The sequence below is a fragment of the Streptomyces sp. DH12 genome, from assembly GCF_020873895.1.
Taxonomy (GTDB): domain Bacteria; phylum Actinomycetota; class Actinomycetes; order Streptomycetales; family Streptomycetaceae; genus Streptomyces.
The window spans coordinates 1-91,788 of record NZ_JAHWGT010000028.1 but is presented as its reverse complement, the minus strand read 5'-3'; the positions used below and the strand labels follow the sequence as shown (position 1 = coordinate 91,788).

At 74.8% G+C, this 91,788-nt stretch carries 79 protein-coding genes, 2 tRNA genes and 1 pseudogene; 36 read left to right on the top strand and 46 right to left on the bottom strand.

All coding sequences use genetic code 11. The features are described from left to right. Positions 1 to 193 precede the first annotated feature (193 nt). The 4 genes from LPA54_RS23870 to LPA54_RS23855 all read right to left on the bottom strand — a co-directional run bounded on the left by LPA54_RS23870 (position 194) and on the right by LPA54_RS23855 (position 2,685). On the bottom strand, positions 194 to 1,366 hold the full coding sequence (locus LPA54_RS23870) for a GTP-binding protein (protein ID WP_228981195.1): 1,173 nt from the start codon (positions 1,364 to 1,366) through the stop codon (positions 194 to 196). Between the two features lie 5 nt (positions 1,367 to 1,371). Next, positions 1,372 to 1,542, bottom strand: coding sequence for a 50S ribosomal protein L32 (gene rpmF / locus LPA54_RS23865; RefSeq protein ID WP_228981193.1), 171 nt, complete (start codon positions 1,540 to 1,542; stop codon positions 1,372 to 1,374). An 88-nt stretch (positions 1,543 to 1,630) separates the two neighbouring features. Continuing rightward, positions 1,631 to 2,347, bottom strand: coding sequence for a cation transporter (locus LPA54_RS23860; RefSeq protein WP_228981192.1), 717 nt, complete (start codon positions 2,345 to 2,347; stop codon positions 1,631 to 1,633). A 2-nt stretch (positions 2,348 to 2,349) separates the two neighbouring features. Next, positions 2,350 to 2,685: a helix-turn-helix transcriptional regulator gene (locus tag LPA54_RS23855; RefSeq protein ID WP_228981189.1), complete on the bottom strand. Its 336-nt coding sequence runs from the start codon at positions 2,683 to 2,685 to the stop codon at positions 2,350 to 2,352. 289 nt (positions 2,686 to 2,974) lie between these two features. On the opposite strand from LPA54_RS23855, the gene LPA54_RS23850 reads away from it, so the two are divergent. The 3 genes from LPA54_RS23850 (at position 2,975) to LPA54_RS23840 (ending at position 4,851) form a co-directional block, all read left to right on the top strand. After that, the gene (locus LPA54_RS23850; protein ID WP_228981187.1) at positions 2,975 to 3,193 is read left to right on the top strand and encodes a hypothetical protein; all 219 of its coding nucleotides are present in this window, start codon (positions 2,975 to 2,977) and stop codon (positions 3,191 to 3,193) included. A gap of 81 nt (positions 3,194 to 3,274) precedes the next feature. Continuing rightward, positions 3,275 to 4,288 (top strand): sporulation protein, encoded by a 1,014-nt coding sequence (locus LPA54_RS23845; RefSeq protein ID WP_228981186.1) that lies wholly within the window; start codon positions 3,275 to 3,277, stop codon positions 4,286 to 4,288. Between the two features lie 107 nt (positions 4,289 to 4,395). Then, complete coding sequence (locus LPA54_RS23840; RefSeq protein ID WP_228981183.1) at positions 4,396 to 4,851, top strand: tellurite resistance TerB family protein; 456 nt, start codon at positions 4,396 to 4,398, stop codon at positions 4,849 to 4,851. 113 nt (positions 4,852 to 4,964) lie between these two features. Here the strand turns inward: LPA54_RS23840 and LPA54_RS23835 are convergent, their stop codons facing one another. From LPA54_RS23835 to LPA54_RS23815, 5 genes are all read right to left on the bottom strand, one after another. Further along, positions 4,965 to 5,897: a M56 family metallopeptidase gene (locus tag LPA54_RS23835; RefSeq protein ID WP_228981182.1), complete on the bottom strand. Its 933-nt coding sequence runs from the start codon at positions 5,895 to 5,897 to the stop codon at positions 4,965 to 4,967. Positions 5,898 to 5,902: 5 nt separating this feature from the next. Beyond that, positions 5,903 to 6,307: a BlaI/MecI/CopY family transcriptional regulator gene (locus LPA54_RS23830; RefSeq protein ID WP_228981179.1), complete on the bottom strand. Its 405-nt coding sequence runs from the start codon at positions 6,305 to 6,307 to the stop codon at positions 5,903 to 5,905. A 117-nt stretch (positions 6,308 to 6,424) separates the two neighbouring features. Continuing rightward, positions 6,425 to 7,138, bottom strand: a complete 714-nt coding sequence (locus tag LPA54_RS23825; protein ID WP_228981178.1) for a TrkA family potassium uptake protein — start codon at positions 7,136 to 7,138, stop codon at positions 6,425 to 6,427. Then, positions 7,131 to 8,504, bottom strand: coding sequence for a TrkH family potassium uptake protein (locus tag LPA54_RS23820; RefSeq protein WP_228981176.1), 1,374 nt, complete (start codon positions 8,502 to 8,504; stop codon positions 7,131 to 7,133). The genes LPA54_RS23825 and LPA54_RS23820 overlap by 8 nt, the downstream gene beginning before the upstream one ends. A 274-nt stretch (positions 8,505 to 8,778) precedes the next feature. Next, complete coding sequence (locus LPA54_RS23815; protein WP_228981199.1) at positions 8,779 to 9,435, bottom strand: ABATE domain-containing protein; 657 nt, start codon at positions 9,433 to 9,435, stop codon at positions 8,779 to 8,781. Positions 9,436 to 9,511: 76 nt separating this feature from the next. Between LPA54_RS23815 and LPA54_RS23810 the strand changes: the two genes are divergently transcribed. Continuing rightward, positions 9,512 to 10,306: an MBL fold metallo-hydrolase gene (locus LPA54_RS23810; protein WP_228981174.1), complete on the top strand. Its 795-nt coding sequence runs from the start codon at positions 9,512 to 9,514 to the stop codon at positions 10,304 to 10,306. 106 nt (positions 10,307 to 10,412) lie between these two features. Here the strand turns inward: LPA54_RS23810 and LPA54_RS23805 are convergent, their stop codons facing one another. Further along, on the bottom strand, positions 10,413 to 11,147 hold the full coding sequence (locus tag LPA54_RS23805; RefSeq protein ID WP_228981169.1) for a 3-keto-5-aminohexanoate cleavage protein: 735 nt from the start codon (positions 11,145 to 11,147) through the stop codon (positions 10,413 to 10,415). A gap of 77 nt (positions 11,148 to 11,224) precedes the next feature. Further along, on the bottom strand, positions 11,225 to 12,199 hold the full coding sequence (locus LPA54_RS23800) for a LuxR C-terminal-related transcriptional regulator (protein ID WP_228981168.1): 975 nt from the start codon (positions 12,197 to 12,199) through the stop codon (positions 11,225 to 11,227). Between the two features lie 119 nt (positions 12,200 to 12,318). On the opposite strand from LPA54_RS23800, the gene LPA54_RS23795 reads away from it, so the two are divergent. From LPA54_RS23795 to LPA54_RS23755, 9 genes are all read left to right on the top strand, one after another. Beyond that, complete coding sequence (locus tag LPA54_RS23795; protein WP_228981167.1) at positions 12,319 to 12,477, top strand: hypothetical protein; 159 nt, start codon at positions 12,319 to 12,321, stop codon at positions 12,475 to 12,477. A 3-nt stretch (positions 12,478 to 12,480) separates the two neighbouring features. Next, positions 12,481 to 13,710 carry an acetyl-CoA carboxylase biotin carboxylase subunit family protein gene (locus LPA54_RS23790; protein WP_228981166.1) on the top strand — a complete coding sequence of 410 codons (1,230 nt, stop codon included), beginning with the start codon at positions 12,481 to 12,483 and terminating at the stop codon, positions 13,708 to 13,710. A 496-nt stretch (positions 13,711 to 14,206) separates the two neighbouring features. Further along, the gene (locus tag LPA54_RS23785) at positions 14,207 to 15,205 is read left to right on the top strand and encodes a TauD/TfdA family dioxygenase (protein ID WP_228981164.1); all 999 of its coding nucleotides are present in this window, start codon (positions 14,207 to 14,209) and stop codon (positions 15,203 to 15,205) included. Positions 15,206 to 15,209: 4 nt separating this feature from the next. Further along, positions 15,210 to 15,947, top strand: a complete 738-nt coding sequence (locus LPA54_RS23780) for an SDR family oxidoreductase (protein ID WP_228981161.1) — start codon at positions 15,210 to 15,212, stop codon at positions 15,945 to 15,947. Positions 15,948 to 15,976: 29 nt separating this feature from the next. Further along, complete coding sequence (locus LPA54_RS23775; RefSeq protein WP_228981158.1) at positions 15,977 to 17,314, top strand: aminotransferase; 1,338 nt, start codon at positions 15,977 to 15,979, stop codon at positions 17,312 to 17,314. 25 nt (positions 17,315 to 17,339) lie between these two features. Next, positions 17,340 to 18,323, top strand: coding sequence for a 3-oxoacyl-ACP synthase III family protein (locus LPA54_RS23770; protein ID WP_228981157.1), 984 nt, complete (start codon positions 17,340 to 17,342; stop codon positions 18,321 to 18,323). Between the two features lie 179 nt (positions 18,324 to 18,502). Further along, positions 18,503 to 19,705, top strand: coding sequence for an acyl-CoA dehydrogenase family protein (locus LPA54_RS23765; RefSeq protein ID WP_228981154.1), 1,203 nt, complete (start codon positions 18,503 to 18,505; stop codon positions 19,703 to 19,705). A gap of 48 nt (positions 19,706 to 19,753) precedes the next feature. Continuing rightward, the gene (locus LPA54_RS23760) at positions 19,754 to 21,082 is read left to right on the top strand and encodes an MFS transporter (RefSeq protein ID WP_228981152.1); all 1,329 of its coding nucleotides are present in this window, start codon (positions 19,754 to 19,756) and stop codon (positions 21,080 to 21,082) included. A gap of 98 nt (positions 21,083 to 21,180) precedes the next feature. Then, positions 21,181 to 21,621, top strand: coding sequence for a thioesterase family protein (locus LPA54_RS23755; protein ID WP_228981151.1), 441 nt, complete (start codon positions 21,181 to 21,183; stop codon positions 21,619 to 21,621). Positions 21,622 to 21,765: 144 nt separating this feature from the next. Here LPA54_RS23755 and LPA54_RS23750 read toward each other — a convergent pair whose 3' ends face one another. After that, a complete protein-coding gene (locus tag LPA54_RS23750; RefSeq protein ID WP_228981150.1) occupies positions 21,766 to 21,984 on the bottom strand; it encodes a ferredoxin in 219 nt (72 codons plus the stop codon). A gap of 3 nt (positions 21,985 to 21,987) precedes the next feature. Beyond that, positions 21,988 to 23,196, bottom strand: a complete 1,209-nt coding sequence (locus LPA54_RS23745; RefSeq protein WP_228981149.1) for a cytochrome P450 — start codon at positions 23,194 to 23,196, stop codon at positions 21,988 to 21,990. A 138-nt stretch (positions 23,197 to 23,334) separates the two neighbouring features. Here LPA54_RS23745 and LPA54_RS23740 point away from each other — a divergent pair, with 138 nt between their 5' ends. After that, positions 23,335 to 24,042 (top strand): TetR/AcrR family transcriptional regulator, encoded by a 708-nt coding sequence (locus tag LPA54_RS23740; RefSeq protein WP_228981148.1) that lies wholly within the window; start codon positions 23,335 to 23,337, stop codon positions 24,040 to 24,042. A gap of 93 nt (positions 24,043 to 24,135) precedes the next feature. Here LPA54_RS23740 and LPA54_RS23735 read toward each other — a convergent pair whose 3' ends face one another. Both LPA54_RS23735 and LPA54_RS23730 read right to left on the bottom strand, forming a co-directional pair. Beyond that, a complete protein-coding gene (locus LPA54_RS23735; protein WP_228981146.1) occupies positions 24,136 to 25,944 on the bottom strand; it encodes a thiamine pyrophosphate-requiring protein in 1,809 nt (602 codons plus the stop codon). 193 nt (positions 25,945 to 26,137) lie between these two features. Beyond that, a complete protein-coding gene (locus tag LPA54_RS23730; protein WP_228981144.1) occupies positions 26,138 to 26,803 on the bottom strand; it encodes an NADPH-dependent FMN reductase in 666 nt (221 codons plus the stop codon). Between the two features lie 279 nt (positions 26,804 to 27,082). Here LPA54_RS23730 and LPA54_RS23725 point away from each other — a divergent pair, with 279 nt between their 5' ends. Then, positions 27,083 to 27,505: a DUF350 domain-containing protein gene (locus LPA54_RS23725; protein WP_228981197.1), complete on the top strand. Its 423-nt coding sequence runs from the start codon at positions 27,083 to 27,085 to the stop codon at positions 27,503 to 27,505. A gap of 228 nt (positions 27,506 to 27,733) precedes the next feature. Here the strand turns inward: LPA54_RS23725 and LPA54_RS23720 are convergent, their stop codons facing one another. Then, positions 27,734 to 28,228 carry a hypothetical protein gene (locus LPA54_RS23720; RefSeq protein WP_228981142.1) on the bottom strand — a complete coding sequence of 165 codons (495 nt, stop codon included), beginning with the start codon at positions 28,226 to 28,228 and terminating at the stop codon, positions 27,734 to 27,736. Next, complete coding sequence (locus tag LPA54_RS23715; protein WP_228981140.1) at positions 28,225 to 29,676, bottom strand: WGR domain-containing protein; 1,452 nt, start codon at positions 29,674 to 29,676, stop codon at positions 28,225 to 28,227. The genes LPA54_RS23720 and LPA54_RS23715 overlap by 4 nt, the downstream gene beginning before the upstream one ends. Positions 29,677 to 29,896: 220 nt before the next feature. Here LPA54_RS23715 and LPA54_RS23710 point away from each other — a divergent pair, with 220 nt between their 5' ends. Then, the gene (locus tag LPA54_RS23710) at positions 29,897 to 30,661 is read left to right on the top strand and encodes a peptidoglycan recognition protein (RefSeq protein WP_228981138.1); all 765 of its coding nucleotides are present in this window, start codon (positions 29,897 to 29,899) and stop codon (positions 30,659 to 30,661) included. Here LPA54_RS23710 and LPA54_RS23705 read toward each other — a convergent pair. After that, a complete protein-coding gene (locus tag LPA54_RS23705; protein WP_228981136.1) occupies positions 30,627 to 31,298 on the bottom strand; it encodes an SGNH/GDSL hydrolase family protein in 672 nt (223 codons plus the stop codon). The genes LPA54_RS23710 and LPA54_RS23705 overlap by 35 nt on opposite strands. Positions 31,299 to 31,521: 223 nt before the next feature. Here LPA54_RS23705 and LPA54_RS23700 point away from each other — a divergent pair, with 223 nt between their 5' ends. Next, entirely contained in the window at positions 31,522 to 33,108 is a 1,587-nt protein-coding gene (locus LPA54_RS23700) for a sigma-70 family RNA polymerase sigma factor (RefSeq protein WP_228981134.1), read from the top strand. A gap of 62 nt (positions 33,109 to 33,170) precedes the next feature. Here the strand turns inward: LPA54_RS23700 and LPA54_RS42440 are convergent, their stop codons facing one another. Beyond that, entirely contained in the window at positions 33,171 to 34,106 is a 936-nt protein-coding gene (locus LPA54_RS42440; RefSeq protein ID WP_308112891.1) for a CAP domain-containing protein, read from the bottom strand. 234 nt (positions 34,107 to 34,340) lie between these two features. On the opposite strand from LPA54_RS42440, the gene LPA54_RS23690 reads away from it, so the two are divergent. The 7 genes from LPA54_RS23690 to LPA54_RS23660 all read left to right on the top strand — a co-directional run bounded on the left by LPA54_RS23690 (position 34,341) and on the right by LPA54_RS23660 (position 47,013). Then, a complete protein-coding gene (locus LPA54_RS23690) occupies positions 34,341 to 34,664 on the top strand; it encodes a CU044_2847 family protein (RefSeq protein ID WP_228981130.1) in 324 nt (107 codons plus the stop codon). Between the two features lie 62 nt (positions 34,665 to 34,726). After that, the gene (hpnR, locus tag LPA54_RS23685) at positions 34,727 to 36,241 is read left to right on the top strand and encodes a hopanoid C-3 methylase HpnR (protein WP_228981129.1); all 1,515 of its coding nucleotides are present in this window, start codon (positions 34,727 to 34,729) and stop codon (positions 36,239 to 36,241) included. A 331-nt stretch (positions 36,242 to 36,572) separates the two neighbouring features. Further along, positions 36,573 to 37,607 carry a 2-dehydropantoate 2-reductase gene (locus LPA54_RS23680; protein ID WP_228981127.1) on the top strand — a complete coding sequence of 345 codons (1,035 nt, stop codon included), beginning with the start codon at positions 36,573 to 36,575 and terminating at the stop codon, positions 37,605 to 37,607. Positions 37,608 to 37,690: 83 nt separating this feature from the next. Further along, complete coding sequence (locus LPA54_RS23675) at positions 37,691 to 38,662, top strand: alpha/beta hydrolase (protein ID WP_228981125.1); 972 nt, start codon at positions 37,691 to 37,693, stop codon at positions 38,660 to 38,662. Beyond that, positions 38,659 to 40,722, top strand: coding sequence for a hypothetical protein (locus LPA54_RS23670; protein WP_228981122.1), 2,064 nt, complete (start codon positions 38,659 to 38,661; stop codon positions 40,720 to 40,722). Before LPA54_RS23675 ends, LPA54_RS23670 begins: the two co-directional genes overlap by 4 nt. Next, positions 40,719 to 41,654 (top strand): MoxR family ATPase, encoded by a 936-nt coding sequence (locus LPA54_RS23665; protein ID WP_228981121.1) that lies wholly within the window; start codon positions 40,719 to 40,721, stop codon positions 41,652 to 41,654. The genes LPA54_RS23670 and LPA54_RS23665 overlap by 4 nt, the downstream gene beginning before the upstream one ends. Further along, a complete protein-coding gene (locus LPA54_RS23660) occupies positions 41,647 to 47,013 on the top strand; it encodes a NaeI family type II restriction endonuclease (protein WP_228981119.1) in 5,367 nt (1,788 codons plus the stop codon). Before LPA54_RS23665 ends, LPA54_RS23660 begins: the two co-directional genes overlap by 8 nt. A 123-nt stretch (positions 47,014 to 47,136) precedes the next feature. Here the strand turns inward: LPA54_RS23660 and LPA54_RS23655 are convergent, their stop codons facing one another. Beyond that, positions 47,137 to 47,472: a hypothetical protein gene (locus LPA54_RS23655; RefSeq protein WP_228981117.1), complete on the bottom strand. Its 336-nt coding sequence runs from the start codon at positions 47,470 to 47,472 to the stop codon at positions 47,137 to 47,139. A gap of 124 nt (positions 47,473 to 47,596) precedes the next feature. Here LPA54_RS23655 and LPA54_RS23650 point away from each other — a divergent pair, with 124 nt between their 5' ends. Continuing rightward, positions 47,597 to 48,790 (top strand): BTAD domain-containing putative transcriptional regulator, encoded by a 1,194-nt coding sequence (locus tag LPA54_RS23650; protein ID WP_228981116.1) that lies wholly within the window; start codon positions 47,597 to 47,599, stop codon positions 48,788 to 48,790. A gap of 147 nt (positions 48,791 to 48,937) precedes the next feature. Here LPA54_RS23650 and LPA54_RS23645 read toward each other — a convergent pair whose 3' ends face one another. Further along, positions 48,938 to 49,594 carry a cutinase family protein gene (locus tag LPA54_RS23645; RefSeq protein ID WP_228981114.1) on the bottom strand — a complete coding sequence of 219 codons (657 nt, stop codon included), beginning with the start codon at positions 49,592 to 49,594 and terminating at the stop codon, positions 48,938 to 48,940. A 487-nt stretch (positions 49,595 to 50,081) separates the two neighbouring features. Here LPA54_RS23645 and LPA54_RS23640 point away from each other — a divergent pair, with 487 nt between their 5' ends. From LPA54_RS23640 to LPA54_RS23625, 4 genes are all read left to right on the top strand, one after another. Beyond that, positions 50,082 to 50,660 (top strand): snapalysin family zinc-dependent metalloprotease, encoded by a 579-nt coding sequence (locus LPA54_RS23640; protein WP_228981112.1) that lies wholly within the window; start codon positions 50,082 to 50,084, stop codon positions 50,658 to 50,660. Between the two features lie 544 nt (positions 50,661 to 51,204). Then, positions 51,205 to 52,458: a hypothetical protein gene (locus LPA54_RS23635; RefSeq protein WP_228981109.1), complete on the top strand. Its 1,254-nt coding sequence runs from the start codon at positions 51,205 to 51,207 to the stop codon at positions 52,456 to 52,458. A gap of 626 nt (positions 52,459 to 53,084) precedes the next feature. After that, a complete protein-coding gene (locus LPA54_RS23630; RefSeq protein ID WP_228981108.1) occupies positions 53,085 to 53,894 on the top strand; it encodes a serine/threonine protein kinase in 810 nt (269 codons plus the stop codon). Further along, complete coding sequence (locus LPA54_RS23625; protein ID WP_228981106.1) at positions 53,891 to 55,360, top strand: serine/threonine-protein kinase; 1,470 nt, start codon at positions 53,891 to 53,893, stop codon at positions 55,358 to 55,360. Before LPA54_RS23630 ends, LPA54_RS23625 begins: the two co-directional genes overlap by 4 nt. A 143-nt stretch (positions 55,361 to 55,503) precedes the next feature. Here LPA54_RS23625 and LPA54_RS23620 read toward each other — a convergent pair whose 3' ends face one another. From LPA54_RS23620 to LPA54_RS23610, 3 genes are all read right to left on the bottom strand, one after another. Continuing rightward, the gene (locus LPA54_RS23620) at positions 55,504 to 55,935 is read right to left on the bottom strand and encodes a hypothetical protein (RefSeq protein ID WP_228981105.1); all 432 of its coding nucleotides are present in this window, start codon (positions 55,933 to 55,935) and stop codon (positions 55,504 to 55,506) included. A 143-nt stretch (positions 55,936 to 56,078) separates the two neighbouring features. Next, positions 56,079 to 56,306: a hypothetical protein gene (locus tag LPA54_RS23615; protein ID WP_228981104.1), complete on the bottom strand. Its 228-nt coding sequence runs from the start codon at positions 56,304 to 56,306 to the stop codon at positions 56,079 to 56,081. A gap of 163 nt (positions 56,307 to 56,469) precedes the next feature. Then, positions 56,470 to 56,543, bottom strand: a tRNA-Pro gene (locus LPA54_RS23610). A gap of 168 nt (positions 56,544 to 56,711) precedes the next feature. Between LPA54_RS23610 and LPA54_RS23605 the strand changes: the two genes are divergently transcribed. Then, positions 56,712 to 57,248, top strand: a complete 537-nt coding sequence (locus tag LPA54_RS23605; protein ID WP_228981103.1) for a DUF309 domain-containing protein — start codon at positions 56,712 to 56,714, stop codon at positions 57,246 to 57,248. Between the two features lie 104 nt (positions 57,249 to 57,352). Here LPA54_RS23605 and LPA54_RS23600 read toward each other — a convergent pair whose 3' ends face one another. The 3 genes from LPA54_RS23600 to LPA54_RS23590 all read right to left on the bottom strand — a co-directional run bounded on the left by LPA54_RS23600 (position 57,353) and on the right by LPA54_RS23590 (position 60,900). Next, a complete protein-coding gene (locus LPA54_RS23600) occupies positions 57,353 to 57,733 on the bottom strand; it encodes a DUF488 domain-containing protein (RefSeq protein ID WP_228981102.1) in 381 nt (126 codons plus the stop codon). Positions 57,734 to 58,492: 759 nt separating this feature from the next. Beyond that, on the bottom strand, positions 58,493 to 59,857 hold the full coding sequence (locus LPA54_RS23595; RefSeq protein WP_228981100.1) for a carbohydrate-binding protein: 1,365 nt from the start codon (positions 59,855 to 59,857) through the stop codon (positions 58,493 to 58,495). A gap of 59 nt (positions 59,858 to 59,916) precedes the next feature. Beyond that, entirely contained in the window at positions 59,917 to 60,900 is a 984-nt protein-coding gene (locus LPA54_RS23590) for a LysR family transcriptional regulator (RefSeq protein ID WP_228981098.1), read from the bottom strand. 194 nt (positions 60,901 to 61,094) lie between these two features. Between LPA54_RS23590 and LPA54_RS23585 the strand changes: the two genes are divergently transcribed. Further along, a complete protein-coding gene (locus LPA54_RS23585) occupies positions 61,095 to 63,314 on the top strand; it encodes an NADP-dependent isocitrate dehydrogenase (RefSeq protein ID WP_228981096.1) in 2,220 nt (739 codons plus the stop codon). A gap of 133 nt (positions 63,315 to 63,447) precedes the next feature. Here the strand turns inward: LPA54_RS23585 and LPA54_RS23580 are convergent, their stop codons facing one another. The 5 genes from LPA54_RS23580 to LPA54_RS23560 all read right to left on the bottom strand — a co-directional run bounded on the left by LPA54_RS23580 (position 63,448) and on the right by LPA54_RS23560 (position 70,465). After that, positions 63,448 to 63,948, bottom strand: a complete 501-nt coding sequence (locus LPA54_RS23580; RefSeq protein ID WP_228981094.1) for a very short patch repair endonuclease — start codon at positions 63,946 to 63,948, stop codon at positions 63,448 to 63,450. Between the two features lie 68 nt (positions 63,949 to 64,016). Continuing rightward, complete coding sequence (locus tag LPA54_RS23575; protein ID WP_228981092.1) at positions 64,017 to 65,399, bottom strand: MFS transporter; 1,383 nt, start codon at positions 65,397 to 65,399, stop codon at positions 64,017 to 64,019. Between the two features lie 238 nt (positions 65,400 to 65,637). Continuing rightward, entirely contained in the window at positions 65,638 to 67,338 is a 1,701-nt protein-coding gene (locus LPA54_RS23570; RefSeq protein ID WP_228981090.1) for a tannase/feruloyl esterase family alpha/beta hydrolase, read from the bottom strand. A gap of 127 nt (positions 67,339 to 67,465) precedes the next feature. Beyond that, the gene (locus LPA54_RS23565) at positions 67,466 to 69,346 is read right to left on the bottom strand and encodes a GAF domain-containing protein (RefSeq protein ID WP_228981088.1); all 1,881 of its coding nucleotides are present in this window, start codon (positions 69,344 to 69,346) and stop codon (positions 67,466 to 67,468) included. Between the two features lie 186 nt (positions 69,347 to 69,532). Continuing rightward, positions 69,533 to 70,465 carry a 3-hydroxyacyl-CoA dehydrogenase family protein gene (locus LPA54_RS23560; RefSeq protein ID WP_228981086.1) on the bottom strand — a complete coding sequence of 311 codons (933 nt, stop codon included), beginning with the start codon at positions 70,463 to 70,465 and terminating at the stop codon, positions 69,533 to 69,535. A gap of 468 nt (positions 70,466 to 70,933) precedes the next feature. On the opposite strand from LPA54_RS23560, the gene LPA54_RS23555 reads away from it, so the two are divergent. Then, the gene (locus LPA54_RS23555) at positions 70,934 to 71,779 is read left to right on the top strand and encodes a triacylglycerol lipase (RefSeq protein WP_228981085.1); all 846 of its coding nucleotides are present in this window, start codon (positions 70,934 to 70,936) and stop codon (positions 71,777 to 71,779) included. A gap of 211 nt (positions 71,780 to 71,990) precedes the next feature. Here the strand turns inward: LPA54_RS23555 and LPA54_RS23550 are convergent, their stop codons facing one another. From LPA54_RS23550 to LPA54_RS23540, 3 genes are all read right to left on the bottom strand, one after another. Then, the gene (locus tag LPA54_RS23550; RefSeq protein ID WP_228981083.1) at positions 71,991 to 73,499 is read right to left on the bottom strand and encodes a DUF4246 domain-containing protein; all 1,509 of its coding nucleotides are present in this window, start codon (positions 73,497 to 73,499) and stop codon (positions 71,991 to 71,993) included. A 508-nt stretch (positions 73,500 to 74,007) separates the two neighbouring features. After that, positions 74,008 to 74,081: transfer RNA gene (locus tag LPA54_RS23545), tRNA-Pro, on the bottom strand. A 94-nt stretch (positions 74,082 to 74,175) separates the two neighbouring features. Next, a complete protein-coding gene (locus LPA54_RS23540) occupies positions 74,176 to 74,547 on the bottom strand; it encodes an MmcQ/YjbR family DNA-binding protein (RefSeq protein ID WP_228981081.1) in 372 nt (123 codons plus the stop codon). 841 nt (positions 74,548 to 75,388) lie between these two features. Here LPA54_RS23540 and LPA54_RS23535 point away from each other — a divergent pair. Then, positions 75,389 to 76,585: an acyl-CoA dehydrogenase family protein gene (locus LPA54_RS23535; protein WP_228981079.1), complete on the top strand. Its 1,197-nt coding sequence runs from the start codon at positions 75,389 to 75,391 to the stop codon at positions 76,583 to 76,585. 148 nt (positions 76,586 to 76,733) lie between these two features. Here the strand turns inward: LPA54_RS23535 and LPA54_RS23530 are convergent, their stop codons facing one another. From LPA54_RS23530 to LPA54_RS23510, 5 genes are read right to left on the bottom strand one after another with little or no spacing between them, the layout of a single operon-like run. Then, the gene (locus LPA54_RS23530) at positions 76,734 to 77,303 is read right to left on the bottom strand and encodes a GAF domain-containing protein (protein WP_228981077.1); all 570 of its coding nucleotides are present in this window, start codon (positions 77,301 to 77,303) and stop codon (positions 76,734 to 76,736) included. Beyond that, positions 77,300 to 77,926, bottom strand: a complete 627-nt coding sequence (locus LPA54_RS23525; RefSeq protein WP_228981076.1) for an ATP/GTP-binding protein — start codon at positions 77,924 to 77,926, stop codon at positions 77,300 to 77,302. The genes LPA54_RS23530 and LPA54_RS23525 overlap by 4 nt, the downstream gene beginning before the upstream one ends. After that, positions 77,904 to 78,275 (bottom strand): DUF742 domain-containing protein, encoded by a 372-nt coding sequence (locus tag LPA54_RS23520; RefSeq protein ID WP_058942596.1) that lies wholly within the window; start codon positions 78,273 to 78,275, stop codon positions 77,904 to 77,906. The genes LPA54_RS23525 and LPA54_RS23520 overlap by 23 nt, the downstream gene beginning before the upstream one ends. A gap of 3 nt (positions 78,276 to 78,278) precedes the next feature. After that, a complete protein-coding gene (locus tag LPA54_RS23515) occupies positions 78,279 to 78,713 on the bottom strand; it encodes a roadblock/LC7 domain-containing protein (RefSeq protein ID WP_228981074.1) in 435 nt (144 codons plus the stop codon). 7 nt (positions 78,714 to 78,720) lie between these two features. Beyond that, positions 78,721 to 80,718: a sensor histidine kinase KdpD gene (locus LPA54_RS23510; protein ID WP_228981071.1), complete on the bottom strand. Its 1,998-nt coding sequence runs from the start codon at positions 80,716 to 80,718 to the stop codon at positions 78,721 to 78,723. 369 nt (positions 80,719 to 81,087) lie between these two features. On the opposite strand from LPA54_RS23510, the gene LPA54_RS23505 reads away from it, so the two are divergent. After that, positions 81,088 to 82,149 carry a CdaR family transcriptional regulator gene (locus LPA54_RS23505; RefSeq protein WP_228981069.1) on the top strand — a complete coding sequence of 354 codons (1,062 nt, stop codon included), beginning with the start codon at positions 81,088 to 81,090 and terminating at the stop codon, positions 82,147 to 82,149. 265 nt (positions 82,150 to 82,414) lie between these two features. On the opposite strand, the gene LPA54_RS23500 is transcribed toward LPA54_RS23505, so the two are convergent. From LPA54_RS23500 to LPA54_RS23485, 4 genes are all read right to left on the bottom strand, one after another. Continuing rightward, complete coding sequence (locus tag LPA54_RS23500; RefSeq protein WP_228981067.1) at positions 82,415 to 83,857, bottom strand: flotillin family protein; 1,443 nt, start codon at positions 83,855 to 83,857, stop codon at positions 82,415 to 82,417. A 72-nt stretch (positions 83,858 to 83,929) separates the two neighbouring features. Further along, entirely contained in the window at positions 83,930 to 84,436 is a 507-nt protein-coding gene (locus LPA54_RS23495; RefSeq protein WP_228981065.1) for a hypothetical protein, read from the bottom strand. Between the two features lie 341 nt (positions 84,437 to 84,777). Next, positions 84,778 to 85,884: a ricin-type beta-trefoil lectin domain protein gene (locus tag LPA54_RS23490; protein ID WP_267487538.1), complete on the bottom strand. Its 1,107-nt coding sequence runs from the start codon at positions 85,882 to 85,884 to the stop codon at positions 84,778 to 84,780. Positions 85,885 to 86,015: 131 nt separating this feature from the next. Then, positions 86,016 to 87,662: a ricin-type beta-trefoil lectin domain protein gene (locus LPA54_RS23485; RefSeq protein ID WP_228981061.1), complete on the bottom strand. Its 1,647-nt coding sequence runs from the start codon at positions 87,660 to 87,662 to the stop codon at positions 86,016 to 86,018. Between the two features lie 633 nt (positions 87,663 to 88,295). Here LPA54_RS23485 and LPA54_RS23480 point away from each other — a divergent pair. After that, a pseudogene (locus LPA54_RS23480) lies at positions 88,296 to 88,532 on the top strand (alpha-arabinofuranosidase); the annotation flags it as partial. A gap of 300 nt (positions 88,533 to 88,832) precedes the next feature. On the opposite strand, the gene LPA54_RS23475 reads toward LPA54_RS23480, so the two are convergent. Next, a complete protein-coding gene (locus tag LPA54_RS23475) occupies positions 88,833 to 90,023 on the bottom strand; it encodes an MBL fold metallo-hydrolase (protein WP_228981059.1) in 1,191 nt (396 codons plus the stop codon). 142 nt (positions 90,024 to 90,165) lie between these two features. On the opposite strand from LPA54_RS23475, the gene LPA54_RS23470 reads away from it, so the two are divergent. Further along, positions 90,166 to 90,768, top strand: a complete 603-nt coding sequence (locus LPA54_RS23470) for a TetR family transcriptional regulator C-terminal domain-containing protein (RefSeq protein WP_228981057.1) — start codon at positions 90,166 to 90,168, stop codon at positions 90,766 to 90,768. A gap of 121 nt (positions 90,769 to 90,889) precedes the next feature. Here LPA54_RS23470 and LPA54_RS23465 read toward each other — a convergent pair whose 3' ends face one another. Then, positions 90,890 to 91,666, bottom strand: coding sequence for an SGNH/GDSL hydrolase family protein (locus tag LPA54_RS23465; RefSeq protein ID WP_228981055.1), 777 nt, complete (start codon positions 91,664 to 91,666; stop codon positions 90,890 to 90,892). Positions 91,667 to 91,788: the final 122 nt, after the last annotated feature.

Below are 91,788 nucleotides of genomic sequence, written 5' to 3'. Positions count from 1 at the left end.
TGCCGCGGCGCCTTCCGGCGTCGTGGCGGGACGAGTTCCGGCGTCGTGGCGGCCCGGCCAGGGCAGTGGCAGGGTCAGCGCGTGCGGGCGGCGGCGGCGCCCGGGGCGGGAGCCCCGGGGCGGTGGTCCCGGGTGTCGGCCATACCGGGGCGGGCGGTGCCGTGGCTGCGACCACCGCCCGCCCCGGAGCGTGTCACGCCGACGGCATGAGCGCGGACCGCTCGTGCCCGCAGGCGTCGTCGGTCCCGTACGAGCCCCAGGAGGGGAACGGGTCGCTCGTGGGAGGGCTCTCGCCCTCGGCCATCAGGCAGTCCGCCAGCGCCGCCTCGAGGGCTTCGGGCCGCAGGCCGGTGCCGATGAAGACCAGTTCCTGGCCCTGGGCGTCGTCGCGGACGCCGGAGGGCTCGAAGCGGGCCACGGAACCCGCCTGCGACCACAGGCCGGTGATCCCCGGGCGGCTGGCGAGCCAGAAGAAGCCCTTGGAGCGCAGGACCTGCCCGAAGGATCCGCTGTCGAGCCGCTCCGTCACGAAGTCGAACAGCCGCTCGGGGTGGAAGGGCCGGGCGGAGCGGAAGACCAGGCTGGAGATCCCGTACTCCTCGGTCTCCGGCACGTGGTCGCCGTTGAGCTCCATGACCCAGCCCGGCGCCTCCTGGGCGCGCTCCAGGTCGAACAGACCGGTTCCCAGGACCCGGTCGAGCGGCACCCGCCCGTGGACGGCGGTCACCACCCGGGCGGCCGGGTTGAGCCGGCTCAGGGCGGCGCGCAGCCGGAGGGCGTCGGCCGGTTCGACGAGGTCGAGCTTGTTGAGCACGATGACGTCGGCGAACTCGATCTGGTCCACCAGCAGGTCGCTGACCGTCCGCTCGTCCTCCTCGTACTGGTCCAGCCCCCGTTCCGCCAGGGCGTCGCCGCCGGTGAGTTCGGGCAGGAAGTTCGCCGCGTCCACCACGGTGACCATGGTGTCCAGCCGGGCCAGATCGCCGAGGGTCGCGCCGTCGTCCCGGGGGAAGGCGAAGGTCGCCGCGACGGGCATGGGCTCGGAGATGCCGCTCGACTCGATGAGCAGGTGGTCGAAGCGGCCTTCGCGGGCCAGCCGGTCGACTTCCTCCAGCAGGTCGTCGCGGAGGGTGCAGCAGATGCAGCCGTTGGTCATCTCGACCAGGCGCTCCTCGGTACGCGACAGGGCGGCCTCGCCGCCGCGCACCAGCGTCGCGTCGATGTTGATCTCGCTCATGTCATTCACGATCACCGCGACCCGCAGCCCGTCGCGGTTGCGGAGGACGTGGTTGAGGAGCGTGGTCTTGCCGGCGCCGAGGAACCCCGACAGCACGGTGACCGGCAGTCGGCGGTCGGTGGCGGCCATCGCGTTCACCCCTCGGGACGCAGAAGGCCGCGTTCGTACGCCTTCACCAGACGCTGCGGCACCCGGTGGACGGAACCGTCCACCGTGACCGGCACCAGCTGGGGCGTCACGGCCTTCCACTGGGCCCGGCGGTGACGCGTGTTGCTGCGGGACATCTTGCGCTTCGGAACAGCCATGACCGACCTCCTGGGTGACGGGGACGGCCGCCACGTTATATGAAAACGGTTCCCATTACCAAAGTCGGGGGGCGGCGGTCGCGAATCCTCAGCCGCAGCACTCGCAGCCGGGGCGGCAGCCGCACGCCTCCTCCCCGACGTCCGGAGCGAGCGGGGAGGCGGCGGGGGCGCAGCACCCTTCGCCGCGCCACGCGTCACGGCCCTCCTTGACGGCGAGGGCGGCGATGGCGAGGGCGGCGGCGGGGTCCGCCCAGGACCACCCGAGGGCGGCGTTGAGGACGAGGCCGACCAGGAGGACGGCGGACAAGTAGGTGCACAGCATGGTCTGGCGGGAGTCGGCGACCGCGGACGCGGAGCCGAGCGCGCGCCCCGCCCTGCGCTGGGCGGCGGACAGGAACGGCATGACCGCGAGGGAGAGCGCGGCGAGGACGATGCCGGGCACGGAGTGCTCCGCCTCGCCGCCGCCCACCAGCGCCCGGACGGCGTCGACGCTCACGTAGGCGGCGAGCGCGAAGAACGAGACGGCGATGACGCGCAGCGCGGCCCGCTCGCGCGCCTCGCGCACCGCGTGGTCGCGGGCGGAGAACTGCCAGGCGACCGCGGCGGCGGAGGAGACCTCGACGATCGAGTCGAGTCCGAAGCCGATCAGGGCGGCGGAGGACGCGAGGGTGCCGGCGGTGAGGGCGACGGCCGCCTCGACGACGTTGTAGGCGATGGTCGCGGCGACCAGCAGCCGTATCCGGCGGGCGAGCACCTCGCGCCGGGCCGGGGAGGGGCGAAGGGGCGGCACTGTCTCGGCGGCCATCGTCAGCAGCATCCCTTCTCGTCGGCTTCCGGGCAGGTGCGGCCGGTCTCCACCGCGACCACGGCGGCGCGCAGGTCGTCCAGCGCGTGGCCGAGGCGCTCGTCGGCGAGTTCGTAGCGGGTGCGGCGGCCGTCGGGGACGGCGACGACCAGGCCGCAGTCGCGCAGGCACGCGAGGTGGTTGGACAGCCGGGTCCGCGGGACGCCGAGGGCGTCCGCCAGCTCGGCCGGGTAGGCGGGGGCCCCGCGCAACGCGAGCAGGACGCGGCAGCGGAGGGGGTCGGCGAGCGCGCGGCCGAAGCGGGCCAGCACATGGACGTCGGAAGCGAGGATCAGCACGGCGAGAGAGTACAGGAGTGCCTGAATTCAGGATGCCCTGAATCGAAGCGCGCCACCCCCGGCCATCTCGACCCGCGCGACCGCCCCGCCGGACGCGACCGGCCCGCGGCTGCCCGGTGACCGGCAGCCGGACCATCGGCCGCCGTCACGCGACTTTCTGACGGACTCTCGGGTTTTCGCGCCCCTTCGGGACGCCCTCCCCTTATGCTTCTACATGCGTGTAGAGACAACGCGCGGTGGCGCGGCTTCCGGCTGCCCACCATCCATCCGTACCCGTGGGAGGGCTGTCATGGCGACGATCGATCTGGACAAGGTGCTGGACAAGGCATGGGCGGACAAGCCCCTGACGGAGGTCCTCGCCGCACCGGTCGCCGCCCTGAAGGGCGTGTCCGACCGGGACGGGGAACTCCTCAAGGAGGCGTTCGGGATCACGTCCGTGGCCGACCTCGCCGACCTCAAGTACGTCCGCTGGGCGCAGGCCCTGGCCGCGCTCGAAGCGGCCAAGTGACCACCGGGCCGCGGTCCCGCCCGGACGGGGCCGCGGCCCCCACACGAGAACCACACGCATGACGAAGGAGTGGACGCCACGATGGTGTTCAAACGGCTGCTCGGCTCCATCGGCGTCGGCGGCCCCGCCGTGGACACGGTCCTCGCCCCCGGGGCGACGCTCCCCGGCGGGAGCCTCGCCGGCGAGGTCCACCTCAAGGGCGGCGGCGCCGACTTCGACGTCGAGCACGTCAGCCTGGAGCTGGTGGCCCGCGTCGAGGCCGAGACGGAGGACGCCGAGCACGAGGGCACCGTCGCCTTCGAGCGGTACACGGTGGCAGCGGGCTTCCGCCTCGCCGCGGGGGAACAGCGCACCATCCCCTTCTCCGTGACGCTCCCGTGGGAGACACCCGTCACGGAGCTCCACGGGCAGCCGCTGGGCGTGGTCCTGGGTGTGCGTACCGAACTCGGGGTGGCGGGCGCCAGGGACAAGGGCGACCTGGACCCCCTGACGGTGAGGCCGTTGCCGGCCCAGGAGGCGATCCTGGAGGCGTTCGGGCAGCTGGGCTTCGGCTTCGCGTCGGCCGACCTGGAGTACGGGCACATCGGCGGCACGGGCCAGCAGCTCCCGTTCCACCAGGAGATCGGGATCACCCCGTCGCCGCAGTACGCGCACGCGGTGGAGGAGATCGAGGTGACCTTTCTCGCCGCGCCGGGCGGCATGGAGGTGGTCCTGGAGGCGGACAAGCGCGGCGGGGCCTTCGCCGGCGGTCACGACGCGCTCACCCGCTTCACTGTCGCCCACGACAGCGTGACCCACACCGACTGGAACACCGAGGTGGACAGCTGGGTGCGCCGGCTCGTCGAGCACCGCGTCCCGCCGGGCGGCGGCGCGCCGTACGGGCACGGCGACGCCCTCCCGCACGGACCCGGTCACGGCCACGGTCACGACCACGGCCACGGCGGCCACCGCGGCGGTCCGGGCGTGGGCACCGCGGTGGCGGCCGGGGCGGCCGGGCTGGCCGTCGGCGTGGTCGGCGGCATGGTCGCGGCCGAAGTCGTCGACGAGGTCGGCGACTTCTTCGAGGGCGAGGAGGACGAGGGGGACGAGGGCTGATGCCCGCCTCGCACCCCTGATAGCTTCTACATCAATGTAGAAGAAGTGGTGGTCCGGACCGGCCCCCCGTCCGGCCCGGACCACCCCCACACACGAACGGAGTCCTCATGGCCCTGTGGGACCGCATCAAGGAGTCCGCATCGACGATGCAGACCCAGCTCACCGCGAAGAAGCACGACCTCAAGAGCGGCGCCTTCCGCGACGCCTCCATGGCGATGTGCGCCCTGGTCGCCGCGGCCGACGGCACCATCGACCCGGCCGAGCGGCGCCGCGTCGCCGAACTGATCGCGGGCAACGAGGTGTTGCAGAACTTCCCGGCCGAGGACCTGCGGCGCCGTTTCGACGCCAACCTCGACAAGCTCACCGCCGACTTCGACTTCGGCAAGGTCAGCGTGCTCCAGGAGGTCGCCAAGGCGAAGAAGAAGCCCGCCGAGGCCCGCGCCGTCATCCAGATCGGCATCGTCATCGGCGGCGCCGACGGCGACTTCGACAAGACCGAGCAGGCCGTCGTACGGGAGGCCTGCTACGTGCTGGAGCTGCCGCCGCACGAGTTCGACCTCTGACCCACCGAGGCCCGGCCACGGGCCTCGCCACACGAGGGGCCTTCCTCCCCACCCCCGGGGGGAAGGCCCCTCGGCGTACGTCCGAAGGCGCCGGGGTGCGCGTCCGGCGGTGGTCAGAGCGGGGTCGCCGCCTTCAGGACGAAGAACAGCGTGACGGCGGAGTTCGCCGACGACAGCGCGGAGACCGTCGTGCCCGCCGCGGCGCCCCAGGCGGCCAGGCCCACGGTGGTGGAGGCGGGCGGCCAGATCCGCGCGGCGGGCGCCGGTGCCAGCAGCGCGGCCACCCGGCGCGGCACGGGCCCCGCCTCCGCGAAGCCCGCGAGCGTCGCGACGGGCGCACCACGGGTGACGAGGGCCGCCTTGCCGATGGCCCGGGCCACCAGGCGCCGGTTGCCGACCTCCTCGGCGGCGTCCTCGTCCGCCCAGCGTTCCGCGGTGTAGGTCACGGCGGTGCGCAGCGGCCGCAGGAACGGATTGGCCCGGGCGGCGAGCTGCACCACCAGCAGGAAGCGGTGGTGCCGGCCCGCCAGGTGGGCCCGCTCGTGCGCGAACAGGGCGCGCCGCTCGGACGCGTTGAGCCGGTCGAGCATCCCGGTGGTGACCACGACCCGGCCGCGCGGCCCCCCGGGGAGGGCGTACGCGTACGGCACCGCGTCCGGCAGCACGGCCACCGACCGGGGCGGCAGCGGGGCGAGGGCGCGCGCGGCCCGCCGGCGTACGCGGTGGTGGCGCCACGCCGTGCTCGCGCACGTCGCGGCCACGGCGAGCAGCGCGGGGATGGCCGCCTTGCCCGCGACCTCGTCGTACGGGAGTGCCGCCCGCACCTCGGGGTCGGACCAGCCGTCGGGGAGCGGGTTGCCGGGCAGTTGGGCGGTCCCCACCACCACGAGCAGCGCCAGACAGAGCGTGCTGCACACGGCCAGCACGCCGGCGACGCCCGCCAGCAGCCGGGTGGCCGCGCGCGGATGCAGATGCTGTTCGGCGAGCCGGGCGATCGGCCACGCGGTCAAGGGCAGGACGAGCGGCAGGAAGACGAAGACCCCCATGGCGGTCAGTCTTCCGCCTCGTCGGCCGCCTGGGCCAGCAGGTCGCGCAGCAGCTGCTCGTCGCCGGGCGTGAGGGCGGTCACGAAGCTCGCCAGGACGGCCTGCCGGTCCGCCTCGGCGTCCAGCACCTTCCGCATCCGCAGGGCGGCGAGCCCCGCCTCGTCCGCGGTGGGGGTCCACGCGAAGGACCGGCCGGCCCGCTCCCGGGCGACCGCGCCCTTGCCGTGCAGGCGCGTGAGAATGGTGATCACGGTGGTGTACGCGAGCCCGCCCCCGAGCCGCTCCTGCACCCACCCGGCGTTGACGGGGCCGGGCGCCTCCCGCAGCGCGGCCAGCACCTGCGCCTCCAGCTCGCCCTGGCCACGGCGGCGGGGCTGGTGCGGGGCACCGCCCTGGTTCCGGTCCGTCACGCCGTCTCCCTCCCGCTCCGCCGGCCCCGCACGCGCCGCGGGGAGGGTTCATCGTACTGGGGCGGGTGGGGCCGGGAGAGCCGCCGACGGCCGGTCCGGCCGTGAGCGTCCGCGGGCTCAGTCGAGTTCCGCGAACGCCTCCACGGCCTGCGTCCTGCCGGTGACGATGACGACGTCGCCGGTCTCGATGACGGTCTCGGCGGTCGCGTGGGTGAAGTCCTGGCCCGGCCGCTTGATGCCGACGACGGTCACGCCGTACTTGCCGCGCACCTGGCTCACGCCCAGCGGCACGCCCGTGGCGACCGTCGGGGCGACCGTCTTGATCAGGGCGTAGTCGTCGTCGAACTGGATGAAGTCGAGCATCCGGCCGGTGACCAGGTGCGCCACCCGCTCGCCCATCTCGTGCTCGGGCAGGACCACGTGGTGGACGCCGAGGCGTTCCAGGATCCTGCCGTGCTGCCGGCTGATCGCCTTCGCCCAGATGTTGGGCACCCCGGCGTCGAGGAGGTTGGAGGCGATGAGCATGCTCGCCTCGATGTCCGTGCCTATGCCGACGACGGCGCTGCTGAACTCGTGGACGCCGAGCTGGCGCAGCACCTCCGGGTCCGTGCAGTCGGCCACGACGGTGTGCGTGAGGGAATCGCTGTAGCGCTGGACGAGTTGCCGGTCGGTGTCGATGCCGAGGACGTCCCAGTCCCGGCGGGTCAGCTCGTGCGCCAGGGAGCTGCCGAACCGGCCCAGGCCGATGACGGCGACGCGCTGGTCCCGGGCGTCGGTGTCGGCGGTCTTCCGCCTCCGGCGCCGGCGCAGGGAGAACAGGTGATCACCCAATGACAGGTCGCTCCTCGGGTAGCTCGTAGCGGCGGGTCCGCTCGCGCAGGGCGAGCGCCGACACCAGGGTGACCGGACCGAGCCGGCCGACGAACATCAGCAGGATGACGATGAGCTCGCCCGACACCGGCAGGTGCGGGGTGAGGCCGGTCGACAGCCCGACCGTGCCGAAGGCCGACACGGCTTCGAACAGCACCGGCTCCATCGGCGCGTCCACCACGACCAGCAGGGCCAGGGTGGCGGCCATGACGAAGCCCACGCCGAGCAGGGCGACGGTGAGGGCCTGGCGCAGCGCGTGGGGGGCGAGGCGCCGCCCCATGATGGTGGAGTTGGGCTCGCCCCGGACCTCGGCGACCATGGCGGCGGCCAGGACGGCGAAGGTGCCGACCTTGATGCCGCCCGCCGTACCGGCGCTGCCGCCGCCGATGAACATCAGGGTGCACGTCATGAGGAGCGTGGACGCCTCCATCGCGCCGACGTCGACGGCGTTGAAGCCGGCGGTCCGGGTCATCGCCGAGTGGAAGAAGCCGTTCAGCAGCTTGTCGCCCCAGTGCAGCGGCCCGAGCGTGCCGGGGTTGCCCCACTCCAGCAGGCACGTCAAGGCGGTGCCGATGACCAGCAGCGCCGCCGTCGTCAGGACGGTCAGCTTGGTGTGCAGCGACCAGCCGCGTCGGCCGGTCGTGCGGTACCGCTTCCGGTGGCGCAGCACCTCGAGCAGCACCGGGAAGCCGATGCCGCCGAGGATCACGGCGGCCGAGACGGGCAGCGTCACCCAGGGGTCGGTGGCGTACCGGGTGAGGCTGTCGGCGTGCAGGCCGAAGCCTGCGTTGTTGAACGCCGAGACGGCGTGGAAGACGGCGGAGTAGGCGGCGTCCGGGACGGACTGGCCGTAGCCGAACCGGAAGCGCAGGGCGAGGCACGCCGCGACCGCGAGTTCCACGGCGAGGGTGGTGCCGGCGACTCCGAGCAGGACCCGCCGCACGTCGCCGATGCCGAGGCTCTTCGTCTCGGCCTGCGCGGTGAGCTGCAACCGCAGGCGCATCCGCCCCGACACGAGCAGCGCCAGCAGCGACGCCAGCGCCATGATGCCGAAACCGCCGACCTGGATCAGCGCCAGGATGACGCCCTGCCCGAAGCCGCTCCAGTACGTCCCGGTGTCGACCACGGCCAGGCCCGTGACGCAGACCGCGGAGGTGGCGGTGAACAGGGCGGTGACGACGCCGGTCGCACCGCTCTCCGCCGAGGAGACCGGCAGGGCGAGCAGCAGGGTGCCGCCCAGGATCACGGCCGCGAAGGCGACGACGACGGTACGGGCGGGGTGTGCGGCGAACACCGACTGCCACGCCCGCGTCGCTCGCCCCGCCACTGTCCAGCCTTCTTCGTACGATCCGGTCCCGCCACGGCCGGCACGGGTCACCGGCGGCCTGCGGCGCCAGCCACCCTACCCGCGAGGAAGGGGGCCTCAGGGGTTCGCCCGGCCGGCCGGGGCGGCGGACGGGCCCGGTGGTCGGCCGACACTTGGGGGGCTCTTCGGGAGCGGGCAGGCGGAGCCGGGACCGGGAGCCCGGAGGCGGGGCTTTCCTGCCGGATTCCGGCAGTTTCCGGTGGGGCGCCGGGTCCGCATCAAGGATCCGTCAAGGTCACGCGGGGGGCGTCCGCGGCCCGTCCGGCGGCGTCGCGGCGCCGGACCCGCGGGCGGCGGGGGCGGCGGCGCGGCGGGCGTAGGCGCGGGCGGCGCGGGCGCGGTCGCCGCAGCGGACCGAGCACCAGTGGCGGCGGCCGTGGCGGAGGAGGAAGCGGTCGCAGGGGGTGGAGCCGCAGACGGTGAGGCGGTCGGCGTCGGGGCCGGTGAGCAGGTCGGCGGTGTCGGCGGCGAGGACGGCGAGGGCGTGTTCGACGATCTGCGCGACCGGGTGGGCCGCCTCGCGGTACAGGCCGCGGTCCGCGTCCCAGCGGAGCAGGGAGGCGGCGGGGGCCCGGGTGAGCGCGTCGTTGAGGGCGGTGAGCGCCCGGGCGGGGGCGGGCATGCCGGCGGTGTGGGCCGCGAGGAGGGCGCGGACGTGGTCGCGCAGGGCCCGCAGCAGGGAGGCGCACAGCTCCTGCATGCCGGTGTCGACCGGGGCGAGGCTCCGGTCGACGAGCCAGCGTTCGGCGTCGCCGGGGGTGCCGAGGAGGTCGAGGCTCCGGCCGCCGGGCAGGGTGACGGCGCTGTTGGCGAGGTCGAGTGCGGGGTACTGCTCGGCGCCGGGCGCGGGCGGCAACGGGTCGGCGGTCACGGTCTCCTCCATGGTTCTCATGGTACGGCTTGCGCTCATCCGTGAGAAGCGCCTACCTTGCTCACGGATACACCTCCTACCATCCGTGAGGTTTTCGATGTCTGCTGCGACGAGTCCCACCGGCGAGCCGTTCCCCGTCCGCGTCCTGGGCGGTCCGACCGCCCTGTTCGAGTACGGCGGCCTGCGCTTCCTCACCGACCCGACGTTCGACGCCCCCGGCGAGTACGCGACGCCGGGCGGCCCGCGCCTGGTGAAGACGGCGCCCGCCGCCGCCGTCCCCGCCGACCTGGGCCGCGTCGACGTGGTCCTGCTCTCCCACGACGAGCACCCCGACAACCTCGACACCTCCGGCCGGGCCCTGCTCGCCGACGTGCCGCTGACCCTCACCACCCCCGGCGGCGGGGAGCGCCTGGGCGACGGGGCGCGGGGCCTGGCCGACTGGGAGTCGGTCGAGCTGGCACGGCCCGACGGCGGGACCGTGACCGTCACCGGGGTGCCCGCCCTCCACGGCCCCGGGGAGCGGGAGGAGGTCGAGGCGCTCACCGGGCAGGTCGTCGGCTTCGTCCTCACCGGGGAGGGGCTGCCGACGGTCTACGTCAGCGGTGACAACGCCTCCCTCGACCTGGTGAAGGAGGTCGCGGCCAGGTTCGCCCCCGTCGACACGGCCGTCCTCTTCGCGGGGGCCCCGCGCTTCCCCGTCGTCTTCGGCGGCGAACCCATCGTGCTGGACAGCGCGCAGGTCGCCGAGGCCGCCGCCGTCCTCGGCGCCCGCCGGGTGGTGCCGGTCCACTACGACAGCTGGGCGCACTTCACCGAGGGCCGCGACGAGCTGGTCGCGGCGTTCACCGCCGCCGGGCTGGCCGACCGCCTGGACCTCGGCATCCGCGGCTGACACACCCCGGCCCCGGCCCCGGTCGCGTACGGCGGCGCGGCCGGGGCCGGGGCCGGGGCCGTAGCGCGGAGGCGCCCCGGCGCGGCGGACCGCCGGTGGCGGACGCTCAGTGCACACGGGCCCGACGGCGGACGGCGTGGCGCACGAGTGCGGCGTTGCCGTCCACCTCGCGGCCGTCCGGGTCGGTGAGGGTGTCCTCCAGGCCGATGCGCGTCTCCAGGCCGAGGGCGAGGGCGCGGTCCAGGACGGGCCAGGTGCATCCGCCCTCGCCGTGCAGGAGGACGGGTACGTCGAGCCCCGCCCCGGCCAGGAGGCGCAGGATGCCGTCGGCCTCGGCGAGCGCCCGGTCCGTGGGGAGGTCGATCATCTCCACGAGGATCCGGTGGCACGCGCCGGCGTGGGGGCTGTCGAGGAGGCGTACGGCGTCCGCCGGGGACCAGACGCCCGCCTCGACCCCGATGCCCAACTCCCCGAGGATCGCGGCCAGACGGTCGAAGCCCGGTTCTCCGAGGTTGAGCGACACGACGTCGGGGCGGTCCTCCGCGGCGGCCCACGCCGCCACGGCGGCCTCACGCGCCACGGTGTCCCCCTCGCACATCCACAGGCCGGTCGACACACCGACCTCCAGCCCCGGGCAGGCCCGGCGGACCTCCCGCACGGCGGTCGCGACGACCTCCGCGTCCAGCGTCTCCCCGCCGCGGCCGTCCCGGGGGTGCAGGTGGACACCGGAGGCGCCGGCGGCGCGGACGAGCTCCGCGTCCGCCGCCAGCCGCCGTGCCGTGAGGGGGACCGCGGGGTGGTCCCGCGCCGTACGCCGACCGTTCAGACACGCTTGGATCATCCTCCGATCGTGCCACGCCCCCGCCGCGCCGCTCTTCCGGGCGGCGGGTCACCGGGGCGGCGCCCGGTGACGGCCGGTCAGGCGAGCCACCCGCGGGCCGCGGCCCGTACGCCGGCCTGGAAGCGGCTGTTGGCGCCCAGGCGTCTGGTGAGGTCGCTGATGATCCGGCGGGTCGTGCGGACCGACAGGCCTATGTGGCGGGAGACGACCTCGTCCAGCTGGCCGGCGGCCATCAGCCGCAGGACGGTCCGTTCCAGGTCGCTGAGCTCCACGTGCGCGGTGCGGGAGGCGTCCATCGGGGTGGCCTGGTCCCAGTAGAGGTCGAAGAGGTGGTTGAGGAGGTTGAGCAGGGGCAGGTCCCGGACGACGACCGCGCCGCGCGCGGTGTTCTGCGCGTCCAGGGGGACGATGGCCGTTTTGCGGTCATAGATGAGGATGCGCGTGGGCAGAAGACTGGTCGTACGGACCTCGGCCCCCGCGTCGTGGATGTCCTTCAGATAGCGCAAGGTGGCGGAGTGCGAACGTGCGGAGTCGAGGAAGAGGCTGCGGAGGGCGACCCCGCGGCCGAGTAACTCCTTGTCCAGCGGCAGCGCGGCGCGGATGGCGTGCTCGCTCTGCGCACCGCCCGGGGCCATCGAGTCGACGCTGGTGGTGGCCAGTGCGGCCAGTTCGGTCAGTGTGGCGCGGACGGTCTCGACCCCCTGCAGCACCTCCACCTGCCCGGCGTCGGAGCGCAGGCGCCGGGCGTCCAGGTAGTCGGCCGTGAGCGCGGTGAGTGCCTCACGGCGTTGGGCGACGTCGAGGCGCCGCCGTTCCAGCTGTCTCTCCTCCTCGCCCAGCAGGGCGTCCGCGGCGGCGTGGGGGCTGCGCGCGACCCAGGTCCCGTCGTCGACCTGTTCCAGCAGGCGCAGCTCGGTCAGCCGCTGCCTGCGCCGGCACACCTCCTCGGGTGCCACCCCCAACCGCCGGGCCAGTTCGGCCTCGCCGTTCTCCGGTCGTTGGATCTCGGCCCGGTAGAGCTCCACATCCACGCGATCCAGTCGGATGGTCATGCCTTTCCCCTGTCCAGTAGTGGTCAGGCCACTTCCTGTCACACGAAGCTGAGCATGCCCCAGGCGTATACGGATAGCCGTCTGCTTGCCCGGACCGATGTGTGATGAAGGGGAACTAGATGGAACGGTCAACGGCCGCGTGGACCCTTGCGGCGGTGGCGGCTGGAGTGGTCCTGGTCGCCTCCCCGGCGCCCGCGGCGGCGCAGTCGCCGGAGTCGACGCCGACGGTCGTCCGCCACGGCAACATATGGGACTTCGTCCCGCTGCGTGAGGGCTGAGGCGTGCGGACTGACATCGTGGTGCAGGACGTCGCGTCCTTCCGGATCGATCCCGCGATCCTGGTCCGCCCGCACCGCCGCACCTGGCTGATCACCAGCCCGGGGCAGCACCAGAAGCTCCTGAAGCGGGGCCGCGCCGACGTCTTCACGAAGACGGCCGTACTGGAGGAGTTCACCGCCGACTCCCTCGCGGCGTGCGTGGAGCAGATGCGCGCCGACCTGCCCGGGTCGGACCGCGACGACGTGGCCCTGCTGTGCCACGACGAGTACTCCCTCGGCGTCGTCGCCGAGGTGCGCGCACGGCTGGGGCTGGCGGGCGACGGGCCCGAGCGGCTCGCGCCGTTCACGGACAAGCTCGCCATGAAGGAGGCCCTGCGGTCGGCCGGCGTCGCCCTCCCGGCGCACCGCGAGTGGGACGCGGCCGCCTACCGCGCCGACCCCGACGGGTACGTCGCCGCACTCCAGGAGGGCCTGGGCTGGCCGATGTTCGTCAAGCCGCTGGACGAGTCCGGCAGCGTGGGCGCCCGGCGCCTGGACGACGCCGGGGAGCTGCGTGCGTGGGCCGAGGAGGCCGGGACCCGCCGGTACGAGGTCGACGAGTTCCTGCGGGGCACCCTGTACCACGTGGACACCGCCGTCCAGGACGGCGAGATCGTGCACGCGGAGGCCAACGCCTACCTCCACCCCTGCTACGAGTACGTCGACGGCCGGGTGTGCGCGAGCCACACCCTCCCGGACGACCACCCGGCCCGAGGTCCCCTGCTGGAGTTCAACCGCCGCGTCCTCGACGCCCTGTCCGACAAGCCCCGCGACGGCGCCTACCACCACGAGATCTACCAACGGCCCGACGGGAGCCTGGTGTTCCTGGAGATCGCCGCACGGGCCCCCGCCGCGCTCGTGCCGTCCACCAGCCGGATCCGCTGGGGCCTGGACATCGAGGAGGCGCACTTCCGCCTGCAGCGGGGCGAGGGCCTGCCCGGCAGCAGGGCCGAGGGGCCCCACGCGGCCTGGGTGTACTTCCCCAAGGCCGAGGGGCGCGTCTCCCGCCTGGACCGCGCGCGCCTGCGCAGTGACCACCACTGGCAGTGGAACGTGGAGGTCGGTCAGACGACCTCCGCCCCGCAGGACATCCGCGACTTCGCCGCGAGCGTCCTGCTCTGGAACGACGACTTCGACACGCTCCGCCGCGACCTGGAGGTCCTCGACTCCCACACCGCCGTGATCACCGACTGACCCGCGCGCCGCCGGCCACGGCAGGCCGCCGGGCCCGGCACGCCACGGGTCCGCGGGGCCGACACCCCGCGGCCCCGTCACCGCTGACGGTCCCCGCGCACCAGGCAGCCCGCCACCCCTGGCGACCGGCACCGCTGTCGGCCCGCCGGCGCGGCCGCCCCCGGCACAGTAAGGCGGCGCCGTGCGGCCGGCCGCGGGCCGACACCCGCAGCCGGCCGGGCGCCGCGGCACCGTACGCCGCGCGCCACCCGGCCGGGCACGCCCGTCGTCCCCCGGCCGGCAGGCAGCGGCGCCACCGCCCGGACGCGACCGCCCGCACGCCCGGCACCCGCCCGGCAGGCGGGACGCCGCGCCTTCACCTGCCCCACCGCCCCCGCGCACCCGCCCGCCGAGCGCGGGTGCCGACGCGGGTGCCGGTGCGGGCACCCCTGGCTCCACCCCGCACCCTCGGCCCCCCGGGGCCCCACACCCTCACGCCCTCATGGAAGGACGCACCATGCAGCAGATCGAGTACGACTTCGTCTTCACCGACGCCGAGCGTGACGCGCTGCGGGCGGTGCTCATCGACATCGCCACCAGCCCGTACAGCGACTTCGAGTCCTACATGTCCGACATGAGCCGCCTCCACCGCGACCAGCGGCTCGGCAGCAGGTTCACGGACTTCTGCGAGATGTCGATGCTGCGGGACTTCGCCGAGCGGCCGCTGGTCGTGATCGGCAACGCGCCGATCGACCTGGACCTGCCGAGGTTCGGCTCGACCGACCCGGTCCAGGAGAAGTACCGCCTGAAGAAGACGTTCGTGGCCGAGGGGTTCCTGGCCGCGTACGCCGTCCTCACGGGCACCGAGATCATCGGGCACCTCAGCGTCAACGGCGGTGACTTCTTCCACGACATCTACCCCAAGGAGTCGATGTTCGACACCCAGTCGCAGAAGACCCTCGGGACGCTCAAGTTCCACCGCGACTTCACCAACCACTTCGTCTCCCCGGACTTCGTCAACACGCTGACCCTCCGGGACACCCCCACCAACGAGGTGTACTCCACCTTCACGGTCACCGCCCACGCCCTGGAGGAGCTGAGCGACGCGGACCGCGAGATCCTGGCGCAGCGGCGCTTCCACACGCCCTACGACGACGTGTCCACCCGGGAGGGCAACCTGCTGGCGGGCCGGCGGGCGCAGGACCACGCGGTCCTCAGCGGGGACGAGGGCGCGCGGGTCTTCGAGGGGCGCACGCGCGGGCTGGACGAGGAGGCGCAGCAGGTCCTGGACCGGTTCGTCGCCGCGCTGCACGCCCGCAAGCGGATGCGCGTATCCAAGCCCGGTGACTCGGTCACCTTCTCCAACCGGCACGTGATCCACGGCCGCGAGGTGCACGCCATCCACGACGTCGAGGGGCTCAAGCAGCGGTGGCTGCTGAAGACCCACAACGTCTACACCCGCCAGGCGTTCGAGGAGTTCTTCCTCGGCGACCGCTACGGCGTCGTCAACGGCTGACCGCATGATCATCGTCACCGGCGGTGGCCAGGGCATCGGTGCCGCCATCGCCCGCCGCGCGGCGGCGCTGGGACGACCGGTGTGCGTCAACTACCGGACCAGCGCCGCCGGCGCCGAGGAGGTCGTGCGGGACGTGCGGGAGGCGGGCGTCGAGGCGCTGGCCGTGCAGGCCGACGTCACCGAGGAGGACGAGGTGGTGCGGCTCTTCGCGACCGCCACGGACAAGCTCGGACCGCTCAGCGCCGTCGTCAACAACGCCGGGGTCACCGGCGGCCTGAGCCGGGTGATCGACCTGGACGTCGGCCGGCTCGACACCGCCTACCGCGCCGTGCTGCGCAGCGTCGTGCTGTGCACCCGGGAGGCCCTGCGGGCGATGGCCCGCAGCCGCGGCGGCCCGGGGGGCTGCGTCGTCAACATCTCCTCCACCGGCGCCCGCACGGGCGGCGGGGGCGAGTGGGTCCACTACGCCGCCCTCAAGGCCGCCGTCAACGCCCACACCTGGGGCGCCGCCCAGGAGGCCGCGGCCGACGGCGTACGGATCAACGCCGTCGCCCCCGGGTTGGTCCACACCGGACTGCACCAGGCCAACGGGGTCCCGGACCGCCCCGAACGCCTCAAGGCGACCGTGCCCATGGGTCGCATCGGCACCCCGGAGGAGGTCGCGGAAGCCGTGGTCTTCCTGCTCTCCCCGGCCGCCTCCTACATCACCGGTTCCGTCCTCGAAGTGGGCGGCGGCCGTTGAGCCCCGCCCCGCGCACGGGAGAAGCCACCATGTCCACTGCACCCACCCGAATGCTCGAACCGCACACCCCCCTCTACCTCGACACACCCCCGCACGTGATCACCGAAGGCTCCGGGATCGAGGTGCGCGACGCCGAGGGCCGCTGGTACGTCGACGGTGTCGCCGGCCTGTGGAGCGTGACCCTCGGCTACAGCGAACCCCGCCTGGTGCGGGCGGCGACGGAGCAGATGAGCCGGCTGCCGTTCTACGGCTCGTTCAACCACCGCACCAACGACGTCGCGCTCGCCCTGGCCGCCGACGTCGCGGAGATCGCCCCCATACCGATGGGCCGCGTCTTCTTCGGCAACTCCGGCTCCGACGCCAACGACAGCGCCATCAAGTTCGCCCGCTACTACCACTGGGCCCAGGGCCGCCCGGAACGCCGCAAGATCATTTCGCACCACTGCGGGTACCACGGCACCACCCTCGCGGCCGGGTCGGCCACCGGCCTGCCCCACATCCACCACGGCTTCGGGCTGGCGGGCGACGACTTCCTCTCGGCGCACTGCCCCGACCCGCTGCACCCGGCCTCGCGCGGGCTGAGCGAAAAAGAGCAGGTCGACTGGCTCGTCCGGGACTTCGAGAACCTCGTCCTGGAGGCCGGGCCCGAGACGGTCGCCGCCTTCATCTCCGAGCCGGTCCTCGGCGCCGGCGGGCTGATCATCCCCCCGGCCGGGTACTTCGCCCGGATCCAGGAGGTCCTCGACCGCCACGGCATCCTGTTCATCGCCGACGAGGTCATCACCGGCTACGGCCGCACCGGGGAGATGTTCGCCACCACGGCCATGGGCCTGCGTCCCGACATCATCACCACCGCCAAGGGCCTGTCCTCCTCCTACCTGCCCATCTCGGCGACCCTGGTGGGCGAGCGGGTCAGCGAGGCCCTGGCCGAGGGGAGCCGGCAGATCGGCACCTTCGGGCACGGGTTCACCTACTCGGGCCACCCGGTGGCCGCCGCCGTGGCCCGCGAGACGCTGGCCATCGTGCGCGAGCGGGACGTCCCCGGCCACGTGCGCGAGGTGGCCCCCCACCTGGCGCGGGGGCTGGAGAAGTTCCGCGGGGCCGAACTGGTCCGCGACGTACGCCACTACGGCCTGCTCGGCGGGGTGCAGTTCGACCCGGAGCAGGCCGGCGCGGAGCCCGGCGCGCTGGGCCGGGAGGTCCTGGAGGCGGCGAAGCAGCGCGGCCTGCTGCTGCGGGCCATGGGCGACACCGTCGTCTTCGCGCCGCCTCTGATCATCACGGCCGGCCAGGTCGACGAGGTGCTGGAACGCTTCACCGCCGCCTACGACGACGTGCTCGCCTCCCGCCGTCGGCAGGCAGCCTGATCCCCTGATCCCAAGGAGCAGACCGATGGCCATCGGCATCCTCGCCACCGGCTCGTACCTGCCCGACCAGGTCGTCACCAACGACGACCTCGCCCGGACGGTGGACACCACCGACGCCTGGGTGACCTCCCGCACCGGCATCCGGCAGCGGCGCCGCGCCGCCCCGGACCAGACGACCTCCGACCTGGGGCACCTGGCGGCGGCGGCCGCCCTCCGCAACGGCGGGCTGACGGCGGACCAGGTCGACGCGCTGGTGGTCGCCACCAGTTCGCCCGACCGGATCCAGCCGTCGACCGCCTGCCACATCCACGCCAAGCTGGGGCTGACCCAGGTGCCGGCCTTCGACGTCGGCGCGGTGTGCAGCGGTTTCGTGTACGCCGCGGCCACCGCGGCCGGGCTGATGGGGAGCTTCCCTCAGCACCGCCGCGTCATGGTGGTCGGCTGTGAGACGTACAGCCGGATCCTCGACTACGAGGACCGCGGCACCTGCGTCTTCTTCGGTGACGGCGCGGGCGCCGCCGTCCTCGGGCACGTCCCCGACGGCTACGGCGTCCTCGGCTGCGACCTGATCGCCGACAGCACCCAGCTGGACGTGGTCGGCGTCCCGGCGGGCGGCGCCACCGAGCCCGCGGACGCCCGCACGGTGCGGGAGCGGCGGCACTACTTCCACATGGACGGGCGCCGGGTGTGGAACTTCGCGACCCAGGCCGTCCCCCGTGTCGTCAAGGGTGCCCTCACCGCCGCCGGCCTCGACGTCGGCGACGTGGACGTCCTCGTCACCCACCAGGCCAACGCCCGCCTCATCGAGGAGTGCGCCGCACGCTCCGGCATCCCGCTGGACCGGATCCCGACGACCGTCGAACGCTACGGCAACACCGCCGCCGCCTCCGTGCCCATCACCCTGGCCGAGGCGCACGCCGCGGGCCGGCTCCGGCGCGGTGACGTCGTCGTCCTGGCCGCGGTGGGCGGCGGCATGACGGCGGGCGCGCTGGTCCTGCGCTGGTACTGACCACCCGCCCGAGCCGCCCCGGCCGCCCCGAGCCGGCCCGCGAGCCGACCCGTACGGCCACCACCGCGCCCGGCGCATCGCCCGGCCCCCGTCTGCGGCACCCCGTCCGTCACCCGCACCCCTCGAACACCCCGTCCGCCCCCCGTCAGCACCCCGTTCAGAGCCAGGAGAACCCTCACGTGACCGCACCCGTCATCACCTCGTCCGAGCCCGCCGGCCCGCTCCCCCGCCTTGAGGAGCCGCGCGGCGGACGGGGGAGCCTCCCGCACGACCCGACCTTCGCGGAGTTCGCCCGCACGCACGTCGCCCCCCGCGCCGACGGCGCCTACCGGGCCGAGATCCTCGACCGCCTGTCCTGGCAGCGCCTGGCCGACCACGGCCTGTGGCGCGTCGGCGTGCCCGAGCACCTCGGCGGCGCCGGGGGCACGTGGCGGGACCTCGCCGAGCGCATCGCCGACATCGCCCGCGAGGGCGACGACCTCGGCTTCGTGCTCTCCCTCATCGCCCACGCCGGACTCGTGCGCGCCCTGGTCGAGCACGGCGGCGAGTACCACCACCGCACGGTCCTGCCGTCCCTCATGAAGGGCGCCGTCGGCGCCACCGCACTCACCGAGCCGCACGGCGGGTCCGACGTGGCCCGCACCCGCACCACCGCCGTACGCACCCCCGAGGGCTGGACCCTGACCGGGCTGAAGGACCACATCACCAACGCGCCCGTCGCCGACCGGGCGCTCATCCTCGGCCGCGTGCCCGAGCTCGGCCGCCGCGACATCACGCTGTTCCTCGTCAACCTGCACAGCCCCGGCGTACGGCGCGGCCCCGCCGAGGAGCTCTTCGGGCTGCGCACCAGCCCCACGGGCGCCATCCACCTGGAGGAGGTGGCCCTGCCGGAGGGCGCCGTGCTGGGCGCGCCCGGCGAGGGGCTGCGCACGCTGTACGACATCATCAGCTTCGACCGCGCCCTGTACGGTCTCGTCGCCGCGGCCTTCCTGGAACCGCAGCTCGACAAGGTGATCACCTTCACGCGCCGGCGTGAGGCGTTCGGCACGCCGATCCTGGAGCACCAGTACGTCCAGGGCCGCCTCACCGACATCCGCATCACCATCGAGGTCGCGCGGGCGACGGCGGTGGCCGGGATCGAGGCGCTGGTGGCCGGCGACCCGCAGGCGTCCCTGCGCTGTTCGGTGGCGAAGCTGACCGGGTCCGAGGGCCTGGTGGAGGCAGCGCAGAACCTGATGCGCCTGCACGGCCACATGGGGTACGAGCGGGGCCCGTTGACCCGCATCGTCCAGGACGCCCTGGGCACCCTTATCGCCGGGGGGACCACCGAGATGCAGCGCAAGAACATCCTCAACCAGATGTTGGCGCACCACACGGGCTGACGGCGGTTCACCCATGTGACCCGCGCAACGGAACCGAACGAGGACCTGATGACCGCAACCCCCGCGGCGTCCGACACCCGGCCGCCCACCGCCCTCGGACGCCCCTTCGTCTGGCTCTGGCACGCGTGCGCGGGCTCGAACCTCGCCGACGGCATCTACCAGGTCGCCCTGCCCGTCACCGCCGTCCACCTCGGCGGCGGCGCGGGCGGGGTGGCCCTGGTCGCGGCGATGTCGCGGGCCCCGTGGCTGGTGTTCGCGCTCTTCTCCGGCCTCCTCGTCGACCGGTGCGACGAGCGCCGGCTCATGCGGATCGTCAACAGCGGGCGCGTCGTCGTCCTCGGCACCACGGCGGCGTTGCTCGCGCTCGGCCGGGCCGACATCGCGGTACTCGCCACGGCCGCGTTCCTCCTCGGCATCGGGGAGACGATCTTCGACACGGCGTTCCACACGACCACCCCGGGACTGGTCGCGCCGCACCAGCTGGAACGGGCCAACTCCCGTCTCCAGGCGGCCGAGATCACCACCAACCAGATGGCCGGCCCGCCGCTGGGCGGCATCCTGCTCGGCCTGTCCGCCGGCCTCGCCTTCGGCGCCACCGCCCTGCTCTACCTCGCCACCGTCCTGGCGCTCCTGGCCCTGCCCGCCTCCCGGAAGACCGTTCCGAGCGCCGACGCGGCCACGGACGGCCCTGGTACGGCGGGCGCCGCGGGCGGCCCGGGTGCCGCGGACCGCCCGGGTGGCTCCGCGGCCGGACGGCCCGGCATCATCGCCGACATCCGCACCGGGCTGAGCTTCCTCGTCCGCAACCGCACCCTGTTCGTCTACGCCCTGGGCGTGGGCGCCCTCAACCTCGCCTGGGCCGCGGTCTACGCCGCGCTGCCCGTACTGGCCCTCCCGCCGGGCCCGTTGGGGCTGAGCAGCGCCTCGTACGGTTCGCTGCTGATGGTCGCCGGGGTCAGCGGCCTCGTCGTCGGGCTGCTGTCCGCCACCGCCATCGGCCGCCTGGGGGCGCGCGCCAGCATGGCGCTGGGGCTCGCGGGGATGGCCGCCGGCTTCCTCCTGCCGGGGCTGCGCCCCACGGTGGCGGTGCTGGGCGTGGGGCTGGGCTGCACCGGCCTGCTCATCCTGATCAACGTCGTCACCGTGTCGTACCGGCAGCGCACCGTCCCGCAGCACCTCCTCGGCCGGGTCACGTCGGCGTACCGGCTGATCGCCTTCGGCTGCCTGCCCGTGGGCTCCGCCCTCGCCGGCGTCATCGGCAGCCACTTCGGCCCCCGCCCGGTGCTGGTGCTCGCCGGCTGCGTCGTCTGCGCGGTGGCGATCCCCATGACCCTGTACACCCGCCCGGCCACCGACGACGAGCCCGCGCGGGCGTGACGACCCGTCACCCCCGCGCCGTGCCCGCACGACCGCTCCACCACCCGCTCCGCACCACGGCACCACCACGACACCGCCACGACAGTGAGGGAACAGCCATGACCAGCACGCCCGCACGGACCGCCGCCCCCGACCTGGCCTCCCTGATCGGCAGGAGCGCCGAGGTCGTCCACCGGGTCGGCGACAAGGACGCGGCCACGAACTGGGGCAACGACCTGCCCGTCCTCGCCACGCCCGTCCTGCTGTGGCTGAGCGAGATCGCCGCGATGAAGGTGATCGACCCGGCCGTCACCGACCAGGACATGACGGTGGGGCTGGCGCACGACTCCGCCCACCTCGCCCCGACCCCCGTCGGCGAGGAGGTCACCGTCTCGGCGACCCTGACCGCGGTGGAGGGCCGCAAGCTCGTCTTCGACGTCGAGGCCCGCGACCCGGCCGCCACCGTCCTCAGCGGCCGGCACACCCGGGCGGTCATCGACCGCGCCCGCTTCACCGCGAAGCTCGCCCCCCGCCTCGGGACGGCCGACCGCAGCGCGTGAGCGGTCGGCCCGACCGTCGCGGCCGGGCCGCGAGAGCCGCGTGGTCGGCCTCCGTCAGCCCACGACGGGGGTCGGCCCGGTGCGGCAGGGCGGGACCCCGGTGGTGGTGGGCGGCCTGGGACGGCCCGGGTCGGCTCCGGCAGCTCAGCCCCCGGGCCGGGCCGAGGGGTACGTGAGGGCGCCTGCCGGGCAGAGGGCGGCGGCCTCGCGGGCTCTCGCCCCGGTCGGGCCCGCCTCGTACGCCGGCGCGGGGCGCCGGAGGACGACGCGGCCGTCCTCCGGGTCCTGGTCGAAGAGGTCCGGGGCGGTCAGCGCGCACATGCCGGCGCCCTGGCAGCGTTCCCGGTCGGCGTGGAGCGCCATCGGCTACTCCCCTCCCCAGGCGACGGGCAGCCGGTGCACGCCGTAGATGTTCATGTCGGTGCGCAGCGGCACCTCCGCCGGGTCGACGGCGAGGCGCAGGTCCGGGAAGCGGTGGACGAGGGCGGGCAGGGCGACGCGCATCTCGACGCGGGCCAGTTGCTGGCCCAGGCACTGGTGGACGCCGTGGCCGAAGCCGAGGTGGCCGATGGCCCTGCGGCGCAGGTCGAGCGCGTCGGGGTCGGGGAACCGCTCGGGGTCTCGGTTGGCGGCCTCGAGGGAGAGGGTGACGGTCTCGCCGGCGCGGATGACCTCGCCGCCCAGCTCGACGTCCTCCAGGGCGACCCGCAGGGTGGTGTGGGCGACGGTCAGGAAGCGCATCAGCTCCTCGACCGCCTGGTCGGCGAGGCCGGGGTCGGCGCGGAGCGCGGCGAGTTGCTCCGGGTGCCGCAGCAGCGCGAAGGTGCCGTGGGCGATCATGTTGGCCGTCGTGTCGAGGCCCGCGGCGAGCAGCAGTCCCCCGATGCCGATCAGCTCCTCCTCCCCGAGGTCGCCGGCGGTGAGGTCGCTGAGCAGGTCGTCGGTGGGCGCCGCGCGCTTCGCCTCCACCAGGGTCCGCATGTACTCGTGGAGGTCCGTCCCGGCGGCGGCCCGCTGCTCCGAGGTGGCGTCCATGCTCATCAGGGTGACGGTGTGGCGGTGGAAGACGTCGCGGTCGGCGAACGGCACGCCCAGCAGCTCGCAGATGACGTGTGCCGGTACGGGCTGGGCGTACGCCTGGACCAGGTCCGCCGTGCGGCCGCCGCGCTCCATGGCGTCCAGGTGCTCGGCGGTGATCTCCTCGACGCGCGTGGTGAGCAGCGCCATCCGGCGGACGGTGAACTTCCCCATGAGCAGGCGCCGGTAGCGGGTGTGCTCGGGGGCGTCCATGCCGGTCATGTCCCCGGGGGTGGCGGGGGGCAGGTCACCGGTGGGGCCGTCCGGCAGGGGGTAGTGCATCAGCTCGTAGCGGGCGCTGAAGCGGGGGTCGCCGAGGACGGCCCGGACGGCGGCGTGGCCGGTGGCGATCCAGCCCTCGTGCCCGTCGGGGTAGCGCATCCGGGCGAGCGGGCGCTCGTCGCGGATCCGGCCTAACGCCTCGGGCGGCGAGAACGGGCACCTCGCGGGGCGGGCGGCGAGCGAGGCCGACGCCGTGACGGACGTGTCGTGCGGCATGGGGTCTCCTGTCGTGGATGTGGACGCACCCGGCACTTGCACGGTGTTCAAGTGCCGGTCGGACCACCGTAGAAGAGGAGTTGCACGGCGTGCAAGTGGTGGATTGAGCCGAGTGTCGGCAGCCGTTAGGCTCGCCGCATGCCGCGAGAGACCCTGACCCGTGACCAGATCGTGCGCGCCGCCGTCGAGCTGCTGGACGCCGACGGCGTCGACGGTCTGAGCATGCGGCGCCTGGGGGCCCGGCTGGGTTCGGCCGCCACCGCCGTGTACTGGCACGTGGGCAGCAAGGAGAACCTCGTGGTGCTCGCCGCCGACAGGGTGTGGGGCGAGCTGGACCTGCCCGACCCCGCCGAGGCCGGCTGGCGCGCCGCCGCCCGCACGCTCGTGTACGACACGCTGGAACTGACCCGCCGCCACCCCTGGCTGCTTTCGGCCGTCAGCACGCACCTGGTGTACGGGCCCGGCATGGCCCGCTTCCATGACCACACCTACGCCATCTACGAGTCGGCCGGCTTCCAAGGCTGGGAGCTGGACTGGGCGGCCAACGCCGTCTTCACCTTCGCCACCGGGACCGCGCTCGTCGACGCCATCGACACGGCCGCCACCACGGCGCAGGTCCCGCGCGGCAAGGGGGAGAGCGGGCCCGTGCAGAGCGTCATGGAGTGGGCGACGGGGATCGCCTCGCAGTACCCGCGGCTGCGCGCCCGGCTGGAGGCGCACCGGGGGGCCGACCCGGCGGAGCTGTCGCGGGAGAAGTTCGCGTTCGGCGTGGAGGCCATCCTGGACGGCCTCGAGGCCCGCCTCCGCGACCGGAGCCCCGACCCGCACCCGTCGTCGTCGCGTTGACCCGGCCCGCCCCTCGCGGGGCGCCGTCCGGCGACGCCCGCGGGACGCGCGCCGCCGGACGCGACCCGCGGGGCGGTGGGTTCCGGCGCCGCGTCAGGCGGAGCCGCCGCGGCCGCCGCCGAGGCGCCCGGTGAGCGAGGCGAGCTTCTGGCGGACGCCGCGGGTGACGAGGGCGGGCCCGTCGGGGTCGCGCAGGGTCGCCTTCGCCGTCTTCTTGCCCTGCTCGAACGGGACGTGCGGCGGGATCGGCGCGATGTCCGCGTCGACGCGGAACTCCAGGACCACGGGCCGGTCGCTGCTCAGGGCCTCGTCCCAGGCGCTCCCGACCTCCGCCGGATCGTCGCAGTAGACGCCCTTGAGGCCGAGCAGTTCGGCGTACCGGGCGTACGGCACGTCGGGGAGGTCCTGGGAGCCGGGGAACTTCGGATCGCCGGCGAGGGCGCGCTGCTCCCAGGTGACCTGGTTGAGGTCCTGGTTGTCGAACACGCAGAAGACCAGGGGCGGTCCGCCCGCGAGCCGGTCCGCGTACCGCTTCACGGTGATCATCTCGTTCATGCCGTTCATCTGGAACGCGCCGTCCCCGATGATCGCGATCACGGGCCGGTCGGGGTGGGCGAAACGGGCGGCGATGGCGTACGGCGTGGCGGGTCCCATCGTCGCGAGGGTGCCGGACAGCGAGGCCTGCATGCCCTCGCGGAGCTTCAGGTGGCGCGCCCACCAGTTGGTGGCGGAGCCGGAGTCGGCCGTCAGGACGCACCGGTCGGGCAGCCGCGGGGAGAGTTCCGCGATGACGGCCTGCGGATTGACCTTGCCGTCGAAGGACTGCGCGGCCCTCAGGTCGCAGACGCGCTGCCACTCCTGGACGCTCTTCTCGATCCCCTTGCGCCACTTGCGGTCCTTCTTCCGGCGGAGCAGCGGGATCAGCGCCCTCAGCGTCTCCGCCGCGTCGCCCACGAGGTGGGCCTCCACGGGGTAGCGGATGCCGATCATCCGGCCGTCGATGTCGATCTCCACACCGCGTGCCTGCCCCTCCTCCGGGAGCCACTCCGCGTACGGGAAGGACGTGCCGACCATCAGGAGCGTGTCGCAGCCGCGGATCATGTCGTCGCTGGCCTTGCTCCCCAGCAGGCCGATCGGGCCGGTGACGTAGGGCAGGTCGTCGGGGAGCACCTCGCGGCCCAGCAGGGCCTTGGCGACGCCCGCGCCGAGGAGTTCGGCGGCCTCCCTGACCTCGGCCTGCGCCCCGGCGGCGCCCTGGCCGATGACCATCGCGACCTTGGAGCCCTCGTTGAGGACGTCGGCGGCCCTGCGCAGCTCGTCCTCGTCGGGCAGCACGCGCGGCCGGCTCCAGCCGATGCTGGAGAAGACGGAGCCGTGCTCCTTGGGCGGGGAGGGCTGGGCCTCCTCCTCCTGGACGTCGCCGGGGATGATGACGGTCGCCACCGAGCGGGTCGTCAGGGCGGTCTTGAAGGCCCGGTCCACGACGTGCCGCGCCTGCCCGGGGTGGACGATCATCTGGCAGTACTCGGAGACGTCCGCGAAGAGCTGCTCCAGGGCGATCTCCTGCTGGTACGAGGAACCCAGACTGATCCGCTTCTGCTGGCCGACGATCGCGACGACCGGCTGGTGGTCCAGCTTGGCGTCGTACAGGCCGTTGAGGAGGTGGACCGCTCCCGGCCCTGACGTGGCGATGCAGCAGCCCACCTCGGAGGTGAACTTCGCGTGCCCGCAGGCCATGAACGCCGCGGCCTCCTCGTGCCGCGCCTGGATGAACTCCGGGCCCCCCTCGGCGCGGTCGAAGGCCCCGAGGAGGCCGCTGATGCCGTCTCCCGGATACCCGTACACGCGCTCGACGCCCCAGCCGCGGACGCGTTCCAGTACGAAGTCGGCCACCGAGGTCATCGCTTCTCCTCACCCACGCGGTCAGTCGTCCCGTCCGGGTCACCGCCGTGGCCCGGGGCAAACCGGCGCGCCCGCACGCGCCACCCACGATGGCGCTTCGCCGCCGCGCCGTCGTGGCGTTCCGGTCCCCCGTCCGGGGCCGGTACCTCCTCCGGAACGGTCCCCCGTCCGGGGTGGTCCCCCGTCCCGGTTCCTAGTGCTGCGTCTGAGTCTGGGTGCGGTCCAAGGCCGGGTCCGGTCGTTCGCCGAGGTACTCCACCCACGCCTTCTTCACACAGGGGTAGTGCGTGGCCGCCTCCACGAGGTTCATGAAGTTGACGATGTTCGCCTCGAACCGCTCCTGGAGCGTCGCGTCCGCGATGCGCCCGTCGCCGTCGAGCTGGGTGTGGGCGGCCGCTAGGGAGAACATGTCCGGGTAGACGCGGGCCCCGAGGTGCTCCAGGGGGACGCGCAGGGCCCACAGCCCGCGGTTGCCGCCGGCCATGGACGGGGACGCGGACAGCAGCAGCGCCTGCAGTTCGTTGAACGGCTGCGGGCGGAACCGCGACGTCCAGTCGATCAGGTTCTTCAGCACGCCGGGCACTGAGGCGTTGTACTCGGGTGAGGCGACGATCAGCGCGTCCACCTCCAGCAGCCGCTCCCGGAAGCGCTCGGCGCCGGGCGGGACACCGTGGACCGCCTCGATGTCGGCGTCGTAGTCGGGCACCTCGAAGTCCTTGACCGAGGCGAGCACGGCCGCGGCCTCGTTGGCCCGGACGGTGGTGACGGCCGACTCGGCGAGCCTGGTGTTGAACGAGTCGGCGCGGCGCGAGCCGGTCAGGACGAGGAACGACAGCGGGCGGCGGGTGGCGGTGCTCATGGTCCTTGCCTTTCGGGCGGGGCACGGGGCGGGCCGTCCGCGGGGAGGCGGCCGGGCGCGCCCCGGTGACCGGGGTGGCGCGGGGCGCGGCCGCGGTGGTGCCGCGCCCCGCCGTACCACTGTGCGCGGTATCGGGCGCGGTGCGCCGGGCGGCGGAGCCATACGGGTCACGGCCCCGTCCCCCCGGGCCGACCGGCTCCCGGCGTGCGTGCGCTACATTTTGCGTCGCCTTGACCACGATCACCCATGATCACTTCTGCCACGGGGAGCCGGCTCACCATGATCGACATCGTCAACGGACTCGGCCGGGCCTCCGCCTACGGCGGCCTCGGCCTGGTCCTGCTGATCCTCGGCATACTCCTCGTCGACGTCCTGACGCCCGGCAACCTCCGCCGGCTCGTCTGGGAGCAGCGCAACCGCAACGGCTCCCTGCTCCTCAGCTCCGCGCTGCTCGGTGTCGGCGGCATCGTCTTCACCTCCATCTGGACGACGTACGACGACTTCGGGAAGGGCCTCGTGTCGACCGCCGTCTTCGGACTGTTGGGCCTGGTGATGATGGCGGTGGCGTTCGTGGTCGTGGACGCGATCACGCCGGGGCGGCTGGGCGCGCTCCTGGTCGAGCCGGAGCCGCACCCGGCGGTGTGGGTGACGGCGTCCTGCAACATCGCGGTGTCCGCCATCGTGTCGGCGTCCATCGCCTGACCGCCGGGCCCGCCCCGGCGGCCCCGCCCTCCCTCCGAACCTCCCGCCCGGTCGCACCGCTGCCGCGCCCGGTGCGGGAGAGCGGCGGCCGACCTGGACGGACGAGCGGGCACGGGCGGCCGAGCGGGCACGGCCGAGTCCGCAGGGGCGGGCGGGCGCAGGCGGGCGGGCGGGCGCAGGGCCTGCAGGGGCCCGGAGCGGGGAGGACGCGCTCGTACCGGCGGGGCGTCACCCGCCGGGGGCGGCGGGCTCCACCTCCAAGTGGCGGCGCCCCCGCGGCCCCCGGTAGAGCAGCGCCTCCCAGCCCAGCCGCTCCAGCGTCCGCGCGCACGCGGTCAGCGCGCCCTCCTCCTCCCGGGCGGCGCCACCGCCCGGCGGGCCCACCCACTCGACCCGGACCTGACCGGGCCGCTCCCCCGGCGCCACCCGGTAGCCGGTCGCGGCGCGCGCCCCGTCGGCGTCGAGCGCCGAGGGCGCCGTACCGGCGGCCTCCAGGGCCAGGGCGACCGCCCGTACCGGCCGGCCGCGCTCCCAGTCGGCCGGCACCGCGTGCGGGTCGCCGCCGCCGGTGTGCGTCAGCCTCCGTATCTGGAGCAGCCCCTCGAACGCCACGCGCACCTCGGTGGCGCGCCGCCGCGCCGCGTCCGGGTCCCGCGCCGGGTCCGGCGGCGGCGGCCCGTCGCCCGTGGCCGCCTCGAAACCCGTACCTCCCGCGTCGCTCACCGCAGCCTCCTGATGTCACCCCGCACCCGGTAGAAGCCGCCGGACGCCGCGTGCAGCGCGTCCACCACGTACCGCGCGCCGGGCTCGCGTATGGCCCGGGGGAACTGGACGTTCCACGACGGCTCGTACCCCTCCGACACCACGTGCACGCGGACCCTCCCGCCGCTGCGGACGCACTCCACGACGACCGAGCCCGCCGGGGCCTGCGCCACGGACACCACCGAGGCCGCGGCGGTCGCCGGGGCGTACGTCGGCAGGGCGGCCGCGAGCTTGACGTCCCGCGCGACCGGCACCGTGCCCTGCTGCGCCGCCGCGACGGCCGCCTCGCCGGCGTCCACGCACACCAGCGAGCCGTCCGTCGTCACCAGGTACAGCCGCTCGTCGCGGTACTGCATGGACAGGGCGGAGCCGCCCCCGGTGCCCAGCTTCCACAGGCGCGTACCGTCCCGGTCGAAGCAGTACACGGACGACGAGCCGTCACCGGCGAAGACGAAGCGCCCGCCGGGCGAGGTGGCGCACGAGTACACCGCGCTGTCGCAGACGTACGTGGCCTCGATCCGCCCGTCGTCCTTCGCCAGGCGCTGCACCACGCGGTTCGCCGTCCCCGCGTACACCGCCGTGTCCTCCTGCCAGCCGAACAGGACGCCGCCGCGGGTGGCCGTGTGCCACAGTTCGCCGCCGCCGTCGGGGGCGTAGGCGGTGACGCCGCGGTGGTGGCCGTGGTAGACGGCGCGGTCGTCGGCGCGGACCATCCAGGCGTGCTCGCCACGGCCGCCGCGCGCCCACTGGTGCTCGTCCTCGTGGTCGATGACGGTGAGCCGGCCGTTCCGGTCGGAGACGTTGAGGACGCCCTCGTGGATGTCCAGCCAGAAGATGTCGACGTCGGCCGCGATGTCGTACGCCGCGAACGGCAGCTTCGACGACAGGTCGTACACCCGGCCGTCGTCGCAGCCGGCGTAGATCCAGAAGTCGTCGGCCACCAGGCACTTGACGCCGTCGGGGAGGGTGAAGCGGGCGAGGACGCCCCCGTCGTGGTCGAGGGTGTAGACGTCCCCGGCCTGGTTGCCCACCCAGCAGCGGTCGTCGTCGACGTGGATGCCGAACGCGGCCGAGCCCGTGCGGAACCGCCACAGCACCGGTGCGACGGCCCGCGCGGTGGAGGGGGTCGAGGCGACCTGGCGGCGGGTCACCGAGCGGGGGGCGCGACCGCCCGGCACGGCCGGCTCGTATCCCTTGCGGACCTTCTCGCCGACCTTCCTCGCCGCGGCGGCCCTCGCCTTCTCCGCCGTGGGGAACGTCGACGTCTGCACCTGGCCGGCCGCGCCGATCCTCCCGTACCGCACCGTCACCACCAGTCCGTCGACGGTGACCTCGTAGAACTTGTGCGCGCCACCGCCGTCCTGCGACAGCTCCAGGTACGTCGTCGACGCCGTGGACACAGCGGACATGGCAGACCCCTCCCCAGGACGGACCCCCCGGCCTTTCCCACGGGGTCCCACTGCCCGAAACGGTAGGACCCGCCACTGACATCGCCCCGGCCGCGTCCCGGACGGAGCACTCCGGCGGGCGCCCGGGCCGGACGGCGGCGACGATGGTGTCGTCGCCGGTGCGTCCGTCGACGAGGACGAGTCCACGGCGGGGAGCGGCCGGGCGGAGGAGGCGTGGAGCATGCGTCTGCCGCGTACGCGCCGGGCCCGGGTCACGGCGTCACTGACCGTCCTCGCCGTGCTCGTGACCGGGAGCGTCGTCATCGGCCGGACCGCGGGGCCCACCCACACCACGGCGCGCCCCGCCGGCACCGGAGCACCGCGCGGCGCCCACCACCGGCCGCCGCGGCCGGCGATCGTGCCGCGCACGGCCTGGCACGCGGAGAGCGTGTCGACCGCCCCCGCCGCCCGGTACGCCCCGGCGGTGCGGGCCGCCGTCATCCACCACACGAGCACGCCCAACGACTACGACTGCGTGAGCGTGCCGGGGACGCTGCGCGGCCTGTACGCGGGGCACGCCCACGGCAGGCACTGGGACGACATCGGCTACAACTTCCTCGTCGACGCCTGCGGCACCATCTACGAGGGCCGCGCGGGCGGGGTCGACCGGGCGGTCATCGGCGCCCACACCAAGGGCTTCAACGAGGGCACGGTCGGCATCGCCGCCATCGGTACGTTCCCTGAGGGCACGCCCGTGCCCGAGCCGATGCTCGACGCCATCGCCCGGCTCGTCGCCTGGAAGCTCGACCCCGCGGGCCCCGACCCGCGCGGCACGGTCCGCCTGGTCTCCACGAGCGACGAGTCCCGCTTCCCGGAGGGCACGAAGGCCGCGCTGCCGGTCGTCGGGGGCCACACGGACGGATACCCGACGGGCTGCCCGGGAGCGGCCCTGTACGCGCGGCTGCCCGACCTCAGCGCGCGGGTGGCCCGGCTGCAACGGCGCTGATCCACGCGTCGGCGAGCAGCTGGTGGCCGGCGGGCGTGGGATGCACCCCGTCGTACAGCCAGTGGACGGCCGGGGCGCGCCGCGCGGCCTCGTCGAACACCGGCTGGAGGCGCACGTGCTCCGCGCGGTGCGCGGCGGCCAGTTCGGCGACCGCCTTCTGACGGAGCAGCACCTGCGCGGCGAGTGCCTCGTCGAAGTCGGAGTCGGGGCCGCCGGGCAGGGAGAACGGCTCGCACAGGACGATCCGCGCGTCCGGCAGGGCCTGGCGGGTCCGGGTCAGGAGCGCGTCGTACGCCGCGTGGAAGCCGTCCGCGTCGATGTCGCCGCACTCGCCGTCGACGACGCGCCAGGCGTCGTTCACGCCGACGAGGACCGACAGCAGGTCGGGCGCCGGGTCGAGGGTGTCGGCCTGCCACCGGGCGGCCAGCTCCGCGATCTTGTCGCCGGCGGCACCGCGGTTGGAGAAGCGCCAGCGGTGGCCGGGCGCCCGCGCGGTGGCGCGGGCCGCGACCAGGTGGACGTAGCCGTGGCCGAGGGCGGCGTTGACGTCCGCGCCCGCGCTCCGGTCGCGGCCGCAGTCCGTGACGGAGTCGCCCTGGAAGAGGATGTGCGAGCCGGCGGGGACGTGCAGGGGCATGCGGACTCCGGGAGCCGGGGGCCTGGGGCCCTGACGTGGATGGTTTCACCCGGAACCTATTTCCGCGCCGTGCGGTGGGCAAGACCCGGGGCGGGGGCGCGCCCCTCCGGAAGTTTCGCGCCGGCGCGCCGGGTGCGTAGTGTCCGGCTGTTTTCTGTTGTCGCGGGCCCGCTGCCGGATCCCCCGAGGACAGGACGACGGGACACGACAGGCGAGGCGGGGCATGCACACGGACGGCGAGCACATACCGGAGCTGGTGAGCGCGGCACGGCCGGGTGACGGCCGCGCGCGGGAGCGCCTCGTCGCGGACCACCTGCCGCTGGTCTACAACGTCGTCGGGCGGGCCCTGGACGGGCACCCGGACGTCGACGACGTGGTGCAGGACACCATGTACCGGGCGCTGACCGGCCTGGCCGGACTGCGCGAGCCGTCCCGCTTCCGCTCCTGGCTGGTCGCCATCGCGATGAACCAGGTGCGGCGGCGCTGGAACGAGGGCCGGCAGGCGCCCGTCGCGTCGGTGGACCGCCTCGCCGAGCGGCCGGACCCGGCGGGCGACTTCGTGGACCTGACGATCCTGCGGCTGGGCCTCTCGGGGCAGCGCAGGGAGGTCGCCGAGGCCACCCGGTGGCTCGACGAGGGCGACCGGGACCTGCTGGCCCTGTGGTGGCAGGAGGCCGCCGGGCAGCTCACGCGCGCCGAGCTGGCCGAGGCGCTGGGCGTGCCCGTACGGCACGCGGCGGTGCGGGTGCAGCGGATGCGGACCCGGCTGGAGACCGGCCGGGTGGTGGTGCGGGCCCTGGCCGCGGAGCCTCGGTGCCGGGGGCTCGCACGGCTCACGGCGGACTGGGACGGCCGTCCGGCACCGGTGTGGCGCAAGCGCGTGGCACGGCACGCCCGGGGCTGCCGCGCCTGCGGGGGACACCGGTCCGGTCTCGTCCCGGCCGAAGGACTGCTGGCCGGTCTCGCCCTGGTCGCCCCCCTGTCGGGGTACCCGTGGGGCTCCGGTACGGGGGCGGTGCCCGTGTCCGACGCGGTCTCGTCCGCGGGCGCCGCCGCGGGCGGGGCGGGCTCCCCGGGAGCAGGCGCCGTCGCAGCCGGTGCCCCGGGTGCCGCTGCCCCCGCGGGCGGTGGCCCCGCAGCCGGTGCCGCGGGCGGTGGCCCGGTCGGCGGAGCGGTGCGGTGGCGTCTGCCCGCCGCGGTGGGGGGCCTCGCCGTGGGCGGGGCGCTGCTGGCCGCGCTGTGGCCCTCGACGGGCGGGCCCCCGGCCCCGGCCGCGCCGACGACCGCCTCGCCCACGGCGGGGACCACCGCGCCGAAGGTGCCCGCGCCCTCCCCCTCCCCGCCGCGCCGCCCTTCGCCGACCGCCTCCCCCGGCCCGAGCACGCCCGCACCCGGCCCGCCGGCGAGCCGTACCCGACCCGCCCGGCCGAGCACCGCGCAGCGGCTGACGGACCTGGTCAACGCCCGCCGCGCCCGGGCCGGTTGCGCGCCGCTGCGGCCGGATCCCCGGCTGACCGCCGCGGCGCGGGCCCACGCGCGGGACATGGTCGACCGGGGCTACTTCGCGCACGCCGACCCGGAGGGCCGGAACGCGGACGCGCGGATCGCCGACGAGGGGTACGGCGCGGGCGCCTGGGCCGAGAACCTGCACCGGGGTCCCCGCGACCCCGCGGTGGTGGTGGACGACTGGATGGACGGCTCGATGCACGAGGAGAACATGCTCGGCTGCCGGTACCGGGACACGGGCGTGGCCGCCGTGCCCGGGCCGCAGGGCACCGTGTGGGTGCAGGTCCTGGCCGGCCCCGCCTGATCCGCCGGTGCCCCGCCCCGGCGCCGAGGGGAGCGTGCGCGGCTCCCCCGTGCGCCGCCGGCCTACTTGGCGACGGCGAAGCCCTGCACCCACCAGGGGCCGTTGGAGCGGAGGTTCACGCCGATGCCGACGTCCCGGAACGCGCAGTTGAGGATGTTCTCGCGGTGGGCGGGGCTCTTCATCCAGTCCCGCACCGCCCTGACGGGGTCCCGGGGACCGCGGTGGATGTTCTCCCCCCAGGTGTGCCAGCGGTAGCCGGCGGCCCGGATACGGTCACCGGCGTCCCGCCCCTCGGGGCTTTCGTGCTGGTAGTAGTCGCGGGCCGCCATGTCGTCCGCGTGCTTCTGCGCGGCCTTCTGGAGGCGCCGGTCCACGCGCAGCGCCGGGCACCCGGCCTTGGCGCGTTCGGCGTTGGTGAGGGCGACGACGCGGCGTACCTGACGGGCCGCCGTCCCCCAGGCGGTGCCCGCCCGGGGGGCGCGCGCCGGGTGCGTGGCCTCGGCCGCGGGGAGGGCCGCTCGCCGCTCGCCCAGGGCGCCCCCGGGCGGGCCGGGCGTCCGGCTAGCAGCGGGATCGGCGGGCGCGGGATCGGCGGGTCCGGCCGGCGGGATGGCCGGCGGGGAGGTGTCCGGCGCGGCGCCCGGCGCGGAGGACCGCGGCGCGGGGCCGTCGGTGCGGCGCTCGGCCGTGTGGTGGTCGGCCGTGTGGTGGTCGCGAGCGGTCGGGCCGGGGACGGCGGTACGGGTGGCGAGGGAGCCGCCCGCCCCTCCCGTGCCGTCCAGGACGAGGGTGCCCGCCGCGACGGCGGCGACCGCCACGGCGCCGGCGACTATGGTGCCGACGCCCTGGTAGGTCCAGCGCCGTCCGGCGCGGCGCCGGGCGGCGGGAGCGAGGCGCCGGTCCGGGGGCGCCGCGGTGGTCCTCGCCCGGTGGTGACGCGGTCGGCGTTCGCCGGACGGGCGGCCGGTCTGGTCGGTGGGGTCTTGGTGGTGCCGCACGGGTACTCCGCTCTCTCCGTCTCGTGGCAGCGGGCTGCCGGTTCGGTCCGGTGCTCGGGAGATCGGGCGCAGCGCCGTCCGTGACACTTCCGTGGGGACAGCCTTCCGTGACGGCCCGCCGGGGAAACCGCCGCCGCGCGCGGAGCGGTGGAAAACGGCCAAGCGGTACGCCGGCGTGGCACCTGCGGGTGGTCCCGGCGTGCGGGGGCGGCGCCCCCGGGTGAGGGTGGATCCGTGGCGCAGCTGATCACGATCGATGTGGACGACGGCAGCGGCGGTACCGCCGTCTTCGAGACCGACGCCGACCTGGTTCCGGTGGACACCACCGAGGGAGTCCCCGGCGAGGGTCTGACCGCCCGGGCCCGGGTGTCGTTCCAGGAGGCCCTGGAGCAGCTACGGCCCACCCTGTCGAGCGTGTCGCGGACGCTGCGCGAGATGGGTCCCGACGAGGCGGAGGTGGAGTTCGGCCTGAAGGTGGGCGGCGAGACGGGGGTGGTCGTCGCGAAGGGCACCGTGGGGGTGAACTTCGCCGTGCGCCTGGTCTGGCGGCGCGGCTGACCGCGTCCGGCACGGAAACGTCAGAGAAGAAAAGCTTCGTCGCCATCCGGCGGGAGACTCACATGCGCGTGCTCCTGGTCCACCCGAGTGCCCTGATGTACTCGGAGATCTTCCTACGACTCGAACCCCTGGGGCTGGAACGGGTGGCGGCCGCGGTCCGCGACGCCGGCCACGACGTCCGCGTGGTGGACCTTCAGGTGCTGCCGCCGTCCGTGCTCGACGCGGAGCTGCGCTCGTTCGCACCGGAGGCGCTGGGGATCTCCCTCAACTACCTGGCCAACATCCCGGAGGCCATCGACATCGCCCGACGCGCCAAGGAGGCGTCCCCCGGGTGCTTCGTGTTCTTCGGCGGGCACAGCGTCTCGTTCATCGCCGAGCACGTGCTGCGGCAGGCCGAGGGCGCCGTGGACGCGATCGTGCGCGGCGAGGGGGAGACCGCGGCGCCGCCGCTGCTTCAGGCGGCGCGGGACGGCGGCCTGGGCACCGTCCCGGGGGTCGTGTCGGCGGAGGGGCGCGGTCCCGCGCCGCGGCTGCTGGAGAGCCTGGACCACCCGCTTCCGGCGCGTGACCTGATGCGCCGGCGCAACCGGTACTTCATCGGCGAGCTGGACCCGTGCGCCTCGATCGAGTTCACCCGCGGCTGCCCCTGGGACTGCTCGTTCTGCTCGGCGTGGACGTTCTACGGGCGCAGCTACCGCAAGGCGTCGCCCGAGGCGGCGGCCGCGGAGATGGCGTCGATCCGCGAGCCGAACGTCTTCATCGTCGACGACGTGGCGTTCATCCGCCCCGAGCACGGCCACGGCATCGCCGCCGCCCTGGAGCGGCGCCGCATCCGCAAGCAGTACTACCTGGAGACGCGCAGCGACGTCCTGCTGCGCAACCAGGAGGTCTTCGAGCGCTGGACGCGTCTGGGGCTGCGGTACATGTTCCTCGGCATGGAGGCCATCGACGCCGAGGGCCTGGACCTGTACCGCAAGAGGGTCAGCCCGGACGACAACTTCCGGGCCCTGGAGGTGGCCCGGCGCATGGGCATCATGGTGGCGATCAACCTCATCGTGGATCCGGGGTGGGACGCGGAGCGCTTCCGGCTGGTGCGCGAGTTCGCGCTGTCGGTGCCGGAGATCGTGCACCTCACGGTCATGACGCCCTACCCGGGCACCGAGATCTGGCACACCGAGGCCCGCCAGCTGACCACGCGGGACTACCGGCTGTTCGACATCCAGCACGCCGTGGTGCCGACGAAGCTGCCGCTGGAGGAGTTCTACCGGGAGCTGGTGCGCACCCAGGCCGTGCTGAACCGCAAGCACCTGGGCCTGCGCAACGCCTTCGGCGCCCTGGGCGTGCTCGGCCGGAACCTGCTGCGCGGGCAGACCAACTTCGCGCGGATGCTGTGGGAGTTCGGCCGGGTGTACAACGTCGACCGGCAGCTGGCGGACCACCGCAGGCCGGTGCGGTACGAGTTGCCGCTCCCCCAGCACCGGGCGGCTCCCCCCGGCCGGCAGGAGCTGTTCATCCACACGCGCCCCGCGACGCCGGCCACCCGGCGGACCGCCGCCCCGGAGGCGGACGGCGCCTGACCCGCGTCCCGTCGGGCCCGGCCACGCGGCGCGTCCCGTCGGGCCCGGCCACGCGGCGCGTCTCGTCGGGCCCGGCCACGCGGCGCGTCCCGGTACGCGTCCGGTCCCGCCCGGTGGGCACCTCCCGGGGTCCGGTGCGGTCGGGCGCCTTTGGCCCCGCCCCGGTGGGCACCTCCCGGCCCGGTGCGGTCGGTGGCTCCCATCCCGCCCCGGTGGCCGCCTCCGGCCCGGCGCGGTCGGCGCCTCCCCGGGGTGTACCGCGCGCCCCGCCGGTCCGGCGTGACCGCCGAACCGCCTCGACGGGCGCGGGATCGGCGTCCACACTGTGCGCATGGCACTGGACATCGCCGTGTTCGGCGCGGGCAGCATCGGCTGCCACCTGGGCGGGGCGCTCGCCGCCGGCTGCGGCGTGACCCTCGTGGGGCGGCCGTCCGCGATGGCCGCCGTACGCGAGCGGGGCCTCCTCCTGACGGGCGGCGGCCGCCCGGACGCGCGCGTCGCTCCGGCGCGCCTGCGTGTCCGCGACGACCCGGCGGCCGTGGCGGGCGCCGACTACGTCCTGGTCACGGTCAAGTCGGGCGCGACGCGCGAGGCCGCCCGGGCGATGGGCCCGCACCTGGGCGCCGGCACGGTGGTGGTGAGCTTCCAGAACGGGTTGCGCAACCCCGCGGAGCTGCGGGCCCACCTCCCGGCGGGCACGGTCGTACTGGCCGGCATGGTGCCGTACAACGTGGTGCGCACCGGGCCCGCCTCCTTCCACCAGGGCACGGCGGGCGCCCTGATGGTCGACGACGTCCCGGCCGCGCGGCCGCTGGTGGCGGCGCTGCGGCGGGCCGGCCTGGCGGTCGAACCGCGCGGCGACATGCCGCGGGTCCAGCACGCCAAGCTGCTGATGAACCTGAACAACGCCGTGAACGCCCTGTCCGGGCTGCCGTTGCGCGAGCAGTTGGGCACGCGCGCGTACCGCCTCTGCCTGGCCCTGTGCCAGGAGGAGGCGCTCGCGGCGTTCCGGGCGGAGGGCGTGGCGCCGGCGCGGCTGGGTCCCGTACCGGCCTCGGCGACGCCCCGTCTGCTGCGGTTGCCGGACGGTCTGTTCCGCCGTGTCGCGGCGGCGTCGCTGCGGGTGGACGCCCACGCCAGGTCGTCGATGTGGGAGGACCTGGAGCGCGGCCGGCGTACGGAGATCGACGCGTTGCAGGGGGAGGTCGTCGCCCTCGCGGCCCGCCACGGGCTCGGTGCGCCGGTGAACACCCGCATCGCCGAACTGGTGCGGGAGGCGGAGGCGGGGGCCGCCGCCGGTCGGTCACGCCGGTGGACCGGGGCGGAGCTGTACGCCGAGTCGACGGCTGCGGCACGGCGGGCCTGAGGGCGGTTTTCCACAGGGGTTGCCGCTCCTCGGCCGTCCACGAAAGGATCGATCAACAACTCGGACGTCGAGGAGGGGGAGCGATGAAGCCTCGTCTGGTGTTCGTCCACGGCATCGGCGGTCCCCGGGACGCCGGCGCCGATCTGGACGAGTGGTTACGGGCGACGGCCCACGGGGCGCGCGCGGCCGGGCACGGAAGCCGGCTGTCCGGTCTGACGGGCGGCTGGGCCGCGGACGTCCGCTTCGCCTACTACGGCGACCTGTTCCGTACGGCCGGCGCCCAGGGCACGGGCCCGGCGGTGGGGCCGGGCCGGTCCGGTGAGGACGACGAGCTGGTCGCGGAGCTGCTGTCGGAGGCCATCGACGAGCGGCTGACCGACCCGGCGTTGACGGCGACGGAGCTGAGGGTGCTGCGGCACGCCCGCACGCAGCTCGCCCCGCCGGACGGCGCGCAGGGCGCTGGAGCCCCCGGCCGGCACGTGGTGAACGCGCTGACGAGCCTGCTGGCGCTGCCCGGACTGCGCGCCGGTGGCGGCTGGTTGAGCGCGCGGCTCACGGCCGGGATGCTGGGCCAGGTGGCCCGCTACCTCAACCGCGGCGAGCCGGACGACGCGGGGTTGACGCTGGACGCGCGGATCCGCCGCAGGGTGGCGGCGAGCCTGGACGCGGACGGCCCGACGGTCGTCGTCGCCCACTCGCTGGGCACGGTCGTCGCCCTGGAGACCCTCCACGCCCACGAGGGCCGGGTGCCGCTGCTGATCACGTTGGGTTCACCGCTCGGCGTACGGACGGCCGTCCTCCCCCGCGTACGGCCCCAGCCCCTCGCCACCCCGGCGTGCGTGGACCGGTGGTTGAACTTCTGGGACCGGGACGACATCGTGGCCGCGCGGCCCGCCCTGGAGCGGTTCGTGCTGCCGAACGCCGCCGCGGCCGGCCCGGTGAGCGCCCGGGTCGACTCGGACGGCGCGTGGGTGCACCCGGCGGCGAAGTACCTGGCGCAGGCGGCCGTGGCGGGACCGCTGATGGAGGCGCTGACCGCCGCCACCGGGTCATGACCGGCCCGCGCCACGCCCTGGTGATCGGGGCGCAGTGCCCGGACCTCGGCCTCCTGGAGGGGTTGGAGGAGGCGGCGGGGGCGCTGCACGAGACGTTGACGGCCCCCTGGGTGGGCGCCTGCGAGAAGGAGCCGACGGTCGGGGCGACGCTCCTGTGCGGGGAGCGGGTGGCGCGCGCGGACGTCGAGGCGGCGGTACGGGCGGCCGCCCTGGCCGCCGGAGAGGCCGGCGCGGTGCTCGTCCTCGCGCTGCTCGGCCACGGCATGGCCTCGGGGACGGGCCTGTGCTTCATGGCGAGCGACTCGCGGGCGGAGGCCCCGGTCACGGCGGTGGACGTCGGTTCGCTCCTCGCGCAGGTGCTGGAGACCCAGGGCCTGGCCGGGGTGATCGCCATCGTGGACACCTGCCACGCGGGCAACGCGGTACCGGACCTGAAGTCCGTCGCGAACGGCATCCGCCAGGGCGACACGCGGCTGTCGCTCCTGATGGGGTCGGGCGCGGCCGAGGAGGCCTACGGGATGCGGTTCAGCCGCACGCTGGTGAAGGTACTCCAGGACGGTGTCGCCGCGGCCGGCGAGACGCTGCCGCCGCACGCCGTCGTGGAGGCGGTCCGGGAGGACGGCGGCACGGTCGGGCAGACCGTCCTGCGGGCGGAGTTCGACGGCGCCCTGTTCGCCCCGGCCGGACTGTGGCTGGCGCGCAACGCACGCCACGGCGCGCACGCCGCGGGCGGCCTGCTGGGACCGGTGGGCGCGGAGGAACTGGCGCGGGCCCTCGACGCCGTGGGAGAGCCGCTCCCGAAGGAGCCGTTGACGACGGTGCGGGACCTGGAGGCGCTGCGGAGCGGGCTGTCGGCGGCCCCGCCGTCCCCGGCCCGGACGTGGGCGCTCGACCTGGTGGACGGGCTGGCCGCCGGGGTCCGGACGGTCGGCCTGCTGGACACCTGGCCGGGGGCGCCGCTCACCTCCGGCCTCCTGCGGCGGGCGCTCGCCGCCGCCTGCCCCGGCCCCGTGGAGGCGCCGCCCGAGTCGTCGGGCACCGAACTGCTGCGGGACGCGGTCGAGTACCTGCTGCTGCGGGCACCGACCGCGGGTCAGCGAAGGACCCGCCCGCTCACCGACTTCGTCGCCCTCCTCGCACACGAGACGCGCGTCGACCCGTCCACGCCCGCCGTGCGGGGCTGGGCGTCGGCCCTCAGCGCGCGCATCGACCTCAACGACGCCTTCGAGCGGCTCGCCGACCGGACGCGCGCCATGCGGCTGCGGCTGGTGGTGAGTCTGCACGCGGCGGTCGGCGACGAGTGGCCGGAGTCCCTGGCGGTGTGGCTGCTCGACGGCGGTACGGTCCACGGACGCGAGGAGTTCGCGTGCACCCCGGACCGGGCCGGCGTGGAACGTCAGGTGGGGGCGGCGCTGCGCTGGGCGTCGCGGCTGGCTGCCGGCATGGACGCGCCGCTGCGCCGGGTGGAGGTCGCCGCGCCGGCGCCGCTGCTGGTCCAGTGGCGGCCCGAGGAGACCGACTTCGGGATGCGGCTGGGCGCCGAGTACGACGTGGTGCTGCGGTGGAGCGACCGGATCCAGCCGCCCGAGGACCTGTGGTGGATCAACGAGCGCGCGCGGCGGACGCTGGACGCGCTGGAGAGCTCCTGCGACGGCACGCGCGTGGACTGGCTGGGCGAGAGCGACACCCGGCAGCCGAGGGAGCTGCAGGCCCGCCTCCGCAGCGAGCCGCGCACGCGCGCGGTGGCGCTGGAGCACCGGCCCCGGCACCTGGAGGCGCTGCTGGGGATGCTGCTGGCGTCGTCGCCCATCGTGCTGTGGCCGGACGACGAGACGCACCGCGTCCCCGTGGAGGCGCGGCGCTATCTGGACGCGTCCTGGCACCTGCTGCCCGGGGAGTTCTGCCGGGCGTACCGCGACCGGTGGAGCGGCCGCGGCGTCGCCCCGCCGGGGGGCCGCGGGCACCTCGCCCCGCTGCGCACGGTGTGGGACGACCCGGAGTGGCTCGAGTTCTGCAGGTGGTTCGAACAGTCGGCGACGGATGGGGAGAGTCCCGCATGACCTGGCAGCCCTTCTACACGGGTACCGGCGAGGCGCCGGAGCGGCGGGTGGAACTGTCCGCGCCGCCGCCCTGGCGGGCGTTCCCCCGCAGGTCCCTGCACCAGCAGTTCGTACCGCCGCGGGGGCTGGTGGAGGCGGTGAACGCCGCGCTCGTCCTGCGCCGCCCCCTGCTGGTGACCGGCCCGGCGGGCTCGGGGAAGTCGACGGTGATCGAGCAGGTCGCGGCCGAGTTGGACCTCGGTGCCGTGCTGCGCTGGCACATCACCTCGCGCAGCGGCCTCGCGGACGCCCTGTACCGGTACGACGCCCTGGGCCGGATCCACGCGCAGCGGCTGGAGGGCCCGGGCGGGAGCGACGACATCGCGCCCTTCCTGCGGATGGGCCCGCTGGGCACGGCGCTGCTGCCCTCGAGCCGGCCTCGGGCGCTGCTCGTCGACGAGATCGACAAGAGCGACCTGGACCTGCCCAGCGACCTGCTGGACGTGCTGGAGCGGGGCGAGTTCGAGATTCCGGAGCTGGCCCGGTACGGCAGGGACGTGGTGGCCGTCCGGGAGTGGGGCGGCGAGGCCCTGCACGAGGTGCGGCGGGGCCGGGTGCAGTGCACGGAGTTCCCGTTCATCGTGATGACCAGCAACGGCGAGCGGGACTTCCCCGCCGCGTTCCTGCGCCGGTGCATCCGCTTCACGATGCCGATGCCCACGCCCGAGACGCTGCTCAGGGTCGTCGCCGCGCACCTCGGGGCGGACGCCGCGCAGTCGGAGGCGGCCGGGGAACTGGTGGGGGCGTTCGTCGATCGGCTGACGGCGGGCGAGAGCCTCGCCGTCGACCAGTTGCTGAACGCCGTGCACCTGCTGTCGGGGAGCGCCGCGCCGGACGAGGAGCGGCGGCAGGCGGTCGTGGACCTGTTGCTGCGGGAGCTGTCCCGTGTCTGACGCGCTGGCCCGGGTCCTGGCGGCTGTGCGGGCGGCCGTCCCGGAGCTCGACCCCGCGGGCGGGGAGCGGCGTACCGGGACGGGGCCGCACGCCACCGGGCTGGACGGTACGGCGCTGGCCGAGGCGCTGTGGCTGGCCGCCCGCATGGCGGAGCCGCGCCCGGACCCGCGGGCGCCGGCCCGGCCGCCGTCGGACGCCCCGCGGGACACGGAGCCGGTCGCACGGGGCGGCACACCGCCCGAGGCCCCGCCGCGGCGCCCTCCGACTCCCCCACCGGACCCGGCCGTGCCGCGTACGCCCGCGCCACCGGCCGTCGGTGCGCACCGCCTGCACGAGCGGCTGCCGGGGGCGGGCGCGCCGCTGCGCGGCCACGCCGTGGCCGCCCCGCGCGCCACCGGGCTGCCGCGCGCCCTGGAGGTGACGCGGGCGCTGCGGCCGTGGAAGCGTCCGTGGCCCGAGGGGCGGCACGGGGCCCTGGACATCGACGCGACGGTGGACGGTTACGCCCGCAGCGGTGAGCTGCTGCCGGTGTTCTCCGCGGCGCCGGAGCGCTGGTTCGACCTCGCGCTGGTCGTCGACCGCTCCCCCCACATGCGGGTGTGGGAGGAGACCCTCGACGACTTCACCGCCGTCCTCGACCGGTTGGGAGCCTTCCGCACGCTCCAGGTGCGGGACCTGCTCTTCGACGGGGACGGCCGGCCCCGGGCGCCGGGCCAGTTGCGCCGCGCGGACGGCCGCAGACTCGTGGTGGTCGTCTCGGACTGCATGGCGGCGGCCTGGCGGGGACCGGCGGTGTGGCGGCTGCTGCGGGAGTGGGCGGCGACGACGCCCATGGCGCTGCTCAACCCCCTTCCCACGAAGCTGTGGCGGCGGGGCGGACTGAACCTGCCCACGGTCCGTTTCACGCCCGCCGCACCGGGCGCCCACCGCAGTCGGCTGCCGCACGAGCCGCCGCCGCTGCTCGACCTGCCCGCCGCGGACTTCCCCGCCCCGGACGGCCGGGGCGCCCCCGGTGGCACGCCCACGGCCGGGTCGGCGGCGCCCGTCTCCCCGGCGGAAGGCCGTGCCCGGGGCGGGTCCCCGCCGGACGCCCCACCGTCCGGCGGCACCGAGCCGGGACGGACCGCCCCCAGGGAAGCCGCGCCGGACGAAGCCGCGCCGGACGGCGGAGAGGTGGACGACGGAGGGCGGGACGAGGGCGCGTGGCTGCCGATCCCGGTGCTGTCACTGTCGCCCCACTCGCTGGACCGCTGGTCGCGGGCGGCGATGCGCGGCGCCCCCGAGGGCTGCACGGCGGTCCTCGTCCCTCCCGGCGGACGCCCGCCGGGCCGCCCGCGGCCGCCGGCGACGCCGCTGCCGCCGGCGAGGGCCGCCCAGGGGTTCCTGCGGACGGCCGCCCCCCGGGCCGTACGACTGGCGGTCCTGTGCTCGCCGTTCGACCGGCTGAGCCTTCCCCTCCTGCACGTCATCCGCCGGGAACTGGTGCCGGAGGCGACCACCGGGGACGTGGCGGAGGTGGTGACCAGCGGCCTGTTCGGCCTGGAGGAGCCCGCCGGGGCCGCCGGGCCGCTGACCCTCGTACTGCCGGACGAGGCACGGGCGGTGCTGCGGGAGCGGCTCGCCGCGCACGAGGCGTGGCGCGTCCACCAGGCCCTGGACCGGTACGTCGCGTCGGGCGGCGACGGCCCGGCCCGGCTGCCGTCGGTCGCCCGCGACACGTCCGGGCCCCGGGAACTGCCCGCCGGTCGGGAGGCGTTCGCCCACGCCTCCCGTCAGACGCTCGAACTGCTCGGTCTCGCCGCCCCCGCCCGACGGGAGCCGGAGGGCGCCGACGGCGGGGAACCGGCCGCCGGGACGGAGGGGGCCGGGTCAAAGGGGGCCTGGTCGTCGCTGCCGCCGGGCCCCTCGCCCTTCGTCGGCCGGGTGGAGGAGGTCCGGTACCTCGTCGAGCAGCTCGCCGCGCCGAGGGGCCGGGTCCACTGGGTGACCGCGCTCGTGGGCGCGCCGGGCGCCGGCCGGACGGCACTGGCCCTGCACGTGGCCCACCGGGTGCGGGCCCACTACCCGGACGGCGGGTACCACGTCGACCTGCGCGGGTCGAGCAGCCACCCGGTGCCGCCCGAAGCCGCCCTGCACCGCCTCCTGACGGACCTGGGCGCTCCCCCCGGCGAGGGCCCGCACACCGCCGAGGAGCTGGCGGCGGGGCTGGCGTCCGCCCTCGCCGGGAGGCGGGTCCTCCTCGTCCTCGACGACGCTCCCGACCCCGACCGCCTCCGCCCGCTGCTCCCGTCGGAGCCGGGCTGCTCGGTGATCGTCACGACCCGGGCCCGGCAGCCGCTGCCCGGCGTCCAACTCACGCCGCTGCGCGGCACTGAGGCCCACGCCCTGCTCACCGCCGCCACCGGAGCGACGGGCGCGCTTCGGGCCGCCGGAACGGCCGCGGCCCAGGGCGGCGCGCTGCCTCGTGAACTGACCGAGGGCAGGTCGTGGTGGCCGGCGGCCCTCCGGGTCGTCGGCTCGTGGATCGCGTCGGGGTCGGCCCCACCGGCACCGGAGGTCGCCCGCCTGCTCCGCGCGGCCAGGCCCGCCGACGCACCCGCGCCACCGGCGGAGGAGCTGGGCGCGGTCCTGCGCCTGCGGCTCGGTCACCTGCCCGCCGACGTGTCGACGGCCCTGCGGCTGCTGGCCCGCGCGGAGACCGGGGCGTTCGCGCCCGACGAGGCGTCCGCGCTCCTGGAGAGCGTCCCCCGCCCCGACGCGATGCTCGGCCGGCTGGTCACCGAGGGACTGCTGGAGCGCCCGGCCCCCGGGGTGTACCGGATGCCGCAGGTGGTGCACCACCACCTGCGGCACGCGTACGGGCACGACGCGGAGGTCGCGGACGCCGCCCCCCGGCTCCTGCGGCGCCATCTGGCCGCCGCGGCCGCCCTGTACCAGGAGCGGCGGCCGGGCTCCGCCCTGCACGAGCGGCTCGGGGTGGCGTCCCGCCGGATCGACGGGGCGGCCTACGACACATGGGTGTCCAACGCCCTGGCGTCGGCCGACCCCGTCGAAGCGACCGAAGGTCCCGCCTCCCCGGGCCCGCGCCGCCTCGCGGACCTGCTGCTCCTCCTCCACGACGCCGGTGCGACCACCCCGTACCGCTCCCGTCACGAGGCGGCCGCAGAGTCCGTCATGCGCGCGACCGCCGCCGGGGACCGCGTCGCCCACGTACGCGCCGGGCTCGCGCTCGCCCTGGCGCAGCACGCCGCCCGGGAGCCGCTCCGGGCGGCGCGGTCCCTCACCGCCCTCGGCCCGCGCCCCGGGCGGGACGACCCCGCCACGGGCGCGGTCGCGGTCCGGCTCGCCGGCACCCTGGCGGACGGACGGCGCGCGGACAAGGAGGCGATGGAGCACCTGGAGGAGGCCGTCACCGCCTCCCGGGCCGACGGCGACCGGTTCGCGCTCGCCGAGGCGTGCGTGGCGCTGGCCCGCGTCCTCACCCGGCTCGGCTGGACGAGCAAGGCGGTCGGGTCGGCGCGGGAGGCCCTCGGCTGCTTCCCCGGACCGGAACCGCACCCGTTGACCGAGGAGGCCCTCACCTGCCTCGAACAGGCGCTCGACAGCGCCGGCAGGTACGAGGAGGCCCTAGCCGCCCAGCAGCGGCTGCGGGAGGCGCTGCGCACGCGGGGCGCACCACCGGCCGAGGAGGGGCGGCTGCTCACCCGCGTGGCCCGCGCCCTGCTGGCGCTGGGGCGCGCGCCCGAGGCCGAGGCGGCCGCGCGCGAGGCCCTGGCCCGACTGGACGGGGCGGATGACGACCGGCTCCGGGCCGAGGCCGACCGCCTCGTCGCCGAGGCGCGGTCGGGCCGGGCGGACCGGGACGCCGCGGGCCGCACCGCGTGGACCGTGGTGGCCATGGCCGCGGAGGGCGGTGACGAGGTCGAGAAACTGCGGATCCTGACACCGGTCGTCGAGGCCCTGGAGGAGGGCGGCGTCCTCACCCGGCGGCACCGGCGCCGCTGGGAGGCCGACCGGGACGCCTGCCTGCTGTACGTGGACCCGGAGGTGCCGCTCGACCGGTTGACGCGCGCGCTGGCCGAACGGCTGCCCGCGCGGCTGGAGGCGGACGGGGAGCGCCCGGCGGCGAGACTCGCCGTCCACACGGCCTCCCTGGATCCGCAGGACGGGGGGCCGGGGTCGGAGCTCGACATCCGGTTGACCCTGGCGATGCTGCGGTCGGCGGAGTTCCGCAAGGTCTCGGAGAACTTCCCGTTCCACCCCACCTTCTGCCTCTCCCCCGAGGCGTTCGGACGGCTCACCGCGCGGCGGCCCGCCGAGGCGCGCGGGGCGAGTTCCGCCGACGCGCTCGCCGGGCGGTCGCGGGACGGGCACGGGCCACGCCCGGCCGAGGAGCTGGTGGCCGGCCTGTTCGTACCGCGCGAGGTCACCGGTGGGACGGGCGAGGCGATGTGCGTCATCCTCACCCCGCACCTCGACCTGTCGGTGTACGACGCGGAACTCCTCATGCTGGCGCGGGTCTTCAACGACCTGGATCCGGACGGCAGCCGGTTCGCGGCGATCGTGAGGGAGTGCCTGGACGCGGCGCTGGACCCCGAGGCGACCGGGCGGTTCGACCTGGCCGACCTGGACGCCGAGGAGAAGGCGCGCGTCGGGCCCCTGCTGGAGCGGGAGCTGCGGCGTGCCTTCCCCGCGGCGACGCCCTTCCGGCTGCGGCTGTCCCTCGGCTGGCCGAACTGGTCGTTCCGGGAGGCGGACGAGGGCGGCGTCTTCCTGGTGGTGCGGGCCGACGACGAGCGGGCCCGCTGGTCGGCCGGTCTGCTGCGGATGCGGCCCGGGATGCGGGTCGCCCCGGTCCACCGCGGGGCGCCTTCACCGCTCACGTCGAAGGCGCTGCTGTCGGTGCTCTGGCTGCACCGCGGCGCGGCGCTCCCGGAGAACGTGCTGCTCCGCATGGCCGAGACGGATCGCAGGGCGGTGCTGGCGCCCCCCTCCGCCACGCAGCGGGCGGCGGAGCTGTTCCGCCGGGTGCGGGAGCGGCCCGTACCGGACGCGGCACTGCGCGCGGTGACGCGACGGCGCGACAGTGCCCGGCGGGTGCGGGAGGCGGCGGCCGTGCTGCGCGACGAAGGCGTCCTGGTGCTGGGCGGCAACCGGCGGGGGCGGGAGCTGGCCGCCGTGCTGCGGTTGCCGGAACCGGACCCGCACGCCTACGTGAGCGTCCGCCTCACGCGCCGGCGCCCGCACCACACCGGGCCGTCCGTCGTGGCGGGGGGCGTGGCGTGGGTGGTGGCCGGCCCGGGCGACCCTGTGGAGCCGCTCCCCCAGGAGCTGCCGAGCCCGCGCCGCCCCCGCTGACCCGCAGCCACCGCAAGCCCCGCGCACGCAGACACACAGACACGCAGACACAGCGCGCAAGGTCCGCACGGCCCGCAAGCACCGAGGCCCGAAGGCCCCGCGCCCGGTCCTCGCACCGGTGGTTCAGCGCGTGAAGACCAGGCTGACGTTGTGTCCGCCGAAGCCGAAGGAGTTGGCCAGCGACGCCGTCCAGTCCCCCTCGCGGGCCCCGCCGCGCACCAGGTCGAGGTCCACCCTCGGGTCGACCGCGTCCAGGTTGAGGATCGGCGGGACGACGCCGTCCCGGAGCGCGAGCAGCGCGGCGAGCGCCCCGACCGCTCCCGAGGCGCCCAGCATGTGCCCGGTCATCGACTTGGTCGCCGTGACGGCCGCGTGCCGCCCGACGGCCCGGTCGATCGCCTCCGCCTCGGCCACGTCGCCGGACTCGGTGGAGGTGGCGTGGGCGTGGACGAGCCCCACGTCCGACCCGAGGAAGAGGCCCCGGGTGGGCCTGTCACCCCGGATCGTTCCGGATGTCCTGCCCGACGGTCCGGCCACTACGTTGCGACGGCGCCCGCCACACCGACCAGCCCGGGGAGCAGCGATGCCGACGACCGCCGCCACCGACCGCCCGACCACCGCCACCGCCACGGCCACGGCCACCGCCACGGCCGACGTGCTCGGGTGCCGGGAGGCTTCGGTGCTCTCCGCGGTCGGCTGCGGGCTGCGGGACGACGAGATCGCGGCCGCCCTCGCGCTCTCCGAGGAGGCCGTGGCCCAGCACCTCGCGCGGATCCTCGTGAAGCTCGGCCTGCGCGACCGGGCGGCCGCCATCGTCCACGCCTTCGACTGCGGCCTGGTCGCCCCCGGTGGCGGCCCCCGCGCGCAGTCGGCGGGCACGGTGTCACGGGCGGACGGCAACCGGGCGGACGCCGACCAGGCGGGTGCCGGCCGGGTGGATACCGGCCGGGCGGCCGGACCGCGGCTGCGGATGTCCGTGCTCGGGCCGCTGCGGGCCTGGGTGGACGGACGCCCCGTGGACCTGGGGCACCCGCGTCAGCAAGCGGTCCTGGCGGCGCTGGCGCTCCGCGCCGGGCGGACCCGCAGCCGGCAGCAACTCCTCGACGACGTGTGGGGCCCGGAGCCGCCGGTCGCGAACGTCGTGCCGGTGTACGTCTACCGGTTGCGCAAGGCCCTGCGCGTCGGGGACGGCGCGGACGCGGTCATCGAGCACGCCTGGCGCGGGTACCGGCTGGCTCCCGGCGCGGTCGACGTGGACGCGGCACGCATGGAGGAGCTGGTCGCCGAGAGCGCGGCGGCGGACCGGGCGGGCGAGGGGGCCGAGGCGGTCCACCTCTGTCACCGGGCACTGGACCTGTTCGGCGGGGAGCCGCTGGCCGGGCTGCCGGGGCCTCTCGCCGAACTGGAGCGGCTGCGGCTGACCGAGCGCCGGGTCGCGCTCACGCAGCGGAAGGCGCAGTGGCAACTGCGGCTGGGTCAGGACGCGGAGGCGATCGGCGAGCTGCTCGCCCTGGCCGCCGCGCACCCCCTGAACGAGCCGCTGGCCGCGATGCTCATGCGCGCGCTGTACCGCACCGGTCGGCAGGCCGACGCGTTGGCCGTCTTCGACCGCGCCCGCCGCCGCCTCGCCGACGACCTGGGGTTGCCTCCGAGCCGGCTGCTGCGGCGGACGTACCGGATGATCCTGCGCGGTGACGAAGCCGGTCTCGGCCTCGCCCCTCCCTCTCCGGCCGGGCGGCCGCGGGCGCGGCGCGGCGGCCCGTCGGAACGTCGATGACCCGCGCCCCCGCGCCCCCCGCGCGGCACGGGGACGCGTCACCGCGCACCGCCTGCCGGCGGCCGGTCCCGCCCGGCCCCTGACCGGCGGCGAAGGCGCGCCCGCGCTCCCGGGCGACGGCCCTCCGTGCGGACGGCGCTCCCGCGGCTACGCCGGGTACCAGACGCCGTTGTACCACTGCTCGTTGGCGGTGTCGTTGTGGTGGTCCATGTTGAAGTCGTGGGATTGGTAGTTCTTGACGTGGTTGTTCGGGTAGGTCCAGATGCCCGCCGACTCGTCGCAGACGTAGTCCCAGTGGCAGATCGTCTTGACCGGCACGTTGCCGAAGAACCGGTCGGCGCCGGCGAGCGGGGCGCCGACGATCCCGCCGAACGGCACGGACCCGCCGTTGGCACCGGGAGGGCCCTGGCGCTTGGGGTCCGCGATGAGGATGGCGTTGACGTTGCCGAACGTCTGCCAGTTCTCGGTCACCCAGATGTGCACCACCGCGGCGCCCAGGGAGTAACCGCCCATCTTGACGTGCTGGTTCGGGCAGGCGGCGCGCTGGTCGCGGACCAGCCGGTTCAGCTCGTTGACGCCGGCCCGGGCGCTCGCGCCGTTGGGGATCTGGGTGGGGTACCCGACGTGCTGCTGGATGTTGCCGTGGAAGCCGTCGTTGTTCCACGAACTGCCCGTGCCACCGACGACGATCGTGTAGGTGCCCTGGCACGGAGCCGCCGCGTACGCCGCGGAGCCCTGCGTCACCGAGAGCCCGGCTGCCAGCAGAACACCGGCTGACGCCGCCGCCATCCCTTTACGTCGCATGCGATTCTCCCCTGTGTGTGGTCGGCCCGCCCGGCCCGTGCGAGGGGCCCACGCGGCCGGTCGGTGTGACCGGTCGGTGCGACCGGTCCGTGCAGCCGGCCGCCCGCCCGCTTTCCGGTGCGGCGCGGCGGTCGGCCGAGGTCACCGGATGACCGTGACAGCGGCCGATGACATCCTGATGAAACCGCCGGTGCGGGGCAGGACCACCGACATGCCGCGGGGCCCGCGTGGGCGCCGGGCCACCGTGGCGCCCAGCGGCACGCCGGTCCGCCGGACGGGCTCCGACGTATCCTCCACGGCTTGGGCACGCCACCTGCCCGCACGACGGGAGCCCCCGGCAGTCACCGCCCCCGAAGACCGCGACCACGCGCTCCCCGGAAGTCGGCTCGCATGGATTGACGAGTCTGCGGGCATGCAAGTGAACTGGGTTGGCATGCTCATGCTTATCCATGGGAACGGACCACCCCCCACACACGGAGGAGTGCTCATGCACTACTTACGGCCGGGCATCGCCGCCGCCGCGGCGGCCCTGCTCCTGGCAGCCGCACCGGCGGCGCACGCCGTGACCGCGACCCAACCGACCACGGCGAGCGGCACAGCCGCGGTGGTCACGCTCCGATACGACGACAGCCGGGCCGGCGGCTGGCAGCAGGCGATCTCGGCCGGAGTCGCCGCGTGGAACGGCAACGTCGGCAACGTCAGACTGGTCAAGGCCGCGCCCGGTACCCGAGCCGAGATCGTGATCGTGGCCACCACCGGCTGGCCGCAGGCCACCCTCGGTCCGGTGCGCCCGGGCGGCCGGGCCAGCGTCGAACTCGGCAGCCAGGCGGTCGCCCAGGGATACGACAGGACCCGCATCGTCGCCCACGAGCTCGGCCACAGCCTGGGCCTGCCCGACACCAAGCCCGGCCCCTGCTCGCAGCTGATGTCGGGCTCCACCGCCGGCACCGGTTGCAGGAACGCCGTGCCCGACACGGCCGAACGCTCGCGGGTCGAGAACACGTACTCGGCCGGCGCCGCCGTGCGCACCCCCGGCGAGAGCCGCGTGCTGGTGGACGCCCCCTGACCGGGACGACCCCCGGAGCCGGCGATGCCTGACCGCGACACGCGGTCAGGCATCGCCTCGTTCCCCCACGCCCGGCCGGCGGGCGGCGCACCCTCCGCCCGCTCGCCCCGTCGCAGTACGGCGGGCAAGGGCCCCCCGAGGCCGGCGCCTCGATGGCTTGCCGCATGGCCGGTACCGCACGAACGAAGCCGGTGACCGCCAAGGGTGCGCGGAGGCACATGGCCCTCCCAGGCAGCGACTCCGACGGCGCGGCAGCGTCCCTGCCGCCGACCACGGCCCCGGACGGGCAGCGACCGCCGGGCCCTGCCGGAGCGGGCGGCCGATCACGGTCGTGTACGGCCCTTGGCCGACGCGCTCGCGTCTGTCAGTCCGTAACGTTCCGGGTGCCCCCGGCCTCCGCGCCGCTGCTACCTTCCACACCGCCCGATCACACGGCCGGAACCGGCGACGGCGCCATCGGCCGCCGGCCGCGCACGGCCCGACCGGGGCGCCCGTCCCGCACACCCGTCCCACACACCCCGAGAGCCAGGGGGAGGAGCGCCTGATGCGTCCCGGATCACCCGGACTGTCCCACCGCGCACTGATCGGTGTCGTCGCGGCGACGGCCGCCTTCCTTTCGGCGCTGCCGGCCGCGTCCTCCGCCACGGCCCGGACCGCCGCTTCGGCCGCCTCCCCCGCGCCCCGGACCGCGACCGCGGCGGGCGCGGTCGTCGAGCCCGTGTCCCCGCACTCCCCCAGCGGCCACGACGGCGTCGCCCCCGAGGCGGCCCCTCGCACCCCGGCCGCCGGGTCGCGCAACGAGCCGCCCGTGCACCCCGCGGAGTCGGGCCGGGTGGTGTCGGCACGGTCCGCGGACGGCCGCCTGGAGGTGTTCGCCTCCGGCGCCGACGGCGTGCACCACGCGTGGCAGCGGGAGGCGAACGGCGACTGGTCGGCCTGGGAACCGCTCGCCGGACCGGGCGACGCCCAGCTCGCCATCGCACGGAACGCGGACGGCCGCCTGGAGTTGTTCGCCGTCAACGGGAACGTCTTCCGGCACCGCTGGCAGCTCTCCCCCTCGGGCCGCTGGTCGAACTGGTCGCCCTTCGGAGGCGGCGGCCGCGACACCGCGGCCGGCGTGAACGCCGACGGGCGCATCGAGGTGTACGCCTCCGGGCCGGCCGGGGTCCTCCACCGGTACCAACTGGCTCCCAACGGCCGTTGGTCCGACTGGGAGTCCACCGGCGGAGGTCCGGCGGACAGCCGCGTCGAGATGGAGACGTCACCGGACGGGCGCCTGGAGGTGTTCGCCCTCAACGGCTCCACGTTCCAGCACCGCTACCAGACGGCACCCGACGGCGGCTGGTCCGCGTGGGACGCCTCCTTCGGAGGCGGCGGCCACGACCTGACCGCGGACCACAACGCCGATGGCCGCCTTGAGGTCTTCGCCTCCGGCCCGGCGGGGGTGTTCCACAAGTACCAGACGGGGCCGGCCGGTTGGTCGGGGTGGGAGCGGACCGGCGGTCCCGCCGACGCTCAGCTCACCAGTGACCGCACCCCCGACGGCCGGATCGAGGTCTTCGCCATGAACGGCGACACCACCGCCCGCACCGGGCAGACCGCCCCCAACGCCCCTTACGGCGGTTGGACCGCCTTCGGTCCGGGGGGCAGCGAAGTCACCGCCGCCACCAACGCCGACGGCCGGATCGAGGTCTTCGGCGCGGGGAGCACCGGTGTCCTCCACACCCGGCAGACCGGGCCCGCCACCTGGTCGGAATGGACCTCGCTCAACGACACCCCCGGCCCCGTCGTCGACTGACCCGCCCCCACCGCCCGGCCGCGGCGGACCCCCACCGGCCCCACCCGCTCACCGCCACACCCCGGTCATGGCCGCACCCGCGGCCACAGCCACCGCCCACACCGCCGGGCGGACCGACGGTCGCGTCGGCAGAGTGCGGATCTCGCCACGTGAACAGGGGGAACGGCGGTTCCCCGGCGTCGCCGCACGGTCCGAACCGCCGTTCCGCCGCCCGGCACACGGTGACGTTCCCCACCTCGCGGGGGACGCGCGGCGAGGCGCCCGCCCCCGCGCGGGGGCGGATTTCGGGTTCCGGCCGCCCGGGACCAGCGGACCGTCCCGCTCACCTCGTCCGCGGCGAGCGGCGCCGCACCGCCGCGGTCGGGCGCGGGAGAAGGGCCGAATCGCCGGGCTCCCGCCGCCGAACGCGGTGGCCTCCGGCTCGGCGGGCGAGGGCCGCAGCGGGCCCTTCCGGCGCCGAACGGTCCCGCCGCGCGCGGCTCCCGGGCCGCACGCGCCGCCGGTGCCGGTGGTCCGGACCACGGACGGTCCCGGCCGAAGTGGCCGAAGTACGCCGGTGAACTCCCCGGACGGATGAGTATCGTTCGGCTCGTCCGACTGGTGCGACGCGGGGAACGGGGGGAACGGTGAGCGGCGTGGTCGTCCATCTGCCGCCGGGGAGCGGCGGTACCGACCCGGGCGAACCCCGCGACGGCGCGGTGACGTTGCGCCTGGGTCCCGGCGAGGTCGCCCGCTTCGGGCGGGGCTCCACGTCGGTACCCGTCGAGCTGCGCCTCTCCGACGCGGCGATCTCCCGGCTCGCCGGGGAGATCCGGGTGACGGACGACCACTGGCAGCTGACGAACCACAGCGCCGCCCACAGCTACCTCGTCGAGAACCCGGAGGGGGCGGGCGAGTACCTGAGGGTCCCGCCGCGACGGGTCGGGGTGCCCATCCCGTTCGAGTTCTCCCGCGTGGTGCTGCCCACCCGAGGCGACGTCCCGGTCTCCTTCCAGGTGTTCGCGCCCGACCACGTCTACCTGGACCCGGACGCCACGGGCGCCCCGTGGGGAAACCACACGGTCACCGCGTACTCCCTGGACGAGACGGCCACGTACTTCCTCGTCCTCGTCGCTCTCTGCGAACCGCGCCTGCGCGACCAGTCCCGGGTGGCCGTGCCCACCACCCCCCGGATCGTCGAGCGGCTCAGCGGGCTCGCCCCGTGCCGCACCCTGACCGCGCGGGCGGTCAGTTCGCACATCGACTACCTCGCCGAGGAGAAGCTGCGCATCGGCGTCCCCTCCCCCGGCGACCACGGCAAAGGCGACCGGCGCAACGGCAAGCGGGAGGAGATCGTCGCACTGGCCCTGCGCTTCGGGCTCGTACGGGAGGAACACCTCGCCCTGCTGCCGCCCCTGACGGGGGCCGGCGGGCGGGAGCGGCAGGCCGAGCGGTGACCGCGCCGCACGGGCCGGGCCGCACTACGGAGACGGGGGACGACCGGGCGGACCTGCTCCCACCCGGCCACCGGGTGGGAGCCTGGGTGGTGACCGAGCTGATCGGCTCCGGAGGCTGGTCCACGGTCTACGCGGCACGGCCGGCCGAAAGGCACCCGGACCCGGCCTCCGACCGGCGCGGACGGCGCCCCACCGGCCGGAACGACCGCCCCGCCGGCCGGTCCGCCGACGTCGCGCTCAAGATCATGCCGACCGCCGGGCTCGCGCCGCGTCAGGCGCGCAGGATCGTGGAGTCCGCCCGCCGCGAGGTCGAACTCGGGCGCCGGGCGGGGCATCCGCGGCTGATCGGCTTCCTGGAGACCTTCGTTCTCTCCGCACCGGACCGGCCCTCCCTGGACGGCGCGATCGTCCTGGTCATGGAGAGGGCCGCGGGGAGTCTGCGGGAACTCGTCCACACCGGGGTGCCGGAGACCGACCGCGGCCGGCTGATCGCGGAGATCTGCGAGGGGCTCGCCCACCTCCACCGGTCGGGCTGGGTCCACGCCGATCTCAAGCCCGAGAACATCCTGCTGGGCGGGGACCGCTCGGTGAGGCTGTCGGACTTCGGCCTCGCCACCGAGCTGACGGGCACGCACGGGTACGCCCCTCCCCTGGGCACCCTGGACTACCTCCCGCCCGAGCGCTGGAGGGCGCCCCTCGGGGAGCTCGGGGTGCAGGTACGGCCGAGTGCCGACATCTGGGCCCTGGGCATCGTCATCCACGAGGTGTTCGCGTCGGGTGGCTCACCGTTTCACGGTGCCACGCCCGTGGCCCGGGGCGCCGCGGTCCAGGAGTACGGCGCGGGGCGCGCCCCGCTGCGGATGGATCCCGCCCTGCCGCCGTTCTGGCGCGAGCTGGCCGCCGACTGCCTCGCCCCGACCCACGCGGAGCGCGCCCCGCACACCGCCGACAGGCTGCTCGCCCGCATCCGCGCCCACCAGGAGGCGCGCGGGGCGGGGGCGGCGGCCCTGCGGGACCGGGCCCGCGCCGCCGTCCTGACCACCGCGCTCTGCGGGATCGCCGGCTCGGTCCTGGCCTCGGACGCGGTACGGGTGGGCCCGTCCGCACCGCCCGACCGCACCGCCCCGGCGACCGGTGCGATCCGGGTGTTCAACGCGGAGCGGGGCTGCCAGGACCGGGCCGACCGGGACCCGCAGTGCAGCCTGGGCCTGGCGATCGACCCCGTACAGCCGTACGTCGCGGACAACGTCGTACCGACCCGGGTGTGGCACGGGGACGTCCTCACCGCCGACTGCCAGCTGGCCGAGGGGCAGCCCATCATCGACGAGGAGGACCTGCGGTCCACCCGCTGGTACCGGGTCCGCCTCCCGCCCGGCTCCGCTCCCCCCGCGGCGTGGCTCCCCGCCGTCCGCACCAAGGAGCGACCGGCTGTGCCGGAGTGCCCGGCCCCCACGTCCGCGCGCTGACGCCGGACGGCACACGTGACCGCGCGCTGACGCCGGACGGCACACGCGACCGGCCCCGCCCGCCGGCGGCCCGGGCCACGGCGCCGGGGGGAGCCGCACCGCCCTCCCGAGGTGCGCGGTGCGCGGGTGCGCGCGGCGCGGCCTCAGTGGGTGCTGCGGTCGAACGCCGCGGCCGCCAGGCGGTGGGCGTGGCGCACGAGGGCGCTGAAGACCAGGAACACCGGCAGCGCCACCGTCACCCGCAGTCCTTCTCCGTGCGGGCGCTCGTCCAGCACGAACAGCCAGACGACCACGGCGACGGGCATCAGGAGCGACAGCCCCGTCCACAGCAGGTTCAGGAAGCCCCACCCGAATTGCGCCAGGTCGGCGACGGCCCGACCCGCCCCCGGAGCGAGCCGCCGGAACCCCGCCGCCGCCATCAGCGCGAGGGCGGCGCTCACCCCGGCGACCACGGCGGCGGCGAGGCTGAGCGGCCCTCCCCCGAAGACGCAGACCAGGCTCAGGACGGCGAAGGCCGCACCGAGACCGGCATAGGTGCGAGCGACCACGCGCCAGGCGTCCCTGTCGAAGTCCACCGGTCGGCCCCCCGTCCCCTCAGCCCCGGCGCTCCCCCTCGGCGGCACCCCCCCCCACCGCGCCGCTGCGCCGCCCGTCCGACTGGGGCCAGGGTGCCTTCCGGTCCGGCGGACGACAAGAGGGGATCAGGTCCGTCCCGGGATCACCGGCCCTCGACGGCACCTCTCCGTCGCCGCTCCGCCGAGCGCGCGCGGGTGCGTCGTACGAGGAGCCTCACCAGCAGCGCCACCCAGACCGCCAGGACCACTGCCGCCACCCCCCTCGACCAGGGGCCGTGGCCGGTACTGGCCGCTGTCCAGCCGAAGACCGCGATGTTCAGGCACATGAAGCCCGGACCGTCGAAGAACACGTCTCTCGGATTGCGCGACACGGCTGCTCGTCCCCCTCCGCCCTCGCCCACGAGGGAACAGGCCGGCCGCCGCCCGGCAGCCGCCGTCTCCCGGCGCCGACGTCCTGCGTCGGCAGCCTCCGGACATGGCGAAGGGCGGTTTCGGATTCCTCCGAAACCGCCCTTGACCTGCGACTCCATCGAGTCGGGACGACAGGATTTGAACCTGCGACCCCTTGACCCCCAGTCAAGTGCGCTACCAAGCTGCGCCACGTCCCGGTGCGCTCGGTCCGGCTCCCGCCGGGGTGAGCGCGCAAGAGAACATTACCTCACTCCGCCGGCGGCTCGGACAGGGCCCGGCCGTGCGCCCTTCGCCGCGCTCCGCCGCCCCCGGGGCCGACCGCGGCGGAGGGGTGTGGGACGGGCCGGCGGGGAGACAATGGCCGGATGGAGAGGGCTCGCAGGGACCGCGACGACGAGGGGCGCGCGCGCAGCGCCCGACCCCGGGACGGGCTGGGCCGGCCGCTGCCGTACGGGGCGCCGGGTGTGGAGCGCCAGCCGGAGGGGGTGGTGCGCACCCCGGGGGAAAGCCTGCGCGAGGCCCAGCGGCTCCTGGACGCGGGGATGCCGTTCCACGCGCACGAGGTGCTGGAGGACGCGTGGAAGTCGTGCGGCGACGACGGGCGCGGGCCGGAACGTGAGCTGTGGCGCGGTCTGGCGCAGCTGGCGGTGGGCCTGACGCACGCCGCGCGCGGCAACACCGCCGGGGGCGCGCGGCTGCTGCTGCGCGGCGCGGACCGGATCACGCCGTACGGCTCCGGGGGCCGGGGGCCGCACGGCATCGACACGGCCGGCCTGGCGCGGTGGGCCCGCGGGCTCGCGGAGCGCCTCAGCGAGGGCGCCGGCGCACGGGGCGCGGACGCGGCGGACGCGGTGGCCGCCGTCGACCCGGTGGCCGAGGCGCCACAGCTGACGGCGCACTGACCGCCCCGGACGCGCCCCCGTACCCGCTTCCGCCCCTGCCCTTGCGGGCCCGGCGCGCGCCCGGGGCGGGGGCCCGGCGGGCCCGAGGCCGAGGGTACGTACGGTCAGTCCGTGCCGAGCAGGTCCCGGAGGACGGAGGCGTGGCTGCGTTCCGGTTCCCTCGCGGCGGTGAGGAGGGTGAGGGCGCCCTGCCGGGCGAGCGCGCGGACGCGTTCCAGGGCCTCGGCGGCCTCCGGTGCGGCGAGCTCCGCCTCGTATCGGCGCCGGAACTCGCGGAACACCTCGTCGGGCGGTCCGTCGGCGGCGTGGAACCAGCGGCGCAGCCCGGTGGACGGGGTGACGGACTTGGGCCACTCGTCGACGTGGGCGTCCGCCTTGGCCAACCCGCGCGGCCAGAGCCGGTCGACCAGTACGCGGAGCCCGTCGGCGGGGTCCGGCGGCTCGTACGCGCGGCGCAGGCGGACACGGGGGGCGGCACGGGTCATGGGGCCAGCCTGTCCCGGCGGCCGGTTCACGGCAACGCGCGGGCGCCGGTACGTTCGCGCCGGCCGGCCGCGGCGCCCGCGTGATCCCGCCGGGGATCGGCGCGGTATCCCCCGTTCCCCGGGGCCGTCGCGCCGGCGGAGTTCCCGCGCGTGCCGGTGGTCCCGGGACCGCCGGCACGCGCGGGCTCCGGCCGCGCCCCTGTCACCGAGGGCGCGGCACGTCCGGACGGGCAGCGCGGCGCGCCTCCGCCGCCGGCGCCACGCGGGGAGCGAGGTCCGGCGCGGTGGTGGTCGCGGTGCGCCGGGGGCGTTTTCGCCGGGCCGGCCCGGCGCAGGCGGTCACCCACGCGCCTGAGCCGGGGCACGGCCGCGCCCCCTGCCGTCCGGGCCCGGGCCGGCCGCCGGCCGGGCCGCGGGCCGTCGGCCCCCGTGATCGGGGCCGTACCCCGCCGGGGCGGGCGCGGGCCGAGGCCGGGCCTCGACGCGCCTCCCGCCCCGGCGCGGCTCCCCGGTGCGGTGCGGTGGTGCGGCCGCCGCCCCTGGCCGTCCGCACCGCCGTCGCACCGGGCGCCTCACCGGTCCCGCCCCGGGCAGCTCACGGAACCCGTACCGGGTGTGTCCCGTGAGCTGCCGGGGCGTGTCCCGCACCTGCCCGTGCGGGTGGCGGGCCCCGCCAGGGACGTGCCAGGAGCTCGCCAGGGACCCACCGCGCCGCCCCGCCTTCCCAGGCGTGACGTTTCTGCAAGCCGCCCGGCAGGCTCAGAGGCGCTGCCACAGGGCGGGCACGTTCGGCGGCTCCCAGCCCGTCTGGGCCTGGTGCGCCTGGAGGCAGCGGTACTTCGCACCGCCGTACGTGACCTCAGCACCGGCCGCGTAGACGGTGCCCGAGGCCCAGGTGCCGCCCGGGTCGGGCTCACCCGGGTCGGGCTCGCCGGGGTCGGTGGAGGTGGTGAGGGTCAGCCCGTACGTCTGCAGGATCGGGTTCACCGGCTGGTAGAAGGTGGTGCCGCCGGAGGTGCAGTTGCCCGAGCCGCCGGACGTGACTCCCTGCGCCTGGCTGCCGGAGATGTACGAGCCGCCCGAGTCGCCGGGCTCGGCGCACACCGTGGTGCGGGTCACGCCGCTGACGGTGCCCTCGGGGTAGGTGACGCTCGTGTTGTGCTGCTGGATCGTGCCGCAGTGCCAGCCGGTGGTGGAGCCAGACCGGCAGATCGACGCGCCGACGACGGCCTGCGTGGAGCCGGTGACCTGCACGTTCTGGCCGGCCTGACCCTTGACGTAGGGGGTCGAGCGCCAGTTCGTGTTGGCGGCGACCCAGGCCATGTCGCGGCCGGGGAAGGTCGACGCCTGGAAGCTGCCCTGCGCGACTTGGTTGTAGCCGGTGGTGGCGGTGCCGGGCCGGCCGCAGTGCCCGGCGGTGACGAAGCCGTGCTGGGTCCCCTTGGTGATGGCGAAGCCGACGGAGCAGCGCCCGCCGCCCATGTGGTACGCGTCGCCGCCCCGGATGTCGTACAGGGGGCGCGGCCGCTCGGCTGACGCCTCCACCCGGATGAGGGTGCGGTCGACTCCGGACGCCTTGATGACCGTCTCGGCGGCCTCTCGCTTGACGGCCCGCACGGTGACCTTGTTGGTGCGGGGGTCCACGTACCAGACCGGCATGTCGAGGGTGCTGTTGCTCGTCGCGGCCCGGTCCAGGGCGGTCTTCGCCGCGTCGAGGTCGGCGAGGGTGTGGCGGACGACCTGCGCCGTCGCCCCCGCCTCACGGATCGCGGCGGCGTCGGCGCGGTCGGTGGTCGCGACGGTCAGGGTCGCCGACTCGGCGCCGCTGACCCACGCGCCCGCGTACCGGGCGCCGAGCGCGCCGCCGAGGCGGCCCGCGACGGCACCGGCCTCCGCCTCGTTGACCAGGCGCCGCTGGGCCTGGGCCGCGGTCAGGCCGAGGTCGCGCTGCATGGCGGCGAGCACGTCGGGGGACGGCTTGTCGGCGCCCATGCTCGCGGCCGCCGAGGGGGCGGTCGGCGGGGCGGGCTCGGCGGCCGCCACGCCCGGGAGACCGGTGAGGACGAGCGCGCCGACGGCGGCGAGGGCGGCGGTACACGCGGCTCTGGCGTGTCTGTGGAGCATCAGGTGTTCTCCTCGGAATCGGTGGGGGTCCCGAAACCGTAGGTGTTGCCGAAAGCCCCTCAGAAGATGTCGTTTTTCCCTCTGTTCGGCGTTATGGAAGACGTCGAAGCCCGCCAGGCGGCGTAACTGCGGCTGCGTGCCGCCGCCGCGGAGTGCGCGGCGCGGGCCTGGGCGAGGACGGCGGGGGCGGCGCGCGCGGCGGGCGCGGCCGGGTGCCAGCCGATGAGGTGCCGCCAGACGAGTGGCGTACCGGCGAGCGGCCGAGTGACGAGCCCCGCGGTGTCGGGGAAGGTCGCCCGGCACAGGCCCACGGCCCGGCCTACCTGCACCAGGTGGACGCAGGACGCGGTGTCGGTCTCGTACACCCGGGTGGGGGCGAAGCCGGCGCGGGCGCAGGCGGCGTGGAAGCAGTCGGCGAAGCAGCCGTCGCCGGGTACGTCGGCCCAGGCGGCGCCGGCGAGGTCGGCGAGGTCGACCCGGTCCCGGGTGGCGAGCGGGTGCCCGGTCGGCAGCATCACGAAGACGGGGTCCGTGGCGATCTCCCGCCAGGCCAGGCGGCCGCTCTCGGGCGGGGCGCTGGTGCCGCAGGTGCCGATCAGGGCGTAGTCGAGGCGGCCGTCGGCGGCGCAGGCCGCGATCTCGCGTTCCGACCAGGAGGTGTGGGTGGTGACGGCGGCGCCCGGGTGCGCGGCGGCGAGCCGGTCGACGAGGGCGCCCAGGAGGGGGCCGTGCGTGCCGCCCAGGCGGAAGCGGCCGCCGCCGGGGCCGCCGGCGGCCCGGGCGAACCGTACGGCGTCCCGCTGGAGGTCGCTGACGGCGGGGAGCACGACCCTGGCCCGCTCCAGGACCAGCTCGCCCAGGGGCGTGGCCCGCACACCGTGCCGGCCGCGTTCGAAGAGGGCCCCTCCCAGCGTGCGCTCGATCCGTTTCAGCTGGGCGCTCAGGGCGGGCTGGGCGAGCCCGAGGGCGGTGGCGGCCTTGGTGAGGCTGCCGGCGTCGGCGATCGCCCGGACCGTCCTCAGGTGCCGCAACTCCAGGTCCATGAGGCGAGCTTCCCGGCAGCGTCCGGGCGGGGCAAGACTCTGGTCCAGACCTATTGCCGGCCGGCCCGGGAAGGGGCCCGGGAAACCGCCCGGCGAAGCGCCACGGAATCCGTGGGAGGGGGTCTGTCCAAGGGGGGTCGATCACGAGATATCTTGATGTCGAGCAATGTTACAGACGTGGAGCGGAGCACCCGGTGACTGACTCGACCATCATCTACACCCACACTGACGAGGCCCCGGCCCTGGCGACGTACTCGTTCCTGCCCGTGGTCCAGGCGTACGCCTCGACGGCCGGCGTCAGCGTCGAGACCCGCGACATCTCGCTGGCGGGGCGCATCATCGCCTCCTTCCCGGAGCACCTCCAGGAGGGGCAGCGCATCGAGGACGCCCTGGCGGAGCTCGGCGAGCTCGCCAAGACGCCCGGCGCGAACATCATCAAGCTGCCGAACATCTCGGCGTCGATCCCGCAGCTGAAGGCCGCCGTCGCGGAGCTCCAGGAGCAGGGCTACGCGCTTCCCGACTACCCGGACGACCCGAAGACCGACGAGGAGCGCGAGATCCGCGCCCGCTACGACAAGGTCAAGGGCAGCGCCGTCAACCCGGTGCTGCGCGAGGGCAACTCCGACCGCCGCGCCCCCGCCTCGGTGAAGAACTACGCCAAGGCCCACCCGCACCGCATGGGCGCCTGGACGGCCGACTCCAAGACGAACGTCGCCACGATGGGCGCCGACGACTTCCGCTCGACCGAGAAGTCCGCCGTGATCGCCGAGGACGGCACCCTCCGCATCGAGCTGGCCGGCCAGGACGGCACGACGACCGTGCTGCGCGAGTCGGTACCGGTCCTGGCGGGCGAGGTCGTCGACGCGTCCGTCATGCGCGCCGCGGCGCTCCGCGAGTTCCTCACCGCTCAGGTCGCCCGCGCCAAGGCGGAGGGCGTCCTGTTCTCCGTGCACCTCAAGGCGACGATGATGAAGGTCTCGGACCCGATCGTCTTCGGCCACGTGGTCCGCGCCTTCTTCCCGAAGACGTTCGAGGCCTACGGTGACGTGCTCGCGGGCGCCGGCCTGAGCCCGAACGACGGCCTCGGCAGCATCCTCAAGGGCCTGGAGGCCCTCCCCCAGGGCGACGAGATCAAGGCGTCCTTCGACGCCGAGCTGGCCGAGGGCCCGGCCCTCGCCATGGTCGACTCGGACCGCGGCATCACCAACCTCCACGTGCCGAGCGACGTCATCGTCGACGCCTCCATGCCGGCCATGATCCGCACGTCCGGCCACATGTGGGGCCCGGACGGGCAGGAGGCCGACACCCTCGCCGTCCTCCCGGACAGCAGCTACTCCGGCGTCTACCAGGCCGTCATCGAGGACTGCCGCGCGAACGGCGCCTTCGACCCGTCGACGATGGGCTCCGTCCCCAACGTCGGCCTCATGGCGCAGAAGGCCGAGGAGTACGGCAGCCACGACAAGACCTTCGAGATCGCCGCCGAGGGCACGGTCCGCGTGGTCGACGGTGCCGGGCAGGTCGTGCTGGAGCAGGCCGTCAGCCGCGGCGACATCTTCCGCATGTGCCAGACGAAGGACGCGCCGATCCGGGACTGGGTGAAGCTCGCCGTCACGCGCGCCCGCGCCACCGGCGACCCGGCCGTGTTCTGGCTGGACGAGACCCGCGCCCACGACGCGCAGCTCATCGAGAAGGTCCGCGCGTACCTGCCGGAGCACGACACCGAGGGCCTGCAGATCGAGATCATGGCGCCGGTGGACGCCACCCGCTTCTCCCTGGAGCGCCTGCGCCGCGGCGAGAACACCATCTCGGTCACCGGCAACGTCCTGCGCGACTACCTGACCGACCTGTTCCCGATCCTGGAGCTCGGCACGAGCGCCAAGATGCTCTCGGTCGTCCCGCTGATGAACGGCGGCGGCCTCTTCGAGACCGGCGCCGGCGGCTCCGCCCCGAAGCACGTCCAGCAGCTCGTCAAGGAGAACTACCTGCGCTGGGACAGCCTCGGCGAGTTCCTCGCGCTGGCCGTCAGCTTCGAGCACCTCGCGCAGGTCACGGGCAACGCCCGCGCCCAGGTCCTGGCCGACACGCTGGACCGCGCGACGGCGACGTTCCTCAACGAGGACAAGTCGCCGACCCGCCGCGTCGGCGGCATCGACAACCGCGGCAGCCACTTCTACCTGGCCCTGTACTGGGCGCAGGAGCTGGCGCGGCAGACCGAGGACGCGCAGCTCGCGGAGGCGTTCGCGCCGCTGGCGAAGACCCTCACCGAGCAGGAGGGCGCCATCGTCGAGGAGCTGATCGCCGCGCAGGGCCGGCCGGCCGACATCGGCGGCTACTTCCGGCCCGACCCGGAGAAGGCCGCGGCGGTCATGCGCCCGTCGCAGACCTTCAACCAGGCGCTGGCCACCCTGGCCTGACCCGCCCAGCACCACCCGGAGGCCGTGCCGCACCCCGCGCCACGGCCTCCGCCACACCCCGCGGGGCAGCCCGCTCCCGTCCGGGCCGCCCTCTCCCCGAGACGGCCCGCGCGGGCCGATGAACCGAGCATGGCTACCCGCCGGTGCTTCCGTCGCGACCCGCCCGGGCCCCGGGCCCGGCTCCGTCGGCAGGGTATGGCGGGGCTCCGGCGGTCCGTCCCGTCCGCCGCTCCCGCACCAAGGCGGCGATCCGCTCCGCGGCCTCGACCGGGCTCTCGTGTTCCCACACACGGACCGGCGCCCAGCCCGCCTCGGCCAGGCGGGCGTCGGTGTCTCTGTCTCGGGCCCGGTTCTTCTCGATCTTCTCCCGCCAGAACGCGGCGTTGTTCTTCGGCCACGTCGCGTGCTCGGGACACCCGTGCCAGAAGCAGCCGTCGACGAAGACCGCCACGCGTGCCGGGCCGAAGAGGATGTCGGCTTCGCGGCGGACGCCCTTGAGCGGCCTTCGGTGCACCCGGTAGCGCAGGCCCGCAGCGTGCAGGGTCTTGCGGAGGGCGATCTCGATGTCCGTGTCGCGGCTGCGCTGGCCGCTCATCCGGGAGCGGACCTTCGGGGTGGTCTCCAGAGCGGGCATGGCCCCATTCTGCCGCCGGGACTCCGGCCCGAGGGCCACGCGCGGGGCCGCCGGTGGCCGGCCGTGGTTCAGAGAGTGCGGGCCGGGTCCGCGCCGGTCGGCGCGGGTTCGGGGGCGGCGTCCTCCGTGCCGGTCAGGTCCCGGTGGCGGGTCTCCTGGGCGCAGGCCAGGGCGACGGCCGTGATCAGCGAGGCGGCGATCACGTACAGGACGATCGGCACGGCGCTGTCGTACTCGGCGAGCAGTGCCGTGGCGATCAGGGGGGCCGGGGCGCCGGCGGCCACGGAGGAGAACTGGGCGCCGATCGACGCCCCGGAGTACCGCACCCGGGTCGCGAACAACTCGGAGAAGAACGCCGCCTGCGGGGCGTACATCGCGCCGTGGAAGAGCAGCGCGACCGTGACCGCCGCGACGACGGCGGGGAAGGTGCCCCGGTCGACCAGCAGGAAGAAGGGGTGGATCCACGCGCCGATGCCGACCGCTCCGATGAGGTAGACGGGTCGCCGTCCGAGCCGGTCGGAGAGGGCCCCCCACATCGGGATGGTCACGAAGTGGACGGCCGAGGCGAGGAGGACGGCGTTGAGCGCGGTCTGCCTGTCGGTGCCGGCGTGCGCCGTCGCGTATACGAGGACGAACGCGGTGACGACGTAGTAGGAGATGTTCTCCGCCATGCGCGTCCCCATGGCGACGAGGACGTCGCGCCAGTGGTGGCGCAGGACGGCCAGCACCGGCGCCTGCTCCTTGACGGCCTGCTCCCGCCGGCGGCGTTCGGTTGCCGCGAGGGCCGCCTTGAAGACGGGGGACTCGTCGACGGACAGCCGGATCCACAGGCCGACGAGCACCAGTACGCCGGAGAGCAGGAACGGCACCCGCCACCCCCAGGAGAGGAACGCCCCCTCCGACAGCACCGCCGTCAGCGCGGCGAGCACACCCGTCGCGAGGAGCTGCCCGGCGGGCGCGCCGGTCTGCGGCCACGATGCCCAGAAACCGCGCCGCCGGGCGTCCCCGTGCTCCGCGACCAGCAGGACGGCTCCGCCCCACTCCCCTCCCAGCGCGAAGCCCTGGACCAGGCGCAGCACGGTGAGCAGGACGGGGGCAGCCGAACCGATCGTGGCGTGGGTGGGGAGCAGGCCGATCAGGAAGGTCGCGCCGCCCATCATCAGCAGGCTGTAGACGAGGAGCTTCTTGCGCCCCAGCCGGTCGCCGAAGTGGCCGAAGACGAGGGCGCCCAGAGGGCGGGCGGCGAAGCCGACGGCGTAGGTCAGGAACGACAGGAGCGTGCCGACCAGGGGGTCGGAGCCGGGGAAGAACAGCTTGTTGAAGACGAGTGCGGCGGCGGCGCCGTACAGGAAGAAGTCGTACCACTCGATGGTGGTGCCGATGAGGCTTGCGGTCACGACCTTCTTCAGGTCGGCGGGGGGCTGGGGCCGTGCTGCGGTCGGCGACGACATGTGCACCACTTCCATGCGGGTGGACGGGTGGCCGGGTTGCTTCGGACTCCGCACAAGGTAGGGAGCCTCGGGGCCCGGCCGTATGTGCGGGGCGGACACAGTTCGTGCGGCGATGTCCCGGCAGCAGCCATATCCCCCGTCGGTGCGCCGCCGCCCGGGGCGGGCCGCCCATCGGCGCGGCGAGAAGCCCCGCCGCCGCCCCGCACGGTCCGCCTCCGCCCGGGGCCTGTCCTTCGGATCAGCTCCAGGGGGTGTCCGGGGCGGTGCGTCTCGGGCTGGTGGAGCAGGTGAAGCTGTCCGCGGAGTCGGGGTCGCCGGTGCCGCGGTACTTCGGCCAGGACGGGTAGGCGCACAGCGGCCGGGTCCGGCCGTTCGCCGCGGGGGCGGCGTCGCGGACGACCGGCCGCACGGGGGCCGCGCCGTGCTCCGCCCACGCTTCCAGCGCGCTCAGCGAGTCCCAACTCGCGGCGAACGACGCGTCGACGTTGACGTGGTTGGCGCCCGGGATGAGGTAGAGCCGGGTGGAGTCGGCGGTGGCGCGCACGCCCGTCCGGGCGCGGACGCGCTGGTGGTAGTCGACGGTGGAGCGGTGGCTGACGAGTTCGTCGGCCGTGCCGTGCAGCAGGAGCAGCTTCCCGCCGGCCTGGGCGAAGCGGCGCAGGTCGGGGTCGTTGACGTCCTGTATCGCCGACAGTTCGCTGATGCGCCGGTGCCAGGGGCCTGGCCGGCGGGGGTCCACGGCCAGCGGGTCGTGTGCGGGGTCGCGGGTGACGAAGTACCGCACCCACTGGTCCCAGAACTGCACGCCGTAGCCGCTGTCCTTCGGCATGGGGTGGCCGGGGGCGCGGGCGCCCAGGCCCAGCAGCGGGGTGGTCATGTCGGCGCCGGAGAGGAAGGGGAACCCCGGGTAGCCGGTCTCGCCGCTGGCGAGCCGGTACCGCCAGCGCAGCGGGGAGGACAGTGCGATGACGGCGCGGATTTGGGCGTCGGACAGGCAGGTGCCGCCGGCGTCCCGGCCCTTCGGGCAGCGCAGCGTCCGCGGGTCGAAGCGGCAGCCGCGTTCGTCGGAGACGACGCCGTCCCGCAGTCCGTCGTCATCGTCGCAGGCGGCGATGGTGCTGCGGTGCAGCAGCTCCTGTTCGACGGGGCCGGGGAAGGCGCCGGGGCGGGAGAGGATCTGGGCCTCGTAGCCGAAGAAGAGGTTGAGGGCCGCGGCGTTCCAGGCCGGGTAGGCGGCGATGACGCCGTCGAAGTCGGTGGGCCAGCGCTGCGCCACGGCCAGCCCCTCGCGTCCGCCGCTCGACCCGCCGGCGAAGTAGGTACGGGTGGGCGCCGTGCCCCCGTAGTGGGCGCGCAGGACGAAGCGGGCGGTGTCGCTGGTCTTCTTGAGCGCGTCGCCGGCGAAGTTGCGTACCGCTTCGTCGTTGACGCCGAAGGACCCGTCGAGTGAGGGGACCGGTTCGAAGCCGGGCGCGGCCCGGTGTCCCGAGTCGCCGGCGAAGGTGGCGTAGCCGCGGCCGAGCGGGCGCGGTCGGTCGGCCGGTCCGAAGGGGACGTTGCCGGTGATGTCGGGGATGGTCCCGTCGTACCCCCCGCCGCCGAACATCAGCGCCTTCCCGTTCCACCGCACGGGCAGGGCGAGGCGCATGGTGATGTCGGGAGCCTCGGGGTCCACGGGGTGGATGGCGGCGTCCACGCGGCAGTAGGCGCCGGTGGCCGACGTGCCGCTGCCGGCCGCGGGGACCGGCTGGGCGGCGGTCACCTCGCCGCCGGTGGTGGGCAGGCCCACCGCCGAGGCGGGGATCCGCAGGCCCGGCAGGTCGCCGCAGGCCACGGCGGTAGGGGAAGCGGAGTACGGCCCGGGGGCGGGGCCGCCGGGAGGGCACGCACCGGCGGCCAGGGCGAGGACGAGTCCTGACGCTGCGACGATCGATCTCATGGCGGTCTCCGTGGGTGCGCCGAGGGGCTGAGGGCGCACAGGCTAGGGAGTCCGTGATCGCGGGGGGTATGGTCCGGGGGCACACTCCGCCGCGCGCACGGTGTGCGTCCGGGCGGGACCGGCACCGTCAGGGGGTGCTGACCGTGAGCAGCCTGAGGGCCACCTGGATCTCCAGCAGCCGCTCGGGGTCCCGCCAGCCGTCACCGAGGAGCCGACTGACGCGGGTGAGGCGCTGGGAGACGGTGTTGACGTGCACGTGCAGCATGCGTGCGGTGTCCCTGGCGTGCCGACCGGACCGGCAGTACGCGTCGAGGGTGTGCACCAGGTCGGAGCGGTGGCCCCGGTCGTACTCGATCACCGGGCCGATGACGGAGTCGATGAAGGACGCGATGGCGGGCCGGCCGCTGAACAGGGCACCGACGAAGCCGAGGCCGCGGGTGTCCGCGGCCTCTCCCGTCCGGCCCAGGGCGATCAGTGCGCGCAGGCACTGGTCCGCCTCCTCGTAGGCCGCGGGGATGCCGGCCAGGTCCCCGGCACGGGCGGTGCCGGCGGTGGCCGGGCGTCGGGAGATCCGCGACAGCTCGCGCACGGTCGCCCGAGCCACCTCCGTCGTGTCGTCGCCGGGCAGCAGCAGGATCACGGTGTCGCGCCGGAACGCGGCCAGTCCGCGGGAACGCCGGGCGAAGGCCGCGGTGGACGCGAGGATCCGCTCCCGCGGTGCGTCCTCCAGCCGGGCCACCACGACGTTCCGGCAGGCGTCGACGTCGACGTCGATCAGGGCCGCCCGGTGCCGGAGGAGGTCGTGGTCCTTCGGGTGCGCCGTCAGCAGGTCGCTCAGCAGCTCGCCGCGCACCCGGGCCTCCGCCTCGGCCATGCGCCGGCGCGTGACGAGGACGAGGGAGGCGACCAGTGCCGCGCGCTCCAGGATGCGCCGGTCGGAAGGACCGACCTGGGGTGCCGTCCCGGCGAGGACGATGGCGCCGAGGTGCTCGGACTCCGTGATCAGGGGGACGGCGCACCGGGAGCCCCGGACCACTGTGCCTCCGGCCTTCCGGGCGTCCGCGCCGATGGCCCGCAGCTCCTCGATCGGTACCGGCCGGGCGCCCCGGGACTGCGCCGCGACGTCGCCGTCCTCGTCGAGGACGGTGACGGTGCCGGCCAGCGAGGCCGCCGTCGCCTGGGCCACCTCCTCCACGCCTTTGCCCTGGATGACCAGCCGGGTGAGGCTCTCGTGGACCTCCGCGGTGCGTTCCAGGTCGGACATGTGGGAGCTGATCGCGTCGTGCGCGACCTGCAGCTTCGCGAGGGCCGCCTGCGCGGCGTTCAGCAGCCTGGCGTTCTCTATGGCCACGGCCGCGTGGGAGCCCAGCATGATCAGCACGCTGATGTCGCGGCTGTTGAACCCCCGCCGGCTGCGGTGCGCGGCGAGCAGGACGCCGATCACCTCCTGGTTCAGTTTCACCGGTACGCCGAGCAGTGACTCGATCCGTTCCGCGGCCACCGTCCGGTCGATCTCGGCGGTGCGGGTGAAGGAGTCGTCGGCGAGGTAGGAGGTGACGGTGTAGGGCTCACCGGTCCGCGCCACGATGCCCCCGACGCCGGTGCCGACCGGCAGCCGCAGCTCCCGCAGCAGGCCGGAGATGTTGCCGGACGCCGCCTTGATGTAGCTGTCCCCGCGTCCGCGGTCGCTGAGACTGATGTAGGCGAGGTCGCACTCCAGCAGGCGCCGTGCGCGTTCGGAGATCGCCTGGAGTATCGAGTCGAGGTCCCGCAGGGACGCCAGGTCGTTGGCGGTGTCGTTGAGGAGCTGGAGTTCCGCCTCGTTGCGGCGGTGGCGCAGGTACCTCTCGCGCAGCCGCAGTGCGACGGCGCGTTCCGCCTCCAGGCGCGCCAGGCGCTCGGCCGGTTCCCCGGCGGCCCTCGCCGCGGCCAGCACGCCGTCGAAGGCGCTGATGTCGGCGTCCTGGTGCAGCAGTTCCAGGAAGACGCCGCCGTACGTCCCTGCCATGAGACCTCCGTCGGACATGCGCGCCACGGCCCGGGGCGGGACGGCGCTGTCCCCGCCCCGTGGGAGTATCGCCCCTCCCCCGCCCCGGTGACCCCTGCCGGCGCGGAGCGGGACGGGCCGCCGCACCGCACCGGACCGAACCGCACCGCACCGCACCGCACCGCACCGCACCGGGGAGCAGCGCCGTCACGCCGGTCCGTTGCCCGTCGGGGCGAGGTGGGCGCGGATGCCGCTGTCCAGACGCCGTGCGACGTCCTCGCCCCGTCCCTCCGGCCAGGGCAGCAGTCCACCTCCGGAGACCCGGCCCCGGTGGCCGGCACCGATGAGGTCGTCGAGGACCGGGAACCCGCCGGCCCGCGCCGACAGGTGGGGGCTGAGACTGCTCAGGATGTCCCTGGTGAGTTCCAGCCCGATGAAGTCGGCGTTCTCCATGGGGCCCACGGCCGGCCAGCGAAGGGCGAGGCTCGTCCGCATGACCGTGTCGATCGTCACCGCGTCGCACACGCCCTGCTCCAGCAGGTGCAGCGCTTCGCGCAGGAGCGCGAACTGCAGCCGGTTGCCGACGAAGCCGGGGACGTCCCGGTTGAGGCGCACCGTCGTCTTGCCCAGCCCGTTCAGCAGGTCGCACGCCTCCTGGACGAACCGGTGGTCCGTCTCCGCTCCGGGAGCGACCTCGACCAGCGGGATGGCGTAGGGAGGGTTCCACCAGTGGACGCCGACCAGTCGCCGGGGATGGCGCATGCCCTTGCCCACCTCGGTGAGCGGCAGCACGGAGGTGTTCGACCACACCGGGGTGACGGCGGAGATGTGCTCCTCCAGCGCGGCCAGCACCGTGTGCTTGACCTCCAGACGCTCCGGAACGGCTTCCACGACGATGTCCGAGCGGTGCGCGAGGTCCGCCGGCGTCGCGGCGGCGGTGACACGTCCCGCCGCGCTCCGCAGGTCCGGCGGGGTGGCGCCGCAGCGCCCGAGTGCCTGCTCGACCCGTGCGCCGAGGCTCGCCAGCGTCGCCGGGTCCGGGTCGTACACGACCACGCCGAACCCCGCTCGGGCCAGGGCGACCGCGATGCCGTGCCCCATCAGTCCGCCACCGACGATCCCGAACCGGTACATGTCCATCCTCCCGGACCTGCTGTGAACCCCCGCGGGCACCACGGGTGCCGCGTCGTACCCGACGCCCGGCACGTCCGAGCCGCGCATGGAGGGGGGAAGGGCCTTGCGGCTGTCCGAAGGCCCGGCTCGTCCGACGAGCCCCTCAAGACGCTAGGTCGCTGCCGTCCGGCCCGGTGAGGTGAGCGGTGCACACACGTTCCCCGCTGCCTGTGTGCGCAGCTCACGGCCGGCGTACGGCCGGCACACCGGCGCACCGGACCGATCCGCGGGTGCCGCCGCGCTGAGCCTCAGGACGGGTAATGGGCGCGGTGACCACACAACGGGTGGAACTGTGTGCGCCGTTCCCATCCGGGCGCCTCCCGACGCGCTTCTAGCGTGCTGTGCGTTCGTACCCCACAACCCCGTCGGCACCTGCCGGGCCGCGATCCGCAGTGTGCGCCCGGTCCGCCGCACGACGGGCAAGGAGGCACTCCCATGCGCTTCACGTCCTCACCCACGTCCCCCATACCCGCGTCGCCGTCGTCCCACGGGACGACGGCGACCACCGCGGGCCGCCGACCGGCCCGTGCCCGACGGCTGCTGAGCGCCACGCTCGCCACCGTCCTGGCCGCCGGCCTGCTGGGCCTGGCCTCCCAGACGTCCAACGCCGCGTCCCCGAGGACCGCCCCCGCCGCCCCCGCCCCTGCCGCCGCTGCCGGTCACGACCCCGTGATCATGGTGCCGGGCATGACGGGCAGGCCGGCGGCCATGGACACGATGAAGGCGAACCTCCAGGCCAACGGCTGGCCGGCGAACCGGCTCTTCACCTGGACCGACAGCAGCTCGATGACGCAGGACCTGGGCAAGGCCGCGCAGGAGCTGTCGGCCAAGGTCGACCAGGTGCGCGGCCAGACCGGCGCCGACAAGGTGGTCCTCGCCACCTGGTCCGCCTCCACGCTGGCCGCCCGGTACTACATCAAGAACCTGGACGGCGCCGACAAGGTCTCCCAGTACATCGCCTTCGCCGGGCCCCAGCACGGCACCACGTTCAACCACTGCCAGTTCTACGTGGCCTGCCAACAGTTCGCCTCACCGAACACGCCCTTCCTCAGGGCGCTCAACTCGCCGACGGAGGTCCCGTTCGACGACAGGGTCGACTATCTGACCCTCAGGTCGACGGGCGACTTCAACGCCGTACCGACCGACACCGCGAAGCTGGCCGGCGCGGACGAGAACTACCTGATGAGCGGCCCCATGGCGCCCAGCCACTTCAGCATCGTCTCCAACGCCACGGCGCTGGCGAAGATGCGGTCGTTCATCATCGCGCACGAAGGGGACTGACCCCCTCGCCCTCGCCTCGCCGGCCAGGTGAGGGCACTCACCGCCGCGCCGGGCGCCGCGCACCGCGGCGCCCGGCGCGGTCGGCTGCGGGGTGGACGTGCAGGGGCCGGCCCGTCGGAGGGGGCGCCGTCCGCGCATCCGGGAACCGCCGACTGCGCCGGCGGGCCGGATGCCCCGCCGGCCGCGTCCGGCCCGCACCGTCAGACGAGGCTCAGTGCTCGCAGAGGGAGAACTCCCGCTCGTAGAGCTGTTCGTTGTGTTCGTCGACGAAGAACTTGCGTTCCCGCATGAGCTGTTCGCGGTAGTCCTTCGCCTGCTCAAGCGTCATGGTGCAGGTCTCGGACCACGGTTGCTGCGGTGGCACGTCCGACGTCGAGACGATCCTCTCCGACGGGTCGACCAGGAAGAACGCGAGGATCTTGCGGTGTCCCGGGCGGGTGGGGTCCACGAGGCGGAACGAGCCGACGCGGTGTTGCAGGACGTTCGGGAACGCCAGGCAGCGGCCCGCCGGCGTCGACACCGATCCCAGCACCTGGTTCAGCGCGTCCTCGTTCTCCAGGCCGTAGACCTCGCGCAGACCGTTGTCGTCGTTCTGTTCGTAGTCCGGGTCGTCGAGTGCCGCCCGGAACCCCAGGCGGCTTTCGGTGATGTTCTCGCTGTCCCAGTAGTAGATGCCGGTCGAGACGATCCGCTCGTTCAGCATTCCCTCGACGTGCCAGGAACCGCCCGGGTACTCGGGCTTGTCCGGGGTGAGGTGAACGGTGGCGAGCTTGACGATCACCTGGAGGCGGCGGCCGCGCAGGTCGACCCGGGCGGATTCGTCGGGCGTCTCGGGCGGGGTGAAGACCGGGGCGTCAGGAATGAGCGGGATGCGGTTCTCCCACCAGTCGTCCTGGGCCGCTTCCCACGCCCGGACGGCCTCCGCGTGGGCCTCCGCATCACTGTAGGAGGACTTGTCGGGGTACGCCGGTGCCGAGTCGTACCACCCGTACGGATCGGCCTCGATCCGCAGCGGCCGCGGATGGCGCAGATCGGTGAGCACGTTCTCCAGCAGCGGGCGCATCCGCGCGAACAGGTCCGGCAGGACGGCGGCCAGTTCCCGGTGGGCCTCGGGGTGGACATTGTTGACGTACGAACGGAAGGTGACGTCGCCGTCGTCACTGACGTCGACGTCCGTGGGCAGCCACTGGAACCTCTCCGAGAACTCGTACTTCGAGTACTGGTCCGTCGGGTTCCGCCAAGCCCGCTCGGGCGCGCCGCTCACGTCCCTCACCAGGCAGAACAGTGAGGGATGCACCAGGTCCAGCACCTGCCCGTCGGATCCGGGATGCCAGTCCCGCTCCGCTTCGGGGACCTGTTCCAGCACCCGCACCGCGTCGCGCAGCCGGGATGCGAGCCGGTCGTCCACCAGTGCGTCGGACTGCCACACCCCGTCGACGGCGGACACCTCGACGCCGGTCCGTCCGTCCCGCAGGGCGGCGTAGTGCACGAGTTCGGCGAGGACGTAGCGAACCTGGGCTTCGGTGAGGCCCTGGGCGACCGCTTCCCGCGTCCACCTGGCGACGATGTCGGCGTCGTTCATCTTGTCGAACCACCCCGGCTTCGCGCGAATGTGCGCGCTGCACTGCGTCATCTGCAGTTCCCGCAGCGTTCGGGGTCTCGCGAACGCTATGGAGCGGGACGCGTGAAAGGGCAGCGGGAAGGCGGACAGGGCGGTCAATTCTCGTGTTCCCTACAGTCGGTGTGCGGTGGCGGGAAGGATAGCCCAGCCGACTGACACCGCAGCCGTGCTCCCTGTCCGCTGATGCCGCGTCGCCCGCCGCCGCCCCGGGGTGCGGTGATGGGCGCGGGTTCCCTCAGGTGCCCCTGCCGTTCGGTGGTGGTGGGAGCGGTCGTCCGGGCGGGGGCGCGGGGAGGGGCCTGCCCGGTCTTCGCGGCGCGCGCTCAGCTCGCGCCGTGGCCGGCGCTCGGCGGCGCCGTCGGGGCTGCCCGGTGCGGTACGAGTCGGGTGAGCGGCCCGCTGCCGACGCCCGCCGCGAGCACGAGGGCCGCCCACCGCGGCGGGCACGCGGAGCGTGACGGCGTCGCCGGGCGTGAGCAGGCCCGCGGTCGGAGCGGCCCGCCCCATGGCGAGGGCGGACCCGCGCTGGTCCGCACAGGGCCCCAAAACGATCGAGAGGCCGTCTCGAAATCCTCCGATACGGCCTCTGACCTGCGACTCATACGAGTCGGGACGACAGGATTTGAACCTGCGACCCCTTGACCCCCAGTCAAGTGCGCTACCAAGCTGCGCCACGTCCCGATGCCCGTCTGACCTGGGGTTTCCCCCGGATCGGCGTGCACCAGAACAATACCGCACTACGACCGGTGATCACTAACCACTTCGGCGGGCCGTGTCAGGCGTCGGCGGCGGGCGGGTCGAGTTCCGGGTGGGCCGCGCGGAGGCGGGCGGGGGCGGCCTGGCGCCAGGAGTCGGTCAGGACGGCGCGCAGCTCCGTCTCGTCGTCGAGCGCGGCGAGGCGGACCCGGAGCCAGGCGTACGGCTCGTCGTGGCCGTGGCGGAGGAAGAACTTGTCCGGCTCGGCGGCGATCAGCTCCGCGCGGTCCTCCTTCGGGCACTTCACGCCCATCACCTGGTCGTCGCCCTCCAGGGCGGCGAAGATCCGCCCGGTGGCGCCGGCGCGGAAGGTCGGCATGCCCCAGGAGAGGCCCTCCACGGCTCCGGGCAGCGAGAGGGCGACCCTGCGTACGTCGTCTGCGGTGACCATGTGCCGACCGTAGGACAACGAGGGCGATGCGGCCGGATCGCGCCGTCGGTTCCCGGCGTGGACTGCGCGAAGGTGCGTTCACGGGATCGGCGGGCGCCGTTCGCGCCCCGGGGCGCTCCCGGGCGCCACCCCTCCCCAGCAGGGGACGGCAGGAGGGTTGCGAGCGGTGGCCGCCGAGTGGCCGCCGGGCGGGTTTCGCGGGCGGCGGGGCCGTGGGGGCGGGTCGTCGGCGGCCTCGGGAGAGGGAGAGGGTGCCGGGAGGGCGGCGACCGCGTGAGTAAGGGGGTGGGCGGCGGAACAGGAGCCGTGGCCGCGGGCGGGGAGCTCCCGGGATGGCTGTGACCAGCGGTTTCTGCGGGGTACGGGGGCGAGCCTGAGGGGCGGGGCACCGCCGGGTCGGTCGGGTGGGGGCGTATCGCCCGAAGGCTCTTTGTCCGATTCGTGTCCGCGCCGTTCACGCAAGAACGCGATCCCGCCGGATTCGGTCGGGATCAGGGCCCAACCGGTCCCAGCGCCGGAAAGTGCCGAGACGGGGGTGGCGAATGGTGCAGCCTTCCCCCCGGCGGCCGACTCCGTACCCGAAACCTTTGCCCTTGGCATGTGGCAGAGAGATGCACGAGGGGAATGCCCTTCGAAGAGGACTGGTCTGAGGCGTACCACGCACCGCAGAGTGTTAATCAAACGCCAACAGCTTTGCTTTCAGCCATTGTTCAGGACCATGTTGAACCGCGCCCGGGAGATCAACACCATGAGGTGTCACCCCTCTCCGGACGTGATCACTGCCGCTGCACCACCTGCTCGAACACCCACGCCACAAGGCGTTCCGCAGAGGAGGGCTCGCATGGACGGCTATTTCGCCGGTCAGCTGCACCACCAACTCAGGCAGCAGGTGAGGAGCTTCGCGGAGACCGAGGTCAAACCGCGTGTTCCCGCCATGGAGGCGACCCGTTCCGTCCACCACGACCTGTCCAGGGCCATAGCCCGCCAGGGGTGGATCGGCGCGACGATCGGCCGGGACCTCGGCGGGATGGGCGTGGGCCACCTCGGCAAGACGATCATCATCGAGGAGCTGTCCCGGGTCAGCGCGGCCATGGGCGCCATGGTGCAGGCGTCACAGCTGGGCGTGGCGAAGATCCTGCACTTCGGGAACGACGAGCAGCGCAAGACGTGGCTGCCGCCGATCGCGGCCGGCGAGTGCCTCCCGACCATCGCCGTCACCGAGCCGGAATCGGGCGGCCATGTCCTCGGCATGTCGGCCACCGCGGTCCGCGACGGTGACGAGTACGTCCTGAACGGCCGAAAGGTGTATGTCGGAAACAGCCATGTGGGTGACCTCCACGGCATTGTCCTCCGAACCGGACCCGGTTCCAAAGGGCTGACCGCGTTCCTCGTGGAGGCCGACCGGCCCGGTCTGCGGGTCGGTGACGAGAAACCGACGATGGGCCTCCACGGCTTCGGGTTCGGCGAACTGACCCTGGAGGACTGCCGCGTCCCGGTCGCCAACCGGCTCGGCGCCGAGGGGGACGGTCTGGCCGTCGCGTACTCCTCCAGTGTGCTGTACGGGCGGGCCAACCTGACCGCCGTCGCCCTCGGTATCCACCAGGCGATCCTGGACGACACGGCCCGCTTCTGCGAGGAGCGGCACCGCTACGGTGAACCGCTGCACGCGCTGCCGTCGGTGAAGCTCAAGCTCGGGCAGATTCAGTCGCGGCTGATGACGGCGCGGCTCGCGGCCTACCACGCCGTGCACCTGCTCGACCGGGGCCTGCCCTGCGACGCGGAGCTGATGAACGCCAAGCTCGTCAACGTCGAGTCCACGCTGGACTCGGCGCGCAACGCCATGGAGATCCACGCGGCGGCCGGCCTGTTCACCGACCGCCCGGTCGAGCGCTACCTGCGGGACGCCCACCACATCTTCGCGCCCGCCGGCACCTCGGACGTCCAGTTGCTGCGCCTGGCGGAGGTGGCCCTGGGGGCGGGCAAGGGCCAGTGGTCGGAGCGGCTCGCGGACGCGGTGCGCATGGCACCGGTGGCGTGACCGTACCGGGTCGGGTGGAGTGGGTCGGGTCGGGTCGGGTCGGGTCGGGTCGGGTCCGGAACGCGCGGCGTCCCCCCGGGGAGCCGCACACTCCCCGGGGGGACGCGCCCCGCCGTCGACCGGGCCGCACCCGGCGCCGCGCGCCCCGTCAGAGGCGGCCCTCCTCGCGGCGGTGGATCTGCTCCACCAGCTCCGCGGCGAGCGACTTGATCGTCTCCAGGCCGGCCCGCCCCCACGGCCGGGGCTCGGTGTCGACCACGCAGATCGTGCCGAGGGCCGTGCCCGTCCGGTCGATGAGCGGCGCGCCCAGGTACGAGCGGATGCCGATCTCGTCGACCACCGGGTTCCCGGCGAAGCGCGGGTAGTCGCAGACGTCCTCCAGGACGAGCGCCTTGCGGCGGACGACGACGTGCGGGCAGTAGCCGTGGTCGCGGTCCATGTAACGGCTCACGGCGCCGGAGGACGCGGCGGCACCGAGGTCCGCTCCGGAGTGCAGACCGGTCGGGGTGTGCAGCCCGGCGAAGAACTGCCGGTTCTCGTCGATGAAGTTGACCATCGAGTAGGGCGCGCCGGTGACCTCGGCGAGCCGGTCGGCGAAGGCGTCGAAGGCGGGCTCCGGCCGCTCTCCGAGGCCCAGTTGGCGCAGCCGCCGTACGCGCGCCGGCGCCTCCTGGTCGACGGGGGTCAGCAGCAGGTGTCCGGTCGGGTCGTAGGTCATGTGGGTGCTCCGTAGCTCGGCGCCGGCGCGGGGGCCGGATGGGTGGCCAGCAGGTGCTGGACCAGGGTGACCAGGGTCTGGATCCCGGAGCCGGCGATCCGGGCGTCGCAGAGCACGACCGGCACCTCCGGTCTGAGGTCGATGGCGCTCCGGACCTCCTCCGGTTCATAGCGGTAGGAGCCGTCGAACTCGTTGACGGCCACCACGAACCGGATGCCGCGCCGCTCGAAGAAGTCGACGGCCGAGAACGAGTCCTGGAGCCGCCGTGTGTCGGCGAGGACGACCGCCCCGAGCGCCCCCTCGGAGAGCTCGTCCCACATGAACCAGAAGCGCTCCTGTCCGGGGGTGCCGAACAGGTACAGCACGTGCCGCCGGTCGAGGCTGATCCGCCCGAAGTCCATCGCCACCGTGGTGGTGGTCTTGGACTCGATCCCCTCCAGGCTGTCGGTGGCGGCGCTGACCTGGGTGAGCACCTCCTCCGTGCTGAGCGGTTCGATCTCGCTCACGGCGCCGACGAAGGTCGTCTTGCCCACGCCGAAGCCGCCCGCGACGAGGATCTTCAGGGCGGTCGGGAAGACGTCCTCGTCCTCGGCCCGGCGTTCAGAGCCGTCGTCGTAGGCCATCGAGCACTGCCTCCAGCAGGGATCGGTCGGTGGTGTGGTGGTCGTACCGGGGTGCCCGGGCGGTCAGCGCTCCGCAGTCCACGAGGTCCGAGAGCAGCACCTTGGTGACCACCGCGGGCAGGCGTAAGTGCGCGGCGACCTCGGCCACGGAGGTCGGTCCGTCGCACAGGCCGAGGGCGACGGAGTGCTCGGGTCCCAGGGGCGCGGGCGGCGCCGCGCCCGTGGCCATGACCTGGGACAGCAGATCGAGTGCGGCCGTGGGGCGGGTGCGGCCGCCGCTCACCGTGTAGGGGCGGATGAGGCGGCCGGCCGCGTCGTCGAGCCACGGCCCGTCCTGTCGGGACGGCACGCCTCAGCGCCCCCGCGGGCCCGGCGCGGCGGCGGTCTGCCTGGCGGGTGTGACCAGGTAGGGGCGCACGCTCTTCACCAGCATCGTCATCTCGTACCCGAGGACGGCGGCGTCCGTCTCGCGGCCGGCGATGACGGCGAGGCAGGTGCCGGAGCCGGCGGTGGTGACGAACAGCAGGGTGGTCTCGAGTTCGACGACGACCTGGCGGACCTCGCCGTTGTCGCCGAACCGCGCCCCGGCGCTGCGTCCGAGCGAGTAGAGCCCGGAGGCCAGGGCCGCCAGGTGGTCGGCGCTGTCCGGGTCGAGGCCGTGGACCGATTTGACCAGGCCGTCGGAGGAGAGGAGAACCGCGCTGCGGGTGTACGGCACCCGTTGGACCAGGCCGCTCAGCAGCCAGTCGAGATCCGAGGAATGGCCGGTCGGCGCATCGCTCGCCATGGTGCATCTACTCCTTGTGGGCTTCGTCGTGTCGCTGCGGTTCGGTGGTGCCCGCGTAGGCGGAGGACGGCGGCATGGATTCGGCGAGCCCGATGCCGCGCTGGAACGCCGCCATGAGTCCCGGGTCGTGCAGGACGGGTTCGTCGTGGCGCCGCCGGACGGGCTCGTCGCGCAACTGCGGGACGAGGTGCTCCTGGGCGCGGCGCTTGGGGAGCCGGGGACGCCCTTCGAGGTCGCGCGCGGCGTCGTCCTCCGCCGCCTGCTGCGGCGGGGACGGCGGCACCGGGGCGGCCGGGGCGGCGTGCCGGTCGTCGAGCGAGGCGCGCGGCCCGGGCGGACCGGACCGCCCCGACGGTACGGGCGGTACGGGCGGAGCCCCGGCGGAGGCGGGCGCGGTGGGCGCGGGTCCGGCGCCGGCGGGCGCGGGTCCGGTGGGGCGCCCGCGTACCGGGAGGGGGGCCGTCAGCCGGTCGGAGGCGGGCGCCGCCGCGGCGTGGCGGGGCTGGCGGGGCAGGTGGTCGGCGGCGGTGGCCGCGGCGACCGCGGGCGCAGACCCGGGCACGCCGCCCCCCGGTCCCGCCCCCGGCCCCGGCGCGGCGGCCGGCCCCCGTGCCGGTACGGCGTCGGGTACGGGCCAGGTCGGGGCGTCGGGTACGGGTCCCGACGGGGCGGACGGGCCCGGGAGGGCCTGCGGGGGCAGGGCCGCCGGCATGGGCGCCGCGCCGGACGCCGTACCGCTCTGCTGCCGGTCTTCTTGGTGGGGGTGGTCCGGGTCGGCGCCGAGGAGGCCCTGCGGGACGACGAGGACGGCTTGCACGCCGCCGTAGATGTTCGACTGGAGGCGTACCGCGATGCCGTGCCGGCGTGCCAGCGCCGAGACGACGTACAGGCCGATGCGGCCGTCCTGGAGGAGGTGGGCGACGTTGACCTGGTCGGGGTCGGCGAGGAGGGCGTTCATCTTCTCCTGCTCGGCGACCGGCATGCCGAGGCCGCGGTCCTCGACCTCGACGGCCAGCCCGGCCGTGACGTACTGCGCGCGCAGCAGCACCGTGGTGTGCGGCGCGGAGAACAGGGTGGCGTTCTCGACCAGTTCGGCGAGGAGGTGGATGACGTCGGCGACGGCGTGGCCGCGCAGGGTGCCGTCGATGGGCGGGACGAGCTTCACCCGCGGGTACTGCTCGACCTCGGCGATGGAGGAGCGCAGCACCTCGGTCATGGTGACCGGATTGGACCACTGGCGGCGGGAGATGGCGCCGCCGAGCACGGCCAGGTTCTCGGCGTGGCGGCGGATGCGGGTCGCGAGGTGGTCGACGTGGAACAGGCCCTTGAGCAGCTCGGGGTCCTCGACCTCGTTCTCCAGCTCGTCGAGGAGCTGGATCTCGCGGTGGACGAGGGACTGGAGCCGTCGGGCGAGGTTGACGAAGACCTCGACCTTCTGTTCGTTGCCGACGCTGCTGGAGAGCCGGGACGCCTGGACGACGGCCGCGACGGCGGCGTCGTGCGAGCGGCTGAGCTCGTGGGCCAGCAGGTCGAACTCGTCGCCTCCGGGACCCGGCGGCGGGGTCTGCCGCACGGCGGGCCGCTCGCCCCGGCGCAGCTGCTCGACGACCACGCGCAGCTCGTTCTGGGCGCGGGCGGTGGAGCGGCGCAGGGTGTGACAGCGGTCCAGCACGGAGCGGGCCGCGCGGTCGGCGGCGAGCGCGCCGACGGCGACGGCGGCCAGGGTCAGGGCCGCGCAACAGGCGAGCGCTGCCCAGAGCGCACCGGAGGGCCGCGCGCCGGTCCAGCGCAGGGTGAGGACGACCGCGGCGGCGCCGCCGAGCGCGGCCACGGCGGCCGGCAGGGCGGAGGCGCGCAGCAGGTGCGGGCGTATGCGGGCTTCCGGGGATGGCGTCGCGGGGTGCGGCCTGCCGGGGCCCGGCAGGTGGCGGGCGCCTGACCGGCCGTGGCGCCCGCCGCCCTCACGGCGGTCGGGCCGCGCGGCGGGTGCGCGAAGTGGAGACATCAGCGTCCTTGGTACGTGGGTCCCAGGGAATCGGCATGGTGCGGCATCAAACGGGCGTTCGGCATCGGGCGGGAGTGGACGAACCCCCCACCCGATGAGCCCACCGTTGATCACCGGACACACACGGTAGTCGCCCACCGTTCTCGGGTGGTGGGCTGTTGTCAAACTTGCCCGCCGGCCGTCCCGCTCTGGTATGAGGGGTCGCACGGGAGGGCGAAAGCCCACCGGGTGGCAGGGGCGCGCCCGGAGCCCCGCGTGCGCCGGCCCACCCGCCCGGGCTCCGGTGGACGCCTCGCGCGCCTCCCGTGGCAGGCTTGGTCCGACCGCGCCGGCACGAGGGCTTCATGGGCGCGGAGGAACGGCGGGGGCATGACGGAGCAGGACACAGTCGGGACGTACCTCGCGGGGTACGCCGCCACCCTCACGGCCGCCAGCGCCACCGGCCGGCGGCTGAGCCGCGGTGAGCGCGAGGCGCTGCGCGGGCAGGGAGAGCGGGCGGCCGAGGCGGGCGTGGGGCTGCGCGTGCTGGTGCGGGCGCACCTGGCCGCGGCGCAGGAGGTCCGCGCCGGTCTGCGCGGTGCGGCCGCCGACCACTTGCTGGCGGCGGTGGAGGAGGCGGTGGACGCCTTCGCGGAGGGGCACGAGCGGGCGCAGCGGCTCGCGATCCGGCGGGAGGAGGCCGCGCGGCGGGAGTTCATCGACGACCTGCTCCACGGCCGCAGCGACCTGGGGCACGTGGCGGAGCGGGCGGAGCGTTTCGGGCTGCTGCTGTCGCACGCCCACGCGGTCGCCGTCGCCGAGGGCCCGGAGCCGTACGACGACGGGTTCGCCGTGACCCGCCGCGTCGAGTCGTCCCTGGCGAGCCGCTTCGGGGACCGCCGGATCCTGCTCACCACGAAGGACGGCCGGCTCATCTGCATCGCGCCGGGGGACCAGGACGACGTCCTGACCTTCTTCGCCAAGCAGGCGTACGCGGCGACGGACGGGGGGCGGGTGGCCATCGGCCGCTCCCACCCGGGCGTGGGGGGCGTCGTCCACTCGTACGAGGAGGCGCTCAACGCGCTGGTCCTGGCGGAGCGCATGCATCTGGAGGGTCCGGTGCTGCGCGCCGCCGACCTGCTGGTGTACCCGGTGCTGACGCGTGACCGGCAGGCGATGGCGGACCTCGTGCGTACGGTGCTCGGCCCGCTGCGCGCGGCGCGCGGCGGCGCGGGGCCGCTGGTCGACACCCTCACGGCGTACTTCGACACCGGCTGCGTGGCCGCCGAGGCCGCCCGGCGGCTCTCCCTGAGCGTGCGGGCGATGACGTACCGGCTGGAGCGCATCCACCAGCTGACGGGGGCGGATCCCGGGGACCCCGTCCACCGCTACACGCTCCAGACGGCCGTGATCGGCGCGCGTCTGCTGGGCTGGCCGGACGAGGAGATCTGACGCGGGGCCGTCGCGGTCGCGACGGAGGCCACGGGGGCGCCGGGGCGGGCGGCGCCGGGGCGGGCGGCGCGGACCGTGCGAGCCGTACGTCCGCCGGGCAGGCGGCGGGCCCCCGGCGAACGAGTCGCCGGGGCCCGCCGCCCGAGCGCCCGGGGGGCGGACCGCGGTCGGCGGCCGGCCCCGCACGCGGCGCCCGCCGCGGCTCCCCCGTTTCCCCGTGGGCGCCGCGTCCCCCGTGGCCGCCGTGGCCCCCTGGCCCGCCGTGCTAGTCGGCGATCTCGATCCTGCCGTTGGCGGACGGGGCCGGGTCCGCGGCCGGAGCGGCGGCCGGGGCGGTCGTGCCGCGCGTGGTGATGCCCTTCAGCAGCTGGGCGAGGTCCACGCCGGTGGTGGAGCCGAGGAGTTCCAGCCCCTGGGCGACGTTGTCGGCGACCGCGCGGGGCAGCTTGCCGGCGCCGTCGGTGGAGATGACGGTCATCTTGTCGATCGCGCTGAGCGGCTCGGCGGCCTTCGCGACGACCTGCGGCAGCACCTCGACGAGCATCTGGAGCACGGCCGCGTCGCCGTACTGGGCGAAGGCGTCGGCCTTCTTCCGCATGGCCTCCGCCTCGGCGGCGCCCGTGGCGGCGATCGCGGCGGCCTGCGCCTCACCCTCGATGCGCACGGCGTCGGCGAGGGCGGCGCGGTGCGCCTTCTCGCCCTCACCGGTGAGGCGGGAGCGCTGGGCGTCCGCCTCGGCCTCCTTGACCTGGGCGATGCGCCGGGCCTCGGCCTCCTGCTCCGCCTGGTAGCGGGCGGCGTCGGCGGGCTTGCGGACCTGGGTGTCGAGCTGGCGGTCGGTCAGCGCGGCCTGCCGCTCGGCGACCTTCTCCTGCTGGCTGAGGATCTCCTGCTGCCGGTCGGCCTCGGCGAGCGGACCGGCGGCCGCGGCCTTGGCGGCGGCCTCGTCCGTCTCGGCCTTGATCTCGGCCTGCTTGAGCGCGAACGTCCGCTGGGCGATCGCGATCTCCTCCTCGGCCTTCAGCCGGGCCTGCTCGGAGGCACGGCGGGCGACCGCCTCGGCGATGTCGGCCTCCTGCTTGGCGCGGGCGGCCTCCGGCCGGCCGAGGTCCTCCAGGTAGGAGCCCTCGGTGGTGATGTCCTGGATCTGGAAGGCGTCGAGGACCAGTCCCTGGCCGGAGAGGCTGGCCTCCGCCTCCTCGGCGACCTGCCCGGCGAACGCGGCCCGGTCGCGGATGATGTCCTCCACGGACATGCGGCCGACGATGGAGCGCAGCGCGCCCGACAGCACTTCCTGGGTGAAGCCGACGATGCCGTCCTGCTGCATCAGGAACCGCTGGGCGGCGGCCCGGATGGAGTCCTCCGTGCCTCCGACCTTGACGATCGCGACGCCTTCGAGGTTGGCCTTGACGCCGCGCAGGGTCACGGCACCGCGCACGGCGACGGGGATGTGCCGCGACGACAGGTCGAGGGTGAACTTCTGCTGCACGAACGGGACGACGAAGACGCCGCCGCCGACCACGACCTTCTGCCCGCTGTTGTCGGTGAAGATCCGGCCCGTGTCGGGGTCGGTGGACTTCTTGCCCCGGCGGCCGGTGATGATGAACGCCTCGCTGGGGCCGGCGACCTTGTACCGGGTGATGACGACGAGGCCCAGCAGGACGAGGAGTACGACGACTCCCACCACTGCGGTGACGACTGGACTCATGGTGGTTTCCCCCTCACCTCCTTGCGGAGGGCGGATCGGATGGACGGGTGGGAAGGAGAGGGCCCGGGGGCGTCAGCGGTCGACGGGTCGTACGCGGACGGAGCCGGCGGACAGCGCCGCCTCCACCCACACCTCGGTGCCCCGCTGGACCGGCTCGGCCGATCTGGCGGCGAACTTCACGGGCTGGCCCGCGAGTCGCAGCAGCACCTCGCCGTAGCCGTCGGCCGGGATGGCGGTGACCACGGACCCGGCGGAGCCGACGAGGTCGTCCTCGCGGGGAGCCGCGCCGCGGTCGTCCATGAGGCTGCGGCTCAGCTTCCAGGTCAGCCAGGCGGCGCCGAAGCCGGCGAGGACCCCGACCGCCGTGGCGGCCCCGGCCCCCATGGCGGTGGCCCCGAGGACGATCGCCCCGGAGAAGCCGAGCATCGACACGAACCCGGCGACGACGGGCAGCGAGAGCCAGCCGTCGAAGAGGCCGTCCAGCGCCCCGCCGAACATTCCTTCCAACACGCCGTCCAGGGCCAGCGACGCGACGAGCAGCACGATTCCCGCGATGCCGAGACCGAGGAAAAGGCCCATGCGCGCACCTCCCTGGTTGCGGATGTTCTTGTTGTTGCCAAGTGATCGGATTGTCTCATCCGTGCAGGTGCGCGCACACTGCCGTCGCCCGGCAGTCTCGGCGCCCTTTCGGTGCCGACGCCGCACGCGGGCCGACGCCGGACCGTTCCGGGGCGAGTCGTCCACTTCGAGGAGGCGGGGCCCACGCGGCGGCACGCGGCCTGGGCCATTCGGACGGTCCTGCGGTACGAGGCGGCAGCGTCCGGTGTCGGACCACGCCGGTGCCGTCTCCGGAGGTACCCGCCACCGAAGTGCTCCCGGGATCCGAGCCCGCAGGGGGGTTCGGATCCCGGGAGCTGCGGTCATCCGGCGGTCAGGGTCGTCCACCTCTGGTTGGAGCCGCCGTGGCAGTCCCACAGTTGCAGCTGCGTGCCGTCGGCGGTGGAGGAGCCCGGGACGTCGAGGCAGCGGCCGGAGGCGGGGTTGCGGTAGCCGCCGTTGTGGGGCTGCCACACCTGGTTGGAGCCGCCGTGGCAGGCCCGGAGCTGCACCCTGGTGCCGTTGGTGGTGCCCACGCCGGCGGCGTCGAGGCACTTGCCCATGGAGCGCAGGGTGCCGTCGGTGTAGGCGGACCACAACTGGTTGGCGCCGCCGCCGCAGCTCCAGGTCTGGACGGCGGTCCCGTCGGCGGTGCCGGCGCCGTCGACGTCCAGGCACTTGCCGGCGATGCCGGACTGTACGCGTGCGGGGGCGGGGGCGGGGTTCCTCAGCCACCCGGCGCTGTCGGCGGCCCGGACGCCGCGGTGGAAGGCGTCGGCCATCTTCCGGTAGCCCGAGTCGTTGGGGTGCAGGGCGTCGGCCAGGTCGGCCGTGGTCAGGCCGCTCATGTCGACGTACGCGACGCGCTTGCCAGCGGCCTGCGCCTCGCTCACCATGCGGGGGATGGCCTGGTTGTAGGCGGCCCGGTACCGCTCCTCGGATCCGCTGGTGGACACGACCAGGGAGGCCACGAGGACGGTGGCGTCGGGGGCGGCGGCGGTGATCCGGCCGACCAGGGACTTCAGCCGGGCGGTGGCGGTGGAGACCTGGTGGGATCTGTCGAGGTCGTTGGTGCCGATGTGCAGCGTCACGACGTTGGGCCGGTAACGGGTCAGTGAGGCGTCGGTGAGGGTGGCGATCTGCTCGATGAGGTATCCGGAGTGACCTTCGTTGTCGGGGTCGGACATAGAGCCGGCCCGCCCCGTGCCCACGAAGTCAAGCGGGTGGCCGTCCGTCGCGAGCTTGTCCCACAGCTGCCCCCGGTAGCCGTTGCCCGTACTGCTTCCCACGCCCCAGGTTATCGAGTCGCCCAACGGCATGACGCGCAAAGGCGTGGGGGAGGCGGCGGAGGCAGGGGCCACCCCTGCCGCTGTCACCCCGAGCGCGGCGGCGACAAGCGTGATCAGGGGGCGAATCCAGGGCTTTCTCATGGGGTTCCCTCTCATTTGCGAGTGATTGCCGCTTCCGGCGCAGGAGGGCAGTCCCTCGCAGCTTGGCGTGCTGTCGCGGGATCGCCCTCGACCGGTCGGGAGCATCCCCGCGCGGTAGCGGGGGCGGCGCGTTACGGGAGCGTGGTCCACTTCTGGTTGTTCCGGCCGTTACAGGTCCACAGGACGACGTGGGTCCCGTTGGCGGTGGCGGCCCCGTTGACGTCGAGGCACAGCCCGGCGTTGACGTTGCGGATCGATCCGTCGGCTTGGCCGGTCCACTTCTGGTTGCTCTGGCCGTTGCAGGGCCAGATGACGACCGGCGTGCCGTTGGCGGTGCCCCGGTTGGAGGCGTCCAGGCACTTGTCGCCGTAGACGCGGATCTCGCCGCCGGCCCAGGTGGTCCACAGCTGGTTGGCGGCGGTGTGGCAGTCCCAGATCAGCGCCTGCGTCCCGGCAGCGGTGGAGGCCCGGTCCACGTCCAGGCAGCGGCCTGACCCGGTACCGCGCAGGCGGGCTGTGGTGGAGGCCAGCGGGCTGCCGCCGGTCACCCTGAACACGGCGACACCATGAGCCGGGACGCTCGCCGAGATCTGCCCGGAGGTGCTCGACGTGCCGCCGGTCCACAGGTCCGCAAGGGTGAACGACCCGCCGGAGAGGCCGACTTGGGCGGCCGAGGTGGTGACCGTCGTGGTACCGGCTCCCCGGTTGAACAGGCCCACGGCGACGGAGCCGTCGGACAGGGGCTTGGCGAACACCTCGGTGCTGCCGTCGTCGCGGACCCGGCGCCCGCCCGCGCCCAGCGGGTCCTGGTTCACCGCCACCAGGCGGGGGTTGCGCAGGATCGCGCTCACGTCGGAGGACATGGTACGGATGTCGTTGCCGGCCATGAGCGGGGCTGCCATGAGCGCCCACAGGGCGAAGTGCGAGCGGGACTCGGTCAGTGACAGGCCGGGACGGCCGACGACCAGCATGTCGGGGTCGTTCCAGTGGCCCGGACCCGACTGAGCGGCGAGCGGCGCGGTGACGTCCAGGACGTTGCCGACACCCATCGGGTAGCTGTTGGTGTTGTCGTTCTGCCAGATGTCGAGCAGGTCCTCGGTCGTCCGCCACAGGTCGGCGACCTCACCCCAGTCGTACCTGTCGCCGGTGGGGGCGTGGAAGCTGTTGGAGTTGATGCTGTAGACGATCGGCCGCCCCGTGGCGCGCAGGGCGTCGCGCATGATGGTGAAACGTTCGACCTGTTCGCCGAGGGTGCCGCTGCCGGAGCACCAGTCGTACTTGAGGTAGTCCACGCCCCATGAGGCGAAGGTTGCGGCGTCCCGGGCCTCGTGGCCCTTGCTGCCAGTGGAACCCGGGTAGGTGCCCACGCCCTGCGCGCAGGTGCGCTCGTTGGGTGCCTGGTAGATACCGAACTTCAGGCCCTTGCCGTGGATGTAGTCCCCGAGCGCCTTCATGCCGCTGGGGAACTTGGTCGGATTGGCCCGGAGGTTGCCCGCCGCGTCACGCTGCGGGTCGAACCAGCAGTCGTCGACGACGACGTACTGATAGCCCGCGTCCTTCATGCCCGAGGACACCATCGCGTCGGCGGCCTGGCGGACCTGCGCCTCGGTGATCCCGCACCCGAAGCTGTTCCAGCTGTTCCAGCCCATCGGCGGGGTGAGCGCCGGGCTGCCCGGCGCGGCCTCGGCGGGCGTGTGGGCGGAGGCGGTGACGCAGGCGGTGAGCGTCAGCGCGGCGGCCGAGAGGAGACGCAGTAATCGTCGGTGCAGGGGGACCATGAGGATTCCTTCCTGGCCCGCGACGCGGAAGCCGCTTCGCGGGCCGCATCGGGAGGGGCATGAGCCGGTGATCAGGTGGGCGCGGATCAGCGCTGCGGGGTGAGCGGGCCCGGCCGGTACGGCAGTCGCGGGTAGGGGGTGCCCCGCGGTGTGCTGGGGTCGTGGCCCTGGTGGAGGAACTGCACTTGCAGGGGTCGACGGTCATGGTCCGGTCGAGGCGGTCGGCTGTTCCGAGCGGGGCTGGTCGCTGCGCGCCAGGACGGCCGGCGGTTCGCCGGCGGTGGTTGTCGTACCAGGCGGCGCTCCCTCCCTGTGGCCGGCCGGGCAGCCTCCGCAGCCAACTCGCTGTTGCACCGGCCGAGTTGTTTGATATATCGAACGACGTTCGTTGGATCGGCCAGACATTAGGTGGGTGAGACAGGGTGCGTCAATACATCCGACCCGACTCGGGCTCGAGCGCAGGAACCTCCGTCCCGCCGTCTTCGAGACCTCGGGCCGGCTTCCGTGACGGAGGCGTTGACCCGAGCAGGAGCAGGATCCATGTTCCGGCGGCGCTTACGAGCAGCGTTCGAAATGCCGGCAGCGGAGGGAGTTCCCGTGAGACCTGCGCTTCCCCGTCGAACGGCCCTCGGCCTGATCACCGGCTCGGCCGCCGCCACCTTCACCGGCGTCTCGGCCGGTACCGCCCACGCCGCCGTGCCCGCGACAACCGGTGTCACGTACACGAACACCCTCGCCGAGCAGCGGGCCCACCCGCACCTCCACAAACACGCGGACGGCTTCCACTACTTCACCGCCACGGTCCCGGAGTACGACCGGATCGTGCTGCGTGGGGCCACCACGGTCCAGGGCCTCACGTGGGCCCCCGAGACCCCCACAGTGATCAACCAGTGGGATCTTCGCACGCGCCGGGTGCCGTTCCCAGCGGTTCCGTGACGGAGAGCCGACCCGGAGGCGGACAAGCCGTTGCTCTGCGCACGGGGCGGCTGGCCGTCACCCCCAGCGCTTCCCGGACTCGCGCCGGTCTCAGGCGAGCTCTGCCGCCGGCTGACCGACCGTCAGCCGGTGTCCTGTCGGCGGCACGAGCAGCCGGTCCGACGGGGCATGCTCAACAACCCCCAGCCGAGCCGGCAGGGCCACGGCCCTGCCCGCCTCACCCGGCCTCACCGTTCACCCCGCCGGATCGCGGCTGGGGACCTCGACAGGAGCCTCGACCGACTGAGGCCGACACCACGGCTGAGTGATCGAATGCGACACAGCCCGCCACCACGGCTCCACAGGCAGCTTCCCCGCAGCCTCGAACGGCTCACCGGGCCTGGGGAACGCCACCGCCTGGCCGGCCTCCTCGGCCTCATGCCTCGTCCACTCCGCCGGCTCCGCCCAGGCGTGCGGGGCGAGGTTGAAGGTGCCCCAGTGGATGGGGAGCAGCACCCCGGCGGGGCCGCCGCCCTGGAGGTCCAGGTGGGCGCGTACGCCCTCCGCGGGGGTCATGTGGATGTCGGGCCAGAAGTCGGAGTACGCGCCGATCTGGATCATGGTGGCGTCGAAGGGGCCGTGCGAGGCGCCGATGTCGCGGAAGCCGGGGAAGTAGCCGGTGTCGCCGCTGTGGTAGACGCGGTGCTCCGGGCCCTCGACGGCCCAGGACGCCCAGAGCGTGTGCTGCTGGTTGCGCAGTCCGCGGCCGCAGAAGTGCCGGGCGGGGGTGGCGGTCAGGCGTACGTCGCGGATCCGGGTCGACTCGTTCCAGTCCAGCTCGCGCAGACGGGTCGGGGGTACCCCCCAGCGCTCCAGGTGGGCGCCGACGCCGAGGGGGGCGGCGAAGAGGGTGTCCGCGCGGGCCAGGGCGCGGACGGTGGGCAGGTCGAGGTGGTCGTAGTGGTCGTGGGAGATCACGACCACGTCGACCGGGCCGAGCGCGGCGAGCGGGGCGGGGACGGGGTGCAGCCGCCGGGGTCCGGCGAAGGCGAAGGGGGAGCAGCGCTCGCCCCAGACCGGGTCGAACAGGACCCGCAGCCCGTCGATCTCGACGAGGACGCTGGAGTGCCCGGTCCAGGTCAGGCGCAGGCCCGTGGCCGGGGGCGCGGCGAGGTCGGTCGCGGTGTCCGGGTGGAGGGGCACCGGGCGGGCGGGGGCGCGGCGCAGGCGCTCCTCCTTGCGGAAGTAGATCCTCGCGAACTCGGTCGCCGAGCCGGACGGCCGGTGGCGCGCGGCACCGCCGGGGTTGCGGAAGGCGCCGTCGGCGAAGTTCGGCGAGCGACGGATGCGCTCCAGTCGCTCGCCGGCGGCGTCCGCGCCGAAGGCGGCCGGCCGCAGGGAGCGGAGCCGGGCGCGCAGCGGGCGGGGGGCATCGACGCCGGTCACGGCACCTCCAGGGGGCTCGGGTGCTTCCATTATGGGCCGCCCGTTCGAGGGGCACCCGGGGACGGGGAGAAGCGGACGGGAGGGTACCGCCGGCTGTCCGGGATACTGTCCGGCGCTGAGGGCGGACGACGGGGCGGGTGACGTGACGAGAGTGCGGCTGGGCGCGGCCGAACGGCGTGAGGAACTGCTGCGGGCGACCGTCGAGCAGATCGAGGGGCGGGGGCTCGCGGCGGTGCGCGTCGCGGACGTGGCGGCGGCGCTGGGCGTGAGCGGGGCGCTGGTGCTGTACCACTTCTCGACGAAGGAGCGGCTGGTCGCGGCCGCGTTCGCGTACGCGGCGGAAGGCGACCTGGCGGAGCTGCGGCGGATCCTGGGGCGGCGGGCGTCGGCGGCGCGGCGGCTGCGCGCGGCGGTGCGCTGGTACGTGCCGAGCGGGCAGGCGAAGGGGTGGCGGCTGTGGATCGAGGCGTGGGCGGCCGCCCCGCGCGAGCCCGCGTTGCGGGAGGTCGCGACGGGGCTGGACCGGCAGTGGAAGGCGGCCTTGGCGGAGGTGTTCGCCGAGGGGGCCGCGGCGGGTGAGTTCCGCTGCGCCGACCCGGGGGGCGCGGCCCGTCGCCTGACGGCGCTGCTGGACGGGCTCGCCGTGCAGATGACGGTGTACCGGGGGTCGCTGGCGCGCGGGACGATGCTGCGCTGGGCGGACGAGGCGCTCGACCGCGAGTTGGGCGTCGCGGCGACGGTGTAGCGCGGGCGGGGGGCGGCCCACGGACCGGCGGGCGCCCGTCCCGAGCACGTCCGCCGGGTCCGTGGACCGCGCCTGCGCCCGCGTACCCGCCCCGCGCCGGCCTGCCCCGTGCGGGCCCCGGCTACAGGGGCAGGAGGTCCGGGCGCTTGGCGGAGACGCGGTCGCCGGAGCTCTCGCCGCGCAGGCGGCGGCCGATCCACGGGACCAGGTACTCGCGGGCCCAGTGGATGTCGTCGCGCCGCACCTCCAGCGTGCCGCGCGGCGGGAGCGGCGGCCACGGCTGGTCGGGGTCGGCGGGGACCTCCAGGCCGAGTACCTGCGCGGCGCGCAGGGCCACGCGCGTGTGGCCCTCGGGGGACAGGTGCAGGCGGTCGTGGTCCCAGGCGCGGCGGTCCTGGACGGTCCGCAGGGACCACAGGTCGAGGACGGGGCAGCCGTACCGGTCGGCGATGGCCCGCACGTGGCCGTTGTACGTGGCGACCTTGCCGCGGAGGTGGCGCAGGACCGGCACGCCCCGCGTGTCGAAGCCGGTGGTCACCAGGACCGTGCCGATGGCGGAGGTCAGCTCGGCGACGGCCCGCTCGAAGCGCTCGGCGACGTCGTCCGGGTCGCTGCCGGGGCGGATGATGTCGTTGCCGCCGGCGCAGAAGGTCACCAGGTCGGGGGCGAGGGCCTTCGCCCGAGGGACCTGCTCCGCCACGATCTGGTCGAGGAGCCTGCCGCGCACGGCGAGGTTGGCGTACCGGAAGTGCCCTTCCTCGGGGATCCGGTCGGCCAGCAGGACGGCGAGGCGGTCGGCCCAGCCGACGAAGCGCCCGTCGGGGCCGGGGTCCCCGACACCCTCGGTGAAGCTGTCGCCGATCGCCGTGTACGACCCGATCACGTCGTTCTCCCCCATCGTCGAATCGTCTGTTACGGCACGACATCCTCCACCGCGGGGTGTGACCTACGCGACCGTAGGAGGGGTTGACGGGGCGTGATCTCCGCCACCGCGCCGCCGCCCGGCACCCTCGGGGGTGC

Coding starts and splice junctions, on each gene's coding strand:
- LPA54_RS23815 (WP_228981199.1), bottom strand. CDS start 9,435: ATGAGAACCATGGAGGAGACCGTGACCGCCGACCCGTTGCCGCCCGCG.
- LPA54_RS23495 (WP_228981065.1), bottom strand. CDS start 84,436: ATGGGCCTTTTCCTCGGTCTCGGCATCGCGGGAATCGTGCTGCTCGTC.
- LPA54_RS23860 (WP_228981192.1), bottom strand. CDS start 2,347: ATGGCCGCCGAGACAGTGCCGCCCCTTCGCCCCTCCCCGGCCCGGCGC.
- LPA54_RS23560 (WP_228981086.1), bottom strand. CDS start 70,465: ATGGACATGTACCGGTTCGGGATCGTCGGTGGCGGACTGATGGGGCAC.
- LPA54_RS23840 (WP_228981183.1), top strand. CDS start 4,396: ATGGCCCTGTGGGACCGCATCAAGGAGTCCGCATCGACGATGCAGACC.
- LPA54_RS23835 (WP_228981182.1), bottom strand. CDS start 5,897: ATGGGGGTCTTCGTCTTCCTGCCGCTCGTCCTGCCCTTGACCGCGTGG.
- LPA54_RS23555 (WP_228981085.1), top strand. CDS start 70,934: ATGCGCTTCACGTCCTCACCCACGTCCCCCATACCCGCGTCGCCGTCG.
- LPA54_RS23715 (WP_228981140.1), bottom strand. CDS start 29,676: ATGTCCGCTGTGTCCACGGCGTCGACGACGTACCTGGAGCTGTCGCAG.
- LPA54_RS23780 (WP_228981161.1), top strand. CDS start 15,210: ATGATCATCGTCACCGGCGGTGGCCAGGGCATCGGTGCCGCCATCGCC.
- LPA54_RS23530 (WP_228981077.1), bottom strand. CDS start 77,303: ATGACCTACGACCCGACCGGACACCTGCTGCTGACCCCCGTCGACCAG.
- LPA54_RS23810 (WP_228981174.1), top strand. CDS start 9,512: ATGTCTGCTGCGACGAGTCCCACCGGCGAGCCGTTCCCCGTCCGCGTC.
- LPA54_RS23730 (WP_228981144.1), bottom strand. CDS start 26,803: ATGAGCACCGCCACCCGCCGCCCGCTGTCGTTCCTCGTCCTGACCGGC.
- LPA54_RS23770 (WP_228981157.1), top strand. CDS start 17,340: ATGGCCATCGGCATCCTCGCCACCGGCTCGTACCTGCCCGACCAGGTC.
- LPA54_RS23515 (WP_228981074.1), bottom strand. CDS start 78,713: ATGGCGAGCGATGCGCCGACCGGCCATTCCTCGGATCTCGACTGGCTG.
- LPA54_RS23665 (WP_228981121.1), top strand. CDS start 40,719: ATGACCTGGCAGCCCTTCTACACGGGTACCGGCGAGGCGCCGGAGCGG.
- LPA54_RS23645 (WP_228981114.1), bottom strand. CDS start 49,594: ATGCGACGTAAAGGGATGGCGGCGGCGTCAGCCGGTGTTCTGCTGGCA.
- LPA54_RS23570 (WP_228981090.1), bottom strand. CDS start 67,338: ATGAGATCGATCGTCGCAGCGTCAGGACTCGTCCTCGCCCTGGCCGCC.
- LPA54_RS23735 (WP_228981146.1), bottom strand. CDS start 25,944: ATGACCTCGGTGGCCGACTTCGTACTGGAACGCGTCCGCGGCTGGGGC.
- LPA54_RS23705 (WP_228981136.1), bottom strand. CDS start 31,298: ATGCCCCTGCACGTCCCCGCCGGCTCGCACATCCTCTTCCAGGGCGAC.
- LPA54_RS23575 (WP_228981092.1), bottom strand. CDS start 65,399: ATGTCGTCGCCGACCGCAGCACGGCCCCAGCCCCCCGCCGACCTGAAG.
- LPA54_RS23505 (WP_228981069.1), top strand. CDS start 81,088: ATGACGGAGCAGGACACAGTCGGGACGTACCTCGCGGGGTACGCCGCC.
- LPA54_RS23805 (WP_228981169.1), bottom strand. CDS start 11,147: ATGATCCAAGCGTGTCTGAACGGTCGGCGTACGGCGCGGGACCACCCC.
- LPA54_RS23750 (WP_228981150.1), bottom strand. CDS start 21,984: ATGGCGCTCCACGCCGACCGGGAACGCTGCCAGGGCGCCGGCATGTGC.
- LPA54_RS23605 (WP_228981103.1), top strand. CDS start 56,712: ATGGAGAGGGCTCGCAGGGACCGCGACGACGAGGGGCGCGCGCGCAGC.
- LPA54_RS23755 (WP_228981151.1), top strand. CDS start 21,181: ATGACCAGCACGCCCGCACGGACCGCCGCCCCCGACCTGGCCTCCCTG.
- LPA54_RS23565 (WP_228981088.1), bottom strand. CDS start 69,346: ATGGCAGGGACGTACGGCGGCGTCTTCCTGGAACTGCTGCACCAGGAC.
- LPA54_RS23640 (WP_228981112.1), top strand. CDS start 50,082: ATGCACTACTTACGGCCGGGCATCGCCGCCGCCGCGGCGGCCCTGCTC.
- LPA54_RS23510 (WP_228981071.1), bottom strand. CDS start 80,718: ATGTCTCCACTTCGCGCACCCGCCGCGCGGCCCGACCGCCGTGAGGGC.
- LPA54_RS23535 (WP_228981079.1), top strand. CDS start 75,389: ATGGACGGCTATTTCGCCGGTCAGCTGCACCACCAACTCAGGCAGCAG.
- LPA54_RS23500 (WP_228981067.1), bottom strand. CDS start 83,857: ATGAGTCCAGTCGTCACCGCAGTGGTGGGAGTCGTCGTACTCCTCGTC.
- LPA54_RS23680 (WP_228981127.1), top strand. CDS start 36,573: ATGGCACTGGACATCGCCGTGTTCGGCGCGGGCAGCATCGGCTGCCAC.
- LPA54_RS23670 (WP_228981122.1), top strand. CDS start 38,659: ATGACCGGCCCGCGCCACGCCCTGGTGATCGGGGCGCAGTGCCCGGAC.
- LPA54_RS23540 (WP_228981081.1), bottom strand. CDS start 74,547: ATGGTCACCGCAGACGACGTACGCAGGGTCGCCCTCTCGCTGCCCGGA.
- LPA54_RS23465 (WP_228981055.1), bottom strand. CDS start 91,666: ATGGGGGAGAACGACGTGATCGGGTCGTACACGGCGATCGGCGACAGC.
- rpmF (WP_228981193.1), bottom strand. CDS start 1,542: ATGGCTGTTCCGAAGCGCAAGATGTCCCGCAGCAACACGCGTCACCGC.
- LPA54_RS23760 (WP_228981152.1), top strand. CDS start 19,754: ATGACCGCAACCCCCGCGGCGTCCGACACCCGGCCGCCCACCGCCCTC.
- LPA54_RS23650 (WP_228981116.1), top strand. CDS start 47,597: ATGCCGACGACCGCCGCCACCGACCGCCCGACCACCGCCACCGCCACG.
- LPA54_RS23710 (WP_228981138.1), top strand. CDS start 29,897: ATGCGTCTGCCGCGTACGCGCCGGGCCCGGGTCACGGCGTCACTGACC.
- LPA54_RS23870 (WP_228981195.1), bottom strand. CDS start 1,366: ATGGCCGCCACCGACCGCCGACTGCCGGTCACCGTGCTGTCGGGGTTC.
- LPA54_RS23675 (WP_228981125.1), top strand. CDS start 37,691: ATGAAGCCTCGTCTGGTGTTCGTCCACGGCATCGGCGGTCCCCGGGAC.
- LPA54_RS23595 (WP_228981100.1), bottom strand. CDS start 59,857: ATGCTCCACAGACACGCCAGAGCCGCGTGTACCGCCGCCCTCGCCGCC.
- LPA54_RS23850 (WP_228981187.1), top strand. CDS start 2,975: ATGGCGACGATCGATCTGGACAAGGTGCTGGACAAGGCATGGGCGGAC.
- LPA54_RS23525 (WP_228981076.1), bottom strand. CDS start 77,926: ATGGCCTACGACGACGGCTCTGAACGCCGGGCCGAGGACGAGGACGTC.
- LPA54_RS23485 (WP_228981061.1), bottom strand. CDS start 87,662: ATGGTCCCCCTGCACCGACGATTACTGCGTCTCCTCTCGGCCGCCGCG.
- LPA54_RS23785 (WP_228981164.1), top strand. CDS start 14,207: ATGCAGCAGATCGAGTACGACTTCGTCTTCACCGACGCCGAGCGTGAC.
- LPA54_RS23800 (WP_228981168.1), bottom strand. CDS start 12,199: ATGACCATCCGACTGGATCGCGTGGATGTGGAGCTCTACCGGGCCGAG.
- LPA54_RS23635 (WP_228981109.1), top strand. CDS start 51,205: ATGCGTCCCGGATCACCCGGACTGTCCCACCGCGCACTGATCGGTGTC.
- LPA54_RS23700 (WP_228981134.1), top strand. CDS start 31,522: ATGCACACGGACGGCGAGCACATACCGGAGCTGGTGAGCGCGGCACGG.
- LPA54_RS23600 (WP_228981102.1), bottom strand. CDS start 57,733: ATGACCCGTGCCGCCCCCCGTGTCCGCCTGCGCCGCGCGTACGAGCCG.
- LPA54_RS23490 (WP_267487538.1), bottom strand. CDS start 85,884: ATGAGAAAGCCCTGGATTCGCCCCCTGATCACGCTTGTCGCCGCCGCG.
- LPA54_RS23580 (WP_228981094.1), bottom strand. CDS start 63,948: ATGCCCGCTCTGGAGACCACCCCGAAGGTCCGCTCCCGGATGAGCGGC.
- LPA54_RS23795 (WP_228981167.1), top strand. CDS start 12,319: ATGGAACGGTCAACGGCCGCGTGGACCCTTGCGGCGGTGGCGGCTGGA.
- LPA54_RS23590 (WP_228981098.1), bottom strand. CDS start 60,900: ATGGACCTGGAGTTGCGGCACCTGAGGACGGTCCGGGCGATCGCCGAC.
- LPA54_RS23745 (WP_228981149.1), bottom strand. CDS start 23,196: ATGCCGCACGACACGTCCGTCACGGCGTCGGCCTCGCTCGCCGCCCGC.
- hpnR (WP_228981129.1), top strand. CDS start 34,727: ATGCGCGTGCTCCTGGTCCACCCGAGTGCCCTGATGTACTCGGAGATC.
- LPA54_RS23725 (WP_228981197.1), top strand. CDS start 27,083: ATGATCGACATCGTCAACGGACTCGGCCGGGCCTCCGCCTACGGCGGC.
- LPA54_RS23740 (WP_228981148.1), top strand. CDS start 23,335: ATGCCGCGAGAGACCCTGACCCGTGACCAGATCGTGCGCGCCGCCGTC.
- LPA54_RS23775 (WP_228981158.1), top strand. CDS start 15,977: ATGTCCACTGCACCCACCCGAATGCTCGAACCGCACACCCCCCTCTAC.
- LPA54_RS23845 (WP_228981186.1), top strand. CDS start 3,275: ATGGTGTTCAAACGGCTGCTCGGCTCCATCGGCGTCGGCGGCCCCGCC.